General features: G+C 41.4%; 96 protein-coding genes, 1 tRNA gene, 3 pseudogenes and 1 other annotated feature (2 of these 101 only partly in view). Of the genes and pseudogenes, 56 read left to right on the top strand and 44 right to left on the bottom strand.

Going from position 1 to position 115343, the window contains the following annotated elements:
- From AACU32_RS39700 to AACU32_RS39670, 7 genes and pseudogenes are all read left to right on the top strand, one after another.
- Positions 1 to 1751 carry the 3' portion of an adenylate/guanylate cyclase domain-containing protein gene (locus tag AACU32_RS39700; protein WP_339378642.1) on the top strand. 655 nt of this gene lie to the left of the window's left edge, so the window shows 1751 of its 2406 coding nt (coding positions 656-2406); its start codon lies off the left edge, out of view; its stop codon occupies positions 1749 to 1751.
- Positions 1752 to 1913: 162 nt separating this feature from the next.
- Positions 1914 to 2504, top strand: a complete 591-nt coding sequence (locus AACU32_RS39695; RefSeq protein ID WP_096607674.1) for a COP23 domain-containing protein — start codon at positions 1914 to 1916, stop codon at positions 2502 to 2504.
- A 23-nt stretch (positions 2505 to 2527) separates the two neighbouring features.
- Positions 2528 to 3367 (top strand): S1 family peptidase, encoded by an 840-nt coding sequence (locus tag AACU32_RS39690; protein WP_339378641.1) that lies wholly within the window; start codon positions 2528 to 2530, stop codon positions 3365 to 3367.
- A pseudogene (locus AACU32_RS39685) lies at positions 3364 to 3921 on the top strand (S1 family peptidase); the annotation flags it as partial. The gene AACU32_RS39690 and the pseudogene AACU32_RS39685, both read left to right, overlap by 4 nt.
- A gap of 54 nt (positions 3922 to 3975) precedes the next feature.
- Entirely contained in the window at positions 3976 to 4914 is a 939-nt protein-coding gene (locus AACU32_RS39680; RefSeq protein WP_339378734.1) for a tetratricopeptide repeat protein, read from the top strand.
- A 95-nt stretch (positions 4915 to 5009) separates the two neighbouring features.
- On the top strand, positions 5010 to 6662 hold the full coding sequence (locus AACU32_RS39675) for a trypsin-like peptidase domain-containing protein (RefSeq protein WP_096607672.1): 1653 nt from the start codon (positions 5010 to 5012) through the stop codon (positions 6660 to 6662).
- A 158-nt stretch (positions 6663 to 6820) separates the two neighbouring features.
- Complete coding sequence (locus AACU32_RS39670; RefSeq protein ID WP_096607671.1) at positions 6821 to 8449, top strand: trypsin-like peptidase domain-containing protein; 1629 nt, start codon at positions 6821 to 6823, stop codon at positions 8447 to 8449.
- Positions 8450 to 8736: 287 nt separating this feature from the next.
- On the opposite strand, the gene AACU32_RS39665 is transcribed toward AACU32_RS39670, so the two are convergent.
- The 3 genes from AACU32_RS39665 to AACU32_RS39655 are packed head-to-tail and all read right to left on the bottom strand — an operon-like array spanning position 8737 to position 10945.
- Positions 8737 to 9075 carry a XisI protein gene (locus AACU32_RS39665; RefSeq protein WP_096607670.1) on the bottom strand — a complete coding sequence of 113 codons (339 nt, stop codon included), beginning with the start codon at positions 9073 to 9075 and terminating at the stop codon, positions 8737 to 8739.
- Positions 9066 to 9476, bottom strand: a complete 411-nt coding sequence (locus tag AACU32_RS39660) for a XisH family protein (RefSeq protein ID WP_096607669.1) — start codon at positions 9474 to 9476, stop codon at positions 9066 to 9068. Before AACU32_RS39660 ends, AACU32_RS39665 begins: the two co-directional genes overlap by 10 nt.
- Before the next feature lie 53 nt (positions 9477 to 9529).
- Complete coding sequence (locus tag AACU32_RS39655) at positions 9530 to 10945, bottom strand: serine/threonine-protein kinase (protein ID WP_096607668.1); 1416 nt, start codon at positions 10943 to 10945, stop codon at positions 9530 to 9532.
- A gap of 262 nt (positions 10946 to 11207) precedes the next feature.
- On the opposite strand from AACU32_RS39655, the gene AACU32_RS39650 reads away from it, so the two are divergent.
- Together AACU32_RS39650 and AACU32_RS39645 are read left to right on the top strand one after the other, a co-directional pair.
- Complete coding sequence (locus tag AACU32_RS39650; RefSeq protein WP_339378640.1) at positions 11208 to 11363, top strand: hypothetical protein; 156 nt, start codon at positions 11208 to 11210, stop codon at positions 11361 to 11363.
- Between the two features lie 174 nt (positions 11364 to 11537).
- Positions 11538 to 11936 carry a hypothetical protein gene (locus tag AACU32_RS39645; protein ID WP_096607666.1) on the top strand — a complete coding sequence of 133 codons (399 nt, stop codon included), beginning with the start codon at positions 11538 to 11540 and terminating at the stop codon, positions 11934 to 11936.
- 303 nt (positions 11937 to 12239) lie between these two features.
- On the opposite strand, the gene AACU32_RS39640 is transcribed toward AACU32_RS39645, so the two are convergent.
- On the bottom strand, positions 12240 to 14060 hold the full coding sequence (locus AACU32_RS39640) for a tetratricopeptide repeat protein (RefSeq protein ID WP_096607665.1): 1821 nt from the start codon (positions 14058 to 14060) through the stop codon (positions 12240 to 12242).
- Between the two features lie 394 nt (positions 14061 to 14454).
- Here AACU32_RS39640 and AACU32_RS39635 point away from each other — a divergent pair, with 394 nt between their 5' ends.
- A complete protein-coding gene (locus AACU32_RS39635) occupies positions 14455 to 18927 on the top strand; it encodes a PAS domain-containing protein (protein ID WP_096607664.1) in 4473 nt (1490 codons plus the stop codon).
- A 40-nt stretch (positions 18928 to 18967) separates the two neighbouring features.
- On the opposite strand, the gene AACU32_RS39630 is transcribed toward AACU32_RS39635, so the two are convergent.
- The 4 genes from AACU32_RS39630 to AACU32_RS39615 all read right to left on the bottom strand — a co-directional run bounded on the left by AACU32_RS39630 (position 18968) and on the right by AACU32_RS39615 (position 24399).
- Positions 18968 to 19180, bottom strand: coding sequence for a hypothetical protein (locus tag AACU32_RS39630; protein ID WP_096607663.1), 213 nt, complete (start codon positions 19178 to 19180; stop codon positions 18968 to 18970).
- 95 nt (positions 19181 to 19275) lie between these two features.
- A complete protein-coding gene (locus tag AACU32_RS39625) occupies positions 19276 to 22401 on the bottom strand; it encodes a plasmid replication protein, CyRepA1 family (RefSeq protein ID WP_096607662.1) in 3126 nt (1041 codons plus the stop codon).
- Between the two features lie 331 nt (positions 22402 to 22732).
- Complete coding sequence (locus AACU32_RS39620) at positions 22733 to 23278, bottom strand: DOMON-like domain-containing protein (RefSeq protein ID WP_096607661.1); 546 nt, start codon at positions 23276 to 23278, stop codon at positions 22733 to 22735.
- Positions 23275 to 24399 carry a phosphotransferase enzyme family protein gene (locus tag AACU32_RS39615; RefSeq protein ID WP_096607660.1) on the bottom strand — a complete coding sequence of 375 codons (1125 nt, stop codon included), beginning with the start codon at positions 24397 to 24399 and terminating at the stop codon, positions 23275 to 23277. The genes AACU32_RS39620 and AACU32_RS39615 overlap by 4 nt, the downstream gene beginning before the upstream one ends.
- Positions 24400 to 24721: 322 nt before the next feature.
- On the opposite strand from AACU32_RS39615, the gene AACU32_RS39610 reads away from it, so the two are divergent.
- Together AACU32_RS39610 and AACU32_RS39605 are read left to right on the top strand one after the other, a co-directional pair.
- Complete coding sequence (locus AACU32_RS39610; RefSeq protein WP_096607659.1) at positions 24722 to 25186, top strand: hypothetical protein; 465 nt, start codon at positions 24722 to 24724, stop codon at positions 25184 to 25186.
- Entirely contained in the window at positions 25158 to 25838 is a 681-nt protein-coding gene (locus AACU32_RS39605; protein WP_096607658.1) for a hypothetical protein, read from the top strand. Before AACU32_RS39610 ends, AACU32_RS39605 begins: the two co-directional genes overlap by 29 nt.
- Positions 25839 to 26508: 670 nt before the next feature.
- Here the strand turns inward: AACU32_RS39605 and AACU32_RS39600 are convergent.
- Together AACU32_RS39600 and AACU32_RS39595 are read right to left on the bottom strand one after the other, a co-directional pair.
- On the bottom strand, positions 26509 to 27015 hold the full coding sequence (locus AACU32_RS39600; RefSeq protein WP_096607657.1) for a GNAT family N-acetyltransferase: 507 nt from the start codon (positions 27013 to 27015) through the stop codon (positions 26509 to 26511).
- A 35-nt stretch (positions 27016 to 27050) separates the two neighbouring features.
- Positions 27051 to 27524 (bottom strand): GNAT family N-acetyltransferase, encoded by a 474-nt coding sequence (locus AACU32_RS39595; protein WP_096607656.1) that lies wholly within the window; start codon positions 27522 to 27524, stop codon positions 27051 to 27053.
- Between the two features lie 41 nt (positions 27525 to 27565).
- Here AACU32_RS39595 and AACU32_RS39590 point away from each other — a divergent pair, with 41 nt between their 5' ends.
- The 8 genes from AACU32_RS39590 to AACU32_RS39555 all read left to right on the top strand — a co-directional run bounded on the left by AACU32_RS39590 (position 27566) and on the right by AACU32_RS39555 (position 34689).
- Positions 27566 to 28456, top strand: coding sequence for an isopenicillin N synthase family dioxygenase (locus AACU32_RS39590; RefSeq protein ID WP_096607655.1), 891 nt, complete (start codon positions 27566 to 27568; stop codon positions 28454 to 28456).
- Entirely contained in the window at positions 28456 to 29619 is a 1164-nt protein-coding gene (locus AACU32_RS39585; RefSeq protein ID WP_096607654.1) for an NAD(P)/FAD-dependent oxidoreductase, read from the top strand. Before AACU32_RS39590 ends, AACU32_RS39585 begins: the two co-directional genes overlap by 1 nt.
- A 105-nt stretch (positions 29620 to 29724) precedes the next feature.
- On the top strand, positions 29725 to 30072 hold the full coding sequence (locus tag AACU32_RS39580; RefSeq protein ID WP_096607653.1) for a hypothetical protein: 348 nt from the start codon (positions 29725 to 29727) through the stop codon (positions 30070 to 30072).
- Between the two features lie 882 nt (positions 30073 to 30954).
- Positions 30955 to 31155 (top strand): hypothetical protein, encoded by a 201-nt coding sequence (locus tag AACU32_RS39575; RefSeq protein WP_096607652.1) that lies wholly within the window; start codon positions 30955 to 30957, stop codon positions 31153 to 31155.
- A gap of 538 nt (positions 31156 to 31693) precedes the next feature.
- Positions 31694 to 32422: a hypothetical protein gene (locus AACU32_RS39570; protein WP_096607651.1), complete on the top strand. Its 729-nt coding sequence runs from the start codon at positions 31694 to 31696 to the stop codon at positions 32420 to 32422.
- Positions 32423 to 32454: 32 nt separating this feature from the next.
- Positions 32455 to 32525: transfer RNA gene (locus AACU32_RS39565), tRNA-Ser, on the top strand.
- A gap of 81 nt (positions 32526 to 32606) precedes the next feature.
- Positions 32607 to 32987: a 50S ribosomal protein L7/L12 gene (rplL, locus tag AACU32_RS39560; RefSeq protein WP_096607650.1), complete on the top strand. Its 381-nt coding sequence runs from the start codon at positions 32607 to 32609 to the stop codon at positions 32985 to 32987.
- Positions 32988 to 33255: 268 nt separating this feature from the next.
- Entirely contained in the window at positions 33256 to 34689 is a 1434-nt protein-coding gene (locus AACU32_RS39555) for a vWA domain-containing protein (RefSeq protein WP_096607649.1), read from the top strand.
- A gap of 159 nt (positions 34690 to 34848) precedes the next feature.
- Here the strand turns inward: AACU32_RS39555 and AACU32_RS39550 are convergent, their stop codons facing one another.
- On the bottom strand, positions 34849 to 35298 hold the full coding sequence (locus AACU32_RS39550; RefSeq protein WP_096607648.1) for a WYL domain-containing protein: 450 nt from the start codon (positions 35296 to 35298) through the stop codon (positions 34849 to 34851).
- Between the two features lie 274 nt (positions 35299 to 35572).
- Positions 35573 to 35628: a sequence feature (23S ribosomal RNA rRNA prediction is too short), on the top strand.
- 242 nt (positions 35629 to 35870) lie between these two features.
- Between AACU32_RS39550 and AACU32_RS39545 the strand changes: the two genes are divergently transcribed.
- The 3 genes from AACU32_RS39545 (at position 35871) to AACU32_RS40850 (ending at position 37668) form a co-directional block, all read left to right on the top strand.
- Positions 35871 to 36701, top strand: a complete 831-nt coding sequence (locus tag AACU32_RS39545) for a hypothetical protein (RefSeq protein ID WP_096607647.1) — start codon at positions 35871 to 35873, stop codon at positions 36699 to 36701.
- A gap of 5 nt (positions 36702 to 36706) precedes the next feature.
- On the top strand, positions 36707 to 37345 hold the full coding sequence (locus AACU32_RS39540; RefSeq protein WP_096608378.1) for a HesA/MoeB/ThiF family protein: 639 nt from the start codon (positions 36707 to 36709) through the stop codon (positions 37343 to 37345).
- 77 nt (positions 37346 to 37422) lie between these two features.
- A complete protein-coding gene (locus AACU32_RS40850; protein WP_096607646.1) occupies positions 37423 to 37668 on the top strand; it encodes a hypothetical protein in 246 nt (81 codons plus the stop codon).
- Here AACU32_RS40850 and leuD read toward each other — a convergent pair.
- From leuD to AACU32_RS39510, 6 genes are all read right to left on the bottom strand, one after another.
- Positions 37665 to 38273: a 3-isopropylmalate dehydratase small subunit gene (leuD, locus tag AACU32_RS39535; protein ID WP_096607645.1), complete on the bottom strand. Its 609-nt coding sequence runs from the start codon at positions 38271 to 38273 to the stop codon at positions 37665 to 37667. The genes AACU32_RS40850 and leuD overlap by 4 nt on opposite strands.
- 294 nt (positions 38274 to 38567) lie before the next feature.
- Positions 38568 to 39971, bottom strand: coding sequence for a 3-isopropylmalate dehydratase large subunit (leuC, locus tag AACU32_RS39530; RefSeq protein ID WP_096607644.1), 1404 nt, complete (start codon positions 39969 to 39971; stop codon positions 38568 to 38570).
- A gap of 287 nt (positions 39972 to 40258) precedes the next feature.
- Positions 40259 to 41074 carry a hypothetical protein gene (locus AACU32_RS39525; RefSeq protein WP_096607643.1) on the bottom strand — a complete coding sequence of 272 codons (816 nt, stop codon included), beginning with the start codon at positions 41072 to 41074 and terminating at the stop codon, positions 40259 to 40261.
- Positions 41075 to 41601: 527 nt separating this feature from the next.
- The gene (locus AACU32_RS39520) at positions 41602 to 43068 is read right to left on the bottom strand and encodes a DUF1802 family protein (protein WP_339378639.1); all 1467 of its coding nucleotides are present in this window, start codon (positions 43066 to 43068) and stop codon (positions 41602 to 41604) included.
- 8 nt (positions 43069 to 43076) lie between these two features.
- Positions 43077 to 44936, bottom strand: coding sequence for a hypothetical protein (locus tag AACU32_RS39515; RefSeq protein ID WP_096607642.1), 1860 nt, complete (start codon positions 44934 to 44936; stop codon positions 43077 to 43079).
- 37 nt (positions 44937 to 44973) lie between these two features.
- A complete protein-coding gene (locus AACU32_RS39510) occupies positions 44974 to 45654 on the bottom strand; it encodes a hypothetical protein (protein ID WP_096607641.1) in 681 nt (226 codons plus the stop codon).
- 498 nt (positions 45655 to 46152) lie between these two features.
- Here AACU32_RS39510 and AACU32_RS39505 point away from each other — a divergent pair, with 498 nt between their 5' ends.
- Both AACU32_RS39505 and AACU32_RS39500 read left to right on the top strand, forming a co-directional pair.
- On the top strand, positions 46153 to 46644 hold the full coding sequence (locus tag AACU32_RS39505; RefSeq protein ID WP_096607640.1) for a hypothetical protein: 492 nt from the start codon (positions 46153 to 46155) through the stop codon (positions 46642 to 46644).
- Positions 46645 to 46737: 93 nt separating this feature from the next.
- Positions 46738 to 47109, top strand: coding sequence for a translation initiation factor (locus AACU32_RS39500; protein ID WP_096607639.1), 372 nt, complete (start codon positions 46738 to 46740; stop codon positions 47107 to 47109).
- Between the two features lie 580 nt (positions 47110 to 47689).
- Here AACU32_RS39500 and mdh read toward each other — a convergent pair.
- From mdh to AACU32_RS39475, 5 genes are all read right to left on the bottom strand, one after another.
- A complete protein-coding gene (gene mdh / locus AACU32_RS39495) occupies positions 47690 to 48670 on the bottom strand; it encodes a malate dehydrogenase (protein ID WP_096607638.1) in 981 nt (326 codons plus the stop codon).
- 156 nt (positions 48671 to 48826) lie between these two features.
- On the bottom strand, positions 48827 to 49042 hold the full coding sequence (locus AACU32_RS39490) for an NAD(P)H-quinone oxidoreductase subunit O (RefSeq protein ID WP_096607637.1): 216 nt from the start codon (positions 49040 to 49042) through the stop codon (positions 48827 to 48829).
- A gap of 110 nt (positions 49043 to 49152) precedes the next feature.
- Positions 49153 to 50088, bottom strand: a complete 936-nt coding sequence (locus AACU32_RS39485) for a DNA-formamidopyrimidine glycosylase (protein WP_096607636.1) — start codon at positions 50086 to 50088, stop codon at positions 49153 to 49155.
- Between the two features lie 151 nt (positions 50089 to 50239).
- Positions 50240 to 50452, bottom strand: coding sequence for a photosystem I reaction center subunit IV (locus tag AACU32_RS39480; RefSeq protein WP_096607635.1), 213 nt, complete (start codon positions 50450 to 50452; stop codon positions 50240 to 50242).
- Positions 50453 to 50754: 302 nt separating this feature from the next.
- The gene (locus AACU32_RS39475; protein WP_096607634.1) at positions 50755 to 51339 is read right to left on the bottom strand and encodes a PAP/fibrillin family protein; all 585 of its coding nucleotides are present in this window, start codon (positions 51337 to 51339) and stop codon (positions 50755 to 50757) included.
- Positions 51340 to 51583: 244 nt separating this feature from the next.
- Here AACU32_RS39475 and AACU32_RS39470 point away from each other — a divergent pair, with 244 nt between their 5' ends.
- Both AACU32_RS39470 and mraY read left to right on the top strand, forming a co-directional pair.
- Positions 51584 to 51823 carry a DUF3134 domain-containing protein gene (locus tag AACU32_RS39470; RefSeq protein WP_096607633.1) on the top strand — a complete coding sequence of 80 codons (240 nt, stop codon included), beginning with the start codon at positions 51584 to 51586 and terminating at the stop codon, positions 51821 to 51823.
- A 79-nt stretch (positions 51824 to 51902) separates the two neighbouring features.
- Entirely contained in the window at positions 51903 to 53000 is a 1098-nt protein-coding gene (gene mraY / locus AACU32_RS39465) for a phospho-N-acetylmuramoyl-pentapeptide-transferase (RefSeq protein WP_096607632.1), read from the top strand.
- A 184-nt stretch (positions 53001 to 53184) separates the two neighbouring features.
- Here mraY and AACU32_RS39460 read toward each other — a convergent pair whose 3' ends face one another.
- From AACU32_RS39460 to AACU32_RS39445, 4 genes are all read right to left on the bottom strand, one after another.
- The gene (locus AACU32_RS39460; RefSeq protein ID WP_096608376.1) at positions 53185 to 53688 is read right to left on the bottom strand and encodes a molybdenum cofactor synthesis domain-containing protein; all 504 of its coding nucleotides are present in this window, start codon (positions 53686 to 53688) and stop codon (positions 53185 to 53187) included.
- 81 nt (positions 53689 to 53769) lie between these two features.
- A complete protein-coding gene (gene psb28, locus AACU32_RS39455; RefSeq protein ID WP_096607631.1) occupies positions 53770 to 54108 on the bottom strand; it encodes a photosystem II reaction center protein Psb28 in 339 nt (112 codons plus the stop codon).
- A 106-nt stretch (positions 54109 to 54214) separates the two neighbouring features.
- Positions 54215 to 54667, bottom strand: coding sequence for a D-aminoacyl-tRNA deacylase (gene dtd, locus AACU32_RS39450; protein WP_096607630.1), 453 nt, complete (start codon positions 54665 to 54667; stop codon positions 54215 to 54217).
- 380 nt (positions 54668 to 55047) lie between these two features.
- Positions 55048 to 56193, bottom strand: coding sequence for a CobW family GTP-binding protein (locus tag AACU32_RS39445; protein ID WP_096607629.1), 1146 nt, complete (start codon positions 56191 to 56193; stop codon positions 55048 to 55050).
- Between the two features lie 247 nt (positions 56194 to 56440).
- Between AACU32_RS39445 and cysS the strand changes: the two genes are divergently transcribed.
- The 3 genes from cysS to AACU32_RS39430 all read left to right on the top strand — a co-directional run bounded on the left by cysS (position 56441) and on the right by AACU32_RS39430 (position 60822).
- On the top strand, positions 56441 to 57898 hold the full coding sequence (gene cysS / locus AACU32_RS39440; protein ID WP_096607628.1) for a cysteine--tRNA ligase: 1458 nt from the start codon (positions 56441 to 56443) through the stop codon (positions 57896 to 57898).
- 33 nt (positions 57899 to 57931) lie between these two features.
- Positions 57932 to 59371 carry a TldD/PmbA family protein gene (locus tag AACU32_RS39435; protein WP_096607627.1) on the top strand — a complete coding sequence of 480 codons (1440 nt, stop codon included), beginning with the start codon at positions 57932 to 57934 and terminating at the stop codon, positions 59369 to 59371.
- A gap of 104 nt (positions 59372 to 59475) precedes the next feature.
- Positions 59476 to 60822: a TldD/PmbA family protein gene (locus tag AACU32_RS39430; RefSeq protein WP_096607626.1), complete on the top strand. Its 1347-nt coding sequence runs from the start codon at positions 59476 to 59478 to the stop codon at positions 60820 to 60822.
- Positions 60823 to 60843: 21 nt separating this feature from the next.
- On the opposite strand, the gene AACU32_RS39425 is transcribed toward AACU32_RS39430, so the two are convergent.
- The 5 genes from AACU32_RS39425 to coaD form a co-directional block, all read right to left on the bottom strand.
- Positions 60844 to 61491 (bottom strand): DUF4276 family protein, encoded by a 648-nt coding sequence (locus AACU32_RS39425; protein ID WP_096607625.1) that lies wholly within the window; start codon positions 61489 to 61491, stop codon positions 60844 to 60846.
- Positions 61488 to 63020: an AAA family ATPase gene (locus tag AACU32_RS39420; protein ID WP_096607624.1), complete on the bottom strand. Its 1533-nt coding sequence runs from the start codon at positions 63018 to 63020 to the stop codon at positions 61488 to 61490. The genes AACU32_RS39425 and AACU32_RS39420 overlap by 4 nt, the downstream gene beginning before the upstream one ends.
- 104 nt (positions 63021 to 63124) lie before the next feature.
- A complete protein-coding gene (locus AACU32_RS39415) occupies positions 63125 to 63466 on the bottom strand; it encodes a Ycf66 family protein (RefSeq protein WP_096607623.1) in 342 nt (113 codons plus the stop codon).
- 326 nt (positions 63467 to 63792) lie between these two features.
- A complete protein-coding gene (locus tag AACU32_RS39410; protein WP_096607622.1) occupies positions 63793 to 64461 on the bottom strand; it encodes a DivIVA domain-containing protein in 669 nt (222 codons plus the stop codon).
- A complete protein-coding gene (coaD, locus tag AACU32_RS39405; protein ID WP_096607621.1) occupies positions 64371 to 64922 on the bottom strand; it encodes a pantetheine-phosphate adenylyltransferase in 552 nt (183 codons plus the stop codon). Before coaD ends, AACU32_RS39410 begins: the two co-directional genes overlap by 91 nt.
- A gap of 315 nt (positions 64923 to 65237) precedes the next feature.
- On the opposite strand from coaD, the gene lgt reads away from it, so the two are divergent.
- The 5 genes from lgt to AACU32_RS39380 all read left to right on the top strand — a co-directional run bounded on the left by lgt (position 65238) and on the right by AACU32_RS39380 (position 77166).
- On the top strand, positions 65238 to 66113 hold the full coding sequence (lgt, locus tag AACU32_RS39400; protein WP_096607620.1) for a prolipoprotein diacylglyceryl transferase: 876 nt from the start codon (positions 65238 to 65240) through the stop codon (positions 66111 to 66113).
- A 251-nt stretch (positions 66114 to 66364) separates the two neighbouring features.
- The gene (cobM, locus tag AACU32_RS39395) at positions 66365 to 67147 is read left to right on the top strand and encodes a precorrin-4 C(11)-methyltransferase (RefSeq protein WP_096607619.1); all 783 of its coding nucleotides are present in this window, start codon (positions 66365 to 66367) and stop codon (positions 67145 to 67147) included.
- Positions 67148 to 67557: 410 nt separating this feature from the next.
- Positions 67558 to 67911: a phenylpyruvate tautomerase MIF-related protein gene (locus tag AACU32_RS39390; protein WP_096607618.1), complete on the top strand. Its 354-nt coding sequence runs from the start codon at positions 67558 to 67560 to the stop codon at positions 67909 to 67911.
- 592 nt (positions 67912 to 68503) lie between these two features.
- Positions 68504 to 73924: a trifunctional serine/threonine-protein kinase/ATP-binding protein/sensor histidine kinase gene (locus tag AACU32_RS39385; protein WP_096607617.1), complete on the top strand. Its 5421-nt coding sequence runs from the start codon at positions 68504 to 68506 to the stop codon at positions 73922 to 73924.
- A gap of 32 nt (positions 73925 to 73956) precedes the next feature.
- Positions 73957 to 77166 carry an amino acid permease gene (locus tag AACU32_RS39380; protein WP_096607616.1) on the top strand — a complete coding sequence of 1070 codons (3210 nt, stop codon included), beginning with the start codon at positions 73957 to 73959 and terminating at the stop codon, positions 77164 to 77166.
- 24 nt (positions 77167 to 77190) lie between these two features.
- Here the strand turns inward: AACU32_RS39380 and AACU32_RS39375 are convergent, their stop codons facing one another.
- Both AACU32_RS39375 and AACU32_RS39370 read right to left on the bottom strand, forming a co-directional pair.
- On the bottom strand, positions 77191 to 81390 hold the full coding sequence (locus tag AACU32_RS39375) for an AAA-like domain-containing protein (RefSeq protein ID WP_339378638.1): 4200 nt from the start codon (positions 81388 to 81390) through the stop codon (positions 77191 to 77193).
- The gene (locus AACU32_RS39370) at positions 81383 to 83500 is read right to left on the bottom strand and encodes an AAA-like domain-containing protein (RefSeq protein WP_096607614.1); all 2118 of its coding nucleotides are present in this window, start codon (positions 83498 to 83500) and stop codon (positions 81383 to 81385) included. The genes AACU32_RS39375 and AACU32_RS39370 overlap by 8 nt, the downstream gene beginning before the upstream one ends.
- Positions 83501 to 83668: 168 nt before the next feature.
- On the opposite strand from AACU32_RS39370, the gene rlmN reads away from it, so the two are divergent.
- Both rlmN and AACU32_RS39360 read left to right on the top strand, forming a co-directional pair.
- The gene (gene rlmN / locus AACU32_RS39365; RefSeq protein ID WP_096607613.1) at positions 83669 to 84715 is read left to right on the top strand and encodes a 23S rRNA (adenine(2503)-C(2))-methyltransferase RlmN; all 1047 of its coding nucleotides are present in this window, start codon (positions 83669 to 83671) and stop codon (positions 84713 to 84715) included.
- Positions 84716 to 84792: 77 nt separating this feature from the next.
- Positions 84793 to 84969 (top strand): DUF6887 family protein, encoded by a 177-nt coding sequence (locus AACU32_RS39360; RefSeq protein ID WP_339378637.1) that lies wholly within the window; start codon positions 84793 to 84795, stop codon positions 84967 to 84969.
- 95 nt (positions 84970 to 85064) lie between these two features.
- On the opposite strand, the gene AACU32_RS39355 is transcribed toward AACU32_RS39360, so the two are convergent.
- On the bottom strand, positions 85065 to 85244 hold the full coding sequence (locus tag AACU32_RS39355; protein WP_096607612.1) for a replication restart DNA helicase PriA: 180 nt from the start codon (positions 85242 to 85244) through the stop codon (positions 85065 to 85067).
- Between the two features lie 1195 nt (positions 85245 to 86439).
- Between AACU32_RS39355 and tnpA the strand changes: the two are divergent.
- Both tnpA and AACU32_RS39345 read left to right on the top strand, forming a co-directional pair.
- Positions 86440 to 86628: pseudogene (gene tnpA, locus AACU32_RS39350) on the top strand (IS200/IS605-like element ISNsp3 family transposase); the annotation flags it as partial.
- Positions 86629 to 87081: 453 nt separating this feature from the next.
- Positions 87082 to 87357, top strand: coding sequence for an HNH endonuclease (locus AACU32_RS39345; RefSeq protein WP_339378636.1), 276 nt, complete (start codon positions 87082 to 87084; stop codon positions 87355 to 87357).
- Between the two features lie 48 nt (positions 87358 to 87405).
- Here AACU32_RS39345 and AACU32_RS39340 read toward each other — a convergent pair whose 3' ends face one another.
- The gene (locus AACU32_RS39340) at positions 87406 to 88452 is read right to left on the bottom strand and encodes a zinc-dependent dehydrogenase (protein WP_096607611.1); all 1047 of its coding nucleotides are present in this window, start codon (positions 88450 to 88452) and stop codon (positions 87406 to 87408) included.
- Between the two features lie 161 nt (positions 88453 to 88613).
- Here AACU32_RS39340 and AACU32_RS39335 point away from each other — a divergent pair, with 161 nt between their 5' ends.
- The 4 genes from AACU32_RS39335 (at position 88614) to AACU32_RS39320 (ending at position 92307) form a co-directional block, all read left to right on the top strand.
- Positions 88614 to 88814, top strand: coding sequence for a hypothetical protein (locus tag AACU32_RS39335; RefSeq protein WP_339378635.1), 201 nt, complete (start codon positions 88614 to 88616; stop codon positions 88812 to 88814).
- Positions 88815 to 88906: 92 nt separating this feature from the next.
- Positions 88907 to 90673, top strand: coding sequence for an FAD-dependent oxidoreductase (locus AACU32_RS39330; protein ID WP_096607610.1), 1767 nt, complete (start codon positions 88907 to 88909; stop codon positions 90671 to 90673).
- Positions 90674 to 90783: 110 nt separating this feature from the next.
- Positions 90784 to 91020, top strand: coding sequence for a heterocyst-inhibiting protein PatX (patX, locus tag AACU32_RS39325; RefSeq protein ID WP_096607609.1), 237 nt, complete (start codon positions 90784 to 90786; stop codon positions 91018 to 91020).
- Positions 91021 to 91623: 603 nt separating this feature from the next.
- A complete protein-coding gene (locus AACU32_RS39320; RefSeq protein WP_096607608.1) occupies positions 91624 to 92307 on the top strand; it encodes a polysaccharide deacetylase family protein in 684 nt (227 codons plus the stop codon).
- 127 nt (positions 92308 to 92434) lie between these two features.
- Here the strand turns inward: AACU32_RS39320 and AACU32_RS39315 are convergent, their stop codons facing one another.
- From AACU32_RS39315 to AACU32_RS39295, 5 genes and pseudogenes are all read right to left on the bottom strand, one after another.
- On the bottom strand, positions 92435 to 92770 hold the full coding sequence (locus AACU32_RS39315; RefSeq protein WP_096607607.1) for a helix-turn-helix transcriptional regulator: 336 nt from the start codon (positions 92768 to 92770) through the stop codon (positions 92435 to 92437).
- A 282-nt stretch (positions 92771 to 93052) separates the two neighbouring features.
- A pseudogene (locus AACU32_RS39310) lies at positions 93053 to 94045 on the bottom strand (RNA-guided endonuclease InsQ/TnpB family protein); the annotation flags it as partial.
- Positions 94046 to 94050: 5 nt separating this feature from the next.
- On the bottom strand, positions 94051 to 94473 hold the full coding sequence (locus tag AACU32_RS39305; protein ID WP_096608375.1) for an HNH endonuclease: 423 nt from the start codon (positions 94471 to 94473) through the stop codon (positions 94051 to 94053).
- Positions 94474 to 94708: 235 nt separating this feature from the next.
- Positions 94709 to 96010: a molybdopterin molybdotransferase MoeA gene (locus tag AACU32_RS39300; protein WP_096607605.1), complete on the bottom strand. Its 1302-nt coding sequence runs from the start codon at positions 96008 to 96010 to the stop codon at positions 94709 to 94711.
- Positions 96011 to 96037: 27 nt separating this feature from the next.
- Entirely contained in the window at positions 96038 to 96283 is a 246-nt protein-coding gene (locus AACU32_RS39295) for a hypothetical protein (RefSeq protein ID WP_096607604.1), read from the bottom strand.
- A gap of 297 nt (positions 96284 to 96580) precedes the next feature.
- On the opposite strand from AACU32_RS39295, the gene AACU32_RS39290 reads away from it, so the two are divergent.
- The 7 genes from AACU32_RS39290 (at position 96581) to AACU32_RS39260 (ending at position 105953) form a co-directional block, all read left to right on the top strand.
- Positions 96581 to 97138, top strand: a complete 558-nt coding sequence (locus AACU32_RS39290; protein WP_096607603.1) for an RDD family protein — start codon at positions 96581 to 96583, stop codon at positions 97136 to 97138.
- A 43-nt stretch (positions 97139 to 97181) separates the two neighbouring features.
- Positions 97182 to 97376 (top strand): 50S ribosomal protein L33, encoded by a 195-nt coding sequence (gene rpmG, locus AACU32_RS39285; RefSeq protein ID WP_096607602.1) that lies wholly within the window; start codon positions 97182 to 97184, stop codon positions 97374 to 97376.
- Between the two features lie 2 nt (positions 97377 to 97378).
- Positions 97379 to 97594: a 30S ribosomal protein S18 gene (rpsR, locus tag AACU32_RS39280; RefSeq protein ID WP_096607601.1), complete on the top strand. Its 216-nt coding sequence runs from the start codon at positions 97379 to 97381 to the stop codon at positions 97592 to 97594.
- A gap of 218 nt (positions 97595 to 97812) precedes the next feature.
- Positions 97813 to 99864, top strand: coding sequence for a ribonuclease catalytic domain-containing protein (locus AACU32_RS39275; RefSeq protein WP_096607600.1), 2052 nt, complete (start codon positions 97813 to 97815; stop codon positions 99862 to 99864).
- A gap of 488 nt (positions 99865 to 100352) precedes the next feature.
- On the top strand, positions 100353 to 103274 hold the full coding sequence (locus AACU32_RS39270; protein ID WP_096607599.1) for an ATP-binding protein: 2922 nt from the start codon (positions 100353 to 100355) through the stop codon (positions 103272 to 103274).
- Between the two features lie 16 nt (positions 103275 to 103290).
- Positions 103291 to 104271, top strand: a complete 981-nt coding sequence (locus AACU32_RS39265; RefSeq protein WP_096607598.1) for a hypothetical protein — start codon at positions 103291 to 103293, stop codon at positions 104269 to 104271.
- A 53-nt stretch (positions 104272 to 104324) separates the two neighbouring features.
- On the top strand, positions 104325 to 105953 hold the full coding sequence (locus tag AACU32_RS39260; RefSeq protein WP_096607597.1) for a tetratricopeptide repeat protein: 1629 nt from the start codon (positions 104325 to 104327) through the stop codon (positions 105951 to 105953).
- 79 nt (positions 105954 to 106032) lie between these two features.
- On the opposite strand, the gene AACU32_RS39255 is transcribed toward AACU32_RS39260, so the two are convergent.
- The gene (locus tag AACU32_RS39255) at positions 106033 to 106974 is read right to left on the bottom strand and encodes a glycosyltransferase family 2 protein (protein WP_339378634.1); all 942 of its coding nucleotides are present in this window, start codon (positions 106972 to 106974) and stop codon (positions 106033 to 106035) included.
- A 75-nt stretch (positions 106975 to 107049) separates the two neighbouring features.
- Positions 107050 to 107184, bottom strand: coding sequence for a hypothetical protein (locus AACU32_RS39250; protein WP_339378633.1), 135 nt, complete (start codon positions 107182 to 107184; stop codon positions 107050 to 107052).
- Positions 107185 to 107235: 51 nt separating this feature from the next.
- Between AACU32_RS39250 and menB the strand changes: the two genes are divergently transcribed.
- Positions 107236 to 108069, top strand: coding sequence for a 1,4-dihydroxy-2-naphthoyl-CoA synthase (gene menB, locus AACU32_RS39245; RefSeq protein ID WP_096607595.1), 834 nt, complete (start codon positions 107236 to 107238; stop codon positions 108067 to 108069).
- A 281-nt stretch (positions 108070 to 108350) separates the two neighbouring features.
- On the opposite strand, the gene AACU32_RS39240 is transcribed toward menB, so the two are convergent.
- Positions 108351 to 108665, bottom strand: a complete 315-nt coding sequence (locus AACU32_RS39240) for a hypothetical protein (RefSeq protein ID WP_096607594.1) — start codon at positions 108663 to 108665, stop codon at positions 108351 to 108353.
- Positions 108666 to 109969: 1304 nt separating this feature from the next.
- Positions 109970 to 110515: a DUF721 domain-containing protein gene (locus AACU32_RS39235; RefSeq protein WP_096607593.1), complete on the bottom strand. Its 546-nt coding sequence runs from the start codon at positions 110513 to 110515 to the stop codon at positions 109970 to 109972.
- Positions 110516 to 110957: 442 nt separating this feature from the next.
- Here AACU32_RS39235 and AACU32_RS39230 point away from each other — a divergent pair, with 442 nt between their 5' ends.
- From AACU32_RS39230 to AACU32_RS39210, 5 genes are all read left to right on the top strand, one after another.
- Positions 110958 to 112232, top strand: a complete 1275-nt coding sequence (locus tag AACU32_RS39230; RefSeq protein WP_096607592.1) for a hypothetical protein — start codon at positions 110958 to 110960, stop codon at positions 112230 to 112232.
- 176 nt (positions 112233 to 112408) lie between these two features.
- Positions 112409 to 113122, top strand: coding sequence for a PspA/IM30 family protein (locus tag AACU32_RS39225; protein ID WP_096607591.1), 714 nt, complete (start codon positions 112409 to 112411; stop codon positions 113120 to 113122).
- A gap of 160 nt (positions 113123 to 113282) precedes the next feature.
- The gene (locus AACU32_RS39220; protein ID WP_096607590.1) at positions 113283 to 114062 is read left to right on the top strand and encodes a PspA/IM30 family protein; all 780 of its coding nucleotides are present in this window, start codon (positions 113283 to 113285) and stop codon (positions 114060 to 114062) included.
- A 424-nt stretch (positions 114063 to 114486) separates the two neighbouring features.
- The gene (locus AACU32_RS39215) at positions 114487 to 114822 is read left to right on the top strand and encodes a thioredoxin family protein (RefSeq protein ID WP_096607589.1); all 336 of its coding nucleotides are present in this window, start codon (positions 114487 to 114489) and stop codon (positions 114820 to 114822) included.
- 125 nt (positions 114823 to 114947) lie between these two features.
- Positions 114948 to 115343, top strand: the beginning of a protein-coding gene (locus tag AACU32_RS39210; protein ID WP_096607588.1) for an LL-diaminopimelate aminotransferase. The gene runs 804 nt beyond the window's last position; only the first 396 of its 1200 coding nucleotides appear in the window; its start codon is at positions 114948 to 114950; its stop codon lies off the right edge, out of view.

Here is a 115343-nt window from a genome sequence, read left to right as displayed (position 1 = left end):
ATGATTATCCATTATTTCAAAATGTGCTGCAAAAAGATTCCCTATCTCAGCAAAAGTTCTCAAATATAGAAGTAGTTTGCCGCAGCAAAAAAAAGGAAAAGTTGTTAATTGCTTTTTCTTGTTCTGTGATTAAACAGATCAAAACTTTAGAAGATATTGTCTATATTGCTCGGGATATTACCGATCGCCAACGCCGAGAGCAGCGGATTTGTGCCCAGTATGCTATCACCCGTATTTTATCAGAATCTCAAAGCGTTAAGCAGGCAATGCCAAAAATTTTGCAGGCGATTTGTCAAACCCTCGGATGGGATTTAGGGGAATTGTGGACTCCAAGTGAATATATTACTACATCGCTAGAGCAAGCTAATAGCAATGTGGTGCTGAGATGTGTAGAAATTAGGTCAACTAGATTAGTTTCTGTGCGAGAGTTTAAAGCAATCACTTGGCAAACTACTTATAACTCTGGTGTAGGGTTACCTGGACGAATTTGGGCGAGACGTTCCCCACTTTGGATCAAGGATATTGCCAATGATGATTCGCAGCGATCGCAAGCCGCCGCCGCCGCTGGATTGCACGGAGCGTTTGGTTTCCCGATTTTAGACGACAATAAAATTATTGGTGTCATGGTTTTTTTCAGCAAAGAGGTGCAAAAAAAAGACACAGAATTATTGCAACTGATGGTGGCGATTGGTAACCAAATTGCCAATTTTATCAAATGTAAATATACAGAAGCGGCTTTGGTAGAAAGTGAAGAAAGATATCGAGATTTATTGGAAAATGCTAACGACTTAATTCAGTCGGTGAATGTTTATGGACGTTTTTTATATGTCAATAGAGCTTGGGAAAAAACCTTAGGTTATAGTAAAGCGGAAATCAGGAATATGAATATTTTTGACATTATTCATCCAGATTTTAGACCACGTAGCCGCCAAAAATTTTATAACGTGATGTCTGGCGAAAACTTAGAACAAGTGCAAACTGCATTCATTACAAAAAATGGTCAAACAATTTTTCTTGAGGGAAATATTAATTGTAAATTTGTCGAAGGAAAGCCAGCGGCTATTCGGGGGATTTTTCGCAATATCACCCAGCGACTCTTAGCAGAAGAAGCGCTGCGTCATCAACAGGAACAAACTAAACTTTTGTTGCAAAATATCTCCTCACCAGTTCTTTATGTGCCGCCACAAAAACTAAATGCAATCGCCAAAGACTTTGCTAATGTGACAGTTTTATTTGCAGATATTGTTGGCTTGAGCGAAATTGCTGCTTCCATGAGTGCGATGCAATTGGTAAGCTTACTTAATCCCATTTTTGCCACTTTTGATCGCCTGAGTGAACGATATAGTCTTCAGAAAATCCAAACTGTTAATGAAGTATATATGGTAATGGGTGGATTTCCGGTAGGACGCTCAGATCATGCACAAGCCATCGCCCACATGGCCTTAGATATGCAAACTGCGATCGCCTTATTTAATAGCGAGCATCACCAACACTTTAACATCCGCATCGGCATCCATAGCGGCCCCGTTCTCCTCGGTATCATGGAGGTAGAAAAATTTAACTATCAAAGCTGGGGAGAAACCGTAACTCTTGCTAGCTACATGGAATCACAGGGAATTCCTGGGCAAATTCAAGTAACACAAAATACTTACGAGCGTTTGTGTAATGAATTTATGTTGTCAAAGCGGGGTGAAATTCCAGTTCAAGGGGGAGGGACAATGACAACTTATCTATTGATGGGGCGCAAATAATGCTGATACTCGTGAGGTTTTAGATCCCCGACTTTTTAAAAAAGTCGGGGATCTGAGAGTTTACTCCGCAATAGTTCCGAAAAATGGCAAATTGACGTTGTAGCTTGCTCTATTAATGCTAGGTTGAAAGTAAGGTATATTTTAGTAATTAGTACTTAATATATGCAGCTGAGATTATTTGCTCACATATTACCAGGGCTAGCAACAGCTTCTGTGATTTCAGCTTTAGCGTTGGCAGTTGCTACTACCACAAGCAACCAGCCGAGTTATGGTGGAAATAACAAATTCTTTTGTAGCGAGGAAGGCGGTGTACCAGTTACTAAGGTACGCACTTCACGGGGAAATGAAACGTTTATTCGTTGGGTAGTTGAGGATTTTAAAAAGTTCCCACCAGCAAAGCGTTGTAAAGTTGTTTCCGCTAGGTTTCAACGCTATTACGATAATGGTTCGCTGTTTATCACTACCAGAGATAACTTCAACAACTATCCAGTTTTATGTATTGCCAATCGTCAAGGTGTACCTTGTACATCAGAGAATATACTAGTTACCCTCAAACCAGGAACTGACACAGGTGCAGTTCTGAAACAGATACTTGATTTTCGCCGTGGTGTAGCAGGTCAACCGATTGATTTGAGTGGATGTCAAGCTATTAGCTACGACGATCAAGGTGATTTGTATCTGGATGTCAAGAAACTGGTAGATGGTAAACAGTGCGATCGCTCGACTGCTGATAATGTAGAACCTCGCTTTTAGTTTGCAGTTCCTGGGGATGTAAAATGAACTGGCAATGGCTAAACAGCAGACTTGGTTATACACTGTGCTTGCTGATTTGTTTTGGTGGTATTTCTTTCGCAATGCCAAGACAGGACAGTACTTTTGCTAAATTTACCAAAGTTTTGCGATCGCCTGCTCCCCTTTCCCTAGAGCAATTGCAACAATTGGCAAAGGCGATCGCTGTTAAAATCTCCGCTAAAGATTTACTCGGTTCAGGAACTCTACTGCAACGAGAAGGTCAAATTTATACAGTCATCACCAATGCTCACGTTCTGAGAACTGCTAAACCTCCCTATCAAATTCAAACACCAGATGGGCGTGTCTATCAAGCTTCTGTGTTGCAGGTGGCAGAATTTGCGGAAAAAGATTTGGCTGTGTTGCAGTTTCGTAGCCCTGATGTCGTTTATACAGTAGCTAATGTCAAAGATGTGTCTAGTTTGCAAGTAGGGGATGAGGTGTTTGTGGGTGGATTTACGGCGCAAAACCACCCCACCCCCAACCCCCTCAGAGCTAGGGAGGAGGGAGAAAGGAAGAGTAAAAATAGTTTTTTGTTTACCGCTGGGAAAGTAACTCTATTGTTAGACAAAGCTTTAGAACAAGGCTACCAGATTGGGTATACCAATGATGTGCGTAAAGGGATGAGCGGCGCACCATTGTTAAATAAATATGGTGAAGTGGTGGGTATTAATAGTTTACACAAAGACCCAGTGTGGGATACGCCGGAAGTTTATCAAGATGGTTCCCAGCCAGAACCGCGCTTGCAAGAACTAATTACACAATCTAGTATGGCTGTACCGATTAAAAAAGAACTATTACAAAATCATCGGGAGAATCAACCATGAGATTGGCTGGTGGACTGACAGCAGTATTATTTGCTGCAACAATTGTTATAGTGCAGCCAGTAGCCACAGCGTTGACACCCGCAGAAGTTTATTCCATTGCTCAAAAGATTACAGTCCGTATTGATGGTGCTAATACAGGTTCTGGAATTATTATTGAACGCACAGGCGATACTTACACTGTTGTCACTAATTGGCATGTAATGAGATTAGAAGGCAGCTATACAGTTAGGACAGAAGATGGTAGGCAATATAACATCAACCACAATCAAGTAAAGCCTTTAGGAAATGTTGATTTAGCAGTATTTCAGTTTACTAGTAACCAAAATTATCCGGTTGCCGACAAAGGCAATTCAGACCAACTTACAGGGGGTAAAACAGTTTATGTAGCAGGTTATCCCACAGGAATATCTGGTGTTTCAGGACGGAACTTTAAATTTCTGAGTGGGCAAATTTCTAGCCTTTTATCAAATCCAAAAGATGGCTATGCTTTGGATTATACAGTTCAGTCGTTTAAAGGAATGAGTGGTGGTCCGATACTAGATGAACAAGGGAAGTTAGTTGGTATTCACGGACGCGCAGGAACTGATCCAATTGCGGGTGGTACTGCGGTGTTAGGGATTCCGTTGAAGACTTATTTAACTCTTGCACCATCTGCAAAACCAACAACGATCGCTGTTGGGAATATACCAGGTAATAAACCTATCTCAACTACATCCTCTGTACTAAGTAATGCCCAAGCTTACGTCCAGCAAGCACTAGAACGTTGGGATAATGGGGACAAGCAAAAAGCTATTGAAGATTTAAAGCAAGCTCAGCAACTAGACCCAGATAAGGCTGAGAAAGCTGGCTTAAGTTTAGCTCAAGAAGCGGCACAGGCAGCACAGTCACAAAAATTTGATTTGGCTTTGCCACGAGCGCAGATAGCAAGTTACCTAGCACCCAAGAATGATAAAGTCTGGTTTCTCTTAGGCGGCATATATTTGCAAACTAAAAATTTTGATGAGGCGATCGCTGCTCTGACAAAAGCCCAATCTCTCAATCCTAAGAATGCTGATGTTTTATTTGCTATAGGTTCGGCAAATTTTCAACAGGAAAAATACCAGCCAGCTATTGTCAATTATCAAGCAGGTTTGAAGTTAAAACCTAATGATCCAGAAGGGTTATTTGATTTAGGTAACGCTTACTATAAGTTAGGTCGATTTTCAGATGCGATCGCACAGTACAACAAAGCGATTTCCCAAGATCAGAAGTTTTGGGCAGCAGTTAACAACATTGGCTTAATTAAATACGAGCAGGGTGATATCCAAGGAGCAATTCAGCAATGGCAAACTGCTGTGTCTTTAGATAAACAAGCGCCAGAGCCTTTATTGGCATTGGCTGTGGCCTTGTATACCAAAGGCGATCGCCAACAGGGTCTAGCAATGGGACAAGCTGCACTCCGCATCAATAAGCGCTATGGCGATTTGGATTTCCTCAAGCAAAATCTTTGGGGCGATCGCTTGCTTGCAGATACAAAAAAATTACTACAATACTTGCAAAGTCGGTAAGTATCTTGTCATTGATAAACTAGTAAATTTATTGAGTCTAATATGGCGGCGCTGATTAACAAACAATTACTGCATAATCATTTGGGTGATAAATCATGAGACTTGGTGGGGGACTTCCAGTAATATTACTTGGTGCAACAATTGCGATCGTACAGCCGCTAGTCGCTACAGCATTAACACCTGCAGAAGTCTATTCCATAGCTCAAAAGATTACAGTCCGCATTGATGGAGCAAATACAGGTTCTGGAATTATTATTGAACGCACGGGCAATACTTACACCGTTGTCACTAATTGGCATGTCATCCAACAAACAGGAAGCTATACAGTTAGGACAGAAGATGGTAGGCAATACACCTTTAATCACAGCCAAGTGCAACGATTACCGGGCGTTGATTTGGCAGTGTTTCAATTCACTAGTAATCAAAATTACTCTGTTGCCGAAAAGGGAGATTCCGATCAAGTTACAGGCGGTAAAACTGTTTATGTCGCCGGTTATCCCGATGGAATTCCTGGTATCCCGGAACGCACTTTTCAAGCTTTATCTGGACAAATTTCTGGTCGTGTGCAAAAGCCCAAAGATGGTTATGCTTTACTGTACACAGTCAATGCTTTTCCAGGGATGAGTGGCGGGCCGATACTGGATGAACAAGGAAAGTTAGTTGGTATTCACGGACGTTCTGGAACTCGTCCAGATACGAGTGCTATTGCTGTGTTGGGGATTCCGTTGAAGAATTATTTAAGTCTGGTATCGTCTGCACAACCTGTTGCAACTGCACCAACTCCACAGCCAACAAATCCGCCAGTCTCAACTCCACCACCTGTAAATCCTAATAACTCATCAAGCAAATTTATTTTAGCGAAGTTTCTCAATGGTCATAAGGTTTATTCAGTCGCCATTAGCCCAGATGGTAGAACTTTAGCTAGCAGTGATTTCAAGATTAAAATTTGGAATGCTGCCACAGGGAAAGAAATTCTTACCCTCAATAGTCATTCTAGAGTGTTCGATTCAGGCGGTGTCTCGAACCTACTGGTTAGATCAGTGGCTTTTAGCCCAGATGGCAAAACTTTAGCGAGTGGTGCTGATGACAAGACTATCAAAATTTGGAATGTTGAGACTGGGCAAGAAATTCGTACTCTCAATGGTCATTCTCAGAGGGTTAATTCAGTCGCCATAAGTCCAGATGGCAAAACTTTAGTTAGTGGTAGTGCTGACGCGACTATCAAAATCTGGAATGTCGCCACAGGAAATGAAATTCGTACTCTCAACCGTCATTCTCGTTGGGTTTGGTCAGTCACCATAAGTCCAGATGGCAAAACTTTAGTTAGTTGTAGTGGTGACAAGACTATCAAAATTTGGAATGTCGAGACTGGGCAAGAAATTCGTACTCTCAATGGTCATTCTGAGGAGGTTTATTCTGTCGCTTTTAGCCCAGATGGCAAAACTTTAGTTAGTGGTAGTGGTGACAAGACTATCAAAATTTGGAATGTCGAGACTGGGCAAGAAATTCGTACTCTCAATGGTCATTCTGAGGGGGTTAATTCTGTCACCTTTAGCCCAGATGGCAAAACTTTAGTTAGTGGTAGTAGTGACAAGACTATCAAAATTTGGAATGTCGCCACAGGAAATGAAATTCGTACTCTCAAGCGTCATTCTCGTTCGGTTTGGTCAGTCGCCATTAGTCCAGATGGCAAAATTTTAGCTAGTGGTAACGATGATAAAACTATCATTTGGCGGCTATCTCCGTAGTTATTTAATTTTAGATTTTAAATATTATCCTTGTTAAATTAACCTTGTATATTAAGATTTTCTTAAAATTTTATTAGGCAAAAAATCAATTACATTTGCTCTAGTATGGCTGTAGCGATTAAAAAAGAAGTATTACAAAATCATCGGGAGAATCAATCATGAGGGTTGCTGGTGTACTAACGGCAGTATTATTTGGTGCAACAATTGTCATAGTGCAGCCAGTAGCCACAGCGTTGACACCATCAGAAGTTGGTTCTATTGCTAAACAAATTACAGTCCGCATTGATGGCGCAAATACTGGCTCTGGGGTAATTATTGAGCGTCAAGGCAATAGTTACACTGTTGTTACTTGTTGGCACGTAGTACAACTTGAAGGTAACTACACAATACAAACACCAGATGGGAAAAAATATAGCTTACAACACAGCCAGGTAAAAAGATTTCCTGGCGTTGATTTAGCTATATTTCAGTTTACCAGCAACGAAAATTACAGTGTTGCCGAAAAGGGAAATTCTGAACAAGTAACATTAGGTAAAACTGTTCATGTCGCAGGTTTTCCGCAAGGAACATCAGACATAGATTTTCGTAGCGGCTCAATTTCTCGTCTGGTGACAAACCCAAAAGATGGCTATGCTTTTGTGTATGACATCGGTGGTTTTCCAGGGATGAGTGGGGGTGCGATACTCGATGAACAGGGTAAATTAGTGGGGATTCACGGACGCGCTACAACTCGCCCAGATACTAATGCTACTACTGTGTATGGGATTCCGTTGAAGATTTATTTAAGTCTTGCAGCATCTGTGCAGCCTGTGGCGACTGCGCCTACTCCAAAGCCAACAAATCCGCCAGTTTCAACTGCGCCATCAGCCGCTAACTTTACTCTAGCGGAGACCCTGATTGGGCATTCTCAAAAGGTAGGTCTTATATTCAAAGAAGGAATAGTTAATTCAGTCACCTTTAGTCCAGATAGCAAAACTTTAGTTAGTGGTAGTGGTGACAAGACTATCAAAATTTGGAACCTGGCTACAGGGCAAGAAATTCGTACCCTCAATGGTCATTCTTATTCGGTTCGGTCAGTCGCCATTAGCCCAGATGGCAAAACTTTAGCTAGTAGTAGTTGGGACAAGACTATCAAAATCTGGAGTCTCGCCACTGGACAAGAAATTCGTACCCTCAATGGTCATTCTCATTGGGTTAAGTCAGTTGCCTTTAGCCCAGATGGCAAAACTTTAGCTAGTGGTAGTGATGACAAGACTATCAAAATCTGGAACCTTGCTACTGGGCAAGAAATTCGTACCCTCAATGGTCATTCTAGTTGGGTTTATTCAATCGCTTTTAGCCCAGATGGCAAAATTTTAGCTAGTGGTAGTTGGGACAAGACTATCAAAATCTGGAACCTTGCTACTGGGCAAGAAATTCGTACCCTCAATCGTCATTCTGATTGGGTTCATTCAGTCGCCTTTAGCCCAGATGGCAAAACTTTAGCTAGTGGTAGTGATGACAAGACTATCAAAATCTGGAACCTCGCTACTGGGCAAGAAATTCGTACCCTCAAGGGTCATTCTAATTTGGTTAATTCAGTCGCCTTTAGCCCAGATGGCAAAACTTTAGCTAGTGGTAGTGATGACAAGACTATCAAAATCTGGAACCTGGCTACTGGGCAAGAAATTCGTACCCTCAATGGTCATTCTGATACGGTTAATTCAGTCGCCTTTAGCCCAGATGGCAAAACTTTAGCTAGTGGTAGTAATGACGCGACTATCAAAATTTGGCGGCTGTCTGAGTAGCCATGCAATTTGAGATTTTGCCTGTTTTAACCCAAACTTGTATTTTAAGATTTTCCAGTAATTTCATTAATCTGAGTTCAGGTTAAGCACTATAAAAGCCATTCCATTGGTACGGTTTTGTGAGGTGCGTTAGCGTTCGCGCAGCGTCTCGAAGAGAAGCTCAACGAAGTTATCGCTTTGCAAGTTAAGGTACAAGCCAATAGTATTATACTTGCACACCTTAACCATGAGGTAGTATTAGAATACTCCCAGATGAATAAATTAAATCCCTTACATAATTTTATTTTTCAACTGCCAAACTCAGTAAACTGACGTATATAGGGTTCATGAAATGCCAAAATAATATCTTGCTTCGGTACTCCCATGTCCACTAATTGATTAGCAATTCCAACTTCAGTACCATCATGTTGAATCCAAATTTTCCCATCTTTAATATCAAGATGTAAGATACAACCAAAATCCCGTTTATTTCCTCTCCAACCGACATAAAGTAATTGATAATGGTCTTGTTGTTCGTCAAAAATTGTTTGCACCTCATACTCTTCGTAATTTCGTGACATCGAAGCTCGCTTTTGTCGTTCGGAAAGAATTTGGCGAATATATTGCCGATATTGTTCTACAGCCATAGACTAATAACCTCCTGTTCTACATCGTAAATCATCAATCGTAATTGATATTTTTCAACTGCCGATATAATAAATTTTCGTTGAAAAAAAGTTTCATAAACAGGCAATCTTACGGCTAAATAAAGTAAGCGTTTGGGTTCAATTTTATCTAAAGCATCCCGATAATTTAAAAATCGTCCCAAGGCTGTATGAAATTCGGAAACATTCGATGGACTAATAAAACTTTTAATTTCTACCGCTATTTTTCGTCCTTCTCTCTCTGCTCCTAAAAGTTCCTCTGCTGCTAAGTCAATCTCAAAATCGATATCATCGACATTAATTTCGTAGGGGTCAGCTGTAATATTCCAACCGTCTTTTTCTAAAGCATTTCTGACAACATTATGAAATTTATCTTTTGCCATAGGAGTTTACTATGCGCACAATTAGGCTATTTTAGGATAGATAATACACATTATTAATTATTTTCTGTAATTTTAAATGATTGAATCATCGTTTCCGCAGTAGGTAAATATTGAGCATATTTGGACGATTCTGCCATGTAGGTAATAAAGTATGCTTTGCCGTTTCTAACTGTGCCAATTTCTGTGGCTTGGAGTTTACATTCTCCTTCTTGGCGAGTATATGTTAATTGATAAGCATTATACTTTGATAGCGTTGTTGATGGTGTAGTCTTATCTATAATTTGTTGATTGGGATTATTCTTTTTAATCTTTTGAATAGCGAGGTTTTTATATTCTTCTAAAGATAACAATTGGGGCGATAAGTCATTAACATTAATTGTTACTGCTAATATACAATATTTTACCGCTTGTTGATTTTTCCGCACAATTTGAATCACATCACCGCCAAAATCATCATTGCGTTTGATTGCTTCCCAGTTATCTGATGGGTATTTGATGGCTATACCAAAGTTAGGTTCTTCGTAAGTTGCAAGAGTTGGTTTGAGGTTAATCAATTGCGATGAAAGCCATATAATCAGGGGAGTAATTACTGCTAATGCAGCTACACCCAGCCAAAGTTTCCCCGGTGGCGATTTAGGCGATAATCCTTGGAGTGCTTGCAATACTTCGGCTGCTGACTGGTAACGCTGGCGGTAGTCGTAGCGCACCATTTTATCGATTATATTTGCTAGTTTGGGACTAACTTGAGTGCGATCGCGCCAGATAATCTCTCCTGTTTGCGGATCTGTACGTAGCTGTTTATAGTTAGGGTGAGGATTTATCCCGGTTAAAGCTTGGATACCAATAATCCCAACTGCATAAATATCACTGGAAAATTCTGGTTGACCTTTTGCTTGTTCACTAGGTAAATAGCCCGGTGTACCAATAGCAATGGTAAAACTTGTCTTTCCTTGAGCATTCACAACTTGAGTTGTAACTTCTTTGACTGCACCAAAGTCTATTAAGACTATTTTGCCATCAGATTGGCGACGGCGAATATTTGAGGGTTTGAGATCGCGATGAATTAAGTTTTGTTGATGAACAAAGACTAAAACTTCTAAAATATCGGTTAAAAGTTTGATGACATAAGCTTCACTCAATTGTGTACCCGGTACTAATTCTTGAGTAATATCTCGACCTTCTATATATTCTTGGACTAAATAAAATTCATGATTTTCTTCAAAGAATGCGAGAAGACGGGGAATTTGGTTGTGATTTCCCAATTTTTCTAACTTTTCTGCTTCGGTGTCAAACAATCTTTTCGCAACTTGCAGAGCGTATGGGTCGATAGATTTTGGTTTAAACTGCTTGACAATGCAATGAGGTTTTTCTGGTAGTTTGGTGTCAATGGCTATGAAAGTAATTCCAAATCCACCTTGGCCGATTTGTTCGAGTATTTGGTAGCGTCCATCAAGAATTTGACCGATCATTCAAGTCACCATTGCCCTCTGGATTTTTTATACCATTTATTGCGCTTTGCGAGTCATTTGTCAGTAGGGGCGGGTTTATTTAGATCATTGTTGATAAGCGAGGATATTGGTGAACCCGCCCGTACAGTTGTTGAATGTTGGAGTTTAATACCTTCCTTGTGGGCGGTATATATTTCTTTGCCACTGACTACTGACCATTGACAAAAACTCCGATCCGTGGGTGGAGTTTTTTATCCACAGGATTACAATACATTCTTGTACAGTGGTTATTCTCGTCGCGGTTGTCGTCACCAACATCGCGGTTGTCGTCACCAACATCGCGGTTGTCATTACCAACATCGCGGTTGTCGTCACCAACGTCGCAATATTTGTGACTAAATCCCCTAAATTTATGATGTTGCTGGCGAATCAGGTGTAAGACCCCTCGCTTATCCCGAAATCCCGGTATGTCGGGTAAAAACATTTACAGTTGCGGTAATTACTCAAACATCCAATCGCACTCAAGCTCATATTCTGTGAATTACCCTGAACCAGATTTCAGTTTAATTGAGCCAAGCTAATTCTAGAAACTTTTTTATACAGGAGTGCATTTATGACATATAAACAACGGGGATCTCGGGTTTTAGAAAAGGCTGTATTGCGATGCACTCAATTAGAGGCTATTGACCCAAATATGAATTTTGAGGATACTTGCAATTTACAATATCTGAGGCAACTAATTGAGAAATTACGTAGCCAGCTAGATAGTTATAACAACGCACTAAAATTACTTGATTCTATCAGAACCGAAATTGAGACGATGGAAAAAAGTTTGAGTGAATTAAGTGGAAGATTACTGCTGGGCGTTGCGTGTAAATACGGTAATAATAGTGTAGAATATATGATGGCTGGTGGTGTGCGCAAAAGCGATCGCATCCGCAAAAGCATTGCCACTCGCAGAAAGAAAGCTGCGGCAAAGGTAAAATCTAGTGAAGTTGGGCAACCGAAGTAAGCACTATAGCTGTTGATTGTTGACTGTTGTACGGGCGGGTTAACCGATATCCTCATTTATTAACAAAGATCCAAATAAACCCGCCCCTACTGACTGTTGTACGGGCGGGTTCACAGATATCCTCGTGGATGAACAATGATCTAATAAACCCGCCCCTACTGTTGACAGACTTGAAAGCCTTTGATTGTCAGGGTTTTATCTTAGCTTGATGTCCTAATCTATCTGGCTTGTGCTATGGAAAGCAAGAAGAAGTGGTTTGACTTCGCGATAGTTGAATCTCATTAATCACTGCTTTATGTCTTGTTATTCTAGTTCAGAAATTAAGTTGAGAATTTCGCGATAGTATTGTAAATTACCTTCTTTGTGATAAAGTTCAGCGGATTCTTGGAAGTCAGCGATCGCTTTTTCGTAATCTCCCAGATTGCGGTAAACGTCAGCGCGGACTAAATAGGCTTCTGTCCAATGGGGTTGTAATTGTAAGGCTTGGTTTAAGTCTTTGAGGGCGGTTTCTAAGTCTCCTAGCCATGAATGGCTACGTCCGCGATTAAACCAGTCTTCAGAAAAGCTAGGCTCAATGGCGATTGCTTGATTATAATCTTCGATCGCGCCTTCATAGTCTTCTAGGGCGTAGCGGGCATTACCGCGATCGCTATAAAATGCAGCAGAGTGGGGATTTAATTTTAAGGCTTGGGTATAATCTGCGATCGCACCTTCATAATCTTCCATAGCGTAGCGCAGAGAACCTCGGTTGTAATAAGCTTCGACTAATTCGGGATTAAGTTGGATGGCTTCATCGTAATCGGCGATCGCTCCTTGTTCATCACCAATTTGGCGGCGGACGTTACCCCGGTTACAATAGGCTTGAGAAAAATCTGGTGCAATTTCGATGGCTTGAGTATTATCGTTAATTGCGCCTTGGTAATCTTGCAAGGCTTCCCGGACAATACCTCGACCATAGTAAGCTGTGGCTAAGTTGGCATTAAACATCAATGCCCAATCGTAATCTTTGATTGCGCCTTGGTAGTCACCTAAGCTCCGCCGTGCGGCTGCGCGATCGCAATATCCCTCAGCCATGAGAGGATTAAGTTGCAGGAGTTTTGTACTATCTTTAATTGCTTCTTGATAGTCTCCCAAGCGGCGACGCACATTTGCTCTTAAGCCATATACTAAATCTAATGTGGGATTTTCTTGCAATGCGTGGTTATAATCAGCGATCGCGCCTTGATAATCTCCTAAGGCACTGCGAACTAGTCCCCGCTCATAGTATGCTTGCACATCATCAGGATTGATTTCTATTGCTCGGTTAAAGTCTGCCATTGCTTGCTGATAATCTTCTAGGTGAGCATAAACCAAACCGCGACTATAATAAGCGCCAGCAAAATTCGGATTAATTTCTAAGGCGCGATTATAATCTTTAATTGCTCTGAGATAATCTGTGAGGGCATAACGGGCATTGCCGCGATTGTGGTAAGCTTCCGCTAAATTGCCATCGAGTTGTAATGCTTGGTTATGATCGTTTACCGCTTGCAGATATTCGCCCAGAAGATGGTAAACATTACCCCGATTAGTATAAGCTGCGGCTAAATTGGGGTTTAACTGCAAAGCCTGGTTAAAATCGGCGATCGCTCCTTCATTATCGCCGCGATCGCAACGGGCGACACCGCGATTATGGTAAGCATTGGCAATATCAACATTAATATAGGTAGATAGAATCGGATTAATTTCTACTGCTTTGTGAAAATTAAAGAGCGCTGTCTCATAATCGGAGAGCGCAAAATAAGCTTTACCCAAGCTGTGGTAAGATTCAGCTAGCAGGGGATTGATTTTTAATGCTTGGTGATGATCGGCGATCGCGCTTTCGTAATCTTCTAAGAGAAAACGCACATTACCCCGATTGCAGTAAGCTTCGGCAAAATCAGGTTTAATTTCTACCGCCCGATTAAAATCGGCGATCGCATTATGATAATCTTGAAGTTCACTGCTAATTAGCATCCCCCGGTTATAGTAAGCTTCCGCAAACTGGGGATGAAGTTGTATAGCTTGAGTATAATCGGCGATCGCTCCTTGATAATCTCCTTGAAAGTTTTTGTTTAATCCCTGAGTCAAAAAATCTTCAGCATTCATAAAATTTATATAGATCGTAAATCTTACAATCAGCCTGAACACTCTTCAGTCACACGCCAGATGCATCAAGCGTGTTTCCTCTTGTCTAGAATGCAAGATGTTAATAAAGGCTCATTATAGACGAGAGAAATTCTTCTACCAAGGTTGTGTTTTTAGCATTTGTGATGTTGTTTGGCATAGGGGGTCAGACCCCTTTTGGAGATGATTTGACGATGATTGTCGGGGTCACAACTGTGCGCCTTATCTAGGGTGTATATATGGTAGGATGCAGATGCTGTCAGGACTTTTGATGGTGTAATTTTCCATAAAGTGTTTTATTTACCACAAAAACACAGTTATTTGAGCATTATTGCTTGGATCTGATTTATTTTTTGCATAATTTGCCAAAGTATTTATGAGCCAGCAACAAAGGACTGTTTTGATTGTTGATGATAGCCCAGAAGACTGTGAGCTGTATCAGCGATACTTAAGGCGAGATCGGGATTATAACTACAAATTTGTCCAAGCAGAATTAGGACGTTTAGGGGTAGAACTATGGCAGCAACACCAACCGGATATTGTGTTGTTAGATTACCTATTACCAGACTTAGATGGCATAGAATTTCTTACAGAATTACAAACTATCACGCACCAGTCATTCTTACCTGTAATTGTAGTCACAGGACAGGGAAATGAGGCGATCGCAGTGGAGGCGATCAAAGCAGGGGCACAAAATTACTTAGTCAAAGGCGCGATCACTCAGGAGAGACTGCGAGTAGCCGTAAATGGGGCAATTGACAATGTGCAGTTACGCACCCAACTGCAACAGACCCAAGAAAAAGAGCGATTAATTGCCCAGATTACCTCGAAAATTTACAAATCGCTGAATTTAAATGAGATCATGCAAACCATTGTCAGTGAGGTGCGGCAATTCCTGCATACAGATCGCGCGATCATTTTTCAGTTGCACGGAGATGGTAACGGCGAAGTAGTTGCAGAATCCGTTGGGGCACAATGGGTATCTATAATGGCATATTCAATGTCAGATCCCTGTCTGGCAGAGGATTATATTGAACGCTATCGTCAAGGATTGCTTAATCTAGATCCAACTTCTTTAGATGAATATATTGAACGCTACCGTCAGGGATTAGTGACTGTAAAAACCGATATTTATGATGGCACTATCGACGCCTGTCACGTAGAACTGCTGGCTCAGTTTCAAGTCAGGGCGAATTTGGTAGTGCCGATTGTCCACGATCAGTACTTTTGGGGTATCTTAATCGCTCATCACTGTAGAGCGCCCCGACAGTGGCAACAGTTAGACATTAATTTGCTTCAGGAATTAGCAACCCATGTGAGTATTGCCATCCGCCAAGCTAAAGCTTTAGAACAGGCACAAAATGAACTAGCTGAACGCCAACGAGCTGAGGCCAGTCTGCAAGAGAGTGAAGGACGACTGCGGTTAGCCCTGAAAGCTTCCCGCATGGGGACTTGGGACTGGAATATTCTCACAGGTGAAATTACATGGTCTGATAACTTAGAAGCTTTGTTTGGGCTAGAACCAGGAGAATTTGATGGTTCTTTTGCAATGTTTAGCTCTAGGATACACCCAGAAGATCGCGATCGCGTGCTGGAGTCTGTCAATGCTGCTGTGACTACAGGCGCAGACTACAATATCGAATTTCGGGTGGCTTATCCCAATGGCAGAATTCGTTGGGCACTCAGCCAAGGGAAAGTTTTTTACGACTCAACAGGGCAACCTGTGCGCATGGCGGGTGTAGATTTAGATATTACTGAACGCAAACGCTCAGAAACAGAACTGCGAGAAAACCAAGCATGGCTGAAGCTGGGGCAAAAAGCGACAAAATCAGGATTGTGGGACTGGGATCTGACCACCAACAAAGCCAAAATCACAGAGGATTACTGTAGCATCTTTGGGCTTGATTTGGCGATGCAGGAAATTAGCTTTGAAGATTGGTTGCGCCTGGTGCACCTAGATGACCGCACTCAGATAAATGAGTACAATGCTCGCATCATTCAGGAAAAGCAAGAAGATTATGAGATTGAGTATCGTATCCAGCACCCCAATGGTATACGCTGGCTGCTAGCCAAAGCGAAGATTTTCTACAATGTAGCTGGCAATGCGGTGCGGGTATTTGGTAATGTGCAAGATATTAGCGATCGCAAACTGGCAGAGGAGTTACTCAAATCTAGTGAGGAACGCCTGCAACTTTCACTAGAAGGATCAGGGAACGGTTTATGGGACTGGAACATCGTTACTGATGAACTTTACCTCAGCCCCCGATGGTTAGAAATGCTCGGTTATGAAGTCGGAGAACTGCCAAATCATGTTAATAGTTGGAAAGAACTGATTTATCCAGAAGATAAATCTTGGACGCTGGAAATTTTAGAGGCCCATCTTCTCGATAGCTCAGTACCCTACAAATTCGATTACCGAGTTTTAACCAAATCTGGCGAGGTAAAATGGATTGCCAACTACGGTAAGGTGGTACTTAGAGATGAGCATGGTCAGCCGTTGCGGATGGCAGGTATTCATCAAGATATTAGCGATCGCAAACTTGCAGAGGAGGAACTGCAACTAAAAGCCCAAATTCTGGCTCAAACTCATGACAGTGTCGTATCCACCGATCTAGATGGCTACATCACTAGTTGGAATCAAGGTGCCCAAAGAGTTTTTGGTTACTCTGCCCAAGAGACAATAGGTCAACATATTGAGCTGCTTTATCCACAGCCCCAAATGCGTGATGCTTTGCAAAATCAGATAATCGCGCCACTGAAAGCTAAAGGTGAGCATGAAGTAGAAGTGAAGGCACAAGCCAAATGTGGCAAACATATAGATGTCTTGCTTTCACTGTCTTTACTCCGCGATCGCAATCAAAATCCTGTGGGGATGATTGGATTCTCAATGGATATCACCGCTCGCAAACTAGCAGAAGCAGAATTGCGGCAAAGTGAAGAGTTTAACCAACGGATGTTATCCAGTAGTAGCGACTGCATCAAAGTGTTAGATCTCGATGGGCGGCTTTTGTACATGAATCCAGGCGGTATCTGTCTTTTAGAAATCGACGATCTCGCACCCCTGCTCAACACAGAATGGCTCTGTTTTTGGGGAGAACAAGCTCAGCAAATGGCTCAGGATGCGATCGCCGTAGCTAAGGCTGGCGAATTAGGGAGATTCCAGGGCTATTGTCCCACCGCCAAAGGTACACCGAAATGGTGGGATGTGGTAGTTACGCCCATCCGCAATCCAGCAGGACAAATCATCCAACTGTTATGTATTTCCAGAGATATTACTGATTACAAACAAGCTGAAGAAGCTATTCGTCAAAGTGAAGCCCGTTACCGCTACTTAGCAGAAGCCATTCCCCACCTCGTCTGGACTTGTGATGCCAACGGTTTGTGTGATTATGTTAACGAAAGATTATGTGAATATACTGGATTGCCTTTTGAGCAAGCATTGGATTTTGGTTGGCTTTCAGCCGTGCATCCAGAAGATGTAGAGTTATCCCAAAATATCTGGTTAAATGCTGTCAAAAATAGCACTTTCTATAAACACGAATACCGCTTTCGGCGTAACAGTGATGGTAGTTATCGCTGGCATTTAATTTTAGGCTTACCGCTCAAAGATGAACAAGGGCGGGTGATGAAATGGTTTGGCACTTGCACAGATATTCACGATCAAAAAGAATTGGAAATAGAACGCGATCGCATTTTGCAATTAGAACAAGTTGCCCGCAATGAAGCCGAAAGAGCCAACCGCATTAAAGATGAGTTTTTGGCGATTCTGTCTCACGAATTACGTTCCCCCCTCAACCCGATTTTAGGCTGGACAAAGTTGCTGCAAAGTCGCAAACTAGATGACAGCAAAACCGCTGAAGCCCTAGCAACAATTGAGCGGAACGCCAAATTACAAACCCAACTCATTGATGATTTGCTCGATATTGCCCGGATTTTGCGTGGTAAACTCAGCTTAAATGCTGACCCTCTAAATTTAGCATTTGTGATTGAAGCTGCCATTGACACAGTCAGAACCGCAGCAATTGCCAAATCGATTCTGATTCATCCAGTGCTACCCAATATTGGGCAAGTATCCGGCGATGCGGTGCGGCTTCAGCAGATAGTTTGGAATTTGCTTTCCAACGCCATCAAGTTTACCCCCAGTGGTGGGCGGGTAGACATTGTGCTAGAAAGAGTAGGTAAACAAGCGCAGATTACCGTCGCTGACACAGGTAAAGGCATTAATCAAGAATTTCTCCCCCACATCTTTGAATCTTTCCGCCAAGAAGATGTTTCCGTGACCCGCAAATATGGTGGACTAGGGTTAGGATTAGCGATCGTGTACCACTTAATCGAAGCGCATGGGGGAACAATCACCGCTGACAGTCAAGGCGAAGGACAAGGAGCCACCTTTACAGTTAGATTACCTTTGTTGCACATAGAACCAGAGAGCGATCGCGCTGTTGAATTGTCCGCAGATGCACTCAATCTCACAGGAATCAAAGTATTAACCATTGATGATGAACCAGACAGCCGCGATTTAATGGCATTCTTGCTAGCTGAATACGGTGCAGAGGTGATGACAGTTGCATCCAGTGAGGAATTTTTTGCCGCCTTAGAATCATTTGAGCCAGATATCATAGTCAGTGATATCGGTATGCCAGAGGTAGACGGCTATACCTTACTCAGACAAGTGCGTACCCTGCCACCAGAACGCGGCGGTAAACTTCCCGCGATCGCCCTGACTGCTTATGCTGGCGAAATTAATCAGCAACAAGCCCTAGAAGCAGGATTTCAACGACATTTATCCAAACCGATTAACCCAGATGTGTTAGTTCAGGCTGTGGCACAACTAATTCGTGAGCAATAATTCAGAAGTCCTGGTTTTGAGGATTGACTATTTTATTAACTCAAGCGATCGCATCACCCTGCAATTGAATTGCATCCCGTGACAATGCGATCGCATCGCCTTGCAATTGAGTTGCATCCCGTGACAATGCGATCGCATCACCCTGCAATTGAGTTGCATCCCGTGACAATGCGATCGCATCACCCTGCAATTGAATTGCATCCCGTGACAATGCGATCGCATCACCCTGCAATTGAGTTGCATCCTGTGACAATGCGATCGCATCGTATATGTAGGATCAGGGTTTTGGTGGGCACTGCTCACCCTACTACTGATTTTGAGGACTAAAGTACTCACTACGATAATTTTTTATTTATGGGCATTCACTAATAACTGCCAATCAAAAGAAGTATCAACCACTTTATCTTTCATATTTCGCAAATGAGTCAACATTAACTCGTCTCTTTGATGCCAAACTGCAAATATTTTTGCTCTACCATCATCAATAGTTTCTGGGTCAATTTGATAAGCTGCATTTACCCGCTTTAGCTTTAATCCCAACAAACTTAACAGGCGGCTGAGAATGGTAATTGCAGCCAGGTTTTCGGTTTGGCTTCCCAAGTTAATCCCCAGTACTCTTTTGATATGTTTACTATTTTGACTTGCTAAATTCTTCAGCAAAATTAACTCTGGATCATTTTCGGTAAATTTTCTTGCTACTTCCAGAAAATCTACCATCCCTAAGGCTCTCATTGCCTCAACTTTTAAAGTATAAGTCTTTATATCTGGGAGAAAAACTTGCCCATCACCCCATGATAATTGCTGATTCCATTCCTGGCGATCGCGGATGTGAAAATACTCGCTTTCGTGGGTTAAATAATAGTGCGTTAACAGTTGCCCATAATAGCCTTTATCATCTTGTAATTTTAATTCCGGTGTCACTTCTACGCCATACCTCTGGCGCAGGATATATTTCTGCATGGCGTGACGTTCATCATCAGTTAGGGAATGCTTGGCTAATAAATGTTCATATTCGACATAATCAATATCTCTGGCTTCAGCTACAGCAGTAGCAGATAATAATTGATTTTGCTGCTTAATTTCTTTAATCTTACGTTTAATCTCTTTCGCTTTTTGTTTTTTCTCTGACCAATCTTTTTGAACTTTGACAATTTCTAAGATTAATCTTTTGCGGTTAGCTAAATCTTGGGGATCTGTTGCCCAAAATGCTAGGCGTAAATCGCGAATAATATTATTGTTTACTGCATTGCTTCTGGTTCTAATTTGATGTCCATCGGCAATTAAACCTTCTTGTAAAGATTGCCGATAAAGGCGAATTGAAGCATTTACCCTCGCAGATAATTTTGCCCAGGTGCGTAAATGGATCGGATCATAAACTAAAGGTAAATCTACATCTATTTTATGTAGAGGACTGAGCAAAGCTAAATTATCTTTTTGATTCTCCTGATACCAATAAGAAAGCAAGCGATAATTGGTGCTACCGCTACCAATTAAACCAATACCTCGCTTGGCACACCAAACCACACGGGGGACATCATCTCTGACTCTCGCTAAGGCTTGTCGCGCTTCGGAATCAGGAATTACGCCTTGAAAGATGCCATAAACTCGATCAAAATGTTGGACATCAATACTAATTCCTGTCCCAATTGTTGGGGTGACAAATACAGTATCGTATTCGGGAATTTTTTGATTAATTGCTGCTACAAAATCAACCGCTGCGTGTCCTGGCGTATTTGTGGTTTGGCTGCTGACAACTAAAGTTTTGGGAAATTGTCGCCGCAATTTGTCTAATCGTTCTTTAAGGTAACGTTCAATAGTTTCACAACTATAACGCCCAGTCCGACTATCGGTAGTAACGTAACATTTCCGTCCAGCGATTAAATCTAATTCTAATTGATGAATGAGTGGTGTTGGATTGGGAGAATCATAAAAAGTCACATCCCAACCACGTTGAGGTTGCCATTGATTTAAAACTATCCAAGGCGTTAATTTATGTTCTGTTAATCCCTGTAAATATTCTAAACAAACATCAGATAAATCAGCATCTTGGGCAATGACTAAGCCCCCTGTGCTTAAAACAGTGGCAATTAATTGTTGAAATATTTTGAGAATTTTAACGCGCTTTTGTTTACAAGTATTACTATTGAGGAGATGCCATAAAGACTGCTCTACTTCATCTAAAATTACTATCGCCCCTTGCCAATCTTCTGGATTCAGCTTCCAAAGAGAATCGACGCATAAACCAAATGAATTAGGCATGGGGCATTCCCCGTGGGCTGAGCGAAGTCGAAGCCCACGGGGGATGGGTGATTGGGAAGGATTTTCTCCTTTGTTTCGGGAATTGATGCCCCAGTTAATGCCGATTTTTTCACATAAAAACCGTCCTAATTGGATGCGGTGGGTAATTAATAAAACAGGTTGATTTTTAATTTTTGAGCGATTTACCACAGCTTTTAAACCTGTGGTTTTACCTGTGCCTTTGGCTGATTTTACGCCTACTAATCCAGAGGTGGGGAAAGGGATTTCACCTAAATAGGGACAGTTAACAGTGAGTGCAGCGGGAATAGTTAACTCGGTATGGGGTTTTGTTTGCGCCAGATAAACTTCTAAATCAACGCTGTGGCGATAAACTTTATCAAAACTACTTGCACCTTTAGCAACGATAAATTCATCAACGCCTTTTTCCACTCCCGGAAGTTCGATAACTTTCACAGGACAGTTTTTTTCTTGTAATAAAAAACCCAGTTGGGAAATCGCATTATTAACAGCGGCGATGGTTTTGGGTTTGGTTTCAAAATCAAAGCAGATATAAAAGGTGCGTTTTTTAATCGCAAAAATTCCTAAGTCGGGAATTAGCTGACGACGGGTAACTTTGCCAAAGTCATCTTTAACCACGCGATAACCGCTAGTAATTCCCGGAATTGCGATCGCAGCGTATCCTTGAGTTAAGAGTGTGGCTGCTTTCTTCGCCCCTTCGCAAATAATCACAGGTAGCTTCTGTTCCATCACCCATTGCCAAAAGCCTACAGCTTCGCCATTAGGGGCAATAGTGATATTGTTGGGCAAAGAAAGATTGTAACGCTGGGCGACTTGCTGCCAAATTTCTAACGTCACCTGCAAACAAAATACCCGCGTTGGTGTGCTGGGGGGATGTTCGTACTTAATCGCCTTCCCATTTTGATTCATCCGGGGTTGGTTGGGCTTAAAGCATCCCCATTCCATCATTTGCCAATCATTCAGCGGATCTAGTCCCGAACACCACCAACCGCCTTCAGTAATATGGGCGTAACGCTGCAACCAGGCATTTTTTACCATTCCGGTATTGGTGCGGGGAAGTAACTCAGAAATTAACAGGTACTCATAGGCGTTGATCCCGTGAAGCGACAAAAAATTCAGCTTCGCAATGTGTAAATTTATGCCACTGCTCTTGACTAATTCCTCAAGGTGTTGGGGGTGTAAATAGTGCAGATGCATAAGGCAAAGCTCTAAGCGAGGACGATGGATTTAAAACTTATCATGCATCTGTCGGTTTTTTATCATGGTTTTCATTAGGGTTTTATGTTATTTTTTTTACTCCGTGGCATAAGACACATCGGTAAAAGATAAAGTCAGCGATTTTGTCTTTTGTCTTGGTTCGGTAATAAGTTTGTATTGTGATAAATATTCGCGATTAATTTTTAATTATCAGTATAATCCTAGGTTAAGGAATGCGATCGCACTAGAAGTCAAGCCAAAATTTCCCCCAAATATGCTATTTGAGGAAAAAGTAACAAAAGTTACAGAAAATCAAGGACTAAAGTCCTAACTAGGAAATTAACTCCAAAATAAAACTATCTCGTTGATGAAAATCAGCCTTAGCACCTCGATGAGTCAACGCCCAATAACTTACTTCACCATCTCTGCGTTTGATGACAGTGGTAATCGCAACTTCTAAAGCTTGTTCTTTGGGGATAATTTTATCTAAATCGAAATCTAAATTGAGTTGTAAACTATCTCCTTGTTGCTGCACAATAAACGGGAGTGTGATGAAAGCTTTCTCCTCTTGCATTCCTTGACGATAATCATCAAAGCGATAAACATTCCAATCTCCCGCCGGAGAAAGGTTAAATTCCCAATAACGTGGAGAATTCTGCATACCCAAGAAGAACTCGAAGCAGGTATCTTCCCACAGTTCATGTTTTCGTGATGGTGTTGCCGATGGAGGAGCAATGGCAATTTCTGTGATATCACCAACTAGAGTATATTCAATCGTCAGTTTATTAGCAATTCGGGCAATCTTCCCAGCAATTTCTATATTAAGTAATTGCCCAGTACCGGGGAAAGGTTGCAGTAAAAATGATTGATTGTTCATTTCACATCCTGAATAATGGCGCGAATTGTACTTTCCTGAGTTTCAATGCTTTTTGTTAACGCAAATTGTACTAGCGCCCTAGCCAGGTTATGTTCTGGATGCTTAACTTTGAAATAGACATTCCCAGCTAAATAATCTGTAAAAAATCTTAGTCCCAATTCAAAGGCAATTAAGCGGATAGCATCATATATATATGTATAGTCATTCTCGGTGAGAAACTCCTTAGCTACGGAAAGATAGCCTTGGAGTATGCCTTCACAAATATCAGTATCAAAAGCGACATTTTGCCAATCTTCAGTTTCTTCGCCTGATAGATTACAAGCAGAGCGCAAACAATCGCCAATGTCGTAATGTACGAGGCCAGGTTTAACGGTGTCGAGGTCGATAACACTGATAGCTAGCCCACTATCAGTATCAAACATGACGTTATTAATTTTGGGATCGCCGTGCATCAAACGCAGTGGTAACTTGCCTGTAGCTTTGGCATCTTCTAAGATATCTACAAAAGTTTGGCGATCGCTGACAAACTGCAAGCAATAATTTACTTCTGGTGTTTTCGCTACAGCCGTTGTCGCCAGCACTTGGTTGTATTGTTCCAGGTAAAGCGGCGTAATGTGGAATCCTACTAAAGTATCGGCGAGTTTTTCTGGTGGTAAATCGCTGATCAAATTGTGGAACATACCCAAAGCATAGCCGACTTCGCCAGCTTGAGTGCGATCGCCCATCCGATCAAAAGACTGGGAATCTGCAATAAAACTCATCGCCCGCCAAAAAGCACCATCAGCATCTATCCAATGATCTTGTGCATTTTTCGTAAACAGAACTCGTGGTACTTCCCAGCGACGGTTGAGGGGGTTTTGCTGTAGTTTTTCCAGAACATGTTCAGTGAAAATACACATATTCTGCATAATCAATTCTGGCTGGCGGAATACTTGTGTATTAATGCGTTGCAGCACAAACCGCTGTCCTGCTGTCCCATCCACGCTAACTAAAAAAGTGTCATTAATATTACCATTGCCAAAAGCTTGAATATCCCGCACCTCACCCTGAAGCGTAAATTGTTGGGCGATCGCAATCAGATTGTTTGCTCTTTGTGTTTTGATATCTTCTATCGTCGTCATATTTTACCCCCCCTCACATAACAGCCCAAAAGGAATTAGGGGATATCGTATCCTATGTTGAACTTTTACGCTGCCATTAGTTTTGATGGTTAATCTCGTAGTCAGGACTTCAGCCCTGAATTTTTTAACGAACTTTGTATTTAATACAACATCTCAAAAAGATTAATACGTTACACACTCGTATCAAAAAATACTAAATATTCCTTCCTCGGTAAAATTCTTCTTGATTTCTTTACTTGTCATTTAAAAAAGACATACAAAAATGTCTTGTTTTTCGGGGTAACTACGAGAAAATGAGAAGTATCTTAAAATATATGTAGATATGACTGATCGAAGGCGTTCTGAAAATCACAAACAAGTCAGTGGTTATATCCCACTGGAACTAGCCCTAGAGTTCAAAAGCATCTGTGCTCGTTTGGGTATATCTCAAGGCGATGCAGTAGAAGAGATGATACAAGAGTGGCTAGACAAAACTACAGGTGTTGGTGCTAACAACACACCCAAAGAAGCACTGACAACAATTGCCGATCTAGTCAGATTGAATATGAGCAAACTCCAGCGTTGTGGGATCAAGAACTTACAAGCACTAGCTGAAGGCGAAGTCCTACCAACACCAGCAGATTTTGCCATCATCACCTCGCTTTTGGGTATCTCAGAACAAGAAAGGATAAAGATTTGGCAAGGGACATATAAACCGTCCGTGTATCAACATCCTCAGGGTGTAAAAGTATATAGAGTTTCTGAAGGTGTAAAAGCAGATGAGTGTGAGTATTCTGAAAGTCCTTAACTTACCGGGCTGGAACTATAAAATGTCTTATGAAGGACTGTCAATTTTAGCCCCTACTAAACGCGATGCTACACAGCTAGCTCAAAACTACGGTGAGGAACTTAGTGAAACAGCATCAAAAATTAACGGTAAGGTACGGATAAAATGGCGTGGCTGTAAGCAACCAATCGAGTTTTTCGGATGGATGGCTAGTCAAGAACCGCCAGCACCTTCCGAAACTGCCGAACGGATCTTACAAACTGGGGGTACAGTATTTTGTAGCCAACTGCATCTCCCTGATGAGTTGTTATATCGCATGGTGGCGGCGGCGGATAATGAACGTCCTGTCAGCATCGTCAGACAAGATAACCGCAAGCAAATTATTGTGAATAAACCGATGATTGAGATGCTACAAACTCCTCCAGAGATTGCAACTCAACGAGTAATGACCAAATTTTGGCTACCGGAAGACTTAGTCGAATTGGAGCAAAGATTATACAACGATCGCCAATTTACTTGGACTTACTCAGCCGGTCTCAATGAAAATGCTTGGGCAATTTTAACCACTCAATTTGAAGCTTTCGAGGTTGAAGGAATTTGGTATAGACAAGGAACTTGCTTGTCTACTCCCAAACTGGTGCCAATTCCACCAGGGGTGTTTGAATCGGCTTAATTTAACACTTTAATTCCTTCCAGAACTCAACAGTTATCAGGTGCTGCCTTTTTTAGAATAAGCTCTATCAGACCTTTATTCTTAATATTAAATACCCTTCATTCCCAGCGGATACCAGAACATATAAAAATGGGTATAAGGCATCGAGCATAAAAGCCTCGGAGTATCGACATCAATAATTGGTCGAAGTATTAACCCAAGTTGCTGAATGTGCTGTATTCTTGTCAGTTATCAGTTGTCATTTATCATTTGTCTCATTTGTCCTCCTTGTATCCTATCCCTAGCCTAAACGCCCCAATTTTCCAGCTAGAAATTCATGTCATAAATTAGAATTCTTGCATAAATATTTTGCCGTTGTTGAGTATAGTATGAAAAACTCATGGAAATGCGCAAAGAATAACGCGAAAATTAAAACTTTTGCAAGATGTCTATTAGAGGTTGTTTTAAAAGTCTTTGGCTGTACCTTGACACTTATTGATCCCCCCTAACCCCCCTTGAAAAGGGGGGAACTAGAATCAAAGTCCCCCTTTTTAAGGGGGATTTAGGGGGATCTAAAAATATTTGCTAAATCACTAAGGACTTTTCAAACATCCTCTTACACAAGTAGGAACAGAAAATTTCTCTGAACAGTCAACAGTCAACAGTCAATAATATTTTCAAGCTAGAATAATTACACCTTTTCAAAAGCTGGTGGATAAATAACCTTTCCCTGATAAATTTGCTGATAACTTTGCAGTGGTTTAACCATAAAAACATCTTCTGGAACTGGAAACGGCGACTCAATTCCATAATTAACTGATGGCTCAAAACCAAAGCGATGATAAAATTGAGGATGACCAAGAACGATCGCCATAACTTCTCCTCTTGCATTTGCTATTTCTAAACCAGCTTTTACAAGCGCGCTACCAATTCCCTGTCTTTGAAAATCTGGCAAAACTGCCATAGGTGCTAAACCAAGTACCTGTAATCTTTCTTCACCTACTAAGTCAATGTAGCTGAATAAAATGTGACCAACTACAATATTTTCAACTTCTGCAATTAACGAAAGTTCAGGAATATAACGCTCAGAATGACGAATTTCCTCAACTAATTTAGCTTCGTTCTCTTGTCCAAAAGCTAGTGTATTTACCTCAGCTATTGCAGGATAGTCTAGGATAGTTTCACTACGGATATTCATGATGTTAAACTCAATTCCATAAAAACCCAGTTTTCTCAATATTCTAGAGGAATTTCCGTTTTTTCAAAATATGGTTCAATTTCATAAAAGCCAAAATAACGATAAAGCGATAATGCTGCTTTAGTAAATGGTGCGGTATCTAAACGTAATTTTGCATAACCAACACTGCGGGCTTCATTAATCATAGCTCTTAATAAAGACCTGCCTATTCCTTTTCTTTGAAATTCTTGCCTGACAAACATCCTTTTAACTTCGCCGACATTCTCACCAATGTTTCGCAAACCAGCACAGCCAACTATTTTGTTGTTATACTCTCCCAGTAGTAAGCGTCCTGTTGGTGGCGCAAATTCGTCAATTTGAGCTATATATTGTTCTACGAATTGACTGACATCAAAACTGATACCTAATTCGTGGGTAAATATTAAGTTAGACCAGTTAAAATATTCCCACCACAGTTGACGAATATCAGATTGATGTTTTTCAGCCTGGAATTGGATGATTTTTAGCAAACTTGATTCCTCTACCCACTAATTCAAAGAGTAATTTTCAAATGGTGGCAATTCCCATAATTAATTTATCTGCCTTCAAGAAAGATACTACAGCCAGACAAACTGTAGTTAAAGAAATTTATCAAGCTGTCCATGAAATTGGCTTTATGTACTTGCAAAATCATGGCATATCACCAGAAATGGTAGAGCAAGTATTCCAATATAGTCAATCTTTATTTAATTTACCTTTAGCTATCAAGCAGCAGCTAGCTTGGAGTGATGAATTTAGCAATACAGGTTATGTTGGCATAGAACGAGAACGCCTTGACCCCAAAAAACCTGGAGATTTAAAAGAGGCGTTTAATATCGGTAAACAAGAAAATAGATTGAAAATTTTACCTGATTTCAATGAAATCGAATTTTATGATGCTTGTACACAATTAGCTAACACTGTGTTGCAAGCTTTGGCTTTAGCTTTGGAATTACCAGAAGATTTTTTTACCTCTAGACACAATCAACAAAATCATACCTTAAGATTGCTGCATTATCCCCCTTTACAAACAACGCCTAAATCAGGACAGGTACGTGCTGGTGAACATTCTGATTATGGCAGCATTACTTTACTATTCCAAGATGACATTGGCGGATTAGAAGTACAAACTACAGCCGGAGAATGGATAGTAGCACCGTCAATTCCTGGTACAGTAATAGTGAATACGGGTGATTTAATGCAGCGTTGGACAAATCATGTATTTTGCTCAACGAAACATCGGGTAATGATTCCCAATGATAGCAAAATTAAACAATCTCGCTATTCTGTGGCTTTTTTCTGTCATCCTAATGATAATACGGAAATTGCTTGTCTTGAAAGTTGCCGAAATTATCATTCTCCAATTGATCCTCCCATACTTGCGAGAGAATATTTGTTGAGCCGTTTACAAGCAACATATTAATGAAAACTTACGATTGGATTGTTGTTGGTGCTGGAATTACAGGTGCAGCACTTTCCTATGAATTAGCAAAAACAGGTTTTTCGGTGCTGTTGTTAGAGCAAAACGAAATAGCAGATAATGCAACTCGCTATAGTTATGGTGGACTAGCTTATTGGTCAGGTAATACACCAATAACTCGCCAACTTTGCGCAGATGCGATCGCGCGTTACCAAATCCTTCCTCAAGAGTTAGACGCTGATATTGAATTCCGGGAATTGGATTTATTACTGACTATTCCCAGTACTAGCGATCCAGAAATAGCTGCTAAATCTTATGCTAATTGTGCCATTCCCCCGCGATTACTCACGGTTACAGAAGCCGGGGAATTAGAACCACTGCTAAATCGAGATGCGATTGTCGGTGCGTTAACTGTCAAACACGGTCATATCCACCCAGAAAAAACTACACAAGCTTACATTCAAGCTTTTCTACGTATTGGCGGTGAAATTCAGATAGCACAGGTCTTAGATGTATTTACGAACGCTGTAAAAACCGCTACTACAACTTTCGCCAGCGCTAATGTAGCGATTTGTGCAGGTGGACTCAGCCGCCAGCTATTAAAAGCCGCTGGGATACCGATTAAACTATATTTCACCCATGCAGAAATTATTCAAACTCCGCCTGTGGATTTGCGGTTAAGTACCTTGGTAATGCCAGCAAATATCCAAAGATTTCAACTAGAAGCCCAATCTACCCAAGTTGATGAATTATGGAATCAACCAGGTAATGAGCCAGTACCACCAATTTTAGATGCAGGTGCAATTCAATTTCAAGATGGCAGTTTGCGCATAGGGCAAATTAGCCGCACTCTTACAGATCCTCATGCTGAAGTCAACTCCCAAGCAAGTGAACAATGGCTGCGCACCAGTATTGGCAAAATTTTACCAGCGTTAGAAAATTTACCAGGAACCTGGTATCATTGCTTAGTAGCTTTTAATCCTCATCGTTTAGCCTTAATTGGTGCGATTCCAGAATTGGAAGGCGTTCATATTTTTTCTGGCTTCAGTAATCCCTTGGTTTTTGTACCACCTTTAGCACAGCGTTTTGCCAAATATGTATCAAGTAAGGAAGATGAGATTATCAGCCAGCTATTAAGCGATCGCTCCGCCAAAGCTTCCGGCTAACACGCTTCCTAAGCAGTTTACTTTCAGGTGTACTAGTGTATTATTAAGGATTCTTTGACTCTGGCTAGAAATTTCTTAAAAAATCACGATCTCTCAGGAAGCAAGATGGACACACCAAAGCCTAGAAGGTTTGACGAAACGGAATCACAGCAGGAAGAAACAGAACAGTCATTTCCCACCCAACACGTTAAAATCTACCAAAGTAGTGAGGCTGGGCAGTTAATAATTTGCGAATGTCGCAGTTGCTCGACTCCACTATCTATTGAAGTAATTTTTTTAACACCACAAAACTCTAAACCTAAACCAAAAAATAAACCTGATAGTAAGCAGGATGATGAAATGAAATGTCCCAACTGTGGAAGAATTCCCATTTTTCTAGAAGGTTGTGCTGTACAGTCGATTGTGCAATTACCTATTTCACCTTGGCAAGATTTAGCTAAAGATCAGGGCTGAAGTCCTGACTACGAAATCGCTACCCCCAATCGTTAATGTGGGGGAGTACTGTTTAGGTTGAGAATGTATACAGCAAATTACAAGTTGGTGAAGCAGCGTGGTCTTCTCCCAAGGGGAGACGCTAAGAGCGATGGGGGTTCCCCCCATGAGCGACTGCTGAACCCGAAGGGTGAGGTACAAATTACCGTAGGGGACGGACGTTCCCTACCTGTTTACCTTTTTAGCTGAATATGCGATCGCACTAACCAGATTGTCAAGAGCATACTACATGTCTGTTTCTAGCTCAGGTATTGAAACCAAGACACCTTTTTACTGACGACTCAAAAAATTTGTAGTATGCCCCTTGACATCATGTAAGTTTTATATTACAACTGTAGTATCAAGAGTTAAGCCTCCGCAAAGGTTAAAACTCCAACTGCTCAAGACCTTGCAATTACGATAGATGTTACTTTTGGGGTCGCGATTGGCGTTCGACTGCTCTGAAACCAACAAACGGACAGTTGCAGGATTCGGGTTCAATTCCCGACGACTCCATTTGCTTTAACTTCTATTGAAGCTGCAAAGATATCAATTAAAACATTGCAATCATGCACACTTGGGTCTGTAGCTCTAACGGTAGAGATCCCGGATGTCACTTGTGCCCTAACAGAAAAAGCTTACATACTAGCTCAATAAGTAGAGCGATCGTCTCTAAAACGATAAGTTGCAGGTGCGATTCCTGCGTTTGTAACCACAGCTTTTTCAACTCGCATGAGGTGTGAGTGTAACTCTCACAGGGAGGGTATCGGTTCAATCCCGATCAGATCCACTGAAATAATTTGTAATACTTCGGCTTCGCTCAGTACAAGTTCGTAATTCGTAATTAAAAGGGAGGTGATGACAATGGTACATATTAGATTTGAAGGACGTTCTGTTGATGTTACAGAAACACAGCTAGGAATTAGCGCCGGGATGAACGATGTTGCAGTTAAAGAACAGGTGGCTCGTCATTTGGATGTAAATAGCGATCGCCTGGGAGCTTACATAATTGATCGCCGTCCCAGCGGTGATTTGATTATTCGTCCTGAAGCCGTTTATGGTTAATATGCCTAATCATCCGTGCCCAAACATTAGAAGCATACATACACATTGAGAACGGTTCTAAGGTAGTGAAATTCGAGCGATCGAACTAGCGAAGCATGATTAAATCTCTCGCAGATTTAAAATGCGTGCCCACTGCCAATATTTGGTAAGAGCAGCCGTAGCTGTAAACAGCTTCTTGAACTTGCACGGAGTAATTTCTCACAAACACCAAATTAAATCTAGCTTTCTTAATTACGAATTATTAGCTTTATTCCGCGCCCTAACTTGTGAAGCATACACACACTATCTGTGAAAAGATATACAGGTTCGAGTCCTGTCGCTCCCTTTGATGGGAGCGTAGCCAAAATGGTAAAGGCAATTGTGAAAAACTGCTTTGCTAACTTGTGCGGAATTCCCATTATTTCAATTGTATTAATCTATTACTGCAACTCAATCACATATATGGAGGTGAATTCAATGATGTCCCCTAACTTATGTAGCTTAACAATTCAATCAGTACAACTATCTCTAAGCAACATATTTTTCAGAAACATAAGTTATGAGCGAACATCGTTTGAACGAAATTGTGATTGAGCGTCCTCGCAGTGGGAGAAGAATTCCGCTTAAAAAGCAGACAGGTTATAAAAAGCAACTATACAAACTCACCCAAGATGCAATTCAGGATGGATTATTTAATCATTACTTGATTAAACCTAGACATAAATCAAAGTATCTTTCAGATCATCTTGGCCCCTTGCGTCGGCTGTTACGTTCCAAAGTCGGACAGCCTTGGAACGATGTTTACAGCGAACTTTGTCAACGATTAGATTCCAATACAATGACAGGACGGCACGTTATCGGTCATATATGGGATTACGTTGAACGCTATGTAGAAATCATTGATGGTATCCCTTATGGGAAGTCTTACCGAGGTTACCCAATTCCGTTAAATGGGACTTACCGCCTGTGCTTCTATATCCATCCGGAAACAGGAATTCTTTGTGGAGTCGAGAAAGTACCTCGAAAGCAGCAGCAAAGGAACCAAGAAACTGATTTCATCATCATTGATGATTATCATGAATACCAAAAACTGAATGATATTTGGTATCTCATTACCTTTGGAGATTTCCCCCAACAATCAAATCATGATACAAAGGATAGTTTAAAAGGTTTAACCCATATTCTTTGGCATCGTTATTACTGCGGCATACCATCTTATGCTGTGAGTAAACGACAATGTAGTAAGAAAGAGATTCGAGTTATTTTAAAACTACTTTCTAAACAATAAAATTTTCACTTCGTGCCCTAACCGAAAAAGCTTACATACTAGCCGAATTGGAACAGGCACTTGACTTGAGATCAAGCTATTACAGGTTCAAATCCTGTGTGTGAATCAACAGCTTTTTCAACTTGCATGAGGTGATTTTATTAATTATCAATTATGAGTTAACTGCAACTCATTGGAGGTTGCCATGTCTGTGAAAACTCTCGAAATTTTAGAACAAATCAAGTCTCTAAATGTCAACGAAACTGCTCAACTAGTCAAGCAGATTGAAGCAACCTTCAATGTTGATATTTCTACACCGAAGCTCATTCAAATTGATAAACGAGATGAAGATGAGGTTCAATTACAAATTCAGACGGAGTTTGATGTCTTGTTGGTATCGGTTCCAGCAGAGAAAAAGATTGCCTTACTCAAGGTCATTCGGACGGTGACTGGATTGGGACTTAAAGAAGCAAAAGACTTTGTGGACTCTCTTCCTAAAGTGGTGCATACAGGATTGGATCAAGAAGCTGCCCAAGTCCTCAAGCAACAGTTAGAGGAAACAGGAGCGATCGTTTCTTTGACATAAAACAGTGCAATTAAAGATTTCCTCTTTGCGTCTTTGCGTCTCTGCGTGAGATTCTTTTTTAAATGAACCGCCAAGTACGCCAAGTACGCCAAGAGAAGAAATAGAGATTTTCCAACTTTATTATTGGCAGTTGTTGCCGCGCCCCGATCGCAGAAGCTTACATAACTCTGCTCAAGTTATACACAATGCTTCTACAACTTGCGCGGTGAATTTATCGCCCCGCGTGCAACATCTGCCTCCTCATTTATCACAACTGGAGGAGGTTATCATGAATACAGCAGAACGCGATCTACGTTTGGAAATGCTCAATAGTTTGCTGACAACTCCTCACCGCAAACTTGAGCAAGTCGCAGAAATTCATAAGTTGATTGTTGAATTAGATCCCCTGTTCTACGGACACCTAGCGGTTTGGTATCAGCGTCATGGTGATGTCCGCGATCATAAGGAAGTATTTATTGCTCACCTGTTAACAAGCAATCTGACTGAACACCGAGATGCTGGATTTATGATGCTGCAAGAGTTTCCGCCCTATCAGGTGGCTCGTGTAGTGGACTTCATGAAGCAGCAGCAAAATAAACTACCTCGTTCGGCGCGGACTGCGGTGCGGCGTTACCTAAAAGCACGGGAAAGCAATCCAGCATTGTTTGATCGGGCGGCGCTACGGGGTCGAAAGGCGATGAAGCACTTGTATGCTTCGCTACACATTAAGCCAAATGAACGGGCAAATGCAATTCTCTTCCGCGATACTCCACCAGAAGGTTCTTTAGCAAATGTGCTGAAGCAGCTTGCTAAGGCGGAAAGTACCGCAGCACAAGCACAGCTAATTGTGGAATTCAACATTCCCTACACGATCGCAATTGGTGCAATCAAGCAACTCACACCAGTTGTTTTGGTGGCGTTAATCAACAGCATGACTCCCCAAGAAGTGATCAACAAACTCAAGTCTCTTCAGGCTAGAGGTGCAATGGATCACCCAGAAGTCAAAAAGCTGATTGATTCCAAGCTAGAGGAAGCATCTAAGAGTGGGCGGGTGTCAGCTTTCAAAGCACAGATTGCCGCAGATGCCGCAGATTTAGACGCAGACACCGTTGCAAAGTTGGAAAAAGTGACCAACGAGCAGGTGAAACGGCGTGGTGCGATCGCTCGTCCTACCGCTCTACTGGTGGATAAATCTGGTTCAATGGAGAATGCGATCGCAGTTGGTAAGCAACTCGCTGCCCTCATCTCTGGTATCACCCAGGCAGAATTATATGTCTACGCCTTCGATACCATGCCTTACGCTGTCACCGCTAAGGGCAAAGAGTTGAGCGACTGGGAGCGTGCTTTCCAGCACATCAATGCAGGTGGTGGTACTAGTATCGGTTGTGCATTGGAAGCAATGCGCAAGAAGAAGCAGGTAGTTGACCAGATCATTATAGTGACTGATGAAGGTGAAAATGCTACACCTTACTTCAGTGAAGTCTACAAGACCTACTGCCGAGAATTGGCGGTAATCCCCAATGTAGTGATTGTCCGTGTAGGTACTCATTACAACTGGCTGGAGAGCCAACTTAAGCAGCAGCAAGCACCTGTAGATACGTTTACCTTCGCGGGTGACTACTACAGCTTGCCTAATCTTGTGCCACTGCTAACGCGCCCCTCTCGCCTGGATTTGCTGATGGAGATCATGGATCTACCGTTGCCGGTGCGAGCAGATAAGTAAGTTAAAAAGTAAGTAATTTTCACTATTTGTAATAGTAAACATTGCTTACTTTGTAAATTTTCAATTGATTCGGTCTAGTAGAGATCTTAAATTCACAAGAAATATCTTTGCTATTTAGACCACTTTCTCGCTTGTAAAACAACCTAAACATTAAAATAGCTAACTGACAGTAGCTATCCTTTCATCCCATGAACTATGATTCCCGGATGGAGAGGGACGATGGCTAGAGAAAGTTTCATCAATAATCCGAAGACGTAACATATTATCAAGGTTCATGCGCCTCCAATTAGGAAGTTGACCTGAACTGCTCTGACCACTAACTTGATAAACTAAAACTTGTAGAACTCCATCCTTTAATCCAAGAGTATGAGGTTCTGCGATACGTTGGAAATCTTGATAGTAAAACTCAATCAGATGCTTTTGAGTAATTGCTTGTTTGATAAGTTCGATAAGTTCTAACAATTTGGGATCTGGCAGTGGCGGTTCTGATAGTGTAGTCTTATGGATTGGTGTTTTTGGATTAAAGCTATTCTTTGGTTTTTCTAGACCCTTTATATTTTTAGGCTTTTGGAATCCAAAATTATCACCTGAATTTTTCTTTCTAGTCATGAGCTTTTTTAGTACCTATATACTACTGCACTATTAAATCTTCTTTTACTAAATTTTGCTAGTATCCTGAATTACAAAGATGGGTTAATAGCTATATTGCTGATACTCTAGCGTTTCCTTTACTTTTTGCCCGAAAAGCGGAAATTTATTTGTAGTATATCGTAATATATGAATATCTTGCGTGCCCCAACTCGTGGAGCCTACATACTAGTACGAGAGGAACGGTAACACTGTCAAATGCAGTGGGCGTGTGTGAACGAGGAGTGCGAAGAACCTGGAAAGTAGGCTTAGAAGTAGCCATCTTTGAAAGAGTGTGTAACAACTCACCAGCGGAGTCCCTCTAGTAACTGAGAACACGCAATGCTCCACCAACTTGCACGCACATTAATTAGTAATTAGCCTTTTCAAGGTGAGTTATAAAATCTATTTTTCTGCGTCCTCTGCGTACTCTGCGGTTAAAAAATAATTTATATAACCACAGAGGCGCAGAGAACACAGAGGTAAGAAGTTACAGAGAAATTCCTGGCGCAAAATTATTACTTAACTTTGCATCCTATAAATTAGGATTATTTATGACTGACATCCGTAAGCTAATTAACCAAATTGCTGAAGCAGAAATACAGTTGTCTGCTAACCAATTTATCGCTCCCTGTGTCAAAGGTGGACGAGTTCGCACAAAGGTAGCGGGAATGGTTTACACCTTCACACCAAAGCCGCGTCAATTTGAAGGTTGGGGTATATTTCAGCCTGTGGATGCAAAGACAGCAACGGTTGTGGAATCAGCAGATTTACCCCAAATTGCCGAATACTTGCAACATTTTCCCCAAATTAGGCTGCGGTTAGCAAACCAATTGCGGGGACAAACTTGGTTAGCATATCCTGTGAATGAAGTAGATATGCGTCAACGGTTGCAGCTGGTAAAGCCGATCGCAGTTCATCTAGTAACTGAGGGTGTGGCTTTTGAGCAAATTATTACCCGTTGTCATGGAAAATCCTGCTGGTTTGAGGAAATCGATCGCCGTACCGATCCCATAATTACGGAAACTCTGCAATCTGCGATTCAGCAATTAACCCCAGCTGCAAAATTGCAATTTAAGGGGATGACTCCAGAGATGCGCACAGTCTATGAATTAGCCACTGAGCGAATTGAGGGTTTTCAACTCCAACAAGATGAAAAACGACTGCGCAAAGCGTTACAGCAAGGCGGTGGTGAATTAAGCCAATTTCAGGATCATGGTGATTACTGGACGGTGAATTGGCGAACTGCTGATGGTATTCGCCATACAAGTGCGATCGCTAAAATTGATTTGACAGTGATTAGTTCTGGGATTTGTCTGAGTGGACGCGATCGCGATTTTGATTTGCAATCCTTAGTGGGTGTGATGGAACAACAGGAATGGTAAGGATTATGAGCATCTTTTTTCACGAACAGCTTTACCGCAGCAATGCTGTAATGGCTAAGCTGAAGGATTATCCTATCACCATTTGTGGGGCTGGTGCATTAGGAGCTAACATTGCAGAAAACTTGGCTCGGTCTGGTTTTGATAAACTGACAGTGATTGATTGCGATCGCATTGAGGAGCGTAATCTTTCTACTCAGCCTTATTACCGTTCCGACGTTGGCGCATTTAAAGCCAAAATTTTGGCGAATAATTTATATCGCGCCATTGGTACTAAAATTGAAGGCAAAACAAAGGAGTTGACATCAGCAAATACCAGTCAACTCCTCAAAGATAGTCAGCTAATTATCGACGCTTTTGATAACAGTATCGCCCGTCAAGCAGTCAAAGATTATGCAGAGCAATTCAATATACCTTGTCTTCATGCTGGGCTTTCAGCCGATTATGCAGAAGTGATTTGGAATGACGTTTACCGCGTTCCTTCTGATGTGAATGATGATATCTGTGATTATCCCTTAGCGCGAAACTTGGTAATGTTAACCGTTGCTGTAGCTTGTGAAGCAGTGATTTCCTTCATTGCAACCACAGAACAGCGAAATTTTACCATTACCCTCAAGGATATGACAATTCAACCGCTATTTCTTTAGGAACTAGGGACATCCAATTTTTTAAATACCCAATAAATTTGTAGTGCGAGCGTCTCGCTCGCTGGTGTTCATTCATCGTGCAAGATGTTTGTCCTTTGGACACGCTACGCGAACGCACTACGGAATATGGGTTATACAGTCAAGCGATCGCATCGGGTTGCAATGCGATTGTATCCGGAAACAATTCGATTGCATCGCGTGACAATGCGATTGTATCCGGAAACAATTCGATTGTATCGGGTGACAATGCGATTGTATCCGGATACAATTCAATTGCATCGCGTGAAAATGCGACCGCCTTGCTTTGCAAAATTAACCGCTAACCAGCAGCTAAATTACCCCATGCTACATAAGGTAACTTCGCCGCAGTCGCCCGAACTTTATCAGCGTTAGCTACCAACTGACCGCAAGCATCCCAAGTCCCAGCAGTAAAGGTGCTTCTTGTACCTTCGTTGATAGTTACTGAGGCAGTGTAATCTCCAATTTGGACTTGCAAAGTTTCCAAATTTACAGTCACAGATGCTTGAGGATTAGCGGTTACTAATTCTTGAAGCTTTTTGACAGTCGCACTATCAGCAGTTACACAAGGTATCCCCATCGCCACGCAGTTACCGAAAAAGATTTCCGCAAAGCTTTCACCAATTAAAGCTTTAATTCCCCATTTAGCAAGTGCTTGGGGTGCGTGTTCCCGTGATGAACCGCAGCCAAAGTTGCGGTTAACTATGAGAATATTCGCCCCTTGGTATTGTGGTTGATCGAAGGGATGCTCACCTTTAAGTGCAGTGCGATCGTCGATAAATGCGCCTTCGCCTAACCCATCAAAGGTGATGGCTTTTAAGTAACGCGCTGGAATAATGCGATCGGTATCTATATCATTACCGACTAAAGGTACGCCGCGACCGGCAACTGTTTTAACTTCACTGACCATAAATTTAGTAAAAAACGAACCGCAAAGGACACAAAGAAAGAGTTTAAGAGAGTTTTGGCATCAGCTTGTTAGGGTTTTTGCCCCTCCTCGCTTGCGGCTACGGTGTACGCACAAGTCTTATAACTAGCCCCACAACGTTTTGATCCCCCCAACCCCCCTTGAAAAGGGGGGCAAAAACTCTTAAAGTCCCCCTTTTTAAGGGGGATTTAGGGGGATCTAACCACATTTTGCACCCAGTACAGAGATGTGTGTACACCGTAGCCTCGCTTGCGGGGAGGGGTTAGGGGTGGGGTTTTAGAGCAACTCGCGCACATCAGAGACTTCACCTTTAATCGCCGCCGTCGCCACCATCGCCGGACTCATTAGCAATGTGCGACCGGAAGCTGAACCTTGTCGCCCTTTAAAGTTGCGGTTGGAGGAGGAAGCGCTGATTTGTCTTCCCTGTAGTTTGTCTGGATTCATGGCTAAACACATAGAACATCCTGGTTCGCGCCATTCAAAGCCTGCTGCTTGGAAGATTTTGTCTAATCCTTCGGCTTCAGCTTCTTTTTTAACTCTTTCCGAACCTGGAACTACAAAAGCTTTGACTCCCTCTGCTACCTGGCGACCTTGGGCAATTTTCGCGGCTTCCCGTAAATCGCTGATTCTCCCGTTGGTGCAGCTACCAATAAAGCAGACATCAACTTTTGTACCTTTAATAGGTTGACCGGGAAATAAATCCATGTAACTGTAGGCTTCTTCCGCAATAAATCGGTCTTCTTCCAGTAATTCCTCTGGCTTGGGAATCAACTGGTTAACACCGATACCTTGACCGGGGGTAATTCCCCAGGTAACTGTCGGCGGAATTTCCGCTGCGTCAAAGACGACAACATCATCGTATTCAGCATCAGCATCACTCTTGATGGATTCCCACCAAGCCACTGCTTGATCCCAATCTGCGCCTTTGGGTGCGAAGTCTCTACCTTTGAGGTAATCGTAAGTAACTTGATCGGGGTTGACGTAGCCACAACGCGCCCCACCTTCAATCGCCATATTGCAGACAGTCATCCTTTCTTCCATGTTCATTTGCTCAAAGGTTGTACCTGCGTACTCGTAGGCGTAACCTACACCACCTTTAACGCCGAGGGTGCGGATGATATGCAAAATCACATCTTTGGCGTAAACACCTGGGTTGAGAGTGCCATTAACTTCGATTTTGCGGACTTTTAATTTAGACAAGGCGAGGGTTTGGGAAGCGAGAACATCACGTACTTGACTAGTACCGATACCAAATGCGATCGCCCCAAATGCACCATGACTTGAAGTGTGGCTATCACCGCAAGCGATCGTCATTCCCGGCTGGGTAAGTCCTTGTTCTGGAGCGATGACGTGGACAATACCTTGACTACCAGAACCGATATTATAAAATGTGATGCCATTTTCTTGACAGTTCTGCTCTAGCGCCTGAATCATTTCCTCTGCCATCGTATCGACAAAAGGACGCGCTTGATTTTCTGTAGGTACAATATGATCCACCGTGGCGATCGTGCGCTGAGGAAACAGTACTTTTAAACCCCGTTCCCGTAGCATAGCAAAGGCCTGGGGACTGGTGACTTCATGGATAAGGTGAAGCCCGATGAATAGCTGCGTTAGTCCTGATGGAAGCGTGCCAACGGTGTGTAAGCCCCAAACTTTATCGAACAATGTGCCTTTGCTCATACATCTATTCGTTAATTTAACGAGTGAGAGTTTTTATAGTATCAAAAAAGGTATGGCATTGGTCAGTTGTCAGTTGTCAGTTGTCAGTTGTAATAATTCTCCGCGTCCCCGCGTCTCTCAGTCTCCTTCTCCCCCCTGCTCCTTGTGGTCACTGAGTTTCGACTTGGCGGTAGTTTCGACTTCGCTCAACTACCGCCAAGTCGAAGTGCTGGTCACTGAGCGTAAAGCCTTCGGCATAGCTACGCTTAGCGCGTAGCGTCTCGCAGAGAAGTCGAAGTGACCTTCCCTCAAACACTTAAACGCTTAATAACTTGAGATAAATGTTCAATAAAATCTTCATCAGTCCAATAACCATCATGACTTTGAGGATTCCAGGATTGCCAAAGATTTCCTGAATCAATCTCTATATCTTGATCTACTACTAAATCATAGGAAGGAGATAAAGGTTTTAATGGCCATCCTAAAATATCGTTTTTGTCGTAATAGTTAAACCATTTAAACTTAGAATTAGGCTTAGGAATTGCGACAATCTCTGTAAATCCGGCAACAAATAGCGGAATAATACAGCCAGTAGTAAATAAATATTGGAGAGATTTCAATTTCAGAAAATCTTCTTGTTCTGGCTGAATTTCTGGATAATCAAGACTATCTACATGCCAAATACCTTGATTTTTCTGACTATCCCAAAGATAATTTGAGATAATTTGGCAGCCTAAAGAATGAGCTAAAATGATGATAGGTATATCATTATGAGAAAATTCTGCTCTAGCAATTTTTAAAGAATAAATAATAGATTTTTGAATTTTTTTGTACAAACTGCCATCATCTGTAGCTCGATGTTCTAATGCACAGGCATCGCTAAAACCAAACAGCATAAATTTTCGCAAATCTTGCCAGGATAAATGAGCGCTTTGTCGCATATTTTCCCAAACACTATACTGGTAATCTTGGAGAGCAGACTGATAGTGGATTGCCTCAAAGTGAACCTGAGACCAAACATCTTTACCTAAATGTTTTTCTAGAGATTGTTTGACAATTTGGTAATACTCTTTATCCGTTTCTCCCATACCGTGTATAGTGAGAAATGCTAATTTTTTAGCCATAAGAGAATTTTTGAAGCGTGTGAGTCTGGTTAGTTTATCAGGAGTTCAGGTTATAGAGGATGCGGGGTGATGGGGCGATCGCATCGATTTTATTGTTAAATTAATTGAAGCTACAGTAATGTTTGTTTACGAACCGCCAAGTACGCCAAGGTAAGATAAAAGCAGAGGTAAGTTGCGTAGAGAAAAAGCGATCGCGCTCTGGGAAAAGTCTTAAGGGATTTTATTACCGTAAAATAAAATTCAGACAGTAGCAAAAATTGGCATTATGACGCAATCAACACCACAACAACCTGCACGTAGAGGGCGAATTTTTCCCGAACGTGTACCGTTAGTGGTTAATTATCAGCTTGGGATATTGACGCTAGGATAACAGCGATCGCTTTTTAAAATTAACCGCCAAGTACGCCAAGTACGCCAAGGGAAGAGAAGGGGTTAGTTTTGTAGGGAAAGCGATCGCACTTTTGAAAGGAACAGCAAAGGGCGCGTTGGCGAAGCCTCTCGCAGAGAAGGGCGCGAAGGTAAGAGAATTAGAGGGGTAAGTCGCGGAGGTAATAAAAGCGATCGCTTTTCCAATCACTTCCTTTTTCTCGCCCTAGATAGCCTGTTAAGGGTGATGATAGTTCAATCAAAATTTCGTGCATTTCTTGAGGTTTGATTGGCTGTGGTGGATTTGAGCCAAAATAAGCGCCATGCAAAGTATCGACACCAGCAGCGTCTACACCTGAGTTTTGCAAATAATTTTTGACAAGCTGGATGATGTGCGATCGCAACTTAATTTCTCTCTCAGCTTTCTCAATATATTCATCAATTTTATAATCAATTTGCCCTGGTTCTAAATATTGCTGTAATTCGACTAAATTAATAGCGCCTGGATATTTGGCTTTGAATTCAACTAATTTTTGTAGAGTCATAACATTGATAATACTAATTTTAGATATTGCAGCAGATTCTTTGAGATTTTTAGTGGGTTTACCTGGGCCAATAATCAACCGCATGGCTTGCAGATAATTTTCTTTAAGATGCCTTTTACCAATCCTATCTAATTCTTCTACTGCGCGATCGGGAATGCTTTTACCTGCTTTACATTCGCAAACAAGAGGATAAGGTTTTGAGCAAAATAAATCTAAGCCACCTGCACCGCCTTTATAGTTTTCCTCAACCTTAAATCCTAAAAAATCCAGGCTACGGCGTGCAATATTTTCAAAGTCTGTACCAGCTTGATAGTTATTTTTACCCTCATCTTGTTCGATACTGCGATCGCCCAATGCTGCAATATCATTTATCCAAGCTAAATCTGGATCGATTTGCTTAATTAGTTTGTTACTACTCCAACCTAAAAATACTTTGATATCATCATCTAGTTCTTTAGCGATTGGATGAGTCATGCTAAATAAGGCTAATGAACTCTCCAATTCTTCCAATTCTGGATACAGCGGAGGTTCTAAATTTTCTAATTGGCGTTTGCGTTGGGCGAAAGTGCGATCGCTTAATATAGGTTCTGCTTCCGAACCAGTCAGAGTATTAGGAACACTAATAATTTTACCTAGCTTTTCTTTAACTTGCGTATTAACTGATATTTCTTGAACCTGAGGTAATTGATAAACGCGCAAGTAAGTTAAGAAAATATGTTCCTGTTGTCGTAGAATTTCCTTTAATGCTTCTGGTGCCCATATCGTTAACTGCGACAATATATCTAATGGCTTACTCCCATCTAAAATTTGGCACAGTTCACATTTAGCCCAAGCTTTAATCAAGACTGTTTGAGAGTTATCCAGATTAATAACAGCAGTTTTAGCTATTGGTAATACCCCTGAATGATAATATCGCTCAAGTGATAGTTGAGTATGTAAAGCGTTGGCTGGGTAAAGAGCAAATCTCTGCCCAGTACGAAGAAACATTTTGGGCATTGCTGCAATTGTCCGCCCCTGTATTAATGCTTCAATATCAGGGGCAGGCAAACACAATGCTGTTGGTAGTGAAAACAGCTGATTCATTTTTAATTCTATATACTTAGATTCAGTCCAACATTATCACCAGGATCGGAAATACTTTGAGGTATTCTCATAGGCAATTCATCATCAGTTAAATTATCAGGTTCTTGACCAGATGGATCGCTGATAATTTCACGGATAAGAGGGTTATTTATTGCTAGTTTTTTCTGCTTTATAAAATCAATAACCTGTTCTTCTGTTAAATCATAGCTTTTGGAGTTAAAGTAAACTAACGCAATAGCTAAAAGAGGTTTAATATCTTGGGCTTGTAAGGAAACCCACTCTCCGCCTAACTTTTGCAAAAGTTTTTGTAAATGTGTTTTAGCTAATACTGCTCCTCGATTTATTTTCTTTGAACGTACTAGACAACCACGGGTTAAGTGATACTTTTTATAATCAATTAACTTACTTAAAGCTGCTGTCACATAAGCGCCTCCTGCCTGCTGTATAACATCTACTCCAATCTTGACTTTCTTTTGATTACCAATAATTTTGAAATCAATATATTCCTGGTTTGGTACTTTTTCAATTGCCTCAATTGTTACTCCTTCTAGAGTTTCTCCAATTAAGCTATTAAAAGCCAGCCAAAGTGCATAAGATATTTCTGCTTCATCTTCTAATAATTCATTAATAGAAGATTCAATGTTTACTAATTCACTTTGAAAGCAGGCTTCAACTGAAGGATTTACAAGCGGTGGTTCTACTCCAGTGACAAAATTATCAGCACACCACTTTAAAATTGACCTAATAGTTGGTTTACTTCTACCCATCTCTCTAAGTTTTACTTCATCGAATGGATAAAGATTATGTGGTGGATTTATTTGATTTTCTTGATAAAATTCTTGCAACCACTGACGGACAACTGCAACAATATCATCAGCATTGAGATGTCTCAATTCTATAGGTTGTCTATCAGATTGTTCACTAGCTAATCTATCAATGACTGCTTCAGCTTGTGGTAGTACCCTAATTTGCTCATTCCAGGTTGCAGGATAAATAGCTAGTAGTAAAACTCCCCGTTTGAGACTGTTGTATAAATCCTTAACTAAACTTGCAATAAGTTGCGCAGCTGTAAAACCTGTATCAGAAATATCCGCAATATCTACTTCATCAAAGCAAATTACTGGAACTCTGTAATGGCTTGTTATATCTAGAATCTGGCGAACCATACTTAATGATTCAGCCTCTTTGTCGTCATTTTTATGATTAGGTAAACCCATTGCTTCAGCTTGTGCTTGGGTTAGTTCTAAACCAGACAGCCAATAGGTTGCATAATTAGCATGAACTGTAGATAATGTCCATAAAATTGCTTTAATTATGTAAGGATTCGTGATTTCAGGCTTGATTTGTAAAACGAGTTCTGTTAAGTTATCAACTGCTTTAATTGAGTATTTGCTTAACCAACTTGGGTAAATACTAATATATTGCTCTGGTGTGTATTTCCAATTCTTGACTTCGTTAATTAAAGCTGCGGCAATTTCTTGCCACTGCATCACTTTTTTACTCCCAAAAGCTCTAAGACTAGAGGCAATTGTTTGCAGAAATTGGTATTTAATTTGATTTAAGTTGTCATACTTACTCATGTAGACAAATAATGTCCCGTCTTCTACCTGTATTCGGTGGCGAATTCGGCTAATAATATGGCTTTTACCGAGTCCTTTTTCAGCCGTAATTGTGATACCTACAGTCTCACGCTTTCCTTTACGGATATTTTCAACAGCCTCAAAAACTGCATTGGATGCATGAGCATTAATTGAAGGTACATCAGGAAAACTTTTCCCCCATATTTGTTGTGGCCTAACAACAATATGCCCAGCAAATGGATTTTGAGTTCTGATCAGTTCGTCAATGGTAGATGAGGTAGCAATCATATTATTATGAAGTTAATTAATGAAGAGCTAGAAAAGTTTACGGTTTCAGCAACTTGGCATAGCAGCGTAATCCATCAAGTGCGGTAGTGATTGAATCTTCTATTTTGTCGGGTGCGCTGTCTTCTACAGTGCCGCCTTGTAGTTGTAAAATATCGTCAGCTTGCATTTCTAATAGCCAATCATTGAAATCAGAACGGCTGACATACTCGCCTACTTCCCTTCTAATTCGATAAATTGGTACTAGGTTATTGAGGTTGTAGTTTTGGTTCAGCTTGTCGTAGACTTCCAACGCCACTGACTTAAACTCGTCGTAAGAAGCGATCGCATCTTTCGCACTTTTACCCTTTACTGATGCAGATGTACTAGCTACTGGCACATTTATCTGACTAATCCACCGCACCAACGCATTAGCCGCCCAAGTACCAACAATCGTCCCTTGAAATTTAAAATCGCTGTCTTTCAAACCCTCTCCCAATATCTCTAAACCCTTGGGAGATGCTAAAGAGTATCCCTTTTTGGAGATAGCGATCGCTCCTTGTTTGTGCAATTCTTCAAAGATTCCCTGATACTCTGCTACCTTCTTACCCTTGGGTACAATTCTCTTGGTGAGTAATCCTTTTGTTACTTCTTGCTGCGTTCCTCCCAAATCCCACAAAGCCAGTAGTAGACGAGTTTTAGTTTGATTCGCCGCCGGGAAATTATTCGTTTTTAAATTCATTCTGTGTAGCCTATTTAACGCGCCTACACCATGATAGTTTTATGTTTTTTACATTGCCTACTTAGAAATCACGGAAAAATTGCTGAAAATTTCTGAAAAATCTCTGCATCTACTAATTGAAAATAGACACTCAATTGTGAATCGTAATAATACTTAGTGATAAAAAGCCCAAGGATACGGTAGTTACAGATTTTTAATAGCTGACAATGAGTGCTAAAAAATCTGTGTGCTAAAGAATAGCGATCGCAACCCCCACCAAAAACCAGCGAAAAATCCGGGCTTAATTCCCAACATATTACCTAAGGATGAATGCAGTTCCTTCAAAGGCAGGATGGAATACTTGCAAAACTGCATCACTATACATAAAAGTGAAACGCTTTACTTGTGCTGTTGTGAAAGAACGCCCGTTATTTTTTCCATTTCCGGAAAAATACTCGGAATTCCAATTCTGTATTTTGCAACAGCACGGCTTGAGCAAATGCAGGTAATCAAAAAACAATGAACACAACATACAAAGAGCGTAAATTTATTTCCCGTCTGCTGGCAATTTGTCTGTCAGCATTGCTAATAGTACCCGTGCTAACTAGCTGTGGCGGTTCCCGGACTGCTAATGTACCACCACCAGTTGATGATTCTTCTGGTAGAACGGTAAGCGATCGCAACATCACAAACCAACCCCAAGCTAAAAAAGGACTGGGTACTGGGCAGAAAGTAGCAATTTTGGCAGGAGCCGCAGCACTTTACTACCTCTACAATCAGCATAAGAATGCTTCACAAGAAGGGGCACAAGGTAAGTACTATCTTTCTAAGAACGGGCGTGTATATTACCGCGATGCTGAACACCGCGCTCATTGGGTAACTCCACCATCAGAAGGAATTCGAGTCCCTGAATCCGAGGCGCAAAGATACCAGGAATACCAAGGCTATAACGGGCGTTCTACAGGTAGAGATTTAAGTGGTATCACTGCAACGGAAGCTCCAGCACTCTAAATAAGTGAAACCTGTGTGTAATCAAAGCAACTTTCCTCTGGACAACGCCTGTCGCGCAGGTGGAACACACGATATTCACAAAGGAGATTGATCATGGTAGATGATTTTTTGCGCAAAGCAAGGGATTTGTTCTTAGGAAAGAACGACAATCAAACTGAAGACGAATACCGCGATCGCGATGTCCGTCCAGCCAGTGAAGACCCCTACGGCGACCCCGCCAACCAAGATGTTTACGGGAACGCTATCCCCGCCAGCCAAGACCCCTATGGCGACCCCGCAGACGTTTACGGGAACGCTATCCCCGCCAGTCAAGACCCCTATGGCGACCCCGCAGACGTTTACGGGAACGCTATCCCCGCCAGCCAAGACCCCTACGGCGACCCCGCAGACCAGGCGTTTGGTGATGTCCGCCCAGCTAGCGAAGACCCCTATGGCGATCCCGCCGATGAGGAATACCGCCGCTAAATCGAACTAGGATTTTCATGCGTCGGTAAGTTTTGACAACAAAATAACTTGGTAGATAGCATTCAAGGCAGTAGGATTTAAAACTACTGCCTTTGTTTGTAATCTTGCGTTCTTCTTTGCGCCTCTGCGCCTACTCTGCGAGAACGACTTCGTCGAATGCGTGAGATAAATTAAGATGCGGATACCCAGTTAATTAATGATTCCGTGTCATGGATTGTCCTCATCGCGGGGGTAACCCCGGTTACCTCATGGGCGGGGAAACCCATACGTGTCAACTTAAGTTCAAACACTTATTCCACAGGCATTTTACCCCACCCCTCAATCCCCTCCCCGTTTACGGGGAGGGGACGTTTTGGCTTTTAGACAAAACTGGGGTGGGGTAGCGCGGATCTTGGTGGTACGTGATTTTGTATCAAATCATATCTTGGTAAGGGTTTCACGTTAAGTTGACACGTATGGGGGAAATCCCGCCCCTACAAATCCATGTGTCGCGTTCTTGTTTCAAATAGGTATTACTTCTCAAAGAATACCTGTTAAATTTCTCCGCGTCACCGCGTCTCCCAGTCTCCGCGTCAATCGATTAAACATTAACAGCCATCAAAATTTCCTGCGCCCTGTCAATATTTTGACGTACTGATTGCGCAGAAGTATGCAAAGCCGCTTTTTCTTCGTCGGTAATATTTAATTCCAATACACTCTCGATGCCACCGCAACTCAAGCGACAGGGAACGCCGATGACGACATCTTTTAAACCGTATTCACCTTGAAGATAAGCCGCTATAGGTAACAAACGCGACTGATTCAGCAAAATCGATTCTACCATCACACTCACAGCAGAGGCGGGAGCAAAAAAAGCACCACCGGTCTGCATTAATTCCACAATTTCCGCACCACCATTGCGGGTTCTTTCTACTAAGCGTTCAATGGTAGCTTTATCTAATAATTCTGTAATCGGGATGCCGTTGACATTAGCATAACGCGGTAAGGGAACCATTAAATCGCCGTGACTACCCAATACCATCGCTTTCACATCGGCGGGTAAAACCCCTAATTCTAAAGCAATGAAGGCTTCAAACCGGGCTGAGTCTAACACACCAGCCATACCCATAACGCGATCGCGTGGTAATCCAGTAGCTTCCCAAGCTAAATAAGTCATCACATCCAAGGGATTGGTAACGACAATCAAAATAGCATTGGGAGAATGAGCGATCGCATTTTTGGCTGCTTCCACCACAATCTTGGCATTGGTTTTGAGTAAATCATCTCTACTCATACCGGGTTTGCGGGGAATTCCTGCGGTAATCACCACAATTTCCGAACCAGATGTATGAACGTAATCGTTAGTACCGACAATCTGACGATTATGGATTTCAATTCCCCTCGCCTCCATCAAATCCAGTGCCAATCCTTGAGGCATTCCTGGGAGGATATCTAATAACACTACATCTGCTAGGTTTTTCTCAGCAATCCGTTGGGCTAGGGTACTACCAACTCTACCTGCACCAATAATGGTGACGCGGGGTAAATGGCACACAGCCGGAGATTCAAGATAAGAAGACATATATATAAGCGACTAAATAGTCGGAGATAATATTTCACTACCTACCTGAATCGGTAGGCTAGTGATTGATTTGATTAATTTTGATGAATTCGTAGTAAGCACTTCAGTGCTTTCAAAGCAAGGACTAAAGTCCTTACTACTAAATTTAACCTTGAATTATTTAAATTCCTCAAGTTGATCTAGACGTAACCAAATGTTAGGTGTTGGTACTTTGCCAAACTTCACCAAGGCGTAATCACCTTTGGTATCAACTATTTCACCTTTGCTGTCAAACAAGTAGCTAGGAAAGCGAGAATCACTAGCTTTTGCTTCTAAACTATTTTCTAACTTCTCGCGGACAGCGCGAACCATATCACCTTTCTTGACTGGCATGAGTTACCCTCTCGACTTTACAGATCCTTTTATACTGGATCTTAGCTCGCGCCAATACATAAAGGCCTAAAGCTGGCATTGGTATATTTTTGTGTCAAGGCTTAACTTAACTAATGTTGACATTCCGGGCAAAAGTGACTTGAACGTCCCCCTAACCTAGTACGCTGTATTAAATTACCACATACTCTACAGGGTTCTCCTGCCCGATTGTATACTAACGCTACACCGCCATAGTTACCATTAACACCTTTGACATTGAGGAAATTACTAAAAGTTGTCCCACCAGCTGCAATACTCGCTTCTAGAACTTGAACGATCGCAGTTCGCAAAGCCTTGATTTGTTCTAGCTGCAAATTTGTACACAGAGTTTCTGGTAAAATTCCACTCTTAAAAAGTGCTTCATCAGCATAGATATTACCTAATCCCGCCACGACTGACTGATCTAGTAAAGCAGTCTTAATCGGACGGCGACGATTTTTTAGCTTTTGCGCCAGGTAATCAACTGTAAACTCTGGTGAAAACGGATCTACAGCCAGTTTTGCTAAACCAGTGATTGCAGTTTCAACAGCAACATTTGGCGGAACCCACCACATTTGTCCAAAGGTACGCTGATCAACAAAGCGTAATTCCTGTTGATCCCCAAAGAATAACCTCACCCGCGTGTGCTTGTGTAGTGGTTCATCTCGATGCAGCCACAGTAGTTGACCGGTCATCCGCAGATGCGCCCCTAGGTAGCCGGTAAGGGAGGGAGACGCGGTGACGGGGTGACGCGGGGACGATGCAGCGATAACTTCACTCTCCGCGTCCCCGCGTCCCTTTATCCCCGCGTCCTCTTTGGCAGATGGAGATAGTTCAGCTAGGAGATACTTACCACGACGATACCAAGTGGCGATCGCACTTCCTTTAATTCCATGAATAAACTCACCAACAGAAAACGGGTAGGCGATGGTGCGATCGAGCAACACATCTCCACCCGTAATTTCTTGATTCAGGGTCAATTGATTCAGACCCCTCCGTACTGTTTCAACTTCAGGCAGTTCAGGCATTCAAGCTGATTAAGCAAGCAAATTGCTTTTTTGAGGATAGATGATCACAGACTAGGAGGTCGTTAAAACCTCTAAAATTCCAATGGTTGGCTTGTAACCTTGGAACAATTCTCTATCATCCCACAAAAAAATCCCCTGATAGCTCAATTGCTTACTTTTTAGCTTTCGCTGCTGGCGCTGAAATCTCTATTAATTCGTTTGGGGCAAAGTTATTGGTGTTAACGCCTGCGTAATTTACGTTATCAAACCGGACAATCACTGAATACTTGATACCGCTTTGGTCAACAGACGCTACGGTTCCGACATCTTGATACCAGTAGGATTCTGGGCGGAGAATACGTACTTTAGAACCACGTTGAACCATGATTTTTTTCCCTTTTAGTTATCAATTGCCAATAAATACGGCTAATTGATTTCACTCTACAACTAGAAGGACGCAGCATGAGGCTTTGTTAAGTTATTTTTCTTGGTTGTCAGTTGTCATTGGTCATTTGTCATTTGTCATTGGTCATTGGTCATTGGTCAAAAGTCCTCCTTGTCCCCCTTGTCCCACTTGTCTCCCTTGTTTCCCATGCCCAAAACTTAAAAAAGTGTGAAATCCTGCTTGACAAAAATCTGGATATCGTTTAATTTCGTGTCGTTCGCAGATAACACTTCAGGAAAACCTCATACTTTATTAAGTACAAACACACTACCCTCGTTTCCTCTACTGATCCTCAGATCGCTATCTAAATAAGTGATATCCAACCATCCTTGTTGTTTATCACTGTTAATCGCAGTATCAATAGCCGTGAATTTGTTACCAGCTTCAATTTGTTGGATCAAATTTTCTGGAGAGTTGTAACTTAATAACCGTTGCCAACCGATGATACTTCGATTAAATTTGACTTGGACACGACGACCTGAGACTGGCTCAAATTTGGCAGCAACACTGACCAATCCTTCTAAATAAGGTAAGCCATATATCTCGGCTATATTGTAAACGCTCGTATTTTCTACGCGAATATACTGATAAATTTGTCCGAGTTTACAAAAAGGTAATCGATCCAAATTTAATAGAGCTTTGCTTGTAGTGTATATTAATCGCCAATTACCATTAAGCAAATCAGTAGCCCCGACAGGATGTGGTGTGGGATTGAGGTCTTCTAAAGTGGCGATCGCGTCTAATATAGTCTGTTTCTGTTGCTCGTTAGCCAGTAAACCGCGATTAGTTCCAGCGATCGCATCTAAGACAGCCACTTTTCCAATCATCGTCTATAACCTCAAAAATCATCAGGATGAAATCAGCATCAAACATATATAAATATCAAATGTATAGAGTCTTACTAGCGTATTCATAATCTCCAGTCATCTGTCATAAGGTAATTAAATAAATACCTTTTGCCAGATTGCGGATTGTTCATCTCTTGAGTTGAATTAATAACTAAATTAACTCATGTCCAGTGATAGACTCTTATTGTCTAGCTACTTAAACTCTCTCATTTCTTAGGCGATTATGTTGAATTCTCCATTACGTGAAGAACCTCGCAACCAGCGAGCTGCTGTTATTCCATTAAAACAAGAGACTTCTCTTTTAGACTGGTTACAATCCAGCGGTCGGATCATAGCGCGAGACGTTCACGAACCTGATTTTCTGGAAGATGAGGAAGAAATATCAGAGTTTCTGGGTGGAGAAGATGGTATAGGTGATTATGATCTTGATGACGACGACGATGTAACTGTTGCCGATGATTAGCCTTTTATGGCTGGGGACTTTGTGGTACATATCGTCACGACTGTTCAGTTTCGTAAGTGTGGAGTGAAGGGAAATTTCCGTGGACGCTAAATTATCTCCTGACCAAGGGTTAAGCTTTTCTGGAATCGGTATTGCTTCTTGTTTGGCTATCGGGCTAGGCGGAGGAGCATTGATTTTGGATTCGATGAGTAATAGGTTGCCTTGGCAGGGTATGTCTCTGACCCTGCCACTATTGTTGTCGGCACTGAGTACAGCGGCTGTAGGGTTCTGGGCGATCCCGCTGCTACAGGCACTCAAAACTGGGCAAATAATCCGTGAAGACGGTCCCCAAGCCCATCTCAAAAAAGCAGGTACACCGACAATGGGGGGGATATTCTTTATCCCGGTAGCGGTAATTCTTGCCTGCGTATTGTCTAATTTTGCCACAGAAGTGCTAGCAGTTAGTGCATTGACACTCAGTTATGGATTCATTGGCTGGTTAGATGATTGGCAAATTCTCCGCCGTAAGTCGAATAAGGGTATATCGCCCCGGACGAAACTAGCTTTGCAAATCGGGTTTGCAGCAGTATTTTGTCTGTGGCTGATGTTTAATCAACCAACTGGGATCACGAATATAGCTTTACCCTTGCTTGGTGTTTCCATTCCCTTAGGATTTCTATTTTGGCCTCTAGCAGGCTTTGCCTTAGTTGCAGAGAGTAATGCCACAAACCTCACTGATGGTATTGACGGATTAGCAGGTGGAACCGTTGCGATCGCACTTTTAGCACTTGGCGCTGTAGTTGCACCCACCTCACTAGGATTAATGATTTTCTGTGCTGCTTTAAGTGGCGCTTGTTTAGGTTTCTTAGCCCATAACCGGAACCCAGCTCGTGTTTTCATGGGAGACACTGGTTCCTTGGCTTTAGGTGGCGCTTTAGCTGCTGTAGCACTGCTAACTAACAGTTTAGTAATGCTGTTCATTCTCAGCGGTATCTTCTTCATCGAAACCCTTTCTGTAATGGCGCAAGTAACGTATTACAAAGCCACTAAAGGCCCTGATGGGAAAGGTAAGCGGCTGTTCAAAATGGCACCTTTACACCATCATTTAGAACTTACTGGTTGGTCAGAATTGCAAGTGGTCACTGTATTTTATATAATCGCCGCAATCTTAGCTACAATCTCGATGGCGATCGCTTAATTCGCAACTCGTTTAAGAAAAACATATAAATCACCCATCCCCACATAACAGTGGGGTTTTTTATTGGGCATTGGGCATGGGGCATAGGGCATAGGGCATTGGGCATTGGGCATTGGGAAGAAAACCCCCCACACTCCCCACACTCCCGACACTCCCCATATCTCCCTTGTCCCCCCTACCCCCCTCATCCCCTCATCTGGCTGACTAAATGAACCAATTCGGGCAAAATTAGTTTTTCCATCCCTAGCCGCACTGCATTACTGGAACCAGGAAGGGAGAAGATTAATTGATTTTGATAAACACCAGCAACAGCGCGGGAAGCGATCGCCCGCGAACCAATTTCTTGATAACTTAAAAAACGAAACAATTCTCCAAATCCTGGCAAGGTTTTCTCTAATAATTTGGCAATGGCATCATAGGTAGTGTCTCTTGGTGCAATACCTGTGCCACCATTGAAAATCACCACATCTAAGTTGGCATTTTCACCCAGCAGTTCTATCTGCGCTTGAATCTGATCTGGTTCGTCTTTGATAATTTTGTAAACTGCGATCGCATGATTGGCTGCTAGAAGTAATTCCTGGATTAACTGGCCACTTTTATCTGTTTGGGGCGAACGTGTATCGCTAACTGTAACAACAGCACAAGTTACCTTGATTCCCAGCGAATCTGGATGAGGTGGTTGCGTCATGGGTAATTTATTCATGGAGAGTTATTAGTCCTTAGTCTTTAGCTAATGACTAATGACTAATGACTAATGACTAATGACAACTTATTCAGATTTGCTAAATCCTAGACCTTTTTCTTCAGCGTACCGCTCCATGAAGCGCATAAAGCGATCCCATTCTTCAACAGATTTGATCAGGTATACTGCTTCTAATGCTTCTGGTTTACCGTTGACAAATTTAGCTTTCACTTCACGGGTGATGATTTCCCCTTCTTGGTCAATCATGTACATCCCGGTGATATCTTCGGTGGTGGTTTGAGCTAAAGCTTTAGGATTTTCAAAAATAAATGTTGCAGTCCCACTTTCACCAGTACGCGATCGCGTTAGGCGGACATCAGGTACTACATCTTCGTCTATACCTCTAGAAAACTGGATTTTCGCCATGATGAGTGAACTTAAAGTTTTGTAATGATTAATATACTATTCTCTCATCATTTGAGAACCAAGCCATCTTTGCTATTACTGAGATTATTGTTTTACGAACAAATACTTAACTAGCTTCTCGTTCTAGTAACAAAGTTACTGGGCCATCATTTTCAATCACAACTTGCATCATTGCACCAAATTCACCAGTTTCCACTGTTAAACCACTGCTACGCAACTTGGTAACAAATCTTGCATATAAATCTTGGGCTAATGAAGGAACAGCCGAACGGTCAAAGGAGGGACGGCGACCTTTGCGACAATCACCATAAAGCGTGAACTGGCTAACTACCAGCAACTCGCCACCAATTTCTTGTACAGATTTTTGCCAGCGGTCGCCTCCTTCTTCATCAGGAAACAACCGTAATTCCAAACATTTACGCGCCATCCAATCGAGTTCAACATCGGTATCAGTATCAGCAATACCCACAAGTAAATTGAGTCCCCGACCAATTTTGCCGATAATTTCACCATTAACGGTCACTTGAGATGATTTAACTCGCTGAATAATAACGCGCATGAAAGATAATATTGTTCAAAATTAGAATACAGATCATTGGTAGGGGCACAGCAATGCTCATACGTGTCAACTTAAGTCAAAACGCTGATTCCACAGGCATTTTACCCCACCCCTCAATCCCCTCCCCGTTTACGGGGAGGGGAAGTTTTGCGTCTGCAAAACTGGGGTGGGGTAGCGCGGATCTTGGTGGTACGTGATTTTGTATCAAATCACATCTTGGCAAGGGTTTTACGTTAAGTTGACACCAATGAGCAATGCTGTGCCCTATTGTGTATTGCATCCAAACGAGAACCGCTATATATTTGCCATTACAGCAATGTCATTAATCTATTTAATCACCAATGACTAATGACTAATGACTAATGACTAATGACTAATACCTATTTCCCAAACCCTTTACCCCGACTTACAGAAGGAATACAAAGGCATTTTTCTAGCTGACTAAGCAAAGTTTCACTATCTAAATTTCGACCAATCAACACTAGCTGGTTTTTTGGTTGACCTTTCCACTCATCATCATCCATTGTGAAGCGCTTGCCACACAAATGGAAAATATGACGTTTGGGGCTTTCATCAAACCACATAATGCCTTTTGCCCGAAACACATCGGTGGGTAGCTGGTTATCTAAGAAATATTGAAATTTCCTAATAGAAAAAGGCTTGTCAGTTTGGAAAGACAAGGAAGTGAACCCATCATTTTCTAAATGATCGGAATGATGGTGATGATGCTCATGGTCATGGTCATGATCGTGATGGTCATGACCGCAGGTAGAATGATCGTGATCGTGGTCGTGGTCGTGGTCGTGATGATTGTGAGCGTGGTCATGATGATCGTGATCGTGATGCTCATGCTCATCTGTAACAGTATCAAAATACTTGTCAGACTCAAACAAACCAACGCTAAGAATTAAGGGAAGTGGCACTTCTGAACGCGTGGTGCGCAGAATTCTGGCTCCTTCTCTAACTTCACCAATCTTTCTTTCTAATTCATTTAAAGCAGTTTCATCAACTAAATCTGCTTTATTGAGAATAATTACATCACCATAGGCAATTTGACTATATGCTGCCTGAGAATTAAATAAATCTAGGCTGTAATTGGCTGCATCAACTACGGTAATAATCGAATCTAACCGAGTTAAATCCCGTAGTTCTGTACCGAGGAATGTTAAAGCTACTGGCAAAGGATCTGCTAGTCCAGTTGTTTCGACAACTAAATAATCTAACTTTTCTTCGCGCTCGAGAACTTTGTAAACGGCATCAACTAAATCACTATTAATTGTGCAACAAATACAACCATTATTTAATTCCACCATGTTTTCGTCGGTGGAAACAATTAATTCGTTATCGATGCCAATTTCACCAAATTCATTAACTAAAACAGCGGTTTTTAATCCTTGCTGATTAGTCAGGATATGATTAAGTAATGTCGTCTTACCACTACCTAGGAAACCTGTGATAATTGTTACAGGTATGCCTTGCTTTGGCGCATCCATTGCTTGAGATTCAGGAGTAACTGCTGATTGCATAGCGCTGTGATCAAAACAAATAAAGTCAAAAAGTAGAAGTGTAGCGCAACGAGTCCAGAAAAAATTAGCATAGGGATGCTGGACTCTCATCCCAGGTGCTTTACCCTATTATTACGTATCTATCTATTTCCAAATTACTGAATGCAGCTGTCTTTGCTTTAATGTGCATATAGATAGGTAGCTAAGATGTTTAGCACATAATGGTTTTACCATTCTGAATCTTGAATAACTCAATTTTGAACTGCTTATGACCCTAACCCTTTACAATACCCTCACCCGTCGTCAGGAAGCCTTTACAACCGTAGAACCAGGTAAGGTTAAGATGTATTACTGCGGCGTGACGGTATATGACTACTGTCATTTGGGTCATGCCAGAGCTTGTATTGTTTGGGATGTAGTCCGGCGATACCTCCAGTTTAGCGGCTATGAAGTGCGCTACATCCAAAATTTTACCGATATTGATGACAAGATTTTGAATCGAGCCAGGCTGGAACACTCCTCAATGGAAGCTGTGGCCGATCGCTTCATTCAAGCTTACTTTGAGGATATGGCTAGGCTGGGAATCAAAGAAGCTGATGAATATCCCCGTGCTACCCACACGATGAATGGAATTCAACGGCTGATTCATGATTTAGAAAATAAAGGCTATGCTTACCCCGCCGATGGTGATGTTTACTATGCTGTGCGGCAGTTTTCGGAATATGGTAAGCTTTCTGGGCGGAATTTAGAAGATTTGCAAGCTGGCGCAAGCGATCGCGTCAACATAAAAGATCCAGAGTACCAAAAAAAGAAAGATCCCTTTGATTTTGCTTTATGGAAAGCTGCAAAACCCGGTGAACCTGCTTGGGAATCGCCTTGGGGTGCAGGTCGTCCCGGCTGGCATATAGAATGTTCAGCAATGGTACGCGATCGCCTCGGCGATACCATAGATATTCATGCTGGTGGCGCTGACTTAATTTTCCCCCACCACGAAAACGAAATTGCCCAATCAGAAGCGGTGACAGGTAAACCGTTATCTACTTACTGGCTGCACAACGGCATGGTGAAGGTAGATGGCGAGAAAATGTCCAAATCTTTGGGTAACTTTACCACCATTCGCGACCTATTGGATCGAGGGGTGGAACCAATGGCTGTGCGTTTATTTGTTTTGCAAGCCCAATATCGTAAACCCATCGATTTTACCGACGAGGCGATCGCCGCCGCCACCAACGGCTGGCATACTTTGAAAGAAGGATTGCTTTTTGGCTATGAATACGGCGAAAAACTGGGATGGGAAGTCAACAACGCCGCAAGTGAAACAGAAATCTCCCCAGAATATGTCAACCGTTTCCGAGAAGCCGTAGACGATGATTTTAACTTTCCTGGCGGTTTAGCAATCATCTTTGAATTAGCCAAAGAACTGCGCCGGGAGGGAAATATCATTGTCCATGAAGGGAAAACTGCAACACCAGCCGCAGAATTACGCCAAGAATGGGAAACCTTAGTTACCTTAGCGGGAGTTTTAGGCTTAGAAGCGAAAAAAGAAGCCGAAAAGCCTGTAAGTAATGGTTTAAGCGATGCAGAAATTGAGGATTTGATTCAACAACGCCAAGCAGCCAGAAAAGCCAAGAATTTTGGTGAAGGCGATCGCATCCGGAATGAACTCCAAGCACAAGGTATTACTCTAATTGATAGCAAGGATGGCACTCGTTGGCATCGGAATTAGCCCCTAGTCCCTAGTCCCTCATCCCTCATCCCTATGTTTTCTGAACTTACAAAAGCGATCGCTCATATCAATATTCCTGCTGACTGGATTGGTATTAGAGTTGTTAAAGAAACATCCGTGAACCGTCATGTTCGTGATGGCTTACCCCAAGCTAACGGCAAATACTCCACAAAGGGAGCCATGCTAGAAGTATTGGTAAATGGCTGTTTGGGTTATGCTGCTACCAATTCTCTAGATATTGCCAGCTTACAAGCCGCTGCGGAAATAGCATATAAACAGGCACTCATAGCTAGCGAATGGCGGGTCTATGATTTCCGTGAAACTGAGCGTCCCAAAGTTGTCGGTGAATATAACTCACCATTTTTAGAACCATTAGATGCGCTTAGTCCAGGGGAAATCAACGATTTACTGGTGCGGATTTGCCAGACTTTGAAAGTTAGCGACAAAATTGTGCAAACCATAGCCAGCTTCACCAGCAGCGAAAAAGAGACATGGTTTGCCAGTAGTAATGGCTCCCAAGTGTACCAAAAATTTCTCTCTGTAGGCGCTCATTACGGAGCTACTGCCCAAGATGGTGCGATCGTGCAGCAGCGTACTAACAACGGTTCGCACGCTAATTGTTATCAAGGCGGACTCGAACTATTAAAACAAGAAGGCTTATGGCATCGGGTGCAGCAAGTTGGCGCACAAGCAGTAGAACTATTGACAGCCGACGAATGCCCAACAACCCGCACAAATTTAGTCTTAGCCCCAGACCAGATGATGCTGCAAATCCATGAAAGCGTTGGGCATCCCCTAGAAATTGACCGAATTTTGGGAGATGAACGTAACTACGCCGGTGGTAGCTTTGTCAATAAAAGTGATTTTGGCAACCTAGTTTATGGTTCGCCACTAATGAACATTACCTTTGACCCCACCGTACCTGGTGAATTTGCCAGCTATAACTTTGATGACACTGGCGCAGTAGCCACAAGAGAGTATGTGATTAAAGAAGGCGTACTTCAGAGAGGTTTAGGCAGTCTAGAAAGCCAAGCCAGGGCGGGTATAGCAGGTGTAGCTTGTGCCCGTGCTTCCTCATGGAATCGTCCCCCAATCGATCGCATGGCTAACTTAAATTTAGAACCAGGAAACGCCACCTTTGATGAAATCATATCCGGAGTAGAACATGGAGTTTACATGGAATCTAACCGTTCCTGGTCAATAGACGATCGCCGTTATAAATTTCAGTTTGGTTGCGAGTATGCCAAATTGATTGAAAACGGCAAACTTACCAAAACTCTCCGTAACCCCAACTATCGCGCCACAACTCCAGAATTTTGGCAAAGCTTAATCAAAGTTGGTGATACTTCCAATTGGCAAATTTATGGTACTCCTTTCTGCGGTAAAGGCGAACCAAATCAAGCAATTTGGGTAGGACATGGTTCACCCATTTGCCTATTTGCTAACGTTGAAGTCTTTGGCGGTGGTAGTTAAGAAAGTATGAAGTATGAAGTATGAAGGATGAAATTTTGCTTGGTTCTGATTTCATCCTTTATGATTTAGCCTTACTATAATTCCCCTGTGACTACACAATACTCATGAAAATTGACGAATTGTCTGCTTTAGAAAACAGTTTTAATCAACTCATTGAAACTCTACTTATTAAGAAAACTGCAACAGAAGAATTTACAGTTAAACTTAGTAGTGAAAGAAGTCAATTTACACGCTTTAATCATGCAAAAGTTCGCCAAACTGGTTATGTTGCTGATGGTTGGATTGAACTAACTTTAATGGAGGAGCAACGTAGTAGTGTTCGCCAGTTTCCCTTCACTGGTAATTGGGATATTGACTGGCAGATAGCATACACAGCTTTACAAGAATTACGTGAAGAAATCCGGTTATTACCTATTGATCCATATCTAGTTTTACCCTCTGGAACTAACTCTAGTAGAGAAATACATTCTGGCAAATTGTTAGCCAGAGAAGAGGTAGTGCCAACAATACTAGAATTGGTTGCAGACCTAGATTTTACAGGCATATACGCCGGGGGAGTTGTCATTCAAGCTTACGGCGATTCTCAAGGACAAAAACATTGGTTTGCCACAGATACATTTACCTTAGACTATTCTTTATTTAGACCATCAGGACAAGCAGTTAAAGGTACTTTTGCAGGTAGTAAATGGGATAAATCTGCGTATATAGCAAGAATTAATGAAGATAAAAAACAATTAGAATTACTTGCTATTGAACCAAAAAAATTGCCAAGAGGAAATTATAAAACTTATTTTGCCCCCGCTGCAGTAGCTGATTTAGTAAATATGCTTTCTTGGGGGGGTGTAAGTGAAGCCGATCTCCGACAAGGGAACAGTGCATTGGCTACATTATCTCGGCAAGAAAAACTACTTTCCCCAGAGTTCTCTTTAAAAGAAAACTTTCAGCTTGGGTTAGTGCCGCGATTTAATGAATGGGGAGAAATGGCAGCACCAGAGTTATCTATAATCGAAAAAGGATTTTTAATCAATACCTTAATCAACTCTCGTACCGCCAAAGAATATCAAAAAACGGCTAACGGTGCTAACAGTTCAGAAAGCTTACGCGCGCCAGAAGTTAGCCCTGGTAATTTAGCATTCGCGCAGATTTTGCCTAGTTTAGATACAGGCTTGTATGTCTCGAATTTACATTACTTGAACTGGAGCGATCGCCCCACAGGTAGAATTACAGGTATGACCCGTTATGCTTGTTTTTGGGTAGAGAAAGGAGAAATTATCGCCCCCATTGAAAACCTGCGTTTTGATGAAAGCCTCTACCGCTTTTGGGGAGATAATTTAGTTGATTTCACTAACTTTCAAGAATTTATCCCCGAAGTTGGAACCTACGAAAGCCGTCAACTCGGAGGTACTCTGGTTCCAGGAATGTTGGTAGAAGACTTTACATATACGTTGTAGTGATAAACTTTGGTGTTGCCACTAAGAACACCAACCTTGTGTTTTTACAACTTGTTGAATTTCAGTTTCTAGTACTTGAAAAGCAGACAATGCCCGTAATGGTGAAAAGTCATTAATAATTTCCGATAATCGGTGGACACGTTCGTTAGCTGAGAACTGTTTGAGCCTCCGACCTGTCAATCCACTGGCTTGGGACAGAAGTCCATGAAGAGTATCTTTAGGATCGGGTAGTTTTTCAAGTCTATCGAGATCTGGTAATTGTAATGGCTGACGCCCGTGAGGATTTCCTGCCGCCATTCGTAGTGCGGCTTCATCAAATAAAAGCCATGCCTCTTGCATCCGTACAGGAATAACACAAATATGAGGTGGCATTGTCACTGTTTTTATAACTGTTTCTTCTACAGCTTCTCTAATTTCAGCTATACGTTTTTCGGGTAATTCTTTTTCTGCATCTCGGTGAATAAATAACAGATCGCAAGGATAGAAATCTAAACTGCTGATAATACGTGCGGACAAAGTTTTTGGTGGTTTGGATAAGCGTCGCAGATCTGCCCAATTAGACTGGATAGCACACTCAATCTGATTTTCCTGCAATAACCAAGTTAGGATAGGGATCAATGCTTTATCTGAACTGCCGTCAGATAGCAAGGTATAACAAAGTTCTTTCATGTTAACTCTGTAGGAAAACCAGGTATTAGTGGTTGAAGGTCAACTCTATCGACTACTCGCCGTTTCTTGGGTTGTGTTGTTCTTGAGTGTTGAACAATTTCTTTACCTCCATTGCTTTCTAATTCTGCTTCATCAAGTATTACTGGGTTCAAGTAAGCAAGTAATTTATTTTTGGCAACAGTATTCGTTTCTTCTAAATCTTTGTGTCGCCAGGTATCAGGAAGACAACCAAACGATACACGCTTAAATCGGTTCCCTAAACGTATTGTTTCTTTTAATTCGGCAACTAATAAGCTTTCATCAGGTACTTGCATCACTACAGAAGGTGAGTGAGTATTAATAATAACTTGTCGCAAAGGATTATCTATACCTATAGGTTCATCCACATCGGTGGCAATATCTTGAAGCAACTTAAGTATTTTAGGAATGCGTTCTGGATGAATGCCGTTTTCGGGTTCCTCTAAACACAAAAGACCCTGTGCTTGGGAGTCTAATTCTAGAACAGCCAATGCTAAAAAGCGTAGGGTTCCATCTGATAATGCTCTTGCTGGATGTGATGTCCCTTCTCTACCAGTAACTATTAAAGTAAGAAGTTCACGTCGTTCATCTCGGTCAATTCCTACTTTACCCACATCATCAATTAGTTCTGCCAAACGATTAGCAACTTGGCTGTAAACTTGTGCCTCTGCCTGACTGTCAGAAAGTTCATTTGTAAGATGATGTTTATTTAACCTTGCTAGGTGATAGAGTGTTGCAGCTAGGTGAGAGCCATCCATATCTAATTTTGTTGGCGCTGTAAATTCATCCGGTTGGCGTAGTGCTGAAGGTTCTAATTGAAGTAGTCGCCAAGATTGCATTTCTCTTCGCGCTAGTAAGGTTGTTGGACTCTCAGCAGCATTAGCAACAGAAAGTACTGTTCGAGGAAGATTTGCCGCTAACCGAGACAGAGGTTTTCCTTTAATACCATCTTGATGTAGCTTAATAACTGTCTTATCTTTATCACCCTCAGTGGAAATAAAAGGTGAAGTTCTTCGTCCCTTAACTGCTGATTTACGCCACTCAACACTATGAGGAAATAATAAGTTTTTTCTTGCATCACCAAGATTGATATGAACCAACTCTTCCTTGATGATTTCCAGCGATCCTAAAGACCTTAAACTATTATCTGAACGGTAAGCTAGAGTGAGAGAGTAACGAAGAAAGGTAATACTAGCTTTTGCTTGCTGTCCTAAATCATCTACCCCTTCCTCTGGTACTATCATTTCTGCCTCAAAGGACATTTTATCTGTATATTCATAACCAACTCGGTGAAATAAACTACGCACATCTGCTGTTCGTCCCTCTTCATCTCGCACAGATAATGCAGCGTCAATAAGGGTGCGATCGGCGATCGCGCTTAAAAACCTAATAGCATCAAATAAGTTAGATTTACCTACACCGTTAGCACCAGCTACACAGGTAAATGGCCCGAAGCGGACATCAACATCAACCAGATTCTTAAACCCAGAAACTTTTAACCTAGTTAGCATAATATTCCTCTGTTGGCAGAAAATATTATAAGTGTGCCAAGCAGACATTGCTAATTAATAGAGTAAACCTTTTATATTTAGTTTTGTAGTGCAGCCAGATAAATTTACCTATTTCTATAAAATTCATGGTTCAAAAGGTCTTTAACACAGAAGTAAATAATTATTAGAGTTAATAAAAATTGGGCAAATTGTAAAATTGGATCTAATCGCCAGCCCTGAAGCACAAAAATTAAACCCACTAACAACATGATACTTGGTATCAATAGTGCTTGCAGTAGATAAATTACAAAAGCTATGCCATTAAGACTGCTAGCACGTCTAAATAGCACAGTAACCATAAAAATCATGTAAGATATACCAAAAATTATATATAGTAATCCTAGTAAGCTAGCTGTATTCAAACCGAAATTAATTTGCATTAAAAATAAATCATTTAAGCTTGGCATAATATGTAATATTCCACACTATTTAATCAAGTTATTTCCTAATAAAATTGAATAAGCTCGTAGTCAGAGCCAACTACGAACTTATGCAAATTAATGAATTATAAATACCTCCAACTATATTGCCAAAATGGACTTTAAATTAGTTGCTTAAAGAAAGTATTTTTTTATTTAAGAACAAATTAAGCTATTACACATTTGATTTGCAGCTATTGATTAGCCATAATTCTTTCCCTGTTTACATAATCTAATGTTTAATTTTTAATTCTTGATCAAACTCCCGTGCTATTTCTTCATCAGCCTCAGTCGGTAAATTGCTCCCATCAAGCTTATCTCTTCTTGGGTGGTGAAGAATTTCGCGGTGGGGACATATCTGCTCGTAATTCTTGTCTACCATTGGTAACAATTCGCAACATATCTTTAAGATCCTGTTCAATACCTTCTAGGACACTATCGGCATATTGATCCGCACCATTTTCGATTTCTTGAGCCTGAGCGATCGCCGCTTGTCGCATTTCTTCTAACTCTTGCATACAAGCACGGCGCTGTTCCTCAATTTCCGCCAGAGTTTCTTGCATCAAAGCATCGCATTCTTGTTGTACTTGTCGTCTTAGCTGTTCAGCTTCGCGTTCTGCCTGTTGGATAATATCGCTTTGGGCTAAAATTTGGGCGCGTTTAGCTTGCGCCGCCTCAACAACTTGCTGGCCATACTCTTCAGCTTCTAGCAGAATTTCCTCTTTTTGATCGAGCATTGATGCAGCTTCTTGAAAAACTGCGGGTAAAGAAGCCCTGATAAAATCTAGCTGTTCTAACAGCTTTTCATCATCAACTAGAGTGCGTCCAGTCAGTGGAATGCGGAATCCACTAACGATAATCTCCTCTAGGCGATTGAGTTCCTCCTCCAAATCTAAGTTTCCCGCTCCTTCGGGATAGTCTTGAGAGGGGTGATTGTTTCCGTTATGATTGGGTTCAACATTGGAGAGTTGTGGTTGTAGCATTGGTATATTTCTAGAGCAACGTGTGGGGGAACGAGATGATCGACAGAGCCACCAAACCTTGCAATCTCTTTTACCACACTACTACTTAAAAAACTATACTCATTGGAGGTGGCTAGAAAAACAGTTTCTATTTGGGTGGAAAGAGTTTTATTAGTATGCGCCATCTGAAGCTCGATTTCAAAGTCGGAAACTGCCCTTAAACCCCTTAATAACACTTGTGCTTGGCGCATTTGGGCGTAGTTGACTGTCAAACCATCAAAGCTATCGGCTTCGACATTTGGCAAATGTTGTGTAGATACACGAATTTGCTCTAGCCGTTGTTGAACACTAAAAAGTGGCATTTTGTTAGGGTTGCGTAATACAGCGACAATCACCTGTTCATACAGCCGACTAGCACGCTGAATGATATCCAGATGTCCCAAAGTAATTGGGTCAAAGCTACCGGGGTAAATAGCAATCACAATTTTCGATACATCAAAGTTATGTAGGTGATTATATCGGAACCTGCTGGCAAACCTATTAAATCCCAGGGAAAAACTATTTTTATTAGAGAATTTAACGATACTAAGTAATTATTATCAACTCAGTATATTCGTAGTTAGGACTTCAGTCCTAGATTCTCTAGCACGCGAGCGTGCTGACTAGAGATAGGTTTTTACCTCAAAGCAAAACCTGCTCTAATTGTTTATATACTCAAAGCCCCCAGTTTCTTGTTCTAAGATAAGAAACTGCTAACGCTGATTAATAATTTTAGTTATCTAGCTAGGTACTTTTGCATGGCACTGGATCTTTCCACTTTGCCTTTGGCATTTCAATTTACTTCTCCTGGCCCAATTCTCTGGAGAATCGGGCCAATAACTATTCGCTGGTATGGCTTATTAATCGCCACAGCGGTGTTAATTGGTGTCAGCCTTTCCCAGTACTTGGCAAAGCGCCGTAACGTTAACCCAGAGTTACTTAGTGATTTGTCAATTTGGCTGGTGATTGGGGCAATTCCCGCAGCCAGGTTATATTACGTTTTGTTTCAATGGCCAGAATATGCCCAGCACCCGGAGCGAATTATCGCTATTTGGCAAGGGGGGATTGCGATTCATGGAGCGATTTTGGGTGGCTTGGTAGCAGCATTAATCTTTGCCAAACTCAAGCAAATTTCTTTTTGGCAACTGGCAGATTTAGTAGCGCCTTCGCTGATTTTAGGGCAAGCGATTGGACGTTGGGGAAATTTCTTCAACTCGGAAGCGTTTGGCGATCCCACCAATTTACCTTGGAAATTGTATATCCCACCGGATCGCCGTCCCCCAGATTTTATCAATAATGAATACTTCCATCCCACTTTCCTCTATGAATCTTTGTGGGATTTAATGGTGTTTGCCCTGCTGATAACGTTGTTTATTCGCAGTTTACAAGGAAAACCGCGCTTAAAGATAGGTACGCTGTTTCTCACTTACTTGCCAGCTTACAGCTTCGGACGCTTGTGGATTGAAGGTTTGCGTACTGATAGCTTGATGCTAGGCCCCCTGAGGATGGCTCAAGTCGTGAGTTTAATCGGGATTTCTTTAGGATTAGCTGGATTAGCTTGGCTTTACTTAGCTAAACGCCCTTTACCAGATGTGGTTTCTCCCCCTAGGAGTAACGGAGCGATCGGGGAATGAGGAGATGAGGGGTATGAGGGGGATGAGGGAGTGTGGGGAGAAAGGATTTATAACAAATGACCAATGACAAATGACAAATGACTAAAAATAAAAAATGCCCCAGAGGGTTCTCCAGGGCTTAACCAGGGTGCATCTACCATTACTCTCTACTGGCCAAAGAGAAACTATCCGGAAAGTCACTGATAATTTATCAAAAACTTTTTTTGAAGAATTGAAGTAGATGTTTTCATGAGTAAAATTACTGGTAAAATATGTTTTCCAAAAACCTTCCATCCGTAGAACCTAGGGTTTACATTGTGGGAGCGGGTCCGGGAGATCCTGATTTATTAACGGTAAAAGCGCAAAAACTACTGGCTGTCGCGGATGTGATTTTATTTGCTGACTCTCTCATACCCGCCCAGATTTTAGATCTTTGTCGCGCAGATGCGGAAATTATTCGGACGGCGAATAAAACTTTAGAAGAGATTGTACCGCTGATGACAGAACGAGTGCGATCGCACAAATCTGTCGTTCGTCTCCATTCAGGTGATCCTAGCCTCTACAGCGCTATCCATGAGCAAATGTACCTGCTATCAGAGGCAAATATCCCTTTTGAAGTGATCCCAGGTATCAGCGCCTTTCAAGCCGCAGCTGCTAAATTGCAAGTAGAATTAACTGTACCGGGTTTAGTGCAAACTATTATTCTGACCCGTATCAGTGGACGTACTGAAGTTCCTGCAACTGAAGAACTAGCCACACTCGCAGCACATCAGGCTAGCCTTTGCTTATATCTAAGTGCGCGTCATGTGGAAGATGCTCAAGCCAAGTTACTAGAACATTATCCAGCCGAAACCCAAGTAGCGATTTGTTTCCGTGTAGGCTGGCCTGATGAAAAAATTCGAGTTGTTCCCCTCAAGGAGATGGCTGATTGTACCCACAAAGAACAGCTAATTCGCACCACACTTTACATTATCAGTCCAGCACTTTCGCCAGCAACAGGGCGATCGCGTTTATATCATCCCGAACATCATCATCTATTTCGATCTAGTCATTAGTCATTGGGCATGGAGCATGGGGCATGGGTAAGAAAACTCCCCACACTCCCCATATCTCTCTCTGCTTCCTTGTCCCTCCGAAGTTCTGTTCGTCGTTCGCGCAGCGTCTCCCCTTGGGAGAAGACGTTGGCGTTCGCGCAGCGTCTCCGTTAGGAGAAGCCAGACGCTCGTACCTCGCTACCGCTGCGCTAACGCCGGACGCCGGCGCTCAGACTTCTCTCCTTGTCCTCCTCGTCTTCCTTGTCCCCCTCATCTCCCCTACTACCTTGCGCCGCTGCGCTTCGGTAAACTAAATAAGGTCATTGCCAACTTAAAATAGTGGCAATTTTAAATACTGTTGACTGTTGACTGTTGACTATTGACTCTTGACTATTGACTCTTGACCATCATTGAATTTTGAATTTTTTACTATGCCATTAATTAAAGTACAAACTTCCGTACCTGCTCCGGAAAAAGTTGAAGTTGAGTCCATGCTGAAAAGCTTATCAGCTAAATTAGCAAAGCATTTGGGAAAACCAGAAGCCTATGTAATGACAGTTTTTGAACCGGAAGTTCCGATGACGTTTGCTGGTACTACAGATCCGGTTTGCTATATAGAAATTAAAAGTATCGGCACAATGAAACCTGAACAAACTCAAACCATGAGTCAGGATTTTTGCCAACAAATTAACCAAGCATTAGGTGTACCGAAAAATCGCATTTATATAGAGTTTGCAGATTCTCTAGGTGCGATGTGGGGCTGGAACGGTACAACATTTGGTTAGATACCTCGAAGTCATGTAGAGGTACTCCCAAATCATGTTGGAGTACTTCAAACTTTGTCGCACCGCGATCAAGTACATAGGCGCGATGTCTGGCGACAATAAGCATAGCTTCTAAAGATTTTAGGTGAGCATGGACTCGGCGATGCTTGGGCTGAGCTTACGCACTTGAAATTAAAGACAGTCGCTACGCATTTTCAGGTTTTTGACTACAGGGAGAGAGCGGTTGAGTGGTGAGGTTCCCGAAAATTGACAGTGTCCCAACCAGTCGGATTTCGACTCCGCTCAACCCTCAGGTGTCGAGAGTTGAGCGGAGTCGAAACTCGGTTTACTGGTACTTTATTTTCATGCAAGTTCCTTAATTCAGTTATTCTTTATCAATAAAGTGATTAATATCACTTTATTTTGATACATAAAAACTGTCTGTATCTTAAACGCATAATAGCTATAGAACCAAGCAGATTGCTGTCGCAAGGTGGCTGAAGATAATTTAGAGCAACAATGTCCTAATTGCGACGACAACTGTTTACTTGGGAAATTCTGAGGGAACACTATATTAAGTAGTTCCTCAGAAATTTATTAATCAAGTAGTCTTATGAGCAAGATACATGCACAGTTCAGCGCTATTCAAGGTTATACAATTACAGACACACTACATATTAGTAATAGAAGTATTGTTTATCGTGCCACAAAAATTAAATCTCAAACACCAGTAGTAATTAAAATCCTCAATAGTCCTTACCCGCAACTGCGAGACTTAATTTTATTAAAAAATCAGTATTTTATCTCCAGCTATATCAACTATCCGAATATTATTACATGCTACGGTTTAGAAACTTACGGCAATAGTTATGCTCTGATTTTAGAAGATTTTGGCGGTATTTCTCTAAGTCAGTATTTGAATTCTCAATCTCTAGATCTAAATGGTTTTATATCAATCGCTCTGGCGATTACCTCTGCTCTAGAATGCCTATATAAAAATAAAATAATTCACAAAGATATTAAGCCAGAAAATATTTTAATTAATCCAGAAACTCAGCAAGTTAAGCTCATAGATTTTAGTATTTCTTCTATCTTACCTAAAGAAAATACTGAGATTAAAAGCCCCAATCTTTTAGAAGGAACTCTTGCTTATATATCGCCAGAACAAACTGGGAGAATGAATCGTGGTATCGACTACCGCACAGACTTTTACTCTCTTGGTGTGACTTTTTATGAATTACTTACCGGACAGTTACCTTTTAATAGCACAAGTCCGATTGAATTCGTACATTACCATCTTGCACAAGAACCAATAAATCCAACAATAGTTAATGTTAATATTCCTCAGATGCTCGCCAATATAGTTCTGAAGTTAATGGCAAAGTCGCCTGAAGAGCGTTATCAAACAGCTAGAGGACTTAAACATGATTTAGAAATCTGTGAACAGATGTTGCTAAAACAAGGGGAAATTACAGACTTTAAATTAGGTGAAAAAGATATCAGAGATCGCTTCCTGATTCCTGAAAAAATTTATGGTAGAGAAACTGAGGTTAGCACTTTATTAAATGCCTTTGAAAGGGTCAGTTTAGGCAATATAGAATTAATGTTAATTGCTGGATTTTCTGGGATTGGAAAAACATCAATTGTTAATCAAATTCATAAACCAATTATTAGACAAAAAGGTGATTTTATTTCTGGTAAATTTGAGCAATTCCAGCGAAATCTTCCCTTTTCTGCATTTGTACAAGCTTTCCGCAGTCTTATAAAACAACTACTTACTGAAAGCACAGCCCAATTACAAGAGTGGAAAAAGTATATTTTATCAGCTTTAGGAGAACAAGCAGGAGTAATAATTGATGTTATTCCCGAATTAGAATTGATAGTTGGTAAACAACCAGCAATTCCTGAACTCACAGGAACTGCTGCACAAAATCGCTTCAATTTGCTATTTAGTAAATTCATTCGAGTGGTAGCAACTAAAGAACATCCACTAGTCATTTTTTTAGATGATTTACAATGGGCAGACTCTGCATCTTTAAAACTAATTCAATTATTAATGGGTGAGACCGATTCTATATATCTGTTGCTGATTGGTGCTTATAGAGATAATGAGGTTACCGCTGGACATCCTTTACTTATGACTTTAGATGCGATTTCTAAAACTAATGCGAATGTCAATCAAATTACGCTAACACCTTTGAATGAAACTCACATCAATCATCTGCTAAAGGATACTTTAGGCTGTCCAGATTCAATGGCTCTAAATTTGACAAAGTTTGTATTAAATAAAACTCAAGGTAATCCTTTTTTTATAAATCAATTATTAAAATCTTTGCAGGAAAATCAAATAATCTATTTTGATTTTACAGCCGGATATTGGCAATACAATATTCAAGAAGCAGAAACTTTATATCAAAGTGATGATGTTGTTCAGCTTTTAGTTAGCCGCTTAGAGAAGCTACCTAGATTAACTGTAGAAACCTTAAAAATAGCTGCTTGTATTGGGAATACATTTGATTTAAATCTCCTATCCCTGATTTCCGAAAAATCCCCTGATGAAATTGGCGCTAATTTGTGGAAATTGTTACGAGAAGGGCTAATTTTACCCACAGATGAAATTTATAAACTTTATACAGATGAGCAATCTCAAGCCAGTGTTGACTCAGAAATAGAATTTCGCGATCGCGAAAAATTGACAGTTAACTATAAGTTCCTCCACGATCGCGTACAACAAGCAGCTTACTCTCTCATCTCAGCAACAGATCGCCAAGCTATCCATCTCAAAATTGGGCGGACTCTTTTAAAAAATCCAAATTCCCAAAACTTGGAAGACAATATATTTGAAATAGTCAATCAACTCAATATTGGCGTTGAGTTAATTACTAGTAAATCAGAAAAATCCGAACTAGCTCAACTCAACTTGATTGCAGGTAACAAAGCTAAATTAGCTACTGCTTATGAAGCGGCTATTAAATATTTACAGATGGGTTTGCAATTGTTGAAAACAGAAAGTTGGCAACATCAGTATCAGCTAACATTGGATTTATATTTAGCAGCAATGGAAGCAGAATACTTAAATATTAATTTTGAAAAAGCAGCAATTTATGCAGAAATAGTTAAGCAAAATGCAACTAGCCTACTCGATCAAGTCAAGGCTTATGAAGCGCAAATGCAGATGTATATGGCTCAAATACAAATGCAATTAGCTATTGATACAGGATTAAAATTATTGGACATACTGGAAGTAAACCTGGAGTCAGCACCACCACAAAATTTGGATGTTGAAGATTTAATCAACTTACCAACGATGACTGTTCCCGATAAACTTGCAGCGATGCGTATCTTAATTAGTATGATTTCTGCGGCTTATTTTACCAATCCAGCATTACTGCCATCAATTATATTTACGATTATACATCTGTCTGTAATGTATGGAAATTCTTCAGCTTCTACTTACGGATATGTTTTGTATGGCTTGCTATTATGCAGTATGTTCTCAGAAATTGATGCTGGATATCGCTATGGCGAAGTTGCGTTGATTTTACTAGATAAGTTAAATGCTAAAGAACTTAAATGTAGATTATTTCTAGTATGGAATGCAAATATCAGATTTTGGAAACAACATCTGAGGAGTACCATAGAACCTCTCGAAGAAGCTGTGCAATCTGGTTTAGAAAATGGAGATATTGAATATGTAGGATATTGTTCTACAAATCATTACTTACACTTATTGTTTGCTGGAGAAAATTTACCTGTTGTCTATCAGCAATTAGAAAAATATAGTGTTTTGATGCACAAGCTGAAACAGCAGTGGGCTGTGGAGATGCAGAAAGTATGGTTCCAATTTATTTGGAATTTGCTAGAAAATACAGAAAATCAATATCAACTAAATGGTTTATATTTTAATGAATTAGAAAAATTGCCATTGTTTATCCAGACGAAAAATTATAATTGTCTTTTTTATGTATATTTAGCAAAAACTATACTATTTTATTTATTTAACCAAACAAACAATGCCTTAGAAAGTGCAGAAATTAGCAAACAATATTTAGAATCTGTAGCTGGACAATTTAGTGTCAGTCAACATAATTTTTACTATTCTCTAGCTCTGTTAGCTGAATATCCTAACCAGCCTAGGATTGAGCAGGAGCAATACCTGCAACAAGTTATAGCTAATCAGGAACAAATGTTTGATTGGGCATTTCATGCACCGATGAACTGTCAACATAAATATGATTTAGTAGCAGCAGAAAAAGCACGAATTTTAGGACAAAATTGGCAGGCTATGGAACTTTATGACCAAGCCATTAGAGGTGCTAAAGAAAATCAATATCTGCACGAAGAAGCGCTAGCTAATGAACTGGCTGGGAAATTTTATCTGGCTTACGGTAAAGAAAAAATTGCCCAAACTTATCTAATTGATGCTTACTACTCCTACAGCCGTTGGGGAGCTAATGTCAAAGTTGAAGAATTGGAAAAATGCTATCCTCAGTTACTTTTACCAATTATTAATCACAAACAAGTTAGTGTTAATAGCCGTGATAGCAATGCTTTAATTACTAAAGCAATTGTTGACTCCAGCACTACTGGGGTGACAGCAATATTGGATTTAGAAACTGTAACTAAAGCATCCCTAGCTATTGGCTCGGAAATTCAGTTAGATAAATTAATCCAAATTCTTATGCAAGTAATTTTAGAAAATGTGGGAGGAAACAAAGGTGCATTAATTCTGCAAGAAAATGGCAATTTGCAACTTGTAGCACAATCGCACAATCATCAACCATGCGAATTATTATCTATCTCTATTAACAATACTCAGGATGTTCCAGTTAGTTTAATTAATTATGTGTCTCATACTAAAGAATATTTATTAATCCATGATGCTAGTACGAAGACAAATTTTGCAGCCGATCCTTATATCATTAAATATCAACCAAAATCTATACTATGTACTCCTATTATTAATCAAGGCAAACTCATCGGCATTGTTTACTTAGAAAATAGTCTCATAGTTGATGCTTTTACTGCTGATAGGTTGCAAATTCTCAAACTGCTTTCTTCACAAGCAGCTATCTCTTTAGAAAATGCCCAGCTTTATGCAAAGTTAGAAGAAAAAGTAGCTACAAGAACCCAGGAATTAAATGCAAAAAATCTGCGGCTGAAGCAAACGCTACGTGAACTAAAAGTTACGCAAACCAAACTTATACAGTCTGAAAAAATGTCTAGCTTGGGACAATTAGTGGCTGGTGTTGCTCATGAAATTAATAATCCGATTAATTTTATCTACGCCAATATTGAACCTACTAATAACTATATTACATCTATGCTGCACCTGATTGATGTTTATCAACAAGAATATCCTCAGGTGACACCCTTAATTCAGCAAACAAAAGAAGATATAGATTGGGAATTCTTAATAGAAGATTTACAGAAAATTCTTGATTCCATGAAGATGGGAGCTAACCGGATTCGTAATATTGTGCTGGGATTACGGAACTTCTCCCGACTCGATGAAGCTGATATTAAATCTGTAGATATTCATGAGGGCATAGATAATGCGTTAATGCTCTTACAGCCCAGCTTAATTCCCAAGGCAAATTATCCAGAAATAACTGTAATTAAAGACTATGCAAAATTGCCAGCTATCGCCTGTTATGCTTCGCAATTAAATCAGGTATTTCTCAATATCCTGAATAATGCAATTGATGCTTTGCATAGACATAATCAGCAGCGAGCGATCGCAGAAATAGAAAATTATCGTAGCACAATTACCATTTGCACTCAAGTTATTAACAATGATTGGGTTTGCATATCTATCAAAGATAATGGAACAGGTATCCCGCAAAATATTAAAGAACGAATCTTTGATCCCTTCTTTACCACTAAACCTGTAGGTGAAGGTACTGGTTTAGGATTATCTATCAGCTATCAAATTATTGTAGATAAGCATGGTGGGAAAATAGATTGTATTTCAGTACCGGGAGAAGGGGCAGAATTTGTGATTAAAATTCCGATTCAGCCAGAAAAATTTTAAGTATTTATAGTATTCATCTACAGTAAATAATTATGCAAGAGCAGACTATTTTAGGTGTTGATAAAAATAACCATCCAGGACAAAAGCTACCACGCTCTTTAACAGCAATTGAAACTTTTGGCTTTACTTTATGCGGCTTGCTGTCATGGTTTACATCTGCACCATTTATTACTTCCGGTTTGGGAATGCAAGGTTTATTTTTGTGGATACCTGCAACAATTATGGGTGTAATGTTGTGCTTTCAGGTGCAAGCTTTGGGTAAGCAATGGCTAGATGTCGCCGGAGGAACAGCTAATTACACTAGCAGACTGCTGAAAAATTTGCCATTTTTAGGACGTTATGCAGCCTTAGGATACTTTGTTGCTTGGTCTTCTTTTCCCATCAATGGTGTTATTCTCACAGAATTAATCAAAGCACAACTTGAACCTTGGGGTATTCATTTTCCAGATGTGGTAATGAAAATTGGTTTAACATTACTCCTATTTACTGTGGCATTTAGTGGTACACGCGCTTTAGCAATTTTGCATTTATGTTTCATTATCCCGGCTGTGGGATTAGTCCTGTTATTTTCTATTCAAGGTCTGATTTGGTTAGCATTTTCACCACATAGTATGGGATTTTTTCCTAGCAGTTTACCTACTTTATCAGTTGTAGAATTGCCAAAGTGGTTTTTCTTTGTAGTCTATGCTGTCTATAGTATAGAAACAGGAGCAGCGTTTGTTGCTGATAGTCAAAAACCCCAGCAAACTTTGCGCTTATTATCGGTAGTTGGTTATCTCATACCGATTATTTCTTTAGGCGGTTCTTGGGTAATGATACGTTTAGCTAGCAATCCAGAACTGCAAGGTGACACTTTCAAAACTTTCTTAGCAGCTTCACCATTCTGGGGTAATTCAGCTTCATTAATTGTGACCTTGTTAATTTGCTCGAGTTGTCTTTTAGGTGCAGCTACCGCAGTCGCAAATACCCCGCGTATTTTATATCAACTAGCCCAAGATGGACATCTTTCGCCCGTCTTTACAGTTGTGTCTCGCCAAGGTGTTTTGCAACCTGCATTGATATTTACTTTTATATTTAGTTTGTTTTATCTACTTTGGGCAGATTTAAATAGTTTAGTAATTGTCATTACAATTAGCTACTTATTGTGCATTATTACATTTCATTTTGGTCTATGGCTAAACCGGGGAAAGCCAGGGGTACGATGGCCTTGGTTTTCTTTAGCCTTTTGCTTAATAGAAGTAGTAGCTTTATTAGTTGGTGGCTTGGCTTGGAACTGGCGCAACTTAGTTACGGGGTTAATGCTTCCGCTGATAGTTTTATTAGCTGATGCAGCTATCCGCAGAATTCCCTTTCCACCTTTTCATATTCAATGGTGGATGCAGCGCCGTCAGTTATACAGCACTAAAATTAAAGACTTTGTGGGATTTCAAGTAGGAATTTTAGTCTGCTTGATTTGTAGTACTGCTATGATTACCTGGATTGTGAAGGAGCAGTTTGAAAAACTCCCAGACAATGCAGATGAAAATCTCTTGGCAGTTTTGCTAATGATTCTCTCATTTATGGGAGTAGCGATCGCCTGCTGGACAACTTTACCACAAATTGCCTCGATTGCTGAAGCCAGAGAGGTGGCTGAAAGTCGTTTTATTACTGCTTTAGATACGGTTCCAGATGCAATTTTAGTGCTGGATGAAAATGGCAAAATCACTCAAGCTAATCTAGCTGCGGAAGTTTTATTAGAATTTCATATTGATCAATTGAGTGGGCTGAATCTAAATAGATTCTTTCGTGATTTGAATGATTTACCTGCATATTGGGAAAGTAGAAGCGAGCAAATTTTACACAAATCTGAATCACCGCGAACTATTGAAACAACAATTTCCAACCGGGTAAATCGCCAGCGCCAAGAATATATTGTGTTCTTACGAGATATTAGCGATCGCAAACAAGCAGAACAGCAATTATTAGATATCAAAAATCTCTATCAGCAAATTCTTGATGCAATTCCCGATTTAGTTTTATGCAAAGGTGCGGAATCGCGCATTATTTATGCTAATAAGGCATTTCGTGAATATTATGGCATGACTTTGGAGCAGTTGAGAGGAATTATTGATGCTCCTTTTGCTAAACCTGATTACACACAACAATATGTGAAAGATGATGCTTATGTGTTTAATACTGGAAAAACTTTAGTAACCGAGGAAACGGTTATTCGTTACGATGGTGAGGAGCGGCTGTTTAATACAATCAAGAGTGCTATTTTTGATGCTCAACAGCAGGTTATTCAAACAGTAGGAGTCTCGCGGGATATTAGCGAAAGCAAGCAAGCAGAAGCAGCATTGCGACAGCAAGCAACAGAACTAGAAAAAACTCTCCAAGATTTACAGCAGGCGCAAACGCAGTTAATTCAAACTGAAAAAATGTCTAGTCTTGGTCAACTTGTAGCGGGTGTAGCCCATGAAATCAACAACCCCGTTAACTTTATTCATGGTAACCTAACTCACGTTGATAACTACACTCAAGATCTACTTAGTTTCATCCAGCTTTACCAAGAAATTTATCCCGAAACAGCCCCAGAAATTCAAGACTTAAGTGCAGAAATTGACCTAGATTTTCTCAGAGAAGATTTGCCAAAAACCCTAACTTCAATGAAAGTGGGTACTCAGCGTATCCGGGAAATTGTGCTGACGTTACGCAACTTTTCTCGACTTGACGAAGCGGAGATGAAACCTGTAAATATTCACGAAGGTATAGATAGCACGCTGTTAATTTTACAAAATCGTCTGAAAGCCAAGTCAGAACATCCGCAGATTGAAATTATCAAAGAATATGGCAATTTACCCGATGTAGAATGTTACGCCGGACAGCTAAACCAAGTATTCATGAACATTTTTAGTAATGCTCTTGATGCTTTAGACAATTACAACTCTCAAAGAACAACAGCAGAAATTAACAAGAACTTGAGCCAAATTACTATCCGCACGCAAGTAATTAATCCGCATTGGGTAGGTATTTCTATTCAAGATAATGGCCCGGGAATGACTGAAAGTGTCAAGCAAAAACTTTTTGACCCTTTTTTCACAACTAAACCTGTAGGACAAGGTACAGGTTTAGGATTATCTATCAGCTATCAAATAATTGTCGATAAACACCAGGGAAAGATGAAGTGTATTTCTCAACCGGGACAAGGAGCAGAGTTTTGGATTGAAATTCCCATTAAACAATGCGGTTTAGCCCATATTTAAGGCAGATAAATTTGCAAATCTTAATTAATCTATGAGAGATGCGATCGCATCTTGAAATTTTTGCCAGATGACTCCTAAAGAATTATTAGCTGCTGTACCGGAAGAATTGACTTGGCTAGCAGGTAGGTTTGGGCAGGTTGGACGATAGGGTTCTTTGCCGAAAGCTTCTTGCCACTCTTGAGGAGTTAAGTTGCGTCCGGCTGTGCGACAAGCAATGTTGATTAAGTCATCATTATTGTAAGACACCCGCCACAAACGAGCATCACTATCAGACCCACTGAGAAGCCAACGGCTATCATTACTAAAGGCTAAAGGACTAACAACGCTATTATGTCCGCGTAGTACGATGGGTGCAGCAGTGCTGTCGTTGGGATTCCACAAGCGAATGGTATGGTCATCGCTGGAGCTTGCTAACCATTGGTTATCGGGGCTGAATTTTAGACCATAAACACCCCCACGATGTCCTGCCAACAGAGCTGGTTTTTTGGCAAGATTATTCATATCCTGTAACTGCACTTTTTGATCCCAAGAACCAGCAGCCAACCAGCGACCATCTGGACTAAACGCAACTTGAGAAACGCGATTATCAAATTTAATAATTTTTGGGTTAGCTGAGGGGTTAGTAGCAGTCATATCCCATAGCATAGCTTTACCATCCCAACCTGCTGCTGCTACCCAACGATTATTCGGACTGAACGCTACATCTGCAACTACATCGCAGTGACCAAGTAGAGAAATGGGTTTGGCATTATAGTTGGTTAAATCCCAAACTAAGGTACTTCTGTCACTGCAACCCCCTATATTACCACCAGTAACCAACCAATGCTCATCTGGGCTAAAGGCAAGCGATCGCACTCCCAAATTCTGAGTATTGCGCTCAAAGCTCGGCTTAGTTGGTAAACTGGCTTGTTTCATGTCCCATACCTGTACAGTACCGTCATAGCTGCCAGCAGCTAACCACCTACCACTAGAACTGAATGCCATACTCCAGAAACCCGGCCCGTTGAGGATATGTGGTTGTTTAGCAAGATTGGTCATATCCCACAACCGGACAGTTCCATCGGGGCTACTTGAAGCTAACAATTTGCCATTAGGGCTGAAAGCTAGACTGTAGATAACATATTTGTGTCCAGTTAGTAAGATAGGTGGACGCATTAGATCAGTTGTGTTCCATAGTCTGATGATGTTGTCGCCACTATTAGATGCTATCCACTTGCGATCGGGACTAATTGCAACTGCTCGTACCAAATGAACACCCGACAAAATAATTGGGTCATTCAAGACGTTAGGAACTTTCCATAATCGAGCTTGATTGTCTTCGCTAGCAGTCGCTAACCATTGCCCCTCTGCGTCAAAAGTCATTGCATTGATCCATCCTTCATGTGCTTGAAGAACGATAGGTGATATTGAGAGGTCAGTGATATCCCACAACCTAGCTGTTCCATCTTGACTGGCTGTTGCTAGCCGCGTACTATCAGGACTGAAATTTGCTCCAACAACAGCACCAATATGTCCCCGTAAAATAAAGCGACAAACCGGATAATTGGTGTCAGTCTTACAGTATGACGATTTGGGTTGCGAAGAATTTAGACTTTGCATATCCCACAACTTTACCTCAGTGGTACCTGCACCTGTTGCTAACCAACGACCATCAGGGCTATAGGCAATGGAGCTAATCCATCCATTATTTGTACCTATGATTGTGGCTGGGGTGGTAGTTAAGTTTTTAGAGGTTAAATCCCAAACTTGCACAGTATAGGATATAGCAGCTGCCAAACGCTTTTCGTCAGGGCTGAAAGCAAGCCCCAAAATATTACTTTCAGTTAATTCCTTAGTCTTGAGAATTATGGGTGTTGCAGAGGAGCTAATCGCTGTCATATTCCACAACTGTACATTGATGCTAGTACTTTCACCTATAACGTTATTTGATTCACCTGTGGCTAACCATCGCCCAGAAGGGCTGAAAACGACTTGTAAAACCTTAGATTTATAACCTCTTAATGGAATCATTTTCGAGCCAGGGACTTGAGTTTTCATATCCCATAGCCCGACAATGGCATCTTGACCGGCTGTTGCTAGCCACTTGCCGTCAGGACTAAAAGATAATGCGTTAATTGGCTTGCTATGTCCTCGGAGAATTTGAGGCGCAGTGTTGAAGTTCGGTGTAGTAATATCCCAGAGGCGAATGTGAGTGTCATTACTAATTGCCGCTAACCATTTACTATCAGGACTAATCGCAACAGCTTTTACCTCACCTGTATTTCCTCGTAAAACAATCGCGGGTTTATCTGGATTGAGCTTATCCCACAGCCGCACTGTTCCATCTTTACTTCCTGTAGCTAACCAGTTTCCTTTGGGGCTAAAGGCCACAGCAACCACTGGTTTATCATGTCCAATCAACGGAGTACCGCCAATTTGAAATAAAAGCCTACGTAAAGAATTTTGAATTTCTTTATAACTGAATTTCCAAGTTTTTATAGCTTCTAGAGTCAACAGTAAGCTCTTTTGAGGAAACTCATCTCGTATTGTCAAAGCTTCAAATAGCGAGGCTCTTGCAAGTGCTTCTTTCGTTTTTTGTTCAGCAATCTGACGTTGTTGTGCTTCAGATTTTTGGGCTATTTCTGCTTCTTGTTGGCGTTGTACAGCAACTTTGTTAGCTTCTATTGCTATTAGGCGTTGTTGTGCTTCAACTTTTTGGGCTGTTTCTGCCTGTTTGCGACGTGCTTCGGCATTTTTCTGAGCATCTACTGCAAGTAGACGTTGTTGTACTTCAGATTTTTGGGCTGCTTCTGCCTGTTGGCGACGTTGTTCAGCAATGTTACGGGTATCTACTGCAAGTTGACGTTGTTTGGCTTCGGCTTTTTGAGCTGTTTCTACCTTTTGAAGGGCTATTTCTGCCTGTTTGCGGCGTGCTTCGGCATTCTTCTGAGCATCTAATGCTATTTTTCGTTGATTTTCTGCAACATCCTTCTGGTTTTTAGCCTCTTGAGCATTCTCCTCTGCTTTCTGGCGCTGTAAATTAGCTTCCTGGCGTTGAGCTTCTGCATAAGTTGCGAGGGCTGCCATAGCAACTGAAAAAATAAGTAAGCTGACAATTAGAGGCATTGCAGGCTTCAAGCGTTGCCACAAGCTTTCAGGCAAATGTTCCCGAATCCAACGCACATTAAAAACCTGGCGATAAATTAGGTTACGTACTTGCAACCGTGTGTTTTCTCGCCGCACAATTCCAGATAACTTTAGGTGAGACTTGACGAGTGACTGTTCTTCATCAGTTACGGGAAATTTGCCTCGATAAATTTGAAGATAGGCATTGAGTACTTCTTTTTCCAGTGGATGTGGGGCGCGCTTAGTCAGCATATCCCGCACAAATTGCAAGTTATTATCTTGCTGACTGGCATTGCCAAAAAAGGTACTATCTACAATACGATCAACTTCGGTCTCAGACCAATCTGCTTGATTGCGATCGGCAAGAATGCGACAAAGACGCTGTGTTAAATTTGGGTGTCCTCCCGTCCATTTCAGAACCCATTGCAATACTTGCTGGGCATTTTCATGGGGTAATCCTAAGCCTGCTGCTAAAGGCAATGCTTCTTCAAAGGTAAAATCTGTTAAATCTACTCGTTGCCCAATATTAAAGGGTGTACGCTTTGGATCGCGGATTAAATCGCCTGGTGTAGCTACACCAATCAAAACAAAAGAAAGGCGATGAAATTCGGGATTGGTGGCACGGGCAACGTGAAAGTAACGAACGGCTGCATAAAAGTCATCAGTAAAATCCAGGCTAAGAGTAGTATCAATTTCATCAATAAAAATTACTACTGGAGTCGCTACTTCAACCAGCAATACATTCTTAAAAAACAAAGTTAGCCGTTGAGTAATGCCTAAATGGTTATGCTCCTCCCACCACTGATTTGTATTAGTATTCAGCATGAGTTGACTTGCTATGGCATCAAGCAGCCCTTTATACCATTGTTCAGCAGTTACTTGGGTGCCTAATACACCACTGATGTCAACGATCGCACATTGAATACCTTCCTCAATCAGTTGTTCTGCCGTGCGAATCATTAAGCTAGATTTTCCCAACTGTCGGGGAGTGAGGACGTAGGCAAAGCTAGCAGTGCGGCAAAGTTTGAGTAACTCTTGATCTGCCTGTCGAGAAATGTACAACCCCTGGTCATTTGCTTGGACAGTACCGCCAACGGTGTAAATGTTTGGGTTAGCCATGCAAATGCTCCCGGAAGTAGTCGGCATAGAGTTGACAGCGCGCCACAACTATTTGCCCTTCACGTCGAATCAAGCCTACTGCGCTTAGTAATCGGTAAATCCGCTCATCTGGACAGGTATTGTTACGAATTACCTGAAGCAACCCTTGCACTAAGTCTTTTCTTTTGTCAATGCAGAATAAATGATACCGCAGATGATCGCCAAAGGGGCCGCGATCGCTGCTTGCTTGAGCAAACAGTTCGGCTACGGAAAATTGCTGGCTAGCAACTACATACAATGCCCGTCGCACTAGATAAGGATGACCATGTAATAATCTCATCAGTTGGGTTTCTTGCAACTGTGTCAGAGGAGAACAATGCCTTTGATTAAGGTCGGCAACTTGTTCTAATGTAAAATCCTTACACTCAATAACTTCACCTACACTGAATGGAGATTGATTCAGGTTCGGAATCAGATAATAGGTTTCAGTAGCAGTCACCAAAGCCAAGTCAAACTGTTTCCAAATCCGCATACTAGGTAAAGGTAAAGCACGGTTATTGTGCCAACTACGCAACATGCCAAAATATCCTGATTGAAACTCTGTATCAAAAATCCGATCCACTTCATCCATCGCCAAAACCAGAGAACCACCCAATTCTTTCAACACATAAGACTGGATATAACTGGTGCAACGCTGATTGTTACCTACCCCTTGTTGCCAGAATTCTGCTGTGCGATTGGGCATTCCCAGTTGTTCAGTTAAAATCGTGCAAAACTGTTGATAAAAAATGTCTGCATTGGTGAGGGCTTCTGGGTCAAATGATTGAAAATCTATATATGCTACTTTTTTACCGACTTTCATCGCTGCATCAATCACCCGCATCAGCAAGGAACTTTTCCCAATTTGACGGGGGCCTTTGATTGTTAAAGTGACTCCCTGGCGTTGGATTGTTGTCAGCGCGATCGCATCTTGGGGGCGTTCAATGTAAAATCGTGATTCTGAGTCCATTGTCCCCTCTGTCATCTCCAAGGGTATCGGTTGAGCACAGGGAGATGGGCGCGGTAAACATGGTTGTGGGGGAATTTGCAGTAAGTCGGCTTTAGATTTTTCTGTATTGATGGAAAGAGTATCACCTGCGATCGCCCGTTTTAACTCTTCAATTAAACTGGGTGTGTCTTCATCTGTTTGCCACAATGCCCAGTTGATGCCATTGAGATAAGCACTCAGTGGATACTGAAACGGTTCTCGATAATTCAGACGCACTGGTAAAATGACGGGATGTCCCCCCTGCTCTTTTCCCAGACGAGATGCTGTTTCAATCTCGGCTTCTACCATTTCACTATGAACAGCTCGTTGTGAGAGAAAAACAATTAAAAAGTCTGCCCGTTGCAATTCAGCTTCAATTCTTTGTGCCCAAGGCGTACCCACGAGCATTTCTCGATCGATAAACACCTCATGCTGTTGCCTAAGTGCCTGAAACACTTGCATGGCAACTTTTTCATCAGTTTCTGTGTTGCGTTTATAGCTGATAAAAATCCGCTTTCGTGGAGTTGGCGAAACTTTTTGAGCAGATAATGACCGTTGCTTGAGTTGTGGTCTGTCATACTCGGGAATACCTTCTAAGTTGATCGCACTGCGACCAAATTTAAAAGCTTCTTCCAGAGATTTTCCTGCACCTAGCCCATCATAAAACCCAACAGCAAAATCAATTGCTGCGCGATCGCCAATTGCCTGACTCATCCCAACTACACAATCAATATGTTGAAAAATTGCTTCTGCTTGTACCTCGCTATAGCAAGCATTCAACAACACACACTCAACATTTTCTTTACACAGTTCAAATAGCCCCGCCAAAGCTTGAGAACTGACAAGTTGCACCTCGCCTACATCATTTTCTAAAACTAATCCTTGAGTACCTGCACCATGCCCTGAAAAATGAACAATTTGCGGTTCATAGTCCAATAATGCGCGTTGCAAATCTCTAGGGCGCACCGCCCACCGTGAGACAATTTCAAACTGATCTCGCCTACGCGATCGCATCAACCCTTCTGTAATTTCTCGTACTTCTTCACCTAGACGTAAATTATTCGTGTTTTTGGGATTAGCAGCCAGAATCAAAATCTTTTTCACAAGACCACATTGACAATATGACCATATTCTGAGAATATATCCAAATTTTGTCGTTTTACACGCTAATTCAGGACTTAGGCAAAAATCGCTAAAAATCTTAATGTAACTAACCTCTAGCAAAGACAGAAGTTATAGGATAGAGATCTTCGCATCAATTTGTGATTATTTATGTCTGTGACGCCGCTAATTTCTCCAGTTGACTTGACTCCCCCGTTACTAGGTGCTTCCGTTGCTGAATTGACTGCTTGGGTACAGCAACAGGGACAACCTGCTTATCGAGGTAAGCAGCTACATGACTGGATATATCACAAGGGAGTGCGATCTCTAGCTGATATTTCTGTTTTCTCGAAACAATGGCGTGGGGAAGTCGCACAAATCCCCATTGGGCGTTCCACGATACACCACCGCGCTGTTGCACCGGATGGCACAATTAAATATCTATTACAACTCGCAGATGGACAAATTGTGGAAACCGTTGGTATCCCCAGCGATAAGCGTTTAACAGTTTGTGTTTCTACTCAGGTGGGTTGTCCGATGGCTTGTGATTTCTGCGCCACTGGTAAAGGTGGTTTCAAGCGGAATTTAGGACGCCATGAAATTGTCGATCAGGTGTTGACAGTACAAGAAGATTTTCAGCAACGAGTCAGCCATGTAGTATTTATGGGACTGGGTGAACCGTTGTTAAATACTGAGAATGTTTTGGAATCTTTGAGATCCTTAAATCAAGACGTGGGTATAGGAGCGCGATCGCTAACTGTCTCGACTGTGGGAATCCGCGATCGCATCCGTCAGTTAGCTGAACACCAGTTACAAATTACTCTCGCTGTTAGTCTCCATGCGCCCAACCAAAAACTCCGAGAACAGCTAATTCCCAGCGCCCGCAACTACCCCATTGAAGATTTGCTGACTGAATGTCGGGAATATGTGGAAATCACTGGTCGCCGCGTTAGTTTTGAATACATACTTCTCGCTGGCGTGAACGATTTACCAGAACACGCCTTAGAACTAGCAAAACGCTTGCGTGGTTTCCAAAGCCATGTGAATCTAATTCCCTACAATCCGATTCAAGAAGTAGATTACAAACGCCCCAACAGCGATCGCATTCAAGCCTTCGTCAATGTCTTAAAGCAGCAATTTATTGCTGTCAGCGTCCGTTACTCTCGTGGTTTAGAAGCTGATGCGGCTTGTGGACAACTCAGAGCCAGTAAAAATTAAAATATTTTTTGTGAAAATTCGCCTTGTCCAGATCCCCGACTTCTTTGAGAAGTCGGGGATCTAATACCAAATAAGTTATGACCAAACCTGATTTTAAGACAATGCCTAAAGCAGAATTGAGGGCTTACGTCTTGCAGCATCCTGACGACAATGAAGCTTTTTATGAGTTGTCGGATCGGATAAAAGCTAATGCTAAACCGCTCAAAATTGAAGACTTGCCTAAAATTATTCAGCGTCAGCGTGAGCAAGCATAGAGAATCTAGTACTAATATTAAGAGCGTTGTGCTGCTAACACAACGCTCTTTTTTATCAAAACTAAAAGTTGAAGCTAATAGATAGGGCAAAAATTTTACATCTTGGCATGAATACCAGGGGCATAAGCTTCAATGACTCTAGCAGTGCGAGTGCAAGTGATCATTAAGTAGTCACAAGTTGGGCATTGGGTGCGAGTTATTTGACTATCTGAAATATAGTGACGTTCGGCTTTACTGCCACAGTTGGGGCAGCAAATTTGTTGTACTATCTGCATTTTTAAATCCCTGGTTGTAATGAATGATGATAATTAAAGACAGCCAATCAAACTAGTCAATATCTGATTTAAGACAAGTTAATAAAAGCCTGTATAATTCGCCTGATTTCTTTAAACAAACTTCAAATTTTAAAAAGTCGCCCTTATTTTCTATCTATTATCCTAACTGTTCTACCAGTTTAACATCTCACTTTAGATATATAAATTAATTTTTGGCAAAGCTCCTATTTAGAAATTTACTGATCCCCATTCATAATGCCTCGATATAAACTAGTTTGCAGTGATCTCTCGCACTAGTCTGTATATTAATAGCAAAAAGTTAAACACAGAAAAATACTGTATATTTAGGCACAAAAATATCACTTTAAACTTTACTTAATATTTTTACGACTGGAGATGGAGATGACATTGTCGTCAAACAATTTAATTAAAACTTCCAATATTCATGATTCAGAGCAGAGCTTATGTCTGCTAGGCTAGTTGTTGGTAATGGGTAATGGGGAATGGGTAGTAGGTAATGGGATGTCCCAGTTATCAATTACCCATGACTTCTTCCTTTGGTAGGTTGGCGTAATTCAACATAAGTGGCTTGGGTTGTCATTAGTCATTAGTCATTAGTCATTCGTGTAGCCTTGCGGACGAGTTTCTCGCCATGAAGCAACTACGGTCAAGTGGAATCAGCCGCAGGAGAAGAGATGTTTAAAAAAGTTTATTTTTCGCTACATAATTTTATTTATTTTTGTGTAGCTCTTGAGTGAGCAATGCAATAGAAATTTTTCACAAAAAATTATCATCAGGACTGAAGTCCTGACGATGAACTTAAAATAATATATCGATTGGTTGACATACTTCCCCGAATTGAATTCGGAGGATTCTAGGCTCAAACAGCGATTGCTGGCGTAGCATTAAACTCAACGAGGTTGTCACCAACCCCGTTGGTCTTCAAAACCGTGCATGAAGGTTTCCCTTCACACGGTTCCTCAGAGCTAATTTGTAAACTAGAGTAAAGTCTTTGATTCGTAAGGGTTTCAGGAGTTTAAGCCAAGCAAGCGTTTATTCTCTGAAAGTCTTGCCCAGCAATCAATTGGATATCCTTAAGATTTTCTTTACGAATCAGCTCTCAATGACTTGGTGCTTTTTACGCATACCTCATTACCCATTTATCAGCAACTTTTTCAAGTATTCTGGTGGGCTTGACCCGCATCATTCAATATCTCAAGTGGTTAAAGCTTTTAAGGGTCGGTCGTCAAGATATTTAAGGCAAGAGTTTCCAGAATTGATGAAACTACCTAGCTTGTGGACACATTCATATATGTTTGATACTACTGGCAAGGTCAGCACTCAGAAAGTTTTAGAGTACATCAACGACCCACATCACGGATGAATAAATTCATCCTGTTCGCTTATATCGCTGGCTAAAGCACGGGGGCTTGAAGCATCAAGACTCGGTGCGATTCGTTGGATAGAAATACCTATTACTAGGTAGGGATTATCCGCAGGAGAAACCAACCTCTCGTACTGGTTGGAACTAAGCCCTGACAACTGAATGACCATGAGGGTGTAAATCCCTCCCCTGTAGAGGTCAGGTGACAGCGCGTCCCCCAGGTTTGAGACTAGCCATCAAAGCCTGTAGCGGGGATGAAAGCGCCTCCACACTCCTAGTCCAAGGCAGTGCGGGGCAAGCAAAGAACCCATGAATAAGGTAACGTACCTGAACCCACGACTGAACTATCGTGAGATGCAACCAGCGAAAAGGACTGAGAACGCTGGAGCCAAAAGGCAAAGGATAAAAGGTAGGCAATCGAGTTTTGACCTACAACCTCTCTAAACAAACCCGGTGGAAAGTGGAATTCTAAAGGTTAATAGTAAGTCAAAAGGAGGAAAGAGTGAATATAAAAACCTTCAATTACTACACCGACATTGCCACGATGAAAAGACCGCCTCTGATGGCAGTCTGGGTAACAAATCTGGCTGTAACAGTGCCAAACCTAAGCCTGAAATAACAGGTAATCGAGGTACTCATGACAAGAGCCTGATTACTGAGGAGCCGGATGAAGCGAAAGTTTCACGTCCGGTTCTGAAGACGAGCGGTTCTCGTGAGGAAATCGCTTAGTTTAACAAAGGAATAATGACAAATGACAAATGCCCAATGCCCAGTCATCTAGGGATAAATCAAAATTTTGTAGGTTTCCGCTGTGGGGGCGATCGCTTGCTCTACGGCTTGTGATAAATTTTGTAAAGGATAGCGATCGCTAATTAAGGCTTCTACATCAATCCGCCGATTAAATACAATGTCGGCTGAGAGATTTTGCAGGCGGTAGGATGAACTATAACTGCCCATTAAGTCAATTTCGCGGCGATACAGCAGATTTGGGTTGATAGGAATTTGCACTTCGTCGGGAAACTCGGCGAAAAAGAGAATTTTGCCACCTTTACGAGTACAATCCAAAGCCTGAAAGAATGCTTTCTCGCTAGGGACGGCTAGTAAGGTCACATCAACACCCAACCCATCAGTGATAGCATGGATTTTGGCGCTTAATTCGGCATCACGCGCATCAAAAGCCGCTTCTGCACCAACATTTAAAGCTTTTTCAATTCTAGAGGGTAGTAAATCGGTAGCGATCGCTCTACCGCCGAAATACTTCACCAACATGATAAACATTAAGCCAATTGGCCCCGCACCAGTGATTAACACAGTTTGTCCCGGTGCAATTTGCGCTTTTTTCACCGCCTTTAAGCAGCAGTTAGTCGGTTCAACAAAACTCGCTTCTTCAAAACTGATATCATCGGGAATGGGAATCAAGCCGCCATTTTGCACAATATGTCCTGGTACTTTGACATATTCGGCAAAACCGCCACCACTAGCGTTAAATCCGGCTGTTGTGGAGATATTTTTATAGACATCACACATGGAATAATTTTCATTCAGGCAGTAGGCGCAACGCATACAGGGAATATGGTGCATTACCGCCACCCTTTGTCCCACTTGCCAATTTTTGACATTATCACCCACAGATGCGATCGTACCCGCCGTTTCATGACCAAAAATGCGCGGGGGTTCGTATAGGGGATAACGAATTTTTTTAATATCTGATTGACACAATCCTACTACCTGTACCTTAACCAGCACTTCATCCGGTTCCAGAGTCGGTACTGGGATTTCTTCGTAGGAAAGTTGATTTACGCCTCTAAATACCTGTGCTTTCACGTTGGTTTTTCACCTCTCAACGTTATTAGATGTAACATTAGTGGTCAACGTTAAGCTATCAGATTTGAGATTTATTCTGTTTTCAAGCTTGGCTAACAACTGGGAAAGCTTTAATGTCCTGATTCAGGATACCAATTCTCCATGACGATGCGCTTTATTTTTTGTTACGAACCGCCAAGAACGCCTTCTCTACGAGAGGCTTCCGCCAACGCGAAGCGTCTCGTACTCCTACTCTTAAGCAAGCTACGCGTAGCGTCTCCCCGAGTGAGAAGAGAGATGTCTTAAAAGTCAAGCGATCGCATCGAGTGACAATGGCATTGTATCGTCTGACAATGCGATCGCCGATTTTCTGGAAACTCTAAGGACGGGGAAACCCCGCCCCTACAAAATGGTCTAACTTGTCTGATTTACCCTATTCAGAGAAAATATCTCGAACAATGAATGGGGTTAATCAGTGCTGAATCAGATATATCAAGCTGATGTTTTAGTTGTGGGTGGCGGAGTTGGCGGTACAGCAGCGGCGATTCAAGCGGCGCGACGTGGGGCGAAAACTATCCTAGTGAGTGAGTTTTCCTGGCTAGGGGGAATGTTAACCTCGGCTGGGGTATCTGTCCCCGATGGAAATGAATTAGAAGCTTTTCAGACGGGGTTGTGGGGTGAGTTTTTACGAGAATTACAGCAACGTCAGCCAGAAGGTTTAGATCATAGCTGGGTAAGCTTTTTTAGTTTCGATCCGCGCATTGGGGCGAAGATTTTTGCTGATTGGGTGCAAGAGTTACCAAATCTGCATTGGATTGATAAAGAAGTTCCCTTAGAGGTTTTGCGTCAGGGAAGTTGTGTAACTGGCGTGAGGTTTGCGGATTTTATTGTCCAAGCCAAAATTACTCTTGATGGTACAGAATTAGGCGATTTATTGGCTTTGGCTGAGATTCCTTATCGTTGGGGTTGGGAATGGCGATCGCAATGGCAAGAACCTAGCGCCCCAGAACACCCCAATCATCTCACGGAAAAATATCCTGTACAAGCGCCGACTGGGGTGGTGCTGATGCAAGATTTTGGTACAGATATCGCCCCAGAAATCTCACCTGCACCAAATTACGATCCATCTATGTTTGCTGGTGCTTGGGATGGCTATGGTGCAGAACAATTTATGAATTACGGGCGCTTACCAGGCGGTTTATTGATGATCAATTGGCCGATATGCGGTAATGACTACGGCGAAGGTTTAGGGCGACTTGTAGAGTCAAAAGCTAGCAGAGATGAGTTTATTCAAGAATCTCGCTGGCATAGTCAAAATTTCGCCCATTTTATTCAAAATCAGCTTGGTAGACGCTACGGCTTGGCTACACAGGTGTTTCCCCATTCCCCGACAGCTTTTGCATTGCATCCCTATTACCGAGAAAGTCGGCGCTTGGTGGGAATAAAAACTGTGACAGAACAGGATATTTTACCTGCACCTGGGGGGCAGGTAGCATCATTAAATATAGATACAATTGCGATCGCTAACTATCCCAACGACCATCATTATCCAAGCTTCAACTTTCCGCTACAACCTAAATCGCTTCGCTGGGGCGGACGCTGGACGGGAACACCCTTCACAATTCCCTACAGCAGCCTCATTCCCACCACCACAGATAATTTTTTAGTCTGCGAAAAGAATATTTCTGTTTCTCATATTGCCAATGGGGCGACTAGATTACAACCTGTAGTCATGGGTATTGGTCAAGCTGCGGGAATGGCTGCGGCTATGTGCGTTGAGTTGAATTGTCAACCGCGTGATTTACCAGTTAAAGCACTGCAAACAGCTTTACTTCAAGACCAGCGATCGCCTGCGGCAGTTATTCCATTGTTTAATTCAACACCTGACGAGCCTCAGTGGATGCGGTGGCAAATAAATTATTTAAACAATCCCGCAAGCTATCCGCTTGATGGCATTTATCCAGCTTCATCATCATCTCCGTATTATTACGAGACTAATAAATCAGTAGCAACACGGTTGAACAATTCCTACACAGGTGTATTTCATCTCTTAGATCCGCAGGATTACAGATTCAGGATAATTTCGCCAAAAGCATGTAAACAGGAAACTTGGCAGCTTGTGACTTTGCGATCGCATATCGATTTACAACTACAAGCTTGTAACCATAAGCAATTGCTCACAGTTTGGGGTCGCCTCAATCCTGCTGGTAATTGGTTACTTGTCGAAAATATAAAGATTTGAGCAACTTTATTTTTATTCTGTAAAAAACAATACTTTTTAGGGAATTGTCCGGATGCACTAATAAAAACTAAGTAGCAGTGAATTAGCGAGTTCTAAAATAAACATCTGCTATGCGTGCTGTAGTTTCACTTTTAGCCTCTAGTCTTGTAATGGCTACCTTAGTTTTTAGCTCTCAAGCAATGATCAATCTCATGTCAAATATGTTCGTAGCTTCTGCTGTTACGCAACCTTTGCTCTCAACCAGACCCAAAACCAAACCCAGTCAACCAGAAAAACCTGCACCCCATCGTGGTAGCGGGCGTAGAGAGTTAATGGAGTATCACGGAAATGTCCGTTCTGCTGTTTAACAACTTTAGCTGCTATTTTCTTGTCTTTGGGGAGTTAAATTACAGAGCAATCGGGTGTTGTACTTAACATGATTTACAGAATTTTTTTAGTAAAGATATGACAGTCAACACACATAGAGTCTCAGCATTTGTCCAGTAGTCTAACCGTAAGTTGTGTATATATAGTCCGTTGCATCCCTGATATTCCGAATGTGCCAAAAATCCAAGTGCATGTATTGATTGCATCACCAACTCCTCTAAAAGCCGCGTTTACTGCTTCTAATTCCTTTGTTCTCAAGTATTTCATTGAGGTGATCGGTTCTAATCAAGGGCTTGTGAGTTCGATCAATTCCAATCATTTACCCAGCCCATCTCTAGTTTGATACCGTCACCCAGTTGATAGAGAAATTTACTCTAAATTAATAGACAGCTTAACCAAGTGGTGGCAACTTGCAATCTCAGATGTTATTCCTGAATGCGGTAGAAGTGTGCTGTTTCAACACAAGTGTTTTGCAATCTGTCAGGATCAGAACAAGACTTTGATCTCAAAAAAAGCAAACCCGCTTTGCGGAACTTGTGCAATAGCTGCATCACCAGCGAGTAACAGTAGCAAATACAATTAAAATGCAACTTGCTCCCCTCTTGCCGATTCTGTATCGTCTTCTCCAGCCAAGATTTACCAACTGTCTGTGGAGTGGAGATGAAAATTCTCGGGCGATCGCACTCACCTTTGATGATGGCCCTCATCCCCAGTACACTCCGGAAGTACTGGCTGTTTTAGACCGTTATCAAATTAAGGCTAGTTTCTTTTGGTTAGGTGCTTGTGTCAACCGTTCAACAGATATTGCTAAAGCCGTATGCGATCGCGGACACTGGATTGGATTGCATGGCTACGATCATCGGTCTTTTCCCCTGTTGTCCCCAATGGAACTGCGACAGAGTTTAGAAAAAACCCAAGCTGCTATTTATAGTGCTTGCAATCTCCTACCTGAACAAGTAACAGATGTCCGACCACCCAACGGTTTATTTACACCCCAAACTTTAAAATTTCTGCTTCAGTGGAATTATCGCCCAGTCATGTGGAGCGTTGTCCCTGTTGATTGGACTAGACCAGGAGTCACCACCGTAGCACAACGTGTTTTCTCTCAAGTGCAAAACGGTTCAATTATTGTTTTACATGATGGTGCTTATGGCGGTCAAGATGTTGCCGCAACAATAGAAATTTTAATCCCTCAACTGCTACAACAAGGCTATAAATTTGTGACTATTGATACTTTTTACCAGCAGGGCAAAATTAACAATTCGTAATTAGGAACTTCTAAGTTAAAAAAATTCCATTGCGATTGTTCACCGTTGACCGTTGACTGTTAACTGTGAACCGTCAACAGTCAACAGTCAACAACTTTAACGGAATAATTTATTTTTTGGAGTTCCCTTACTTAAGATGTTGCATTGGCGCGACTTCAGCCTCAGTACTGGTAGCGGGGGCAGGTTCCTCAGTTCCCAAGAGATGATGTATTTCACTTAATGAACTTGGTTGTGCTTCTGGTTGTTTTGGGGAATCGCTCATATATTCAATTAGGTCTTCTACTTGGCAATTAAGAGCTTTACAAAACCTAATGATTCTTTCAATATGATCCGTCCCCGTCCTCCCGCTTTCCCAGTTCTGGATAGTGCTTTCAGTCACGCCAACAAGACGCGACAACTCAAGCTGGGTTAGCCCTGCTTTTTCCCGAAGCAAAGCGATCCTTGGTTTTGGCTTTTGTTTCACAGCTATAGCACTTGTTTTTGGTTATTTATAGACGTAGATCCTAGCACCAAAAAAAAGCGGCGCTAAAAAAACACCAGAAAAAATTTTGATCTGATTGGCTAGGGGGATGAGGGGGATGAGGGGGGACAAGGGAGACAAGGAAGACAAGGGGGATGAGGGAGACAAGGGAGACAAAGAAAATTGTGAACTATGCCCAATGCCCAATGCCCAATACCCAATACCCCATTTTCAAAACATCGTCTTTGACATACTCCCCACCCTTCAAGGGTGGGGATTCTGGGGTCAAACAGCAATAGCAGGCACAGCCCGACTTACATCACCTAGCCCAATGGTTGATGCCCCAACCATTTGAATATTACGTGCGGCGTTTTCATCTCTTCCATTAACTGACTGACAGGAAGGACAACGCCATTCTCTAACAGATAAATCAATAATTTCTAGAATATGTCCACAACTAGAACAAGTCTTGCTACTGGGATACCACTGGTCGATGAAAACAACCAGTTTATTCTTCTTTTTGGCAACCCATTCTAATATTTGTAGGAACTCACCGAAAGCCAAGTCTGATATTTTTCTACCCCAAAGACGTTGCATCCCTTTGAGATTCAAGGTTTCAAAACAGAGAATATCAAACTTATCGGTTAACTCATGTGCTAGCTTCCACGCACCATCACGCCGACGATGAGAAATGTCCTCGTATCTGCGTACTAGGTTTTTTCTAGCTCGTTCTCGGTTAGATGAGCCTTTAAGCTTTTTAGAATGTTGCGAACTTGCCTTTCTAATGGCGTTTAGGGATTGCTTGAAAAACTGGGGAGACTCAATTCTAGTACCATCAGAGCAAGTGAGAAATGTCTTGAGTCCAAAGTCAAAGCCAGCGATTTTACCCGTCTTAACTTCAACTTCTTGTTTGCTGCCATCATCAACAACCACAACCATAAACAACTCACCTAATGGTGTACGTTTTATGGTTAAAGTCTTGACTGTTCCCTCAATCTCTCTAGACTTCCAAAACTGATAAACTCGATTACCAATTTTTACTTTATTCCCTCCTAAAAACTTATAACCAGCTTGTTTAAGAGTGAATGACTTGTATTTTATTACCTTCCGAAATCCTGGTGGTCTTACTCCTTTTTTATTATGCTTAAAGAACAATTGATAGGCTTTCTCAATGCGTTGACAAATATCTTGCACTGCTTGAGAACCTACCGAGTGCCAGAAAGAATTACGCTTTCTTAACTTTGCAATATGGGACTGAAGCTTTGCACAGTTTAAATATTAAACTAAGCCGCTCCGTCACCAGAGCGACTCGTCTTCAAAACCGGACGTGAAGATTTCCCTTCATCCGGCTCCTCAATAATTTGGTGCTTGTCCAAGTGCATACCTCCAGCTAAACCATCTTTAGCTGTTTTGGTGTCGTGGCAGTGTTTGTGAAGTACCTGAAGATTTTTGTATTCATCTTTTCCCCCTTTACTCCGGGGTATTATGTGGTCTACTTCTAATAGGTCTTCGGTTCTGAAATACAATCCGCAGTGAGTGCATTTTCCTTTCTGCTGTTTCAAAAGTGTCGCCACTTTTTTAGGCATTTCTGGATGTGCGCCCATTCTTGAACTCCAGTATACTAGGTCGCCATTGTATGGACTGGCTTCACCTTTTACTTTTATATGCCTAACTACAGGTGTATCAGCGTGGCTAAAAAGTCGCATTGGGTTTTTACTTTCCTGCGGGGTGGAGAATACCCAGTTATCGCCGTCAATTGATATTATAAATGGGTAGCCGATGGATAGCAGCATGAAAGAGAGACTGAGTGTACGGGTTGACCCTCAAAGACTTGAAAAATTAAGAAGAGTTGCTAAACAAAAGCGCAAAACGATGACTCAGTTGATTGAAGACTGGATTGATAGACTACAGGAAGAAAAGCCGCTCCTTTAGAACCGGGCTTTAAACCCAGTTTTGTGGTAAAACTTCTACTTCTCCACCTGGAGAAATTAAAGTCTTACCCACTGGGATCACAGCCAGGGCATTGGTTTGAGCTAAGTTAATCAAATTTCCCGAACTGTGGCTACCACCAGCTTTATGAAATTCGTAAACGCCATCAATTAACTGTAATTTTCCCCAAACATAAGTTTCACGCTTGCCATCCGATCGCAATTCTTGATGCGATCGCACTTTGACAAACTCTACTTCCCACCCCTGCGCCAATCCAGCCAGTTTTTTAATTGCTGGCTGCACAAATCGCAAAAATGTCACCAACACAGCCGCCGGGTTTCCTGGTAACCCAAAATATATAATAACTTTCTCATTATTACTAGCCTGCGCAGGCGGGCTTTGTTCTTCTAGCCCCACCCGGAGGTGCGGGCTTTGAGGGAATGTGGCAACTGTGAGGGGTTTACCTGGTCTCATTGCCACAGCACGGATATGAACCTTGGCTTGCAATGTTTCTAAAATTTGGTCAACATAGTCATAATCGCCTACGGAAACCCCACCGGAAGAAATTACTAAATCAGCATTGGCGATCGCGTCAGCAATTGTTTTTTGCAGCGCTGCTGGCTCATCCTTAACAATGCCTAACATTAACGGTTCGGCTCCACTTTGCCTAACCAAAGCGGCTAGTGCATACCCATTAGAATCGACAATTTGTCCGGCGGCTAGCGGTTGGTCAAGGGTTACCAGTTCATCTCCAGTAGAAAATATTGCTACACGAGGACGACGGTAAACACTCACTTGAGGACATTGGGCTGCGGCTAAAACACCAATTTCCGCCGCACTCAATTTAATTCCTGCTGGTAATAATTGTGTCCCAGCTTGATAAAAAGATGCTTTGCGCCTCACAAATTCTTGTGGTTGTGGTGCAGCAAAAATATGGACGCGATTCTCTTTTTGGCTTGTCCGCTCTTGCATAACTACAGTATCCGCACCCTTTGGCATCACCGCGCCTGTAAAAATCCGTGCGGCTTGACCCTGCCCAATTGTAGACTGGGGTTGATATCCGGCAGGAATTGACTCAACAATTTCCAAAACTGCTGGCTGTTGGGCGCTACAGTGCTTTACATCTGTATATTGCACTGCATAACCATCCATTGCCGAATTATCCCAATGAGGAAAGTCTAGGTTGCTGGTGACTGGGGTTGCCAAAATCCGCCCAGATGCGGCGAATAAATCTACAACTTCTGTCTCACTTTGGTGATCTAGTGGTTGGACTAAATCTAAAATAACTGCTTGTGTATCGCTGACTGAAAGCATAGCGATCGCCTAAATTAACGCTATTCCTTACATTCTCGCACTAGCGGTTTCCCCATTACACAAAACGTTTAATAACCATCTATTGGATTGTTGATCTAATGCTGGTAAGACACGAGAACCAAAAACATCCTGCCAAACTTCCACCCCATGCTGCTTGACCAAGCCTGTTTGTAATTGTTTTAATCGGGCATAATCACGGTCATTAATGGCGGTTAGTATGGAAATGATTGTACTAACTGGGATTTGTACAGCTTTTGTGTTGATGAATTTCATTGGCGATAACCCTCAAAAATATAAATAATTGCTGAACGTGATCATTTTGACCAAGTATTACCCCTGGTTGTTGGCAATTATGCCACTAGCTAATTCAGTATTTACTTACCAGACTCATCTGTGATTCTACGCTATATTCTTAATTTTCCCTAGCTTTACTGTTTAACTAAGTTAGCTGTTTTCCGGTTATCGAACACTGAGCCAGTACTTAAACGCTCACTTCAATATTAAAACTAATAGCAATAATTAATTCTTCTAGCATCGATAAAAATACTTAAAAAATCCTTAATATATTCTATGACTATTGCCAGAGTACCCCAAAAACATTATCCCAAGGCGGAGATTGGACGACGCGGTATGGCGTTAGGGCTAGATTTCCTAGGTGTTTGGTTAATCAGTTCTCTGTTGAGAAGCAACAACTCAGGTATTCAATTTGTTCAAATTCTCGTGTTTGTGATATCTTGGTTAGTTTTACGAGTGCTAGTAGTCTATAACAATCAAGGCCAAAGCTTAGGGCGTTGGGCATTTGACCTCAAGGTGCTGGAAGTCGAAGATGGGCAAATAGTCGGTAGAATTCCAGAGTTACTAGCACTTGTCAAACGAGAAACGATCATTGGTGTGGGTGCGCTGTTTATCTCCATTGCTCTAGGCAATATTAGTGCCAATCCCACTGCTATACTGCTAGTACTTCCCCTGGCTATTGACTGTGGCGTAGCCTTCTACGATCAGCAAATGCGTCAGGCATTGCATGACCGCTATGCTAGAACTACCATAGTTTCCTCGCGTCGTGGTTATTCGCTCGATATAAAAATCAAGCGAATAGTTGATAAGATCCAACGAAATGTGAGAAGATAGTCATTTGTGTTAATTCTCTCCAGGCTTTACGGTTTGTAAGATTATGGCTAAGAGTAAAGGTGTCCGCATCATAGTGACACTAGAATGTACCGAATGTCGCACTAACGCTAACAAGCGCTCTCCTGGTGTTTCCCGGTATACGACAATGAAGAATCGGCGCAACACCACTAGCAGATTAGAACTCAAAAAGTTCTGCACCCATTGCAATACACACACAGTCCACAAGGAAATTAAGTAAAAATGAGTTACTATCGTCGTCGTCTATCTCCGATTAAGCCGGGAGAACCAATCGATTATAAAGATGTTGATTTGTTGCGGAAGTTTATCACCGAGCGGGGAAAAATCCTGCCCCGGCGAATTACTGGGCTAACATCTCAGCAACAAAGAGACTTGACATTAGCAATTAAACGTGCTCGAATTGTAGCCTTGTTGCCTTTCATCAACGCAGAAGGTTAAATTGAGTGGCGATTGAGAATTTTAGATGATGGATGAACTGAAGCAGCTGCTTTGATGATGAAAGTGGCTGCAAATTTTCATATTCCAGAATCTAAAATCTCCTTAAGTCAGTGTAAAATCATCTTTTGCAGAGAAAAAATCATGAGATTTTGGATTTAGTAGTCAATATTCAATCCAAAATCTAAAATTTATTAGTTAACCAATTAATTGCGAGAGTTGTGGAGAAGGGGACGCTAGTTGAATTTAGGGTTCAAGGCGATCGCCGCCTGGGAGTGGTAGACCGCCCAGACGGGAAAACCCGTTGGTTTGTGGTAGATGAACGCGGTCAATCCCACAGCCTCGCGCCTAGACAAATTACTTATACCGTTAACGGACAAACCTACAAGCCATCGGACATTCCTAAGTTTCTAGAACAGGTACAGCCATATCTAGATCCATCAAGCTTGGAAGTAGCTTGGGAATTGTTAGTTGAGGATGGGGAACCAGTCACCCCATCACAAATGGCTAATCTATTGTTTTCCGAATCAGACGCGCCGCATTGTTACGCCGCCCATTGCTTGTTATCAGAGGACAAACTTTATTTCAAGCAAAAAGGAGACGCTTATGAGACCCGGACAACAACTCAGGTAGCAGAACGCAAACACCAGTTAGAAGTAGAATCCCAAAAAGCTAAGGGACAGCAAGAATTTTTAGCGCGTGTAGAACAGGCCATAGCAGGTGAATCTGTAGATTGGCAACGTCAAGATCGGCAGCGTTTAGAAGCAATAGAAAAATATGCCGCCCTCCTCGCCGATGTCGTGCGTATGGGCGTAAATTATGATTCTTTGTCTCGGGCCTACCCTCCCCCAGGCCCAGTATTAGAAACAATGACCATGCTGGGACGCCAAGCAACGCCCCAAGGAGCATTTCAACTGTTGCTTGATTTGGGTTGGTGGAGTCCCAATGAAAATTTGTTTTTGCGTCGTTCGGCAATTCCGGTTCAATTTCCTAGCAAGGTGTTAGAAGTGGCGCAACAGCGTTTGGATTCCCCACCCTCAGATCTAGATACAGACCGTCTAGATCTGACTCATTTAAAAGTGTACACAGTTGATGATGAAAGTACCACAGAAATCGACGACGGTCTGAGCTGGGAATTGCTGCCCGATGGTAGGGAACGTTTGTGGGTGCATATCGCCGATCCTACCCGGTTATTAGCGCCAGAGGATGACTTAGATTTAGAAGCTAGGAAAAGGGGTAGCACAGTTTATTTGCCTACAGGGATGATACCCATGTTCCCGGAAGTTTTGGCAACCGGGCCGATGAGTCTGGTACAGGGACGGGTTTGTTGCGCCCTCAGCTTTGGCATTATTTTAGATCCTACAGGCAGAGTCGAAGATTATAGTATTCATCCCAGCTTGATCAAGCCAACTTACCGCCTCACCTACGAAGATGTAGATGAGATGCTGCAATTAGGAGTACAAGGAGAAGCAGAAATTGCCGCGATCGCAACTTGGGCACAGCGGCGGAGAACTTGGCGCTATAACCAAGGCGCAATCAGCATCACCATGCCAGAAGCCACGATCAAAGTCAAAGGTGACGAAATCAGCATCGATATTTTGGATGATTCCCCATCCAGACAACTGGTAGCAGAAATGATGATTTTAGCTGGTGAAGTTGCAGCCCGCTACGGACAAGCGCATAAAATACCCTTACCATTTCGCGGTCAGCCACAGCCAGAATTACCCCCAGAAGAAGAATTACTGCTGCTACCAGCCGGATTTGTCCGCGCCTGTGCTATGCGTCGCTGTATGCCTAAAAGCGAAATGAGTATTACCCCTGTGCGTCACGCCGGTTTGGGTTTGGATACATATACTCAGGCGACTTCTCCCATCCGCCGCTACAGCGATTTACTCACCCATTTTCAACTCAAAGCCCATTTGCGTGGCGAAGTTTTACCATTCTCCGCCGAACAACTCAAAGAGGTGATGATGACTGTCACCAGCATCACTCAAGAAGTGACAATGGTAGAACGGCAAACTAATAGATATTATGCTTTAGAGTATTTACGTCGTTACCCAGAACAAGTTTGGGATGTAACAGTATTAATGTGGCTGCGGGAAGATAGCAATTTGGCACTAATTCTTTTAGAAGATTTAGGATTACAGTTGCCAATGTCTTTTAAACGTTCTGTCAATTTAGGTGAGCATTTATTAGTTAAAGTCAGTCTTGCCGACCCGCAAAAAGATATGATTCATTTTCAAGAGATAATTTATCAAGAAGCATTGAATTAAGTATTGGTCATTAGTCATTTGTAATTTTTAGAGTTAGAAACCTAAAATTTTGTAGGTTGGGTTGACGTAAGGAAACCCAACATCTCATCAAACAATGGGTTTATCTGAATATTCCAAGGTTAAGAAATAATTCGCCAATAGTATCAGTAATGAAACCCAACATTTGTTTGTTGGGTTTTACTGCAATTATGTTGAAATTAAGCGTAGTAGGTTATACAGTCTAGCTACCAACTGCATCTTTCAAGAATTTTATTTTTTCCTCAGTTTTATCTTTCCTTTAAATTAGCAGTCGTATCTTCATAAAAAAAATAAATTTTTATCTATATTTATTAGGAAAAATTAGATTGTTGATAATTTAATTTTTTACATAACCTTTCTTGAAAAAATAAAAATATCAGGATATTAGTTAGTATTTAATCTGACATAGCTGTAAAAATAAATAAGTAATTTTGGATACAGGTGATGTAGCTTGTATATGAATTAAAGGTATGAACTATCAATCAAGTTCTTCCAATTTACTCTATATTAACGCTAGCCAAAAACCGACTACAGGATACTTGTTTGGCTTACAAATTCCTTTTCTACCCGATTTTCTTTTAGACCATACATTACTGGGAAAAGAACCGTCAGAACGGATTGTAGAACATTGCCGACGCTGGACACAATTTGTATCTGGCTTATGGCGCAGCAAAAATGATGTTACTTATGCACTGAGATTTGATCTGAATATAACTGACAGAAGTATTGATATTTACATACTAGGAAGATTACATACTTCTGCAAATTCGGAAGGTCAAAATCAAGCTCTAATTCTGCTGGCTGATTTACACAGAATGTTGGAATATTTTGGATTTGAGCCAACATTACTAACTAGTCAAAAGTTACACTTTCTTGCTCAGGCTCAGACTTATAGTCATTATTTTGAAGTTTGCCAGGAAGAAGTTCTCACTCCTATTAGAAAAGATACTCCCATCAATCAACCTGCTGGACAAAGAAGTAACTTTTCTGGTAACTCTCCTAATAACCCAGAGGATAAATTTTCTATTCCCAAAGAGTTTACTTGTGAGATAGAACAAAAACCTTATCTTTATGGAATTCGTCCTTGGTGGGGGGTTGGGGGTACATTCTTAATTCCATTTAATGCGATCGCAGCTCAAAATGCACCAGTGAGTATCTGTATTCTGCTGGCTCCGACGCAATTATCTTCTGCGGAACAAGCTTTAATTGCAGAAATAGCCAGGGAAGCGGAAAGTATTGCTAGTATGCAAACCAAAGGATTGAATTTTGGTAATCCGCAAGTGCGCCCTTCTCAAAATAAAACTGATCCTCAACTGCGTTGGGAATCACGAATCTATGCGGCTGAACTGCGACGACTCACCCATCCTTTTTTAGCTACAATTTTCTGTTGTTCTGATGATGCAGCTGCGGCTCAACAAGTTGCTTATGCTTTTGCTTCTACTCTCCGGGAAGAAAAATCTGATGAGCCGCCTTTAGGAGAAACTGAAGCTATCCCCCCAGGAGCCAAGGTCATTCACTATGCAAATGATTCTTACTTGCAAATAGCCTGTCAGTATCTAGATTTCACGCCCTTAATTAGTCCAATTCATTCCCAAAATGCCCCCCATTCTCACTTACTGCGCTTACGTTATCTGTTGGATGGGCGGGGTGCTGCTTGTGCGTTTCGGTTTCCGGTTTCGGTACAGGGTGGTGTTCCCGGTATTCCTGTAAAACAACGTCCGCCGGATTTTCATCCGGGGCCTCGTAAAGAAACTATTCCCGCAGATGCGATTGATTTAGGTAAGTTTCATGTGGGCGGTAGAGCCTATGTCTCAAAAAATGCCTTTACGAAACATGCTTTTATTACTGGCTTTACTGGTAGTGGTAAGAGTAACACGAGTTTATATTTATTAGATCAGTTTTACCGTAAGTTTCAAATTCCCTTTTTAGTGATTGAGTCAGCAAAAAAAGAATATCGGGGATTGCGGAATGTAGATATTTTTTCTGGAAAACTGCGGATTTATACTTTAGGTAATGATACTATTTCTCCTCTACGTTTTAATCCCTTTGAGTTAATTTCAGGGGTAAGGGTAGAATCTCACATTGCTAATTTACAAACTTGCTTTGAAGGTGCATTACCTCACGTTGGCCCTTTACCTTCAGTAATTGCCGAAAGTTTAGAAATTGTCTATCGTCAGCAGGGTTGGCAACTCACTGATTATGGTAGTAATCCAGGGCAAGATCCGCGTCAGTTTCCGACGATAGGTAATTTTTATGAAACTGTCGAGGAAGTATTAAAAAATCGCGGTTATCTAGGAGAAGTTAAAAGTAATTTAGAAGCGGCAATTAAAGGCAGAATTAAACCTTTGCTGATGGGAAGTAAAGGTTTAATGTTTAGTCAATCTCTTTCTCATCCTAGTGCTGAGGAATTATTTAACCATCCGGTAATTTTAGAACTGAATGACCTGAATGAACAGGATAAATCCTTAGTGATGATGTTTTTATTAACATTATTGCGGGAATATCGAGAACTCAATCCGAGCAAAGATTTAATTCATATCACCTTGGTAGAAGAGGCGCATAATGTTCTGGCTAATGTTGCATCTATGGGAACTCAGGAAGGTGGAGCATCTGATGTCAAAGCTAGAGCAGTCCAGGCTTTTTGTAATATGTTAGCTGAGGTGAGAGCCTATGGAGAAGGGTTAATTATTGCCGATCAAAGTCCCGAAAAGTTAGCGCGGGATGCAATGCGAAACACCAATGTGCAAATAGCCCATCAATTACGAGATGCCCATGACCGAGAGGCGATCGCTAATGCGATGATTATGAGTGAAGAACAGCGAGATTATCTCGGTAAATGCGAACCTGGGCGGGCGGCTGTGTTTTACACAGGGCTACAAAAAGCGACTTTTATTGATGTTCCTGTATATAAAGATAAACCAACACCTGTTTTGATTGACAATCAATGGTGTGGATTTGACGATCATCCTCAGCCTCGGTCTTCCGATAAACAAGTCCGAGAATATATGAGCCAATTTCGGAGTAAAGAAGCTGTAGCAGCCGATAAATCTCTAGATTGTTCTCTATGTAAAGGAGCCTCTAGTTGTCAATTCAAACAACAAATTCTTTTAGCTGCTGAACAGACTAAATTAGAATTTCAACAAACTTATAAAAATTTATGTACTGCTGCTCAAAATAAAGATAGAGATGCAGCAATACTCCAAAAAGATAAACTTGTTCAACTAGCAATCAAAGCTACAGGTATTAGTTCTGAACAAGAGCTTGATTTGGCTTGGTGTTACTGGCGTGAGATGTGGTCAAGATTTGACGAGCCTGTAGTACAAAAAGACTTTCGGACTATTGAAAGTATACGCAATAATTTACGAAATCAAGCAAAAATAAACATTGTTTAGAAAAAGGTAAATTAACATGAGTAGCTATGAAACTTCACTAAATAAGCAGGAAGCTCAGGAAGAGGAGCAAGTAAAACCACAAGAAAAAATAATGGGAAAACAAGCTCTGGATTTTTGTTATAGTCACGAGCAAGCATCTTTAGATAAGACTACTGAGCTAAAAGCCGAAGATGACATAAAGCCAGGAGACAATCAAAACCAGATACTAGATAATTCTGCAAATATTCCCAAAGAAAATAATTTAAGCGAAGCACCAACAAAGAAATGGATCTCTCTAGAGAAAATAGACCCTAACCAAAGCCCTTTGGAAGTGCAACAGCGACTCGCAACTCTTTTAGAAAGAAACACAGATGCTCCTCCAGAATCAACACTCCCAAAACAACCAGAAAGAAATTTTACTGAAGTTAAAAATGAAGCGACTGAGCCAAAGAATTTAGAAGTAAAAACCCCAGAACAACTGCAAGCTGAAGCTAAAGAAGCGCTACCGAAAGAATATCATAATTTATTAGACGGAGCTAAGATTCTTTCTGTAAGAACCGCAGAAGAAGTGAATCAAGAACTTAAAGCAGAATATCTACAAAATCCTGATAACAAACCTGAAAGATGGCAAAACCCTTATAAACCAGGAACTAAAGTAGTTGAGATGATTTCTGGAGAAGAAATAGAAGGATCTCATGTACATGGAGTGGCAAAAGAAACAAATCAAGAAAACACTAATCAGACTGAAACAGTGTCTTATAAAAGCATGGATCATGTATCGGATGCTTATGTAAAGGAAGGTACTCACATGCGTATAGGCAGAATTAATCCTCCCGACGTACCAATAGAGGGAGAAAAAATCAACGATAAAGAAACTCAAGCAACAAGACATGGAGAAAAGCAACCTGTTCCAACCACTGAGAAGAATACCGGGTATCAGGCAGAGGTATTTTTAAAAACGGGAAAGGAGATAGAGCTAAACAATATTAGAAAATTAAGAGAAGATCTTTACAATTAAAAAGATGTTTTTGATTGTGTATTTTGATTTTTTTATTAACTTTGGAGAAAAAGATGAAAATTAAAGTTCAAGTCAAAAAAGATACAAATGAAATGATATTCAAGTATTTTATAATAATTATAATTTTAGTTTTTCTTTTTAAGATATTACCAATAAATACATTATTTTTCTTGTTAACAAAAATATTAACTATTTTTTTACTGGGATTATTTATTCTGAAATTAGTATTGTTTAAATTTACTATGAATAAGATGAAAGCAAAAGCAATAAGTAATGGTTATAGATGGAGTATACAAGCAGCTTTACAAACACAAGATCCCGAAGGAATTATTTACATTTTAGAAAATACTCTTGAACAATTGAGTAAATTTGGGATTAATTTTCTACCTGAACGTTCATCTTATAGTTATCCTCAAGATGAATCTTCCCCTAGTATTAGCGATGTCAGAGGATTTCCTAATCGAGCAAACTTGAGAGAAGCTATAAATATGGCTCGGTCTCTCAGTGCAGAGTGGTCACACTTCAATGCTGTTGAAAAAATTCGAGCTATGGGAGAAATTAGAGCTAAAATTCAGTCAGAAGATATGTGGCTGGATTGGGAAAGTATTAAATTAACATTCGAGCAGTCAAAACAAGATGTTTATTGGTTTGATTATGATGCTAAAGAAATAGCTGAGTCATACTTAAATTTAAAAGACTACGAAAGGGCTATAGAAAATTACAATATAGCTATTCAAATCCACCCCCATAATAGTCTTTTATACTGTGATAGAGGGAATGCGTATTTCTACTTGAAAGAATATAATAAGGCTATAGCTGATTACACTCAAGCTATCCAAATTAATCCCAATTATGGACTTGCCTATTCTAATAGAGGACTTGCGTATCTCAACTTAAAAGAATATCATAAGTCTATAGCTGATTACACTCAAGCTATCCAAATTAATCCTAATAATGACTATGCTTTTAATGCCTATTGTAATAGAGGAAACGCGTATCGCACATTAAAAGAATATCATAAGGCTATAGCTGATTACACTCAAGCTATCAGAATTAATTCTAATGATGACCATACTTATGAATCTGTATATTTTTCTCGAGGATTAGCATACTTTCTATTAAAAGAATATAACAGAGCTATAGCCGACTACAACAAAGTTATACAAGCTAATCCTAATGATGCAGTTGCCTACAATAACTTAGGGCTTACATACTATGAATGCGACAACATTGACCAAGTAATACAATTATTTCAAAATGCTATTGATATCAATGTCAGAACTAACTATAAAATTGAATCGTTACTAGAAACTAAACTTGCTTTAGCAGTTGCTTTATATAGCAAAGGCAAACAACAAGAATCCATAAAATTAGCTGAATACGTACTGCAATCAGACAGAAGATTTGCTGATGCTAAATTTCTGGAAGAAGAACGAGGATGGAAAGAAAAATTAATTGCTGATACTCAAATCCTCATAGCACAGTTATCCAATAACTCTCAAAATTATTCTTCATATCCAAATAAATTACATGAAGATGATGAACTCAACAATAAATCAAATATTCAAAATTTTTTGACCTTCCAAGAGTGGCTTAATCAAAATCCTGCGTTACAGTATTTTTCTGAAGAAGAACAACGCAAGGCATATCAAAGATATTTACGGGAGCGTCAAGATTACTAGCTAGAGTGTTTGAATTGTTGTGCTGCTAAGTCATCTATTTTGCTTTGTATACGGTCTTGCATATAACAATTCCTTATAACTAACTCCTAGCCTCTAACTGTACATAAGCTTCATATACACCTTTAACGTTGTACCAATTGAGAAAAACACGAGCAATTTCTAAAGCTAATTGAGGTTTACCTAAATTAATTAACCATTGCAAAAATGGTGCCATTGTGCGTTCATTAAGAAAACCATTCAGCGAGAGAATACCCCAGAGTAAGCGGTGTAACCAAGTCATTTGGATCATCATCCGCACTTCCCAAGTCGGATGCTTTTGATAAAACAAAACGCCCATACGTCCGCGTTGAATTTCTTTATCAATCAAGCTAGGGATTTGTTCTAAATTAAATGCTGGATGCCAATGATAACCGACGGCGGCTGGACATTTAATTAGTTGTAAACCGAGATTTTTCAGCCTCACGCCTAGTTCTAAATCTTCCCAGCCATAAAGTTGAAAGCTAGTGTCAAACAGTCCAGCTTTTTCTAGCCAATGTTTGGGAATTGCTACATTTCCCGTAGCAAAAAAAGCCGCTGAAAAATCTGTGACTTTATAAGGTTCAGAGGTAGGGTTTTCAAAATTACAAGTATTAATCACTGCACCATAAGTAAAAAAGCGATCGCTTGCTAAACGCTTTTGTCCCTGTACCAGTGCATCAGCATGGGATTGTAAGAAATTTTCCAGTACGACTAGATCGCTATCAATAAAGATAATCGTGTCACCTAGTGCTTGTTCTACACCCAAATTCCGCGCCGCAGCTGGGCCTTTATGGTCTTGTTCAAAACATCGCACATGGGGAAATTCCTCTTTATGGGCTGCTAACCATTCCAAAGTGCTATCCGTAGAACCATCATCTACCAAAACAATTTCGTAACCTGCGATCGCAGTTGACAAAGCAAATTCCTGTACTTCCAAAGCGCGGAGGCACTTTTCTAAAATTGGTTGGCGATTATACGTTGGTATAACAACACTGAAAAACACAATCTCACCCACGAAGAATATTAACCATCTCCAGAATAGGACAACTGTGGCACTTGCACTGTTCCTAGTTTGTCATTAGTCATTAGTCATTTGTCCTCCTTGTCCCTCCGAAGTTCTGATCGCCGGACGCCGGCGCTCAGACTTCTCTCCTTGTCTCCCTTGTCTCCCTTCCACCTGTTTCTTCGCTAATTGCTCTGCAAGCGATCGCATGTTCCTAAGTCCACGATACAATTCTCAAGCACAATAGCGGACTCCACATCAATGGAAATTAATTGGGAAACAGCCAAAACCTACGAAGATGTTCTGTATCAAAAAATCGATGGCATTGCTAAAATCACCATCAATCGTCCCCATAAACGCAATGCTTTCCGCCCCAAAACTATCTTTGAACTGTATGATGCTTTTTGTGATGCCCGCGAAGATACTTCTATTGGCGTAATCTTATTTACTGGAGCAGGCCCCCATACAGATGGTAAATACGCTTTCTGTGCAGGTGGCGATCAAAGTGTCAGGGGTCATGGCGGTTATTTAGACGAGGATGGCGTACCCCGGCTGAACGTACTTGACTTGCAACGCCTAATTCGTTCATTACCAAAAGTTGTGATTGCTCTAGTAGCAGGATATGCGATCGGTGGTGGTCATGTCCTCCACTTAATTTGTGACCTGACTATTGCAGCTGATAATGCTATTTTTGGGCAAACTGGCCCGAAAGTCGGTAGTTTTGATGGTGGATTTGGCGCTAGCTACCTCGCCCGCATCGTCGGACAAAAAAAAGCTAGAGAAATTTGGTTTCTCTGTCGTCAATATAACGCCCAACAAGCCCTAGATATGGGTTTAATTAATACAATCGTACCAGTGGAACAATTAGAAGCTGAAGGTATTCAATGGGCGCAAGAAGTGTTAGAAAAAAGTCCCATCGCCATTCGCTGTCTCAAAGCCGCCTTAAATGCTGATTGTGACGGACAAGCTGGTTTACAAGAACTCGCTGGTAATGCCACTTTACTTTATTACATGACACAAGAAGGAGCAGAGGGCAAACAAGCATTTTTAGAAAAACGTCCCCCAAATTTTCGTGATTTTCCTTGGTTACCTTAAATATTGCAAAAATCACCCCTGTTAACAGGGGCGATTTTTGAGAAGTCAAGATTTACAGCACCAACAATTTTAAAGACAAATATTAATTTCAAGCAGAATACAAACTCATACCAGTTTGGATGCAATAGTGAATGTTTCCATAAACCAAACGTTCTCACTATAAGTATTTTCAACCCAAAACCTGTCTGGAAAAGTTTGCCCTAGTCGGGGAACCAGTCTAACTTAGTGACTCAACTTTTCGTCAAATCCAAAATTGGTATCAGTCGGGAATAAAAAGATGGTTAAATTAGTACTGTCTCTATTTTCGCTTGTTCAGCAGTACAAACAGGAGTTTCTGCAACTGGAACAAGAGTAGTATTTTCTAAATCTGAACCCAGGGTTTGAGATGCAACCATAACTGGTGTTGCATCTGGTAAACTCCAAGCACCTTCTAAACTTTCCCAAGAAGGTGCAAAAGGTGGTAGTGCTAACGAACAAGCTTTCCAAGTTCCTTGAACTGGGGCCCCTAACTGTTGGCACGTTCCACCACGGCGACCTTCTGGTTGGTAATGGCGACAATATCTACAAGCAGATGTCAAAAATTTATTTGGTTTCATTTGGGTTCATCTTTTAGTCGCATTTAGGGCTAATTTATATCTCTATATTTTGCTTCTAGATATAAATACGTAGTAAAGCCAAAACTCATTAATTGGTATAGGTTTTAGCGATCCCCAGTCAAAAATTAGCTTTAGAATGTTTTTAGAATTGCGTTATATTTTTCAATGTTTATTAGAGTATAGACATGCTAAATTTTGACTAAAAACAATTGGGGATCAACGCTAAAATAAGACATTTGGATTTATTTGACATGTTAATCTATTCCTTAAGACATAGGATTTAAGGTATAGTAAACCCGCTTTTTATCAGACTTTCGGCGTAATTGCACCAACAATTATCTAGTTGATAAAAGACTAGTACCGCTTTGCGTTCGTCAAAAGTCACGCATTCAAAAATGAAAAAGTTAATATATCAAGGCTTGTGCCTGTTTGAAATGGTAGGTTTCTCTTACAAAGTTTGGCGGGACGGAAACCGACACCGCCAACTTTGCGCTATTTACGCTGTGCTGTACTAGTAACTCCGCCTAAGAATCCATAATTCCTAATTGGTAATTTGTACTTGTCTATGGGCGCAGGTATCAGAGATTGCCAATAGTTGGTTTATTTCATCGCCTGCTTTACTATGATTTTTGCGGATAGCCGCACCAAGCTAGTACAGCATCAATGATGCTGAATTCAAATTAGCAAGTATTTTTGCTAATAATCTTTTCTTGCCTGAGTCCCTTTAAAGTCAGATCACAACAATATTCCAGCAGGCCTGACTATAGAAGTTCTGAGATGCATTAACTACATCTACAAAACTCACAATAGTAATTTAGCAATCTTCTGAAAAATAATTTATAACTTCAACATGAAATTCTCAGGGGTGGGTCATAGTCATTTGGGAATGGTGATTTTATAGGATTTTGAGCTAGTTGCTACCATTAGTTTCCTTTGGCAGTAAGCTCTCGAAACAATATTTACAATCCAACGTTTTGAGTAAAAAGCTGTTCTAAAAATCTTAAACATTATTATTTATCCCAATTTCGGATACAAATAAACACAGAAATATAAAGAAAAATTAAGATGCTTGAAGAGAAAATAGTAATTGAAGATTAGGAAGGTACGAGAGGCAGGAGGGAGCACTTCAGCTACGCTCAATGACCTGGGGGTAGGGGAGCAAGGGGACAAGGAGGACAGGGGGGACAAGGGAGATAAATAAGAAATGCCCAATGACGCCACTTGCTACCCTGCGGGAAGCCGCTCCGCGTCTACAAGCCGGGAAACCCGTCCAACGCAGTGGCTCCCCAATGCCCAATGCCCATTTACAATTGCTTGGCAGCACAAAAAGAACAGACATCCCAACGCTGGAGTTCACCTGGTGGGGTGGGAGATTGACACTGGGGACAAAGGGGTAAGCTATGCGATCGCTCTTGTATTACCTTAGACCAATGCCCAAAAGCTGCCTTTGGATTCATAGTATTGGGTATGAGAACGCTCTTAGAGGTACTCAAATCACCTACATAACTAGGATGTTCAGATGGTAAAACCGTTGGTTGCGACTTTTTCTCTTCTGGAGAAGATTGCCACCCAGCAGTAGAAAAGCGAATATCTACCAAAGACGTCGGCAGTTTTTCATTCAACTTCACAATTAGGGTCTGACGTTTAAAAGTCAAGTTTTGCGCCCAAGCAGCGCTAGAAGTCGCAACCCGTAAAACATCACGCTGAATCGACAATGGTCGAGTATGTGCGCCAACGGCTACTCCGACAACTTCCGGCCAAATTTGTAGCAAGCGTTGAAAAGGTTGTTCTTGCCATTTAGCCTGCTTTTCCAGAACACCTAAAATATCATTAACTGATTCAAAAGACATCTTGTCAAAAAAGCCTAACACGACTTTGGGAACACTCGGCACAACAAGATAGTAACCATCTATCCCATACTGTCAGCAAGAGTTACTGAAAAAAATAGCAGTTATCAAGACTTAATTTACCTTGAGTAACTGCTATGAATCTTGCTGTTGCTTTTGCTTCGTAGACAATCATTTTTTGATTTAATTTTTATTAAGAACAATATCATACAAACTGTTAAAAACTCTACTGCCACTTTGCCGCCGAAACGCTTTTGCTCGATACTGAGTAAGGGGTGTCTCGTTTGTAATAGGCAATTCATCTGCCTTTAACATTGGTATAGCGGGACTTGAATTGCTGATTTAAGATAAAGATTCATTGCTGTTAACAGTCCCCCAAGCAGCAGAAAGTAAACATTCATCTTTTGTATATGTCCGGCTTTGTATCAGTTTTATGGAGCAGGCAATGAGTCACAATCCGCAAATAGATTCCCAGTCTCAACTGTCTAAAACACCTAGTTTAAAGCCAGTACTAAAAGCGGCACTGGCGAGTTTAGAAGTACAGCTAGATCAAGAGTTAGCTAGATATCGACGCACACGCAACAATGCTAGGCTAGCAAACCCTGCGCGTGTAATTAGTTATGTCGGTAGTTCACCGCAAGCGATCGCTGCTGCCATCTTAGAGCAATCTCAAGCAGCAGAAATCAAACCCAATATCCCAGAATCTGTAATATCTGATACTCCAGCAATGGCAGCAGGTACAGATACGGCACAGTTGGATGACATGGATCATCTGCTGTTATCTTCCACCCCGGAAGATACCCAAACACCAACACCACCACCACCACCCCCACCCCCAACCAAACCGGAGAGTAGTATCATACCTACAAAGCAGGCTGTTCAGGATGACACTCTCTTACAGACAGATGAAACCCCTAAAGAGCCTGATGATTATTTAGAATCTAGTGAAGCACTGCTGCGCAGTGTGACAGACGATCAACCAAAAACGAAACAGGCCAGCAGTTCTAACGATGGTATACTTTCACCTTTGGGTATAGGTTCTATGCTACTGCTGTTAGTAGCAAGTCTGACTTTAGGATACGTAATATTCAATCCCAAAGGTTTGACTCAGTTCAATATCAGTAAATTATTTAATCCTAAATCCTCTAACCCTACTACGGAAAATACTACAGGAGTTGTTAGTAATTCCCCAGAGCAGCCTGAGCCATTACTTACACCCATACCTAAATATCCCAATCTAGCAGCTAAAGAGTTTCCAGAAGTTAATGATCCAAATGATGTTGTGGCCTTAAACCCCAAAGCCCCAGCAACCCCCCGAATATTGCCTAACCCTGTGCCAGCACAAACAGTTGCTCCCCCAGTTAAACCCCCCGGAGAATTATCTTCCCCACAACCGATAAATCCGATCGCAGTAGCGCCATCACCTCAGGTGCAGCCGTTGGCTCCGAGCAATTCGCCTGTAGCGCCTAACTCCCCAACCGCCACCCAAACTGAACTCAATCCACAACTCAAACCCTCAGCAGATGGTTTTTATCATGTAGTCATCGATAATCAAAATGAGCGCTCTTTTGCCTCGGCACGGCGAGTAGTTCCTGATGCTTATTTATCACCCGATAACAAATTGATTTATCTGGGTGCTTTGAAAACGCAAAAGGAAGTGCAAAAACAGCTGGAACTACTACAGAAAAACGGAATTCAAGCTAGAGTGCAGCAGCCATAAAGAGGTATGGGGCATGGGGCATTGGACAATAGTTATTTGTCTCCCCGAAGTTCTGAGCGCCGGACGCCGGCGCTCAGACTTCTGTGCTTGTCTCCCTTGTCTCCCTCATCCCCCCTCATCCCCCCTGCCCCTCATCCCCCTACTATTAATTGGCAAAAAGTGAATGGAGATCCGACATGGAAGTGATGAAGCGTATCCTGCGGGTGTTGCGCGCTAATGTTAATAGTTTGCTCAGCAGTGCGGAAGATCCAGAAAAGATTTTGGAAAAAATCGTCTTGGAGATGCAGGAAAATTTAGTGCAATTGCGGCGGGGAGTTGCAGGTGCGATCGCTACTCAAAAACGTACCGAACGCCAAGCTACTGCTGCCCAGTCTACAGCCGAAGAATGGTATCGTCGCGCCCAACTGGCACTGCAACAAGGTAACGAAACTCTAGCACGGGAAGCTCTCACCAAACGTCGAGTTTACCAAGAAACTGCCCAAGCTCTTTTTAATCAAAAGACAGAGCAAACCGATTTAGTAGAAAGACTCAAAAAAGACATGCGGACGCTGGAGTTAAAAATTGCCGAACTGCGAACTAAAAAAGATCTGTATATTGCCCGGGCGCGATCAGCTGAAGCATCTGCTCGACTTCAGGAAATGCTCAATGGAGTTTCCGCTACCAGCAGCTTAAATGCCTTTGAGCGGATGGAAGAAAAGGTTTTGCTCCTAGAGGCGCAATCGGAAGCTATAGCACAACTGGGCGGCGACGACTTACAAAAAAAATTTGCCGCTTTGGAATCGACAAATACTATTGATGCCGAACTAGCAGCAATGAAAGAGCAGGTTTTCCATGATGCCAACAGCACAGTAGTACAACAGCAGTTACCCAAAAGTGAAGATCCGACATGATTGGGCAATTACCTAAGCGGGAGTATATCTTAACAATAAAGGGGTGTTGGGCGGTACTGTTCTCAGCCGGAAAGATTACATTGGAATAAGTAGCTATTAAACAGTAAAAAGCTTAACTGACCAACAAATTGCGTAAACAACACAAGGAAACAAAAAACATATGGGATTATTTGATCGTATTAAGCGAGTAGTCAGTGCTAACCTCAACGACCTGGTCAATAAAGCTGAAGATCCTGAAAAAATGCTGGAACAAGCCATCCTGGAGATGCAGGAAGACTTAGTACAGCTACGTCAGGGTGTTGCTCAAGCGATCGCTGCACAAAAACGCACTGAAAAGCAGTACAATGATGCCCAAAATGAAATCAATAAATGGCAGCGCAATGCCCAACTAGCCCTGCAAAAAGGTGATGAGAACCTAGCAAGGCAAGCCCTGGAACGCAAAAAAACTTACACCGAAACTGGCACTGCTCTCAAAACTAGCCTAGATCAGCAAAACGTTCAAGTTGAAACCCTCAAGCGCAACCTCATCCAGCTAGAAAGCAAGATTTCTGAAGCCAAAACCAAGAAAGAAATGCTCAAAGCCCGGATTACCACTGCTAAAGCCCAAGAGCAACTGCAAAACATGGTAAGTGGGATGAATACCAGCAGTGCAATGTCGGCTTTTGAGCGCATGGAAGAAAAAGTCTTGATGCAAGAAGCGCGCGCTCAGTCAGCAGGAGAGTTGGCTAGTGCAGATCTGGAAAGCCAATTTGCCGCTTTGGAAGCTGGTAGTGATGTTGACGATGAATTAGCAGCCTTGAAAGCCCAGATGACCTTGGGCCCTGCTAGTTCACCCAATCAACCCCAATTACCACCACAACAACAAACCACTTCTCCTAAGTCTAATGAAGTGGTAGATGCTGAGTTGGAATCCTTACGCAAACAACTAGATCAGATGTAACTTTTTGCATAACTTAATTTTCGCTAGTCCCACGCCTTTTGGTTGTGGGATTTCGCTTTAATAGTCTACAGTCAATAGTCCATAGTCAATAGTCCACAGTCAATAGTCCACAGTCAATAGTCCACAGTCTGTAGTCCACAGTCTGTAGGGGCGGGTTTATTTAGATCATTGTTGATCCACGAGGATATCTGTGAACCCGCCCCTACAACAGTCAACAGTCAATAGTCCACAGTCTACAGTCATACATTTTATGCATCGAACTCACGTTAACCATTGACCATTGACCATTGACCATTGACCATTGACCATTGACCATTAACCATTGACCATTGACCATTGACCATTAACTATTAACTCAGCACTCAGATTGGGATACAGTATTTTGTGTGCCCACTTTGATCGATGCTACCTGATGGAGACTGCAATGAGTAAAGGTGTAATCACCATAACTGATGCTGAGTTTGAAACCGAAGTTTTGACAGCCGATCTGCCAGTATTGGTTTACTTTTGGGCTTCTTGGTGTGGGCCTTGTCAACTTATGTCACCACTGATCAACCTTGCGGCTACCAAGTACAGCGATCGCCTCAAGGTTGTTAAAATGGAAATTGACCCCAACCCACTGACTGTTAAGCAATACCAAGTGGAAGGCGTACCTGCTCTCAGGCTAATTAAAGGCGAAGAAATATTGGTATCTTTTGAAGGAGTCATTGGTAAAGACAAATTACTCAGCCTTTTAGATCCACATTTAAACAGTAATTAGTCTATAGTCAAGTGTCCACATTCCACAGTCAATAGTCTATAGTCAATAGTCCATAGTCTAAAGTTCAGAGCTTTTTGACTAATGACTAATGACTAATGACTAATGACAATTGACCATTGATTAATATGGAATTTGCAAAGCGTTTACAACCCCTGCAATCTAATGTATTTGCAGATATGGACAGAGCCAAGGCTGTAGCTTTGGCTGCTGGCCGAGAGTTAATTGATTTGTCTTTAGGATCTTCTGATTTACCAGCGTCAGCTCATGTGATTGAAGCGATCGCTCAGTCGCTTTATGATCCTAGTACTCACGGCTATTTGCTGTTTCACGGAACTCAAGGCTTTCGCCAAGCGGCGGCTAATTGGTACGAAAAGAAATTTGGTATAAAAGTCGATCCGGAAACTGAGGTATTGCCGTTAATTGGTTCCCAAGAAGGTACAGCGCATTTGCCCCTAGCATTACTCAACCCTGGAGATTTTGCCCTGTTGCTCGATCCAGGCTACCCCTCCCATGCTGGGGGA

The sequence above is a fragment of the Calothrix sp. NIES-2100 genome (assembly GCF_963875285.1).
Classification (GTDB): domain Bacteria; phylum Cyanobacteriota; class Cyanobacteriia; order Cyanobacteriales; family Nostocaceae; genus Aulosira.
The sequence above is the reverse complement of the archived record's forward strand: the minus strand, read 5'-3'. Positions and strand labels throughout refer to the sequence as shown.

Excerpts from the sequence above, each read along its gene's own strand:
- AACU32_RS39695 (WP_096607674.1), top strand. The coding sequence starts at position 1,914 with ATGCAGCTGAGATTATTTGCTCACATATTACCAGGGCTAGCAACAGCT.
- AACU32_RS39690 (WP_339378641.1), top strand. The coding sequence starts at position 2,528 with ATGAACTGGCAATGGCTAAACAGCAGACTTGGTTATACACTGTGCTTG.
- AACU32_RS39675 (WP_096607672.1), top strand. The coding sequence starts at position 5,010 with ATGAGACTTGGTGGGGGACTTCCAGTAATATTACTTGGTGCAACAATT.
- AACU32_RS39670 (WP_096607671.1), top strand. The coding sequence starts at position 6,821 with ATGAGGGTTGCTGGTGTACTAACGGCAGTATTATTTGGTGCAACAATT.
- AACU32_RS39665 (WP_096607670.1), bottom strand. The coding sequence starts at position 9,075 with ATGGCTGTAGAACAATATCGGCAATATATTCGCCAAATTCTTTCCGAA.
- AACU32_RS39660 (WP_096607669.1), bottom strand. The coding sequence starts at position 9,476 with ATGGCAAAAGATAAATTTCATAATGTTGTCAGAAATGCTTTAGAAAAA.
- AACU32_RS39655 (WP_096607668.1), bottom strand. The coding sequence starts at position 10,945 with ATGATCGGTCAAATTCTTGATGGACGCTACCAAATACTCGAACAAATC.
- AACU32_RS39645 (WP_096607666.1), top strand. The coding sequence starts at position 11,538 with ATGACATATAAACAACGGGGATCTCGGGTTTTAGAAAAGGCTGTATTG.
- AACU32_RS39640 (WP_096607665.1), bottom strand. The coding sequence starts at position 14,060 with ATGAATGCTGAAGATTTTTTGACTCAGGGATTAAACAAAAACTTTCAA.
- AACU32_RS39635 (WP_096607664.1), top strand. The coding sequence starts at position 14,455 with ATGAGCCAGCAACAAAGGACTGTTTTGATTGTTGATGATAGCCCAGAA.
- AACU32_RS39625 (WP_096607662.1), bottom strand. The coding sequence starts at position 22,401 with ATGCATCTGCACTATTTACACCCCCAACACCTTGAGGAATTAGTCAAG.
- AACU32_RS39620 (WP_096607661.1), bottom strand. The coding sequence starts at position 23,278 with ATGAACAATCAATCATTTTTACTGCAACCTTTCCCCGGTACTGGGCAA.
- AACU32_RS39615 (WP_096607660.1), bottom strand. The coding sequence starts at position 24,399 with ATGACGACGATAGAAGATATCAAAACACAAAGAGCAAACAATCTGATT.
- AACU32_RS39610 (WP_096607659.1), top strand. The coding sequence starts at position 24,722 with ATGACTGATCGAAGGCGTTCTGAAAATCACAAACAAGTCAGTGGTTAT.
- AACU32_RS39605 (WP_096607658.1), top strand. The coding sequence starts at position 25,158 with ATGAGTGTGAGTATTCTGAAAGTCCTTAACTTACCGGGCTGGAACTAT.
- AACU32_RS39600 (WP_096607657.1), bottom strand. The coding sequence starts at position 27,015 with ATGAATATCCGTAGTGAAACTATCCTAGACTATCCTGCAATAGCTGAG.
- AACU32_RS39590 (WP_096607655.1), top strand. The coding sequence starts at position 27,566 with ATGGTGGCAATTCCCATAATTAATTTATCTGCCTTCAAGAAAGATACT.
- AACU32_RS39585 (WP_096607654.1), top strand. The coding sequence starts at position 28,456 with ATGAAAACTTACGATTGGATTGTTGTTGGTGCTGGAATTACAGGTGCA.
- AACU32_RS39580 (WP_096607653.1), top strand. The coding sequence starts at position 29,725 with ATGGACACACCAAAGCCTAGAAGGTTTGACGAAACGGAATCACAGCAG.
- AACU32_RS39575 (WP_096607652.1), top strand. The coding sequence starts at position 30,955 with ATGGTACATATTAGATTTGAAGGACGTTCTGTTGATGTTACAGAAACA.
- AACU32_RS39570 (WP_096607651.1), top strand. The coding sequence starts at position 31,694 with ATGAGCGAACATCGTTTGAACGAAATTGTGATTGAGCGTCCTCGCAGT.
- rplL (WP_096607650.1), top strand. The coding sequence starts at position 32,607 with ATGTCTGTGAAAACTCTCGAAATTTTAGAACAAATCAAGTCTCTAAAT.
- AACU32_RS39555 (WP_096607649.1), top strand. The coding sequence starts at position 33,256 with ATGAATACAGCAGAACGCGATCTACGTTTGGAAATGCTCAATAGTTTG.
- AACU32_RS39550 (WP_096607648.1), bottom strand. The coding sequence starts at position 35,298 with ATGACTAGAAAGAAAAATTCAGGTGATAATTTTGGATTCCAAAAGCCT.
- AACU32_RS39545 (WP_096607647.1), top strand. The coding sequence starts at position 35,871 with ATGACTGACATCCGTAAGCTAATTAACCAAATTGCTGAAGCAGAAATA.
- AACU32_RS39540 (WP_096608378.1), top strand. The coding sequence starts at position 36,707 with ATGAGCATCTTTTTTCACGAACAGCTTTACCGCAGCAATGCTGTAATG.
- leuD (WP_096607645.1), bottom strand. The coding sequence starts at position 38,273 with ATGGTCAGTGAAGTTAAAACAGTTGCCGGTCGCGGCGTACCTTTAGTC.
- leuC (WP_096607644.1), bottom strand. The coding sequence starts at position 39,971 with ATGAGCAAAGGCACATTGTTCGATAAAGTTTGGGGCTTACACACCGTT.
- AACU32_RS39525 (WP_096607643.1), bottom strand. The coding sequence starts at position 41,074 with ATGGCTAAAAAATTAGCATTTCTCACTATACACGGTATGGGAGAAACG.
- AACU32_RS39520 (WP_339378639.1), bottom strand. The coding sequence starts at position 43,068 with ATGAATCAGCTGTTTTCACTACCAACAGCATTGTGTTTGCCTGCCCCT.
- AACU32_RS39515 (WP_096607642.1), bottom strand. The coding sequence starts at position 44,936 with ATGATTGCTACCTCATCTACCATTGACGAACTGATCAGAACTCAAAAT.
- AACU32_RS39510 (WP_096607641.1), bottom strand. The coding sequence starts at position 45,654 with ATGAATTTAAAAACGAATAATTTCCCGGCGGCGAATCAAACTAAAACT.
- AACU32_RS39505 (WP_096607640.1), top strand. The coding sequence starts at position 46,153 with ATGAACACAACATACAAAGAGCGTAAATTTATTTCCCGTCTGCTGGCA.
- AACU32_RS39500 (WP_096607639.1), top strand. The coding sequence starts at position 46,738 with ATGGTAGATGATTTTTTGCGCAAAGCAAGGGATTTGTTCTTAGGAAAG.
- mdh (WP_096607638.1), bottom strand. The coding sequence starts at position 48,670 with ATGTCTTCTTATCTTGAATCTCCGGCTGTGTGCCATTTACCCCGCGTC.
- AACU32_RS39490 (WP_096607637.1), bottom strand. The coding sequence starts at position 49,042 with ATGCCAGTCAAGAAAGGTGATATGGTTCGCGCTGTCCGCGAGAAGTTA.
- AACU32_RS39485 (WP_096607636.1), bottom strand. The coding sequence starts at position 50,088 with ATGCCTGAACTGCCTGAAGTTGAAACAGTACGGAGGGGTCTGAATCAA.
- AACU32_RS39480 (WP_096607635.1), bottom strand. The coding sequence starts at position 50,452 with ATGGTTCAACGTGGTTCTAAAGTACGTATTCTCCGCCCAGAATCCTAC.
- AACU32_RS39475 (WP_096607634.1), bottom strand. The coding sequence starts at position 51,339 with ATGATTGGAAAAGTGGCTGTCTTAGATGCGATCGCTGGAACTAATCGC.
- AACU32_RS39470 (WP_096607633.1), top strand. The coding sequence starts at position 51,584 with ATGTTGAATTCTCCATTACGTGAAGAACCTCGCAACCAGCGAGCTGCT.
- AACU32_RS39460 (WP_096608376.1), bottom strand. The coding sequence starts at position 53,688 with ATGACGCAACCACCTCATCCAGATTCGCTGGGAATCAAGGTAACTTGT.
- psb28 (WP_096607631.1), bottom strand. The coding sequence starts at position 54,108 with ATGGCGAAAATCCAGTTTTCTAGAGGTATAGACGAAGATGTAGTACCT.
- dtd (WP_096607630.1), bottom strand. The coding sequence starts at position 54,667 with ATGCGCGTTATTATTCAGCGAGTTAAATCATCTCAAGTGACCGTTAAT.
- AACU32_RS39445 (WP_096607629.1), bottom strand. The coding sequence starts at position 56,193 with ATGCAATCAGCAGTTACTCCTGAATCTCAAGCAATGGATGCGCCAAAG.
- cysS (WP_096607628.1), top strand. The coding sequence starts at position 56,441 with ATGACCCTAACCCTTTACAATACCCTCACCCGTCGTCAGGAAGCCTTT.
- AACU32_RS39435 (WP_096607627.1), top strand. The coding sequence starts at position 57,932 with ATGTTTTCTGAACTTACAAAAGCGATCGCTCATATCAATATTCCTGCT.
- AACU32_RS39430 (WP_096607626.1), top strand. The coding sequence starts at position 59,476 with ATGAAAATTGACGAATTGTCTGCTTTAGAAAACAGTTTTAATCAACTC.
- AACU32_RS39425 (WP_096607625.1), bottom strand. The coding sequence starts at position 61,491 with ATGAAAGAACTTTGTTATACCTTGCTATCTGACGGCAGTTCAGATAAA.
- AACU32_RS39420 (WP_096607624.1), bottom strand. The coding sequence starts at position 63,020 with ATGCTAACTAGGTTAAAAGTTTCTGGGTTTAAGAATCTGGTTGATGTT.
- AACU32_RS39415 (WP_096607623.1), bottom strand. The coding sequence starts at position 63,466 with ATGCCAAGCTTAAATGATTTATTTTTAATGCAAATTAATTTCGGTTTG.
- AACU32_RS39410 (WP_096607622.1), bottom strand. The coding sequence starts at position 64,461 with ATGCTACAACCACAACTCTCCAATGTTGAACCCAATCATAACGGAAAC.
- lgt (WP_096607620.1), top strand. The coding sequence starts at position 65,238 with ATGGCACTGGATCTTTCCACTTTGCCTTTGGCATTTCAATTTACTTCT.
- cobM (WP_096607619.1), top strand. The coding sequence starts at position 66,365 with ATGTTTTCCAAAAACCTTCCATCCGTAGAACCTAGGGTTTACATTGTG.
- AACU32_RS39390 (WP_096607618.1), top strand. The coding sequence starts at position 67,558 with ATGCCATTAATTAAAGTACAAACTTCCGTACCTGCTCCGGAAAAAGTT.
- AACU32_RS39385 (WP_096607617.1), top strand. The coding sequence starts at position 68,504 with ATGAGCAAGATACATGCACAGTTCAGCGCTATTCAAGGTTATACAATT.
- AACU32_RS39380 (WP_096607616.1), top strand. The coding sequence starts at position 73,957 with ATGCAAGAGCAGACTATTTTAGGTGTTGATAAAAATAACCATCCAGGA.
- AACU32_RS39375 (WP_339378638.1), bottom strand. The coding sequence starts at position 81,390 with ATGGCTAACCCAAACATTTACACCGTTGGCGGTACTGTCCAAGCAAAT.
- rlmN (WP_096607613.1), top strand. The coding sequence starts at position 83,669 with ATGTCTGTGACGCCGCTAATTTCTCCAGTTGACTTGACTCCCCCGTTA.
- AACU32_RS39360 (WP_339378637.1), top strand. The coding sequence starts at position 84,793 with ATGACCAAACCTGATTTTAAGACAATGCCTAAAGCAGAATTGAGGGCT.
- AACU32_RS39355 (WP_096607612.1), bottom strand. The coding sequence starts at position 85,244 with ATGCAGATAGTACAACAAATTTGCTGCCCCAACTGTGGCAGTAAAGCC.
- patX (WP_096607609.1), top strand. The coding sequence starts at position 90,784 with ATGCGTGCTGTAGTTTCACTTTTAGCCTCTAGTCTTGTAATGGCTACC.
- AACU32_RS39320 (WP_096607608.1), top strand. The coding sequence starts at position 91,624 with ATGCAACTTGCTCCCCTCTTGCCGATTCTGTATCGTCTTCTCCAGCCA.
- AACU32_RS39305 (WP_096608375.1), bottom strand. The coding sequence starts at position 94,473 with ATGCGACTTTTTAGCCACGCTGATACACCTGTAGTTAGGCATATAAAA.
- AACU32_RS39300 (WP_096607605.1), bottom strand. The coding sequence starts at position 96,010 with ATGCTTTCAGTCAGCGATACACAAGCAGTTATTTTAGATTTAGTCCAA.
- AACU32_RS39295 (WP_096607604.1), bottom strand. The coding sequence starts at position 96,283 with ATGAAATTCATCAACACAAAAGCTGTACAAATCCCAGTTAGTACAATC.
- AACU32_RS39290 (WP_096607603.1), top strand. The coding sequence starts at position 96,581 with ATGACTATTGCCAGAGTACCCCAAAAACATTATCCCAAGGCGGAGATT.
- rpmG (WP_096607602.1), top strand. The coding sequence starts at position 97,182 with ATGGCTAAGAGTAAAGGTGTCCGCATCATAGTGACACTAGAATGTACC.
- rpsR (WP_096607601.1), top strand. The coding sequence starts at position 97,379 with ATGAGTTACTATCGTCGTCGTCTATCTCCGATTAAGCCGGGAGAACCA.
- AACU32_RS39270 (WP_096607599.1), top strand. The coding sequence starts at position 100,353 with ATGAACTATCAATCAAGTTCTTCCAATTTACTCTATATTAACGCTAGC.
- AACU32_RS39265 (WP_096607598.1), top strand. The coding sequence starts at position 103,291 with ATGAGTAGCTATGAAACTTCACTAAATAAGCAGGAAGCTCAGGAAGAG.
- AACU32_RS39260 (WP_096607597.1), top strand. The coding sequence starts at position 104,325 with ATGAAAATTAAAGTTCAAGTCAAAAAAGATACAAATGAAATGATATTC.
- AACU32_RS39250 (WP_339378633.1), bottom strand. The coding sequence starts at position 107,184 with ATGCGATCGCTTGCAGAGCAATTAGCGAAGAAACAGGTGGAAGGGAGA.
- menB (WP_096607595.1), top strand. The coding sequence starts at position 107,236 with ATGGAAATTAATTGGGAAACAGCCAAAACCTACGAAGATGTTCTGTAT.
- AACU32_RS39240 (WP_096607594.1), bottom strand. The coding sequence starts at position 108,665 with ATGAAACCAAATAAATTTTTGACATCTGCTTGTAGATATTGTCGCCAT.
- AACU32_RS39235 (WP_096607593.1), bottom strand. The coding sequence starts at position 110,515 with ATGTCTTTTGAATCAGTTAATGATATTTTAGGTGTTCTGGAAAAGCAG.
- AACU32_RS39230 (WP_096607592.1), top strand. The coding sequence starts at position 110,958 with ATGAGTCACAATCCGCAAATAGATTCCCAGTCTCAACTGTCTAAAACA.
- AACU32_RS39225 (WP_096607591.1), top strand. The coding sequence starts at position 112,409 with ATGGAAGTGATGAAGCGTATCCTGCGGGTGTTGCGCGCTAATGTTAAT.
- AACU32_RS39220 (WP_096607590.1), top strand. The coding sequence starts at position 113,283 with ATGGGATTATTTGATCGTATTAAGCGAGTAGTCAGTGCTAACCTCAAC.
- AACU32_RS39215 (WP_096607589.1), top strand. The coding sequence starts at position 114,487 with ATGAGTAAAGGTGTAATCACCATAACTGATGCTGAGTTTGAAACCGAA.